Raw genomic sequence first — 115,056 nt, 5'->3', positions numbered from 1 at the left:
GCGACATCTACGGATACGATCGGCTGCACATGCCGTTCACCATCCAGCCGATCATCGTGTTGTAGTCGAAAACCGGCCGGTCGGTGGCTGTCTGGATCGCTTTTGAATATGGCGGCAGGTCGCTGCATTCCAGCACTATCGCGCCGATCGCCGGATGATCGGCGATCAGTGTTGCCGCGACCGAAACCGCTTCCGCCTCTATGGCAGAGGAATCGAGCGATCCGGATTCTTCAAGCACGGCGCTGCGGAATTCCGGTTCGTCTTGCATGCCTCGTATGATGATTGGCAAGTCTGCTGCTATCCCGCACGCTTCGAGGTGAGCCTTGTTCAAGCGCTTACTGTTGGCGGTTATTATTCCGACCGGGCGCCGCGTCGTGGTGTGGACAAGCGGCACTTGCAGCAGGCTGGACAGGCATACCGGAATGCTCAGCGCCTCAGAGACTTCGCGCTGGAACAAGGCCATGAAGCCGCAGGCTCCGGTTATGGCGCGGACACCTTCTCGCTCAAGTTCCCTTGCCGCGTCGAGAACGGGCTGCAGCAAGCTACTGTCCGATTGGTTCAGCAGTCGGTCGATGCTTGCGCCCCCGATTGCCTTGTAGCGGACTGGGAAGCCATAAGTCCCGGCGTTACTCACATTCCCGACGACATAGGGTATCGAGGTCTCCAGCGTCAGGATTCCTATCAGCTCACCCGTCCATGACTGGGGACGTCGCTTGAGATAGATGCGCGTCATGCTTCATGCACAAATTTCGTAGTGAGATAGGCGTCGATGCCCTCGCTGCCGCCTTCCAGGCCCCAGCCGCTATTCTTGATGCCGCCGAACGGCGCTTCGGGAAAGGCGACCGAAAATGAATTCAGACCTATCACGCCAGCTTGTATCTCGCGGGTGAGCTTTCGCGCGGTCCCGAGGTGGTTGGTCATCGCATAGGCGGCTAAGCCGTAGGAAGACGAGTTGGCCAATTCCAGGGCCTCGTCGATATCGTCAAAAGGAACGATTGGCGCGATTGGGCCGAACGGTTCGTCGACCATGACACGGGCTGTCGGGTGAACGTCCGTGATGACGGTGGGGGTGAAGAAGAAGCCAGGTCGGTCCAGACGTTTTCCTCCGGCCAGCAAATTCCCGCCACTGGCAACGGCATCCTCGGTCAGCATTGCCATTGCCTCGACGCGCCGATGATTGGTTAGTGGTCCCATCTCGACAGCCGGATCAAAGCCGTTGTCGATTTTAAGCGCCGAAGCTCGGGCAGCAAACCGTGCGGCAAAAGGTTCGTATATTCGTCGATCGACAATGAAGCGGCTTGCTGCATTGCAGACCTGGCCGGCATTTCGAAACTTCGCGGCCGCCGCCATGTCCGCGATGCGAATGGCGTCGACATCTCCGCAGATGATCGCGGGGCCATGTCCGCCCAGTTCCATCGTCATCCGTTTCAAGTTTTCACCGGCGAGGCTCGCCAAGGCACGTCCTACCGCGGTCGATCCGGTGAAGGAGATTTTCGCAACGTCGGGCGAGTGGATAAGGTGTTTCGAGATCTGCGATGGGTCGCCAAAAATCAGGTTCAGCACGCCTGGCGGCAATCCCGCCGCCAAAAGGCTACCGGCCAGTAGCGAAGGGGCGGCGGGAGTCTCCTCAGCGGGCTTGGCAACTATGGTGCAACCCGCGGCCAGGGCGGGCGCCAACTTTCGAACAAGCGTGACGACGGGGAAATTCCAGGGCGCGAAAAGCGCGACGACCCCCAAGGGTTCGCGGCTCGTCATGAACCGGCTTTCCGGTGCGCGGCCCATAAAGACGCGGCCGTAAATTCGCCGCGCTTCTTCGGCGTACCACGCCAGCGTGTCGGCCGCGGCCGAAACCTCCGCCATGGCTTCGGAGAGAGGTTTGCCATTTTCCATGACGAGGGCGCGTGCGATCTCGTCGGCATTGAGACGGACCTGCCGAGCCCCTTCATGAAGCGTCGCTCCGCGCCGCCATGGCGTGGTGTCTCGCCATGCCGGAAAGGCTGATTTGGCCGCGCCTATCGCTTCCTCGAGGTCCGCCTCCCGGGCGATCGGAAGCAGTCCGATTTGTTCCTCGGTTGCCGGATTCAGCACCGGCCGGCATTCGCGCTCGAATTGGCCGATCCTTCTTGATCCCACGAGCAGATTGATCTCGGGATATTTCATGTGCGCCGACCCAATAGTGAAACATCTGATTGAAACGATAGTATGAATCTATCGTTTGGACAAGTGTCTCTCCGGCGCGAAGCGCTCGTCGCCTTGGGTGGGGATTATCTGGGTTTGGTCGCGGCTCCTGGCGCCTTCTTCCTTGTGGTCGGCTGCCGCAGCACCGTGGGCGGAGCGCGCAGCCCGGCACTTACGAATTGCACCAGCCCGGCAATCAGCCATTCATGGCGGTCGATGGTGGTAGCGCGCTCAGCCGGCGACACGACGAGTTGCGCGGCTGGTGCCAGATCAACGAGAATCTGGAGGGTCGCGCCGCGGGCACAATCGTAGCGCAGCGCCAGTTCGGCGCGGGATAGGTTTGGCAACACCTTCTGCAGCACGTCAATGAAGCGCTCGTGCAACGGACGGAAGTGGTCCGCAACGACGCTGTTGGTGGCGGCCTGAGCTATCGTCCTGACTTGCAGCAAGAGCAGCAGGCGATCCCGGTTCTCGCCTGAACTGAGTTCGGCCATGGGCCGGACCAGGGCATCGGCAAGGCTTTCCAACGGCGGCAACCTGTCGGGGTAGGCCCGCTCGCAGGCCTTCAGTGCCTCGAGGCGAGCTGCGACGATCGGCTTCAATGCGGATTCCAGCGTGCTGCGGATCAACTCGTCCTTCGACCGGAAATAGTAATTCACCGCCGCGAGATTGGCGCGCGCGGCCTCGGTGATCTCCCGCAATGTTGCGCCGTCAAACCCTCTTTCGGCGAAAAGTCGGTTCGCCGCATGAAGAATTCTCTCTCGTGTGTCGGTTTCATCACCTGTAGCTGAAGTGGCGACGATGGGGTCCTTGGCGCCTGACTTTCGAGGCATTTCGAGAGGCCTTTCGAATCGATCCTGACTGTCGTCTGCATCGTGTTTGATCTCTGCTTGACAGTAAATCAAACATTTGTATCATACAAACGTTTCAATGGGGAATTTGAAATATCGTCGAGCCCCCTCATCGAGCGGGAAGACGTCTCAGGAGGTGGAATTGCAAGTTGACCTGACGAAGAAATCCGCCGCGGACAAAGTCGAATTGTATGCGTCTGGAGGCGAAGCAAAGCGCATCTACGCACGCATTTGGCGCGGTCGAACCCGGCCAGCCGATTTCGAAGCCTACACGCAGTATCTGTATGAGTTCGGCGTGCTGAAGATCGAGCGCATGCAAGGCAATCTCGGTGTCCAGATGTTTCGCAAAATCACCGAGGAGGCGGGCGAGTTCACTGTCACATCGTTCTGGCCAACGCTCGATGCCATTCGCGTGTGGTCTGGCGATGACCTCACACGCACCCGTCATTTGGAGAAGGACCCGGAGTTCCTTCTGGAACTGCCTGAAAGGGTGACTCTGGTCGAAGTCTGCGCGAACGACTGGCTGATCCCCGAGTAGGTCCGCTTCCTACCTGTCAGGCAATCGAGCCGCGACCATTTGCGGCTCTACCACGCGTCGCGACTTCGGTCCCATCCCGATGGGGTCCAAAAATAAAGTAAACAACAACAGCAAGTTAAGAGGAGAACGCAATGAAACATAAATTGAGTTTTGCCGGCGCCGCCATGGCGATTGGATCCTTGGTTCTGGCAGGGCAGGTTCACGCTGAAACCGTCCCCCCAGTAACTGACCCGCTTGGAGTTCTGGTTCTTCCGAAAGGCGCGCCGCTCGAGATCGGCGGGTATTGGGTGCTCTCCGGATCCGATGCGGCGCTCGGCGTCGATCAAAAGCGCGGTGTGGAGCTGGCGATCGAAGACTGGAAAAAGACCCTCGTTGGTCACCCGATCGTATTGGACGCCCAGGACAGCCAGTGCAGCGCCGAAGGTGGTCAGATTGCCGCCACGAAGCTTGCTTCGAATCCCAACACCGTGGTGGTGATCGGTCCGTCCTGCTCGAGCGAGGCGACGCCCGCCGCTCCAATACTCTGGAAGGCCGGGATCGTGGATATCGGCACCTCGAGCACGGCACCTTCGCTTACGGCTGCAGATCGCAACGCCGGCTTTCATGGGTTCGCGCGGACGGTGTTCAGCGATGCGGACCAAGGCAAAGGTGACGGTAATTACATCTTCAACGTGCTGAAGGCGAAGAAGGTCGTGACAATTCACGACGGCAGCCCCTACGCGTCCCAACTCGTCGCGGAGTTCGTCAAGACGTATGCTGCCCTAGGCGGAACCGTTCTCTCGCAGGAGGCCATCCAGCCAACCGATGTCGATATGCATCCGCTGCTGACGCGCATAGCCGCGGAGAAACCGGATGTCATCTACATGCCTATCTTCGTCGCTGCGGCCGGCCAGATTGCGCGCCAGGCGAAGACGACGACGGGTCTGGAGACGACGCAACTGATCGGCGGCGGCTCCCTGATGACCGGAGACATCATCACCGCTGCCGGAGACGCGGTCGTTGGCATGAAAATCACGTATCCCGACATTTCCCCGGAGGCGTTGGGCAAGGGTTATCCGGACTTTGTCGAGAAGTATAAGAGCGCCTATGGCGAGGCGCCTGTCTCAGGTTACCATGCGATGGCATACGATGCGGCGGCAATCGCCTTCAAGGCGATTGAACAGGTCGCAAAAACCGACGACGAGGGAACGACTTACATCGGTCGGCAGGCCTTGCGCGACGCGATCTTTGCGACCGATACGGACGGCATATCAGGACGCATCAAATGCGATGCCGACGGCGAATGCGCACAGTTTAAGCTGGGTGTATTCGAGTACGTGAACGCTGACCCCACCACCTTCAAGATCGGCGACAATCCGAAGAAAATCTATCCGTAGTCGCCAAATCCCGTGGGCTGGCGCCGGCGTCGATCGCTCGCGCCAGCCCTTGCTCTTGCAGGAACAGTCATCATGACATTGTTGGTGTCAGCGTCTTCGTTCATTCGAAAGAGGCGGTCTGCCGTGCGCAAGGATTTCGCGTGGTTCGTGCGTCGTGGCCTTTTGTTGTGCGCGATACTCATCGTCTGCGCCGGGATAATCGGAACTGTCCGAGCCGACAGATATTCAACAGAGCAATGGTTCGATCTTGTGGCGTTCGGCCTTACGCTTGGGGGCGTCTATGCGTTGATCGCGCTCGGATACAGCATGGTCTACGGCGTCTTGCGGCTCATCAACTTTGCTCACGGAGACACCATGACCGTCGGCGTGTTCATAGCCTATTTTGTCGCCAGGGGGCTGGAACATACCAAGCTGTTTGAAACCAGCCCGGCCGTCGCGGTGGCCATCATCCTGATTGTTGGGGCGGTGGTTTCGGCATTGGTTGCCTTGCTAGTCGAGCGCTTCGCGTATCGACCGGTGCGCGCCAGCGGCGGCTTCGCGCCGCTAATCACCAGCATTGGTATGTCATTTCTGCTTCAGCAGACGTGTCGTGGCATGTTCGGCTCGGGCGTCAAGGCATATCCCGATCCAGGTTGGCTGCAGGGGTCCATGAGGATCGGGACATTTTCAGTCCCCAATGTCGAGGTCATGGTCCTCTGCGCGGCCGCGCTGGTGATGGCGGGTCTTTATCTGGTGGTCAACGGAACGCGGATGGGCACGGCCATGCGCGCCACAGCGGAAGATCCGCGCGCTGCTGTGCTGATGGGTATCGATATCAACAAGGTGATCGCATTTACCTTCCTGCTCGGCGGGTTGACCGCCGGAGTAGGCGGCGTGCTGTACGCCCTCATCTACAAGCAGGTCTACTTCATGATGGGGTTCCTGCCTGGCATCAAAGCATTCGGAGCAGCTGTTCTCGGGGGCATTGGCAGTATTCCGGGGGCAATGGCCGGAGGCATAATCCTCGGCCTCGCGGAGGGAATAGGCCCCACTCTCATTCTAGACGGTTTGGGAATCCCCGCTCCCTACCAGTTGCGCGATCTGTTCGCATTCGCGCTGCTCATAACAGTTCTGATCTGCAGGCCGCAGGGCCTGTTCGGCGAAGCACCCGCGCGTCGCGCATAAGGACCGAACCATGCTGCACATGTGGGAAATGCCCGAACCGCGCCAACTAGCGGAGCGAAACAATACGATCCCTGTAATCCTTCAGGCCATGGCGCGGCCCATGCTTGCTGGCCTCGCCTGCGGCCTTGCGGGCTTATACGCGGCTTTCGTCGGCATTCTTGTGCTGATGCATGGGCGGGTGATCATTGTTGACGTGCTTACCCTTGGCCAGTGTGTTCTGTTGCTGCTTGGATTGGCCGCGGGCGCAAAGTCCCGCACCGCCACCGCTACCCGCGCCATCCTGCCGGACTTGGCTCGTGGTGCAGTGGCCGGATCGGTGTACGGCGCGGCGCTTGCTTGTGGTCTGGCGCTTTTTCAGATCGCCTTCTTGCGGACCGTGCTGGTCTCCCTTTCGCCCGAACTTCGGCGAATGCTGTCTTTCGGGCTTGAATCCGGTCCCGCCATGGTGACGCTTGTCGTCGCCGGCGGCGCTCTCGGAGTGGCCGGTTCCCTGTGGAGCCGGCTGGGGGGAGAGCAGCGCAGGGCCACTCTGACCGCTGCGACAGCGGTCATTGTGGCAGGCACCTTGCAGCAACTCCTGCAGACCGTGCTGCAACGCTTCTCCTTTACGAAGGCCATCGGAGATCTGCTGTTCAGCTGGGCAGGGCTAAAATGGCAGGGGGCCCTGCTGGTCGGCGCGGTCGCGGCTGTCGTTGGCTCACTCTGGCCAATAGCCAAGCGTGAGTTCGGCGCGCGTCAGCCGACGCTGCATGCCTTGCTGAGCGACAATCGATCGGCCTTTCAACTAGCGCTTCTTCTCCTCGGACTTTCCGTGCTGCCAGCGCTCGCTGGACCGTACATCGGCCAAGTCCTGCTGATGGTGGCGCTCTACACGTTGATGGGCATGGGATTGAACATCGAGGTCGGCCTTGCCGGTCTGCTCGATCTGGGTTTCGTCGCCTTTTTTGCGGTCGGGGCCTATGCAACCGCGTTGCTCACGGCGGACAGCTCGGTTGCCCTGTCGGCCTATACCTCGATTCCCGCCCTGAGTTTTTGGCTGGCTGTACCCATTGCGGTCGCCTTGTCTGTGATCGTCGGCGTTCTTTTCGGCCTTCCCGTTCTTGGGGTCAGGGGCGACTATCTCGCGGTGGCCACTCTCGGCCTCGGGGAAATCGTAAGGGTCATCGTCCTGTCGGATTTCGCCGCGCCCATACTAAACGGAGCCCAAGGCATCTTGCAGGTGCCGAGGCCATTCGTGGGCTCGGTCGAGCTCAGCAGTCCGGTCAGCCTGTTCTACTTGACGCTCGTTTGTTCGATGTTCGCTGCGTTCGTGGCGTGGCGACTACAGGCGTCCCGTCTCGGCCGCGCCTGGATGGCGCTGAGAGACGACGAAGAGGTGGCGCAGGCCCTCGGCGTCAACCTCGTCAAGGCAAAATTGCTCGCCTATGGCCTTGGAGCCGCCTTTGCGGGGCTCGCCGGAGCGATCTTCGCGACCATGCTGACTTCTGTTTATCCGAACAGCTTTAACCTGCTGCTTTCAATCAACGTGCTTGCATTGATCGTCATCGGCGGAATCGGGAGCATTGAAGGCGTCATTGTAGGTGCCATTCTTCTTGTCGGCCTGCCTGAACTGCTGCGTGAGTTCGGCGAATACCGGTTTCTTTTCTACGGCGCGGCCCTCATCGCCATCATGATCATGCGACCCAGGGGGTTGTGGTCGACAAGCCGGCCATCTGGGGCGATGCCGGGAGGATTGCGATGACATCGGCCCTTCTGCAAGTCAGCAACCTCAGCAAAAGTTACGGCGGTCTGCGCGCGGTCGCGGATCTGAATCTCAATGTGCTGCCCGGCGCCATCCACAGCCTGATAGGGCCAAATGGCGCCGGCAAGACCACGGCCTTCAACTGCATCGTCCAATACGTGCCCCCGAGCACCGGCACCGTCAGCTTCGCCGGGCAGCGGATCGATGGCGCCCGGCCTGATCAGGTGGCGGCCGTAGGCATTGCAAGGACGTACCAGAACATCAGGCTGTTTGGCAGCATGACAGTGCTGGATAACGTTCTTGTCGGCCGGCACAGGCACCTGACGATACCTTGGTGGTCATCGGTGCTGTGCCTTCCTGGCGCCAAGCGGGAGGAAGAGGCGGCCAAAGCCGAGGCCAGAAGGTGGCTGGACTATGTTGGGCTCAAGAGCGTCGAGGACCTTCCTGCGACAGCATTGGCCTATGGCCAACAACGCCGCCTTGAGATTGCCCGAGCGCTCGCCTCCAATCCAAGCCTGTTGATGCTCGATGAGCCAACGGCGGGGATGAACCCCTCCGAAGTAAACGAGATGATCCGCTTCATAGGCAAGCTCCGCGAAGACCTGTCGATGACGATCGTAATGATCGAACATCAGATACGGCTGGTCATGACTCTGTCCGACCAGGTCACGGTCATGCACCACGGCACGGTGATCGCGGAAGGTACTCCTGGTGAGGTGCAGCGCGACCCCGACGTGATCGCGGCCTATCTAGGTCACCGTCGAGGGACGCCTGAAGTGCATTCCGCAAAAACAAAAATGTAGTGAGGCGGACAAATGTCGTTGTTGGAAGTTGTCGACGTGGATGTCTTATACGGAAATGTGCGCGCGATACAGGGCGTTTCGCTTTGCGTAGAGGCTGGACAAATCGTTACTCTGATCGGCGCCAATGGCGCGGGAAAATCGACAACGCTCAATGCCATCTCAGGTGTCTTGCCCATCAGTCGGGGCGCCATTCGTTTCAAAGGACAGTTGATCTCAGGATTGGCGTCACACGGCATCGTCCGACTGGGCATAAGCCAAGTTCCTGAAGGCCGCCGCATCTTCGGCAAGCTTACGGTTTCGGAGAACATCTCCCTCGGCTCCTTCGTCCGCAACGATTGGCATGAAATACAGCAGGACAGGGAAAGAGTGCTCGAACTGTTTCCACGGCTGCGCGAGCGCTTGAGACAGACCGCCGGAACGCTTTCCGGCGGGGAACAGCAAATGCTGGCAATGGCTCGCGCGCTCGTGGCAAGACCCGCCTTGATCCTCCTGGATGAGCCGAGCATGGGGCTGGCGCCGATGCTGGTCGAGCAAGTTTTTGAAATTATCAAGGAGATCAACAGGCAAGGCGTCACGATCTTGCTCGTGGAGCAGAACGCCTTCGCGGCGTTGGAAATTGCCGATCAGGCCTATGTGCTGGCCAGCGGCGCCATCTCCCTGACCGGCTCAGGAGCTGAGCTTCTTCGGCACGAACAGGTCATCTCTGCCTATCTCGGCGAAGGGTGAAACGATGGCCGGGCAACAGTATAGCCACATCGTCGTGGGCGGTGGATCCGCTGGCTGCGTGCTGGCGAACAGGCTTTCCGCCAAGTCCGCAAACCGCGTGCTGCTGATCGAAGCCGGTCGGGACACTCCGCCCGACCGGGTCGAGCCGGCGATCCTGGACAGCTATCCCCGCATAGCCTACTTCAACGAAAGAAATCTTTGGGCTGACCTCAGGGTCTACCTGCAGCCCGTTCCCCACAATTCGTCAGCCAAGCCGCCACTGCGCCGCTACGAGCAGGCGCGGTTAATGGGTGGTGGATCGAGCCTGAATGACATGCAGGCCAACCGCGGCACTCCCTATGATTACGACGAATGGCACGATCTCGGAGCCAGTGGTTGGCGTTGGTCCGACGTTTTGAAATATTTCCTCAGGCTCGAGAGGGATGTGGACTTCGACGGTCCCCTCCATGGAAAACAGGGACCAATTCCGATACGCCGGATCATGCCAGCGGAATGGCCACTGTTCTCGCGAGCGGTAGCGACAGCTCTTGCCGGGTCCGGGTACAGAGATATCGAAGACCAGAATGCCAATTTCGGCGATGGTTATTTCCCGATCGCGATTTCCAACCTTTATGACCGGCGCGTTTCCACCGCCATCGGATACCTGGACAACGCGGTTCGGCGGCGCGCCAACCTCCACATTCGCGCCGACTGCCTTGTCGCGGGGCTGGTGTTAGAAGGCGCGAAGGTTGTCGGCGTCAGCATCGAGCATGCCTCAGGTGTAGAGACGGTGAACGGGGCGGAGGTGATCCTGGCGGCCGGCGCGATCCACAGCCCGGCGATGTTGCTGAGGTCGGGAATAGGGCCCGCGGGAGACCTGCGCCAGTTGGGGATCGATGTTGTCGCGGATCGACAGGGGGTTGGCCACAACCTCCAGGACCACCCGACGATCTCGCTCTCTGCTTTCTTGCGAAAGGATTCCCGACTGGGCGACCAGTTGCGGCGGCATACGCATGTTGGCCTCCGCTATTCCTCGAATTTGCCGGAGTGCGAACCGCAAGACATGTACATGGTCGCGCTCAGCAAGTCGGGCTGGCATCCTGTCGGCAAACAACTCGGCTCCCTCACCACCTGGGTCAATCACCCGTTTTCCACGGGCAGGGTTTCATTGCAGTCCGCTTCACCACACGCTGAGCCGCAGGTGGAATTCAACCTTCTGCGTGACCGGAGGGATTTGCTCCGACTAACGGCGGCCATGCGTAAGATGATTGCGCTGTTCGACGACCCGACCTTGCGGGGTCAGGTAACGGACTACTTCCCATCCAGTTATAGCGAAAGGATTCGTGATCTTGGCAAGGTATCGACCAAGAATCTGGTTCTAACAGGGATCCTCGCCCAACTTCTCGATGGTCCAGGTGCACTGCGAAGAGCGCTTATCAAGCACGTCATCACGGAAGGCGCCACCGTCGACCAGATCAAGCATGACGACGATGCGCTGGAGGAATTCGTGCGCCAGAAGGTGCATGGGGTCTGGCACGCTGCGGGGACATGCCGGATGGGGAACCCATCCAATGTCGATACCGTGACCGATCCGGATGGAAAAGTGGTTGGTGTGCAGAACCTCAGGGTCGCTGACGCATCGATTATGCCACGCGTGCCGCGCGCCAACACGAACATCCCCACAATCATGATCGCGGAAAAAATCAGCGACTCGATACTAAACGCGTCTTCGTAAGGCGACAGCATCAATGCGGACTTCGGAAGGACAGACGGAATGAACGGCGCAGACGCCTTGCTGATGATGTTGCGCGAGTATGGGGTGGAGGTGATTTTCGGTGTCCCCGGCGATACCAATGTCGCGCTCTACCATGCGCTCAAGCGAATGAAGGATGCGCCGGTGCACGTCGTGTGCCGTGACGAGCGATCGGCTGTCTTCATGGCGGATTGCTATGCCAGAGTTTCAGGCAAGCCGGGCATCGCCGAGGTGCCCAGCGGGGCGGGCGCGATGTACGGCTTGCCGGGAATAGCTGAGGCGAACAAATCGTCCGTGCCGCTCATCCTACTTGTCAACGACATTCCACAATTGGGGGTCGGACGTGGCACGCTGACGGAACTGCCGATCGAAGCGATGTTCCGTCCGATATCGAAGCATGCCGAAACATTAAACCGCGTCGAAAAGCTGCCGGAAACGATAAGGCGAGCATTTCGCTTGGCAACAGCGGGAAGACCCGGGGCGGTGGTGCTCGCCTTGCCTGAAGACCTGCTCTACGAGGAACTGGACGCTACGCCGCACTTGTTGCGTGCCGAACCGCAGTGCCGAAGTGCTCCAGCCTTTCGGGTCCTGCCGGAGGAAGAGATTATAGGCCGCGCCAGCGAGGCTTTGATCTCGTCCAAGCGACCGTTGATCGTTGCAGGGGGTGGCGCGAACCGGTCGGCCGCTGGAGAAAGCCTTGTCAGGCTAGCCGAACATCTGAACATCCCTATTGCCACAACGATCACGGGCCAGGGGGTGATAAGCGATGATCACAGGTTGGCGATCGGCATTATCGGTGACAACGGCTTCCATCCGCATGCGGTGTGGGCGTTAGGGGAGGCTGACCTAGTGATATATGTCGGTTGCCGGATGGGATCGGTCGCGACCATGAACTGGAAGTGGCCCCCGTCCGACAATGGCGCCAAAATCATCCAAATTGATCTCGATCCCGACATCATAGCTAACACACGCGATGTCGATTTTCCGCTGATGGGCGATGCACGGGCGACGATAGACAGGTTCTTCGCCAAGACGAAAGGCGAAAGTCTGCCTGCGAGAGATTGGGTCGTGGGGATCAACAGCCGCCGGATCGAATTCTGGAGGACAGTGCAGAGCGAATTGCGCAGCAGAGAGGTTCCTATACGGCCCGAACGCGTTATTGAAGCGCTCAACCAGCATCTTCCCGCCAAATGCCATGTCATGTCGGACGCCGGAACGTCAACGCCCTATGCGACACGTTTTCTGAAGCTGACACATCCGGGATCGAAGCTGGTGATACCGCGATTTTTTGGCGGGCTTGGATACGCCATTCCCGCTGTGGTCGGCGCCTATTTCGCGGCACCCGAATTCCGGCCGGTGGCGCTGTTCGGCGACGGATCGCTCGGCATGTCGGCAGGTGAATTGGAGACTCTGGCGCGCCTCGAAGTTCCCGCCGTTCTGATCCATTTCAACAATGGATGTTTCGGGTGGATAAAAGCGTTGCAGCGCGTAATGCACAAGGGCGAGGGCAATGACGGGACGTTTGGGGTCGAGTTCGGCCGCCATGACATGAGCAAGCTTGCCGCGGTCTACGGAATTCGAAATTTCCGTGTCGACACGATCGAACAGCTTGATGGTGCATTGAAGCAGTCGTTCGCGTTGCAGGAGCCGTGTTTCATCGACGTCGCCGTGGAATCCATAGCCGATCGCCTGCCGCCAGTGCATTCGTGGCTGAAGAAATTCGGTGTGGATCCGGGGATCATAGGCGTGCAGGCGACGTTCTAGCCAAGCCAACTCCTAGCACCGGAGCAAGGTCCGCGTTTCGGGCCAGAGATTGGCGGTCAGCGTCGCAGCCGGCTCGGCTCTAAACGTCCGGCCTGGCCGGCCCACGCCTGAATTCGGTCCACTTCCAAATCGTTGTGGCCGGCTGCCTCATCAGGCCAGAAACCGTCGGAACGCAACAGAGAAAACACAGGCTGCCCTCGGTCATTGATACTGGTCCCACATCGGTTTTGGCGCACTGCAGGCGTCTACGGCCCCGTTATTTGGCTTCCGGCGAGGCTTGCGATGTCCGCTGGCATGCCGCAGGAGTTCGCGAGCCTTGAAAACAAACGCTGCGTGAATATCCCTCGGCCACAGACAGGATTTCTCGTCGATCAATTCCCAGTCTCTGCAGCGTAAAATCGCTGAGCTTGTTCAGTTCTGTATGTGCCTTTCGTCGGATGGCGTTTTTCAGCAGCAAATTCCCCAGGGCAGCAGTTGAGAGAAGCCAGCGCATCTAGCAAACGGACGACTGCGACGGGGCAAAACGGTTGTCTTGCACTTTCTTTAAGTTGATCATAGGAAAAATCCTCTGTCGCTGCATGGGACGATTAGTTGACGTGTCTGCGGCTATGAAGATTTTCTGCTGAGCCGAATCGCGAGTAGTGCAACGTCGCCGTTGCGCACCGAGACGATGGCGGTGTTGGATCTCGCCGGCAAACGAGTGTTTCTCAGCGCGAGGGAGGAATGTTCAGGCATTCCGTTTGCGACTGGACAAGCTGGTTGGAGTTCATGGTTGCGCTGCTCGTCGCATTGCTGCCGGCCGCTGCCTGCTGTCGAGAGAGCCAGGGGTTTTATCGGGAGCGTTCAATTGGTCTGGCTCGCCAACGACATCGACCGACGCCTGGATGCCAGAAGAACGACGGCAACTCCGGCCACGATCAAGGCCATGCCAGCCAGGCGAACGACGTTGAAGGTTTCGCCCAGGAAGAACCAGGCGGAAAATGCACCGAAGACTGGCACGAGCAATGCGAAGGGCGCGGTGGCTGCCGCGCCGTACTGCTTGATCAGATGACCCCAGCCGGCAAAGCCGGCGGTCGTGGCGACGAAGCCTAGAAAGAAGACTGCGCCGACGCCTTGCCAGGCAGGGTGTCGCAGCGAAGCCTGGATCACGTCGTGACCTTCGTAGAAAGCGGACAGGGCCAGCAATGGCAGAGGTGGAACGAGGCAGAGCCACGTCACGAAGGCCAGCATGTCGACCTTGCCGGAACGGCGCACGAGGATGTTGCCTAACGCCCAGCTCGTCGCGCGCGCGGCGACGCAGGCCAGGCCGGTGATGGTGATGTCGTGGGTTGCGTCCGTCACTGTGGAGCCGATGATGCCAAGCCCGCCAATGGCAACGGCGATGCCGACGATCTGCCATGGAACGATGCGTTCGCCAAGCAGTCCGGCGGCCAACAGCACGGTCAGGACAACCTGCGTCTGCATGAGCACCGAGGCCAGCCCCGCAGGCATTCCGACCCGCATGCCGACGAAGAGAAAGGCGAACTGCCCGGTGAACCAGACCATGCCGACGAGGATAAACCATCGCCAGGACAGCGGCGGCTTCGGTACGATGAAGATCGCCGTTGCCGCGACGCTGAACCGAAGCGCCGCGAGCAGGAGTGGCGGGAAGCTCTCGAGCCCCAACCGAATGACGACGAAATTGAAACCCCAGACGGCGGCGATCAAGATGCCCAACAATTTGTGACGGGGCGTCATTGGCGAATCTCGATCTCTTGAGAAGGAAATTTACTCGTAGTGGAGCAGAAGGTGGCAAGGACGTCGAAGGGCCGGCCGGCTGCGGCCGCGCCGTTTGTGCCGCTCCCGCTAAGCTCGTTCGTCGCCAGACTCGAGCAGCGCTTTGGCAACATCCTTCCCACGGTTGACCGGGATCACCTTGAAATGGACCAGATCCGCCCAGGCCGCCACCCACCGCTGGAACAGGCTGACGTCGTCGCATTCCATCAACTGGAAGCACTGCGTGAGATCAGCACTTACCCAACTGTCGATGAAAACCAACCCATCGGGGCATTGCCTGCCCTTGTCGCGAAATCGCCGGTAGACGGACACCGCGTCGCCATTGCAGAAATCTTCGATGACCATGAACATCATAGCTGGCGGCCCCTGTAAGGCGGATCGATCGTCGTAACCCGACCGGAATGTCAGAATGTGAGCAAGTGAAATCTGTTCACCCAAAGGGTGGAGGTTTCTTGGTGCTCTTCGAGAAAGCCATAGCCGAAGTGAACCAAAAATAGCAGGATTTGGCCAATTATCCGTCGCATTGGGTATTGGTGAAATGAGTGGAAGTGCGCTGCGTCCCGCCTGCAGGCGCTCTTGCCGCAGGATTTCGCGAAAGGAGCGCCCCTCCGCCAAACTGCTCTATGCGACGCTGATTGTTCAGCATGATGCTTCGGATATCGCTTTGTTGCCGATCTTTCCAAGGCGCGCGCGGTAGCGCCGTGAGAGTGCCTGGAGGCATGGCGCCAAACCGAACATTTGGCGCCGGCCGGGACTTCCTGGCCCGTTCGCGGTTACGTCGGACGGTGTTTGGCGGCGGTGCGCGCCTCGATGGCTTGGACGACCGCGATCATGTCCAGCTTGCCATGACCGAGGGCCGAAGTCTCCTCGTAGAGGTCACGGCAAATGTCGAGCAGCGGCGATGCAATCCCATTCTGCCTTGCGGCCTCGGAAATGAGTCTGCCGTTCTTCAGCACGTCGGTAATCGCTGCATGTGCGGAAAAATCGCGCGCCACCAGCTTTGGCGCTTTGAGACGGGAAATATCGCTCGCGATCTGCCCGGCCGCGAGCACCTCCACGAGTTGATCCAGGTCCAACTCGCTCTGTTTGGCGAAGTGTATTGCCTCCGCCAGGCCGGTCACTGTCGCCAGCAAGAAGGTGTTCACCGCAAGCTTCATGAGCAGCGCCTTCGGCACGTCGCCGCAGACGATGGACGTTTTGCACATCGATTCCAGGCACGGCTCGAGAGCTGCAATGGCCGAGGGTTCACCGGCGAGCATTGCAATCAATTGGCCCGCCTCGGCCGGTTTGCGCGAGCCCGACACCGGGGCTTCCACGTACGAGCCGCCCGCCGCACTGATCTCCCTCTCCAACTGAAGCGAATAATGCGGAGACGTTGTCCCCATATGGACAATCACGTGGTTCTGGATCCGTGTCATGAACCGTGGGCCAGATCGATCAAGCACCAAATCGATTGCCTGGTCATCCGCCAGCATCAGAATCACGATGTCCGCCGAGGCGAACAATTCGTCCAGACTGTCGGCGACACGAGCGCCGGCCTGCTTCAGCGGCACGGTTTTTTCGACCGATCGATTCCAGACGGTCAAAGGTCTTGTCTTGGCCAGATTCATCGCCATTGCCGTACCCATAGAGCCCAGACCGATGAAGCCTACGCGCAAGGTCTCGACCATCAATCGACCTCCTTGTGGAATACCAAATTGGTGGGAACGGTTATGCGAAAACTTGGCCACGAGAACCGGACACAAAGTGACAGCGGCCTGGGAGGACGCCAACTGACAATCCTTCGATCGGCATGAGCAGCTTTCACTTGTCGTGACAAAGCAATCGGGCGGAATAGCGCAGTTGGGGACTGCTTTCTTCAAACGGCATCCTAGATTTGTGGATCCTTTTCGCATGGCTGCACAATCCGAAATCCAAAGCCGGTTTCCTGTTTCGCCTGCCAGTCGCTGCGGGGGACACATCGTCGTTCGCCAATTGCGCGGTTCGGAGGAGAGCGCTTGCGACGCATTTTTCGGTCAACTGCACTGGTACGACGTAAGATGGAGATTTGGAGGGCCGAGGACTTCCGGCGGCTGCCTGCTTCCCCGTCGTGAAGGATTTTGCCAAAGCCTGGCCTTTGCGGCTTCGAGTGAAGCAGGCGATATCCTGGGAATCATCAATGTCGAATACCTGGACGCCGACACGGCCGAGGTTGCCTTGATCGTCCGGTCGGACCTCAAGCACCAAGGTATTGGGGCCTTGCTGCTTTCACACGTCATGAACTGGTCACGAACCAGCGGGCTCAAGTGGCTGACCGGTCATGTCATGACAGACAACAAGGCGATGCTTCGTCTGGCTTTGGCGGCAGGGTTCATATGTGTGGGAGGGGATCAGGCGCTGGTTGAACTGAACTGGCCTATCGATACCGCGGCTTGATTGGTAGCCTTGCTCTTGGCAATGGACGGAGAGATTCGGAACTGCCATGAACCCGCGTATATTGGGTCGGGCAAATCGCGCGTCTTGGGTGGTCGGATGGAGTCATGGAAGCCAATTATCGAGGAGGGATCGGCACCCCTCTACGAACGCATCGCCGACGCGATTGAGCGGGATATCCACGGCAACCGGCTGGGTCCTGGAACGCGCCTGCCTCCGCATCGTGACCTCGCGCAGACGCTCTCCGTCAGCATCGGCACCGTAACAAAGGCTTACGGCGAAGCGGAGCGGCGCGGTCTCCTGTCTTCGCAGGTGGGGCGAGGATCTTTCATTTCGCCAGCCGCTACAGAAAGGCTGATTTCCGCCAATGCCGAATCTATCGACTTGGCTCACAATTTTCCTCCGGTAGGGTCGACGCCGCGGCATTTGGCGGATGCAATGGCGCGGCTTTGGCGCCATCAGGACTTTGCGGCGACGAGCCGCTATACCGCTGCGGAAGGTCTCGACAGCGCACGCAAAGCCGCCACCCGATGGTTTCACCGTCGGCTCGAACTGGATGCTGCTTCATCAAGTAAATTGGTTCAGACGAATGGGGGACAACATGCGCTTTCGCTGCTCTTGGGGACAATGTGCCGATCGGGCGACACCGTATTGTGCGAGGCGGCCACTTTCCACGGTTTGAAGCTGATCGCCAAGACCGAAAACCTCAAGCTGGAAGGCGTCGCCCTCGACACCGAAGGCCTGGTTCCCGAGTCGCTCGAGAAGGCCGCCGCTTCGACGGGCAGCAAAGTCCTATACACCATACCAACTCTGCAGAATCCAACCGCAATCACGATGTCCGCCGGACGACGCCTGGAAATCGTCGAAGTCGCCCGACGGCATAACCTGTTGATAATAGAGGACGACGCATATCGAGCCATCGCCGGTCCCGCGCATATGCCACCCGCGCTGGCCGACCTTGCGCCAGAGAGAACATTCTACATCGCATCGCTTTCGAAATGCATTTCTCCAGGCCTTCGCCTGGCCTTCGTCATGCCGCCCGACGTCTCGTGGCGTGAACGAATACTGACTCGCGTGGTCGCAACCGGTTACGCTCCACCATCGCAAAATGCGCTTGTATTCGCCCAGTGGGTCGAGGATGGTGTAGCCGATGCCATCATCGATAGCATTCTCGCGGAAATGCGGCTTCGCACCGCGATTGCCCTGGAGGTCATGGGCGAAACTGTCTCCCGGCCCGGCGCGCCACAGACTTTGCACATCTGGCTACCCCTCGATTCCCTGGCGGCCGAACGCGCATCCGGTCGTGCTCTTCGGGCTGGCGTGCAAGTGACGCCTCCCGACGCGCCTTTGGTGAGCGAAGGCGTAACTGGGTTGCGGCTTTGCCTGGGCAGCGTCGCCGACAGGGCTGTGCTTGGACACGCTTTGCGGATCGTGTCTCAGTCGCTCGGTGAAGAGGTGTTTGGGCGCTCGAGCGCCATTGTTTGACAGACAACTCGTCGACGTTGGCAACGACCTGCTACGCCTGACCGTGCACGATCAACCTGGACGAAACCGACGGGCCGTTCACCGCCATCCGGCCGATATACGATCCAGACGATGCGGGGTTCGGCGCCTGGGGCTTGAGTTCCTGCAGGATCCAGTTTCTGAAGGACTTTATCTCCGGGCGATCGAACGATTTGTGAGTGCCCACGAGCCAGTATCGTGTCGCCACCGGAACCGGCGGTCCGGCGATCTCAACGAGATCGCCGGCGGCGATGTAGTCATCCATCACCGGCTTGCGGCCAATCGCAATGCCAAGGCCCTGGATCGCGGCTTCGGCCGCGAGCTGGATCGTATCGACGTTGATGCTCCGGCATCCCGAGATCGCCGCTAGGCCCTTGGCCTGAAACCATGCTGCCCAATCTTCCGATGCCGCTGTGACGTGGATCAACGGGACTTGCCCGGTGAACCGGATTTCGTCGCGAAGGCCATGCTTTCGGAGAAGGTCCGGCGAACATACCGGTACGAACGATTCGGCGACCAATTCAGCCCATGACTCCGTCGGGCGCGAGGAGGTCGCCATCCGTATGGCGAGGTCAAAACCCTCGGTAAGAAAATCGACATGCCTGCGAGCAGTATCGATCGTGATACTTATGTCAGGGTAACGTTCCGCGAATTTTGGCAGTCTGGGCAGCAGCCAACGGGTGGCGAAAGTCGGAGCCACGCTGACGGACAGTGTTCCGGTTGCCTTCCGGCGTCCGGGAAAGACTTCCGTGGCGCTCGCTAAGATCGTCAAGGCATGATGTACTTCCGCCGCATATGCCTCGCCGGCCTGTGTCAGCGTCAAACCGCGCGCATCTCTCTGAAAGAGCTCGGCTCCCAACCAATGCTCAAGCGTACGCAGGCCGTGACTGACGGCGCTAGGGGTAACGTGTACTTCCTCGGCCGCCTGCTTGAAGCTTCCAAGCCTGGCCGCGGCCTCGAAAAGGCGCAACGTATTCATAGGTGGAAGCCGAAAGCCCATGACGTTACCTTTCCCAGAATCCGAAACGGATGCGCAGCGCCGACGACAAGACCATCAATTACTCGTCCAGCCAATGTCTATAAGTCAATGATGATATTGTACCAGATACAATTTGGGCGCATGCAGGCCTGATGGCTGCGAGAGCGTTGAGCGGTTCTCACACTCGGACAAGTAACAATCGTTTGCCGCCACCACCCGCCTGGCGCTTGTTTGGCAACCTAGAACTGGTGCCCGGGAGTGCTCTGTGAGGATGAATTCAGCCCAATCGCGCCTCGGTGCTAGCTCGAAGTTGGCCAGGCAATTGCGTGTTCTGTTCCGAGCTTCGCTAAATCGATTGGTGGTGAGAAGGCTGCTTGAAATGGATGATCACGAACTCTGGGATCTTGGGATTTCTAGGCACGACGTGCGCCAGGCGCTGAGATTACCCTTGTACGTGGATCCATCGCAGGCGCTTTCCAGGCTGAAGGAGCGGGGACCGGAATGCCTCAGATCGTGCCCTGCAGACTATCCCTGACCGCGCCAGATGAGACATGGTCGCGATCGTCCATCGACCACTGCAATAGAAAGGCACACAAGCCGACGACCGCCATCGATACCCAAGCAGTCATATATGATGCAGTAAGGTCGTAAGTTACCCCACCTAACCAGGCACCTGCAAAGCCACCGATTTGATGGCTTAGAAACACTATGCCGAAAAGAGTGTTGAAATGCTGGAGGCCAAACATCTTCGCCACCAGTCCCGATACAAGGGGAACAACTCCCAGCCAGAGAAATCCCATTACGGCTGCAAACGCCAAGGTCGAAAATGCAGTTACCGGGAACCATATGAACGCAATGATGGCAACCGTACGCAGCAAGTAGATGAGTGCCAGGAGCTGTTTTGGCCGATACCGGGTACCGAGCCGGCCCGTGACATAGGATCCGACTGCGTTGGCGATTCCGATGACGCCAAGCGCGATAGCACCAAGCTCGGTCGATACGCCGCAAATTCCCAGATAGGTCGGCAAATGAACGGTGATAAACTGAAGCTGGAATCCGCATGCAAAAAAGGCCACGGTCATGGCCATGAAACCGGGGTGAAGGATAGCCCTGCCGACCGCCTCCCTGGCGTTCAATGCCACTGCTTTGTGATCTTTGGCCGGTGCTGGCTTGCCGCCAATAAACAGGGCGATCACGCCAATTGTGGCTGCAACCACGGCGAATGACAAAGCCGCTGTCTGCCAACCGTCGGTGTCTATGATTGCCTGGCCCAAAGGGGCTATCACAAGTGTTGCCACGGAGCCGACCGCTGAAACGACGCCTACCGCTTGCACCCGCTTTTCCGGTGGAACACTTCGCGAGACAGCGCCGAGGACCACCCCGAAACCACATCCAGCAATCCCTATCCCGGCAAGTACGCCAGCGCCAATGTTAAGGCCGATCGCAGGGCCGCCCCACGCCATCAACAGCAGACCGGAAGCGTAAAGGGAGGCACAAACAACCAGCACGGGGCGCGGACCGTATCGGTCTCCAAACATCCCTATCACCGGCTGCGCCAATCCCCATGTCAGATTTTGCAACGCCAGGGCGAAGCCGAAAGCACTTGCGGACACGCCAAGGTCCGCGCGCATTGGCTGAAGAAAAAGGCCCAAGCTTTGGCGTAGGCCCATACAAAGTGACAGAACGGCGCCAGCCACGACCACTGTTAGCACGGGGGAAGGCGCTGGGTTCGTTGATCTTGTCTGGCCCGAACGCGCGAAGAATCCAGTCAACAGAAGCACTCCCGGGTCGTTGGCTGGCCAACCTTAGACCAGCCAACGCGCATCAGGCATGCGAGAACCGTTCACCTGCCCGGAGCATCGTTCATCATGCGATCAGTCCGCAAGTCACGGCCGAGAGACTCTCACAGCTGGCTGTAGTTGTATTTTCCGTCGGCTCCCTTTTTCCAACGATAAACGACATAGTCGGGATTCGTGGTGTCGCCCTTTTCGTTGAAAGTCCGCTCTCCCAGAACAGTGTGGAACACGCCGTGGCTCTTGATCTCTTTTGCTACTGTCGCCGGATCCAAGCTTTTGGCGGCCTTGGCGGCCTCAGCAATTACCTGAACCGAGGCGTAAGCATACAGCGTATAGGCCTCAGGCTCGAATCCGGCTTTGCGGAATGTCTCGACGACCTCCTTCGCGGCCGGACGATTGCGGGGATCCGGCGGGAAGGTAAAGGTGAAGCCGTCTATAGCGTCGCCGGCAATCGACGAGATTTCCGTGGACACAGTCCCATCATCGGACATCACCGTTGCCTTCAGGCCTTGGTCAATCAGTTGGCGAAGGATGAGGCCGGCCTCTGTGTGGAGCCCACCATAATAGACAACCGAAATGCCGGCGTCCTTCATCTTCGCGATCAGTACCGAGAAATCGACGTCTCCGGGATTGATGCCTTCGTACATCACCTCGTGAACGCCGGCTCCGTTCAGGGCTTTCTTAGTTTCGTCAGCGACGCCTTGGCCATATGGCGTCTTGTCATGGACGATGGCGATCTTGGCATCCTTGAAGTTCTTCGTGAGGTATGCGCCCGCGACGATGCCTTGCTGGTCGTCGCGTCCACACATGCGAAACGTGTTCCAAAGGCCACGTTCGGTATAGCGAGGATTGGTCGAAGCGGGCGTTATCTCGAGCACGCCATTCTCGGCCAGAACTTCCGAAACGGGAATCGAGACGCCTGAATTGTAGTGACCCACCACGAATTGAACACCGTCGGCAACGAACTTATTGGCCACCGATATACCTTGTTTGGGGTCGGACACGTCGTCTCCGACAACGATCTTGAGTTGTTCCCCATTCACGCCGCCTGCTGCATTGATGTCGTCGGCGGCCTGCTGGGCACCGCGCAGTATCTGGGCGCCGAAGGCGGCGTTTGGTCCTGTTATGGGGGCGCCCACCCCAAGGAGAATTTCGGCGTGCGCGCTTGCTCCCAATGCGGCAAGTGCTGCCACGGCAAGAGTTGGGATAAGTCGTCTTCTCATAGCTGTGCTCCACTTCACGGGACGGTGAGAATGCTGGCCTTTCCCGCAGCGCTCACCCCTCGCCACGGGAATTCGACGGACTGATAGGGTCGGAAAACGGCTTCTATTCCCTACTAGGGGGGCAGGCCGAGCGGTCAGACTTTCTCAACCTCGGACTTGCCCAAAAGGCCGGATGGCAGGAAGATCAGAACCACAACGAGGATTGAAAAGGCCGCGACGTCCTTGTAGTCGACCGAGAAATACGCCGACCAAAGTGCTTCGATGAGGCCGATCGTCAACCCTCCAAGCACGGCGCCCTGGATCGAACCGATACCGCCGAGAACTGCGGCGGTGAAAGCCTTGACGCCGGGTATGAACCCACTCGAGAACGAGATTACCCCATAGTACATAATGAACAGTGTGCCTGCCACGGCAGCCAGGGCCGCGCCCATTATGAAGGTTAGCGATATGGTGCGGTTGACATCGATGCCGAGCATTGCTGCCATCTTCGGATCTTGCTCGCAGGCTCGCTGTGCCCGCCCCAAAGGGGTCCTGTTGACGAGGTACCAAAAGATGGACAGCAACACCGCTGTGACGCAGATGATGACGATCTGCTTCAGCGCGATGACAACACCGAGGACCTCATAGGTTTGCGAAATCATGGGCGGTATCGGTTTGTTGCGCGGACCTTGCACCACCTGCACGAAGTTCGACAGGGTGATGGATACTCCGATTGCCGTGATCAGCGGGGCTAAACGAAATGATCCTCGCAAGGGGCGATACGCTATGCGTTCGATGAGCCAGCTCCAAAGGCTTGTCAGAAGCATTGCGACCACGACCATGACCAGCAAGGCCAATGCCGCCGGGACCGAATAAAACAGGGTTACGAGGATGAGGAACACGATCAACGCGACAAAAGCCCCGAGCATGAAGATATCGCCGTGGGCGAAATTGATCATTCCGATAATGCCGTAGACCATCGTGTAGCCCAGGGCGATGAGCGCGTAGATCGCGCCCAACGTCAGCCCGTTGAAAACCTGTTGGGCGAAATATTCCATTTAGGCCTCTTGGGAATTGGAGACTGCTTTCTGTGCGCAACAGAATGCGTGCGGGTAGGGCACCTCAAGCGAGTTGTTCTCGCGCGCAAGTGAGGAAATCTCACACCTAGGGATGACACGTCTCGCGCATGAGCGCTGCTAATGCCCGGCTGAACATAGCTCGCTTGCCCTGCACCCAATGCGCTCGCTACCAAGATGGCCTACCCACACGACTTCGGGTCGCCTGCAGCTTGTGGATGAGCTTGCGGACGGCCTGATGGAACGGTCAACAAACGGAAACCGCGAAGGGGTTCCCATTCCTGTCGCGCGCTCGGTTACCTGTTGACCGTTCCACTTTTTCTGGCGCCGATCTTGCGTTGCGAAGCGTTTGGCAAGTCGTGTGTCAGCAGGACGGATTGATGAAGACTGTGCCCGGACCGATCGAATTCTGGTTCGAATTCAGCTCCCCGTATGCCTACTTCGCCGCACTTGATATCGACGCCTTGGCGAGGCGCCATTCAAAATCGATAGTCTGGCGGCCCTTCCTGCTTGGTGCCGTGTTCCGGGTAACCAGAATGGAGCCGTTGCCGAGCCAGCCGATGCGCGGCGCTTACGCGATTCATGACTGGGAGCGACTCGCAAGACTGCATCGAGTGTCCTTTTCATTGCCCTCGGTGTTTCCGATCATCTCGCTTGCCCCCGCGCGGATGACTTACGCCATGGAAAGCATGCGACCGGAAATGGCCGGCGCCTTGGCTCGTCATCTGCTTACCGCGATGTACCAACGGGGAGCCGACATAGCCGATGCCTCAGTCGCTGCGCGCCTGGGCGCGGAGCTCGGACTTGACGAGCGCATGCTTGTCGATGTTGCGTCCGATCAACGTTGGAAGGATGCGCTTCGGGCCAGAAACGATGAAGCCATCGAGCGGGGCATTTTCGGATCTCCGTTCTTCGTTGTCGAGGGAGAGGCGTTCTGGGGATCGGATCGTTTGGCGATGGTCGACCGGTGGCTCGACAGCGGCGGCTGGTAGATTTCCTGCCTTTCTGTGACAGGATGCCTGGCAAGCTTCCGGCGGCGTTAGTTGGACGCAAGGGTTCGCCGTCTTACGATCCAGGAACCACGACCGCGAAACGAGCAACCTTAAGGGAGCCCTGGGGCACAATAGAAAAAGGCCGGCTTGGGCCGGCCTTTTTCTGCGGCATTTGACGGCCTGTCATTTCATGTCCACGATCTTGCCGTCTTTCCACGTGAACAGGCTGAACCGTGGCGAGCTAAGGTCGCCGTTTTGGCTATAGGTCAGCTGGCCTATGGCGGTCTTGATCGGCTTTCCGTCCTTCAGCGCCATCGCGATGGCGGCCGTGTCGGTTGACGTGCCGGCCCTTTCGATGCCGGCCTTCAGCACCTCCACGGCAGCGTATGCGTTGAGGGTGAATGCCTCCGGCGGAATAGTTTTCTCCTTCAGTGTTTTCACCGCGTCGGCGGAAGCCGGATCCTTGGTTGCATCGCTGGCGTTGGTGAAGATCGTGCCGGCGGCGCCGTCATTGGCGATCGCCCAGTATTCCGTGTTGGAGAGGCCCTCACCACCAATGATCTGGGCCTTGACCTGAATGTCGCCAAGCTGCCGGGCGAGAAGTCCTCCCTCCGGATGGAATCCGCCGAAGTAGATCACTTCCGCCTTCTCCGACTTGAGCCGGGCAACCAGGGCCGACAGATCTTTCTCGCCAGGTGTCACAGAAGCATAGACGACTTCGTTGATGCCTCCGCCGTTGATCACTTTTTTGAATGCATCGGCAAGTCCTTTGCCATAGACCCCGTTGTCATGGATAACCGCGACACGCTTGTCCTTCAGGTGCTGAAGGACATAGTTCGCCGCTACATCGGCCTGCTGATCATCGCGGCCGCAGGTGCGAAAGACGTTCGATAGACCGCGCCCCGTCAGATCTGGGGCTGTGGCTGTAGCGGTCACCATGAGGATGTTGTTCTCGGCAAAGACGTCGGACGCCGGAATTGCCACACCGGAGGTCACGGGGCCGACGACAAAATGGATTCCCTCCCCGACAAGCTGGTTGGCAACCGAGACGCCCTGTTTTGGATCGCCAGCATCATCAGCGAGTTTGAGGACGACCTTTTCACCACCTATCCCGCCTGACTTGTTAATGTTCTCGACGGCGGCCTGCGCACCGTTCTTGACTAGGTCGCCATAGGCAGCGATGGGGCCGGTCAAGGGTGCGACCAGAGCAATTGTCACGTCGGCTTTCGCTGCCGTCGCAACAGTCAGTGAAGCTGCCAGCGCGAGGCTTAGTGATTTTCCAAAAAGCATTGTTCTCATTTCCCCTTTGTGGTGCCGACGTGAAGCAGAGGTAGATCGCAAACAGGGCGGCACCGTTCTGCCGGCGGACAATGGCGACGCGGGAATGACCGGGCAAAGGAGAATTGTTCAACGGCGCATGAGCGCCGCTCAGGGCCGACACTCAAAGCGACAGCCGCGCGAAATGCCCAGTCGGGCTCACCAACATGAGCCAGACCGGACGAGGGGAACTGATATCAGGGAATCAGGACGACACTACCGGTCGTCTCTCGTCTCTCGAGTTTCCGATGGGCCTCGCCGACACGGTCGAGGGGAAACGTTTCGCCCGCGAACCGCTCGATCTTTTCGCTCAAGATCATCCCGAAGAGCGCTGCCGCCGCCTTTTCCAGCCATGCGCGGTTGCGCGTGTAGTGAAACAGAACGGGGCGGGTAACGGTAAACGAGCCTGATGCAAGGTCCGAGACCGCAAAATTCTTGATGGGACCGGATGACTGCCCAAAGCAGATCAGCGTGCCAAAAGGCTTGAGGCACTTGAGTGATCCCGGATAGGTGTCAGCTCCGACTGAGTCGAACACTGCATCGACGCCAAGCCCGTCTGTGGTCAGCTTGACCCGTTCGACGAAATCCTCGGACCTATAGTCGATCACATATTGGAATCCCGAGCGGCGCGCGGCGTCGCATTTGGCAGCACCGCCCGCCGTTCCAATTGCGGTTGCGCCAAGATGAGATAACCATTGGCCGGCAATAGAGCCCACGCCGCCGGCGGCGGCATGAAACAGAATTCTGTCTCCCCGTTTAACCTTGAAGCTTTCGTGGAGGAGGTAGTAGGCCGTAAGGCCCTTCAGCAGCGAACTGGCCGCATCCTCGTCGCTGACACCATTCGGAACTTTCACCAACGCGTCCTGGGAAATACTGCGATGGGACGCATAGGCACCGGTGGGCACGGTGTAGGCTACGCGATCGCCAACAGCCCAACCCGTTACACCCGGGCCTAGTTTTTCGATAACGCCGGCGGCTTCGCTTCCGACGACCAGGTCCTTTTCCACCGGCCATGCGTAAGCGCCCGAACGGTAGTAGGCGTCAAGAAAATTGAGCCCGACGGCAGTATGACGAATTAGAACCTCGCCCGCTCCCAGGTCCGGCAATTCGATCTCGACCTTGGTGAGAACATCGGCGCCGCCAGGATGGGGCGCGGTCATGGCGTACGGCATTTGGGTCTCCGTTCTGGATACTTCTGATTGCAAGGGGTGAGAGCCGCCAGCCGTCGACATGCAACTGGCGATGATGTCCGCAGTCCCGGAATATCCTGGCGATATCCCTGGACCGAGCGAAGTTCAAAAAGGCGGCAGGATGTGTGATGACTGCGGCTGATCTATCGTGGGCTTCCTGGGAAGGCGGGCCGTGATTTGCCGTTGACGCGGCATGAGCCCGTCGGGGAAGTACTGCAGCATGATCTGCAAGATCAAGCCAACTAGGAACAGCCTGACGAAAGGTGCGCGGTGAGCCCAGTCACCCGAAAGCCGGGAGCTGAAAAGTTCCGAAGCCGACCACATCGTCCATATGACGGCGGCACCCAGCATGGCGCCGCGGTTGCTGCCGTTTCCACCGACAATCAACATGACCCAGACAAGGAATGTGACTTGCAATGGGTCGGTTGCCTCAGGCCCAACAAACTTGAAATAGTGGGCCGTAAGAGCCCCGGCCAGCCCCATGAAGGCCGACCCAATGACAAACCCTTGGATTCGGAAGGTTTCTACATTCTTTCCCGCTGCGCGGGCAGCCGGTTCGTTGTCGCGAATGGCCTGAACTACGCGCCCCCAGGGCGATGTCCTCCCCCTTTCGGCGAGCCAGTATGCGACCATCGCCAAGATTAGGACTACACCCAGAAACGCGAGCGGCGCCCAGATTCCCGGCAATTGCTCGAACGGCCGGGATATGTTGGATATGCCGCGTGTTCCCCCTGTCGCCCATTGCTCGTTCTTGAAAATCAGTCTGAGGATTTCGCCGATGCCAATGGTTGCGATCGCCAGGTAGTCCGCACGCAAGCGAATGCATATACGAGCCACCGCCCAGGCGATGAAGGCAGCCGCGATCATCGCAAGCGGCCAGGCCAGCACGACGGGAAGATCGAATCCGCCAATGTGCTTCGGGGTTTCGGACGTCGTCAAAATCGCGCTTGCATAGGCGCCGACAGCGAAGAAGCCCGCAATGCCCAAATTGAACAGCCCGGTAAGGCCCCACTGGATGTTGAGCCCCAGCGCCATGATCGAATAGATCCCGATCATGGTCGCGAGCGCTATGGTGTAGTTGCCGTAGCCGACAAAAATTTCCATGTCACTGTACCCTTCCACCGAACAAGCCGTTCGGACGCCAAATGAGCATTGCAACCATGATCGTGAACGCCACACCGGTCTTGTACCCGGGCGACAAAAGGGCATCGCCGCCAAACCATGGGTAGCTGCTCAGCTCTTCCGCGAGGCCGATGACCAGGCCACCAACCATTGCCCCGTATGGGCGCCCGAGACCTCCGAGGATGGCAGCCGCCGACATCGGCAGAAGCAGATCCCAGCCCATGTTGGCCTGAATAAACCCGTCCCAGCCCAGAAAGACGCCGGCGACCGCGGCAAGTGATCCGCCAATAACCCAAGTCGCTTTGACGATTGCCAAAGTGGAGATACCGGTCAGGCGCGCCAGTTCCGGGGAGTCACTCACTGCCCGCATCGCCTTGCCCAGACGGGTGTAAGTCAAAAGCAGGTGCAGGGCGACCATCAGGACGATCGCACAGCAGACGATCCAGATATGCCTATCGACAATTCGAAACGTGCCAAGGAAGTCGGTCGAACGTTGGATGCCACGGACATAGTAGTGCGACTCGACCCCGTAGAGCAGCTGGATCGAGGCCCTTATCATCAGCGCGATACCAAACGAGCTGATGGTCAACACCAGCGACGGCCTTCTCATGAGCGGCCTATAGAAAAAATGATTGATGCAGAGGCACAAGGCCGATGTGCAGACCATGGCGATTGGCAAGGCCAAAACCGGATGCAGGCCAAACAAACCAATAGCGGTGAGCGCAAAATAGGCCCCTGCGGTCATGACGTCGCCGTGGGCGAAATGCGTGAAGCGCAGCACGCCGAAGAGCAGTGTCAGTCCGATTGCGCCGAGGGCGTAAATCGAACCAGAAACGATGCCTGGAACGAGATATGCATTAATGAAAACGAGCAACTGATCCATCGGCTAGCCCCCCAAAAACATTTCCGCGACTTCCCGGTCGCGTACGAGATCGTTTCCGGGGCCTTCATGCCGGTTTCTGCCATCGACGAGCACATAGCCGCGATTAGAGATCATCAATGCCTGCCTCGCATTCTGCTCCACCATCAGCACCGAGGTCCCGTTGGCATTGATACCAAGGACAAGGCTGAAGATTTCCTCCGCGTATTTGGGACTCAGCCCGGCAGTGGGCTCGTCAAGAAGCATTAGTGTGGGATCGGGCATGAGTGCGCGCCCCATAGCCACCATTTGGCGCTGCCCGCCGGACAAGCACCCAGACTTCTGGTATCTTTTGTCACGCAGTGGCGGGAACAGTGTGTAAATACGCTCGAGTCCGGCCCTGACATGCGAGCGAGGGCTGAAGTATCCGCCCAGTTCCAGATTTTCCTGAACCGTTAGGGAAGGAAATATATTCTCGGTTTGGGGAACGAACGAGACGCCTTTCCTGACGATAGACTCCGGGCTTTTGCCGGTAACGTCTTCGTCGCCCATCCTGATCCTACCCTCGTGGATGTTCAACAGTCCGAAGGCCGCCTTCATCGCGGTGGACTTGCCGGCGCCATTGGGCCCCACGATGGCGACGATTTCGCCCGCATCGAGGTGAAGGTTGACCCCGTGGAGGATCGGAACGTCCGGACCATAGCCTGCCACGATGCCTTCGAGGGACAACAGGCTCATTGCAAGGCCCTCACGGCAGAGGATCCCAGATAGGCCGCAAGCACCCTGTCGTCCTTCTTGATCTGGGACATGTGACCTTGGGTCAGCACAGAACCCGACGACATGACGACAACGGTGTCGCAAAGACTGGTGATCATATCCATGTTGTGTTCGATGATGCAGAAGGTCGTGCCGCGCTCGCTGTTCAGCCGCATGATCATTTGGCTAAGTTGCGCGAGCAGCGTTGGATTGACGCCTGCCCCCGGTTCATCAAGAAGGACCGTCCCGGCTCCTGACATCATGGCCCGGCCCAGCTCGACCAGTTTACGCTGTCCGCCTGAGAGATTGCCGGCGGGCAGGTCGCACACTTTTTCCAATCCGAGAAAGGCAAGCGTGTTCCTGGCCTCTTGAAACACTTGCTCTTCGCGCTCACGCACAAGACCGGGCCGCAACCAGGCCGTGATGGGGTTTTCGCCTGGCTGGTTAGCCGGCACCACCATCAGGTTTTCCAACACTGAGAGTTTGCTGAATTCGTGCGGTATTTGAAATGTGCGGACCAACCCTCGATGAAACAGGTCGTGCGGGGCAAGACGTGTAACATCCACGTCGTCGAGGGTTATTCTTCCGCAATCCGGGGAAAGAAAGCCTGTTATAATCGAAAAAAGAGTCGTTTTGCCTGCGCCGTTCGGCCCTATGAGCCCGGTAATTGAGCCTCTTTTCACATCAAAGCTGCAATTGTCTACGGCTCGTAGGCCACCAAACGATTTGCTTATGCCTTTTATCGAAAGCCCCGTGCCAGGCGGCGCTGCCTTCGATTGAGGCACGACTATATCTTTCATGGTCATTCCTTGGAGATATTGTCCGCCAGGCCGGCCGCCTCTGACGACGGCCTCGTCTAGACCATGCGGAGCCTGGGTTCCGAAAAAGCCGGCCGGCAGGTTTTTACAGGGTGCTATCGGCGCCTATCTTCCCAACGCCACGGCAGGGCTGACGACGACCTCTCCGCTCTTAACGGTCCACTCCGCAAACACGCCTTCGATATCTCCGTTCTCGTCGAACTCGTGGTCACCGGCCGCGCCGCTATAGTTGATATCCTTGCCTGCCTTGATCAGTTGAACGGCCTTAGCCCAGTCGCCGGGACCAACCACTTCGCCTGGAGCATTCGCAACGTCGCGAACGGCATTCAAAATTGCCCGCCGATCGGTGGATCCGGCCTTCTCGATGGCCAGGGCAGTGATCATCGCGGCGTCATAGCCTTGCGCGGTGAAAGTGTACCCGAAAGTGAATTTGTCGGTATGGCCGTAGAGTTCCTTGAAACGGTCGCTCTGAGGACCGACCGCCGCTGTCGGCACACTGCCGATGATACGCCCTTCCAGATTTTCGGCACCGATGCCGTCTAGCAGGGCGGATACCTTCATGCCGTCGGCTACGGCAAACTTTTCGAACAGGCCGGATTCAAGCGACTGACGCATGATTGTGAGACCGCTCGAGTCGCCAATCGCGAACAGAACAAGGGTCTGCGCTCCGCCGCCTGCCAGGGTTGCTAGTTCGGCCCGGTAGGACTCCTTCTTGTCTTCGTGGACACTGTCGCCGGCGATCGTTCCACCGCCTGCGAGGTATGCAGTCCGAAAGGCTTCCGCCAAACCGACGCCATAGTCGTTATTCACATAGGTAAGCGCGACTTTGGTGATCCCCTTGGATAGCAGCATCCGAGCCATGTATATGCCCTGGAAGTTATCCGATGGGACGACCCGGAACAGAACACCTTTGTCATCGAGTTTGGTGATCTCGGGAGACGTTGATACAGGCGACACCATCAGAACGCCGGCGGGTCCCGCCACGTTGCTGGCAGCTGGTATCGTTTCGCCCGAGCAAGTTCCGCCAACGATCGCGGCCACTTGCTCGACGTTGACGAGCTTGTTTGCAGCGTCCACTCCAACTTGGGCATTGCATGCCGTATCGGCAGAGATCAGCGTTGCCTGTTGACCCAAAATACCGCCGGCGCTGTTGATTTCATCGATAGCGGCCTGTTCAGCGGCAAAGACTTGTTTGACCAAGTCCGCAGCCGGTCCGGTCAAGGCAGACAACGATCCAATTCGAATGTCTGCCCGCGCAGCGCTGCTCTGTGAGACCACCAACCAAAGACACAAAGCAGTCGATGTAACGAGTTTAGGATATGATTTTTGCATTGCTCTCCCCCTTGTTTCAATTTTGCCAGCGCCTTCCCGAAGGCCGCCGGCATTAATCAGCGCCGGGTCCAGTATCCGAACTCGGCTTTTTTTGCCTATCTGGCTGGTCTCGACTGGAATTCAGCGGGATCATTCTCGACCCGATGTCCTGGCCACAGTCGGACGCTTCGTTGACGCTCTCATATTTGACGTGCGCTGAAAATATCAATATCTGGAAGACTAAGTTCTAATAATTAGAGCGTGGGGGCGCGAATGGATTCTGGTCCAAGATACTTTATAGAGGTGGCGAAACAGGGCTCCTTTCGCGCCGCGTCCGACCGATTGAACGTGGCAGCTTCAGCCATCAGCCGTCAGGTTAAGCTGCTCGAGGAAGAGTTCGGCGCCGAGTTCTTTCAGCGAAGCGTCAAGGGTATCGAATTGACCGCGGCCGGAGAGGCCTTCCTCTCTTATGCCAAGGGAATCGAAGCGGAGCGCAATCGCTTGCGCCAGAGCCTCGACGATCTCAACAACCTGAAGCGCGGTCATGTTCGAATCTCATCGATAGACGGCGTCGTAGCCGGTCCGTTGTCGGACATAATAGCCAATTTCCGTGGTAGGCATCCGGGGATCACCTTCGACTTGCGAGCCATGGGAACGGACGCTGTCATCGAGGACATCCGGATGGGAAATGCAGACATAGGGATCGCTTTTCATTCGCCTGCCCGGGATGGCGTGCACGTCGCCCATCGTGTCCAGGATCCGCTCTATGCGATCGTCGGAAAAAGCCATGAACTTGCTGTCCGCGATGAAATCACTATTGCGGAACTTCTCGAACTGCCCTTGGCGCTTCCAGACACCACCTTCGGGATAAGAAAGTTGGTGGACGGATGGTGCGTTACGCAGAAATTGCACCTCAATGTGGTCCTCGAAACCAACTCGATCGAAGCCCTCCGTGGCTACGCCCGTTCAGGCGCTGGGGTGACCCTGCTGCCGTTTCTGTCATCCAGGCGGGATGTCGAGACGGGAATGGTGAAAGCAATCAGACTTGACGTGCCAGAACTGAGGTCGTCATCAGTGGAGGTGTGCGTGCATGCCGATAGGCTTCTGCCAATCGCGGCTGAGGCCTTCCTCAAAAGCCTGGTGGCGCTTTTGGTCGGCGAGCCACTGGATAGCGCGGATGCCGACGTCGACACCCAGTACCAATGAAAAGACGGTCGCTCTAATTTTTAGAGCGGCAAGTTCAATATTTTGATATTTTAAGCGCACCTGCGATGTGACAGTTTCCTGCCAACAAGGTCGGTTCGACCGGCATTTCTGGCGAGGGAAACGCATTGTCCAAGGATAGGATCTACTCACCGTTCGACGGGCAGCTCGTCGGCGAAATGCCGATAGCTAGCGAGGCTGAGGTCGAGGCTGCCATTGCAGGTGCCGTTTCATCTTTCGAAAAGTTCAGACGCTTGCCGCGCTTTGTTCGTGCTGACATCCTTCAACGCGCCTCGGAAATACTTCGGCAGCGTCGGGAAGATGCTGCCGCATTGATCTCCGCCGAGGCAGGAAAACCACTTTATGATGCGCGCGGCGAGGTCGCCAGATCGATCTTCAATCTATCAAATGCGGCAGCTGAAGCCAGGCGGTTTTCCGGCGTGGAAATTCCGCTCGACATGGATGGTGGCATTTTCGAGTACCAGAACACCGGGGTTGGCGGCGCCCGAATGGATCTCGCCAGCGTGAGCCATGAAACGATGATCGCAGGAAGCCGTCGCGTAGGTTTGGCGCGGAGGTTTCCAATCGGGCCGATCCTGGCAATTGCACCGTTCAACTTTCCCTTGAATCTGGTTCTCCATAAGGTGGCGCCAGCGCTTGCGGTCGGCAATTCGGTGGTTTTGAAGCCCGCGCCGCAAACGCCACTTACGGCGGTTCTACTGGCCGAGATTCTCAAAGACGCGGGTTTGCCCGAAGGCGTTCTGACGGTCGTGCATTGTCCCGTGCCGCTCGCCGAGCGCATGGTTAGGGACGACAGGTTTCACATGGTGACCTTCACAGGATCGGCTGCCGTCGGTTGGCATATCAAATCCATAGCCGGAAGAAAGAAAGTCGCGCTTGAACTTGGTGGCAACGCCGCGGTTATTGTTTGCGCCGATGCCGACATTGATCTTGCGACGACGCGCTGCGTTCGCGGCGGTGTGGTGTATGGCGGGCAATATTGCATTGGCGTACAGCGAATTCTAGTAGATCACCGTATTCGCTCGGCGTTTCAGGATAGTCTGAGACAAAAGTTACTGAACTGCAAAGTGGGCGATCCAGCCCTGGCCGACACGGATGTCGGTCCGGTTATCGACCAGAAGTCCGCCGATAGGATCAAGCTGTGGATCGACGAGGCACTTGCCGGCGGCGCCGAATTGGTGATCGGCGGTGGTAAAGCAGGTTCCATCATCGAGCCGACGCTTCTGGCGAACACCAAGGCGGGGATGAAGGTCGAGGACGAGGAGATCTTCGGGCCTGTGATGACGATAAACTCGTTCTCGGATTTCGACGAGGCGGTCCTGCGGGCGAACAGCACGCGCTACGGGTTACAAGGTGGCTTGTTTACCGCTGACATCCGCAAAGCCTTTAGAGCCCTCGAGGACTGGGACGTCGGGGGGCTGATGATCAACGACGTGCCCATTTATCGCATCGACAATATGCCTTTCGGCGGATGGAAGGAGTCTGGGCTCGGCCGCGAGGGCACAAGGTTTGCCATGGAAGAGATGACAGAGATCAAGCACTTAGTGATCAACTACAATTGACACGCAGCCGAATTTCAGGAGGAAATCATGGTAGAAAAGCCTGCTTCGAATATAAAACCGACAAAGATCGGCCTGGTTGGCGGTTTGGCGATCAGAGCTGGCGTATTCTACTACGATAAGATCTTGGAGAGGTACAATGATGCTAAAATTCCGCTGCATCTCACGCTAAGGCACGCCGACGTCAACACTGTGTTGGGCTATATAAGTTCTGCAAATCGTGCTGGCCTTGGAAGCTATTTAGGCTCGTTGGCAAATGAATTGTTCGATGCGGGCGTGGACACCGTGGCTATAACAGCCGTTGCACCACACCTTGCGATCGACGACATCAAGAAATCATCGAGGGGTCCTATCATCAATGTCCTTGAATCCATTGAAGGTGGCTTAAAGGCCGCCGGCTTGGAGCGCGTTGCCATTTTTGGCAACCGGGCCGTGATGGCGTCGGATATCTTCGGTTCTGTTCCGGAACGCATGGTGGTCAAGCTCGATCCCAAGGAAATCAACGTTGTCCACGACACGTACAACGACATCGCGTTGTATGGGAAACGTGGGACTAAGGCGGAAGTCGAGTATTTCAGACATTTGGCCAATGATCTCATCATCAAGCGGGGAGCCCAGGCAATTGTCCTGGCGGGAACGGACTTGTCGTCTTTCTATGCAGAACAGAAGCCGGAATTCCCGTTCCTTGATGTGGCCGAGCTGCACATCAATCAAATCCTTGCGGGGATCTGAACTCCCGCAATCGCGAAATCATTGCACTCAGGACTGCTGAAGACATGGCAAGTGTTGCAAAATTGAATGTTGCTGTGTGGCGATACGATCGCACGCAAGCGCTCTATGACGGCAGAATCCCGGTCGGAGGGCGAGAGGTGGTGATGATCGACAAGCCGCTCGAGGAGATCTTCTCCAAGGCATTCACGTCGGCCGAATACGAAGTCAGCGAGCTCTCCTTCAGCAATTTCCTGCGGATGCGGGTCGATGGCAAATGTTCCTATCTGGGCATTCCGATCTTTCCCTCCCGCAGTTTTCGCCATGGGGCATTCTATGTTGGCAAGGATGGCCCCATCAATCATCCCCGCGATCTCATTGGCCGGAAGGTAGGCGTTCGGGAGTATTCGATGACGGCGGCGCTGGCGGCGCGGGGAGGGCTGCGTGACCAGTTCGGCGTCGAGGCGGGCCAGATGCGCTGGGTGGTTGGCGATGTGAACGAAAGGGAGCGTGACACCATCCCGATTCCAAACCTCTACAAGGGAATATCTATCGAGGTCGCGGCGGACGGAGCTCTGCTGGACGACTTGCTGCTGGCTGGCGAGATCGACGCCATTCTTGCATACAAACCAATAAAGAGTGCCATGGAACCCCACGCCAGATCCAGGCGGTTGTTTGAAGATTCCGAAGCGGTCGAGAAGGAATATTACGCGAAAACACGAGTGTTCCCCATCATGCATCTGATCGGTGTGCGCACCGCCGATGCAAAGGCGGATGCAACACTCGTTGGGGATGTGTACGGGGCATTTGCCGAGGCGCAGAGCGTTGCTAGCGCCGATCTTGCGTACGAGCAGGCGCTCAAGATCGGCCTTCCGTGGCTGCGTCAAGAATTGGATCGTACCAAGGCGATCATGGGCCAAGATTATTGGGCCAGCGGCTTTGCCGCGAACCGTCAAGTGCTCGAAACAATGATCAACTGGTCTTTCCTTGACGGGCTAATCTCCCGAAAGATCGAGCCGGAGGAGCTTTTCTTCAGCGAGATGCTGGCAACTTAAAGCGCGGAATATTCCAAGCAGAATATCTCGGTTTTCTCGGAAGCAGCTTGCGTCTGCAGTAAATGAGGAATTTCCAACATGTCATTCTTTAGCCGATTTCCCACCATGGACGAGGCTGTTTCGGCAGCGCTCCCGCGCCAACGCGGACTGTACATCGATGGCAGGTGGGAGGAGGCCGAAGGCGGCGAGACAACCACTTACAACCCCGGCAGGGGAACTGAACTCGGGATCGTTGCGGAAGCCAATGTGCGGGACGTCGAAAGGGCTATAGCAGCTGCGCACAAGGCCTTTTTGTCCTGGCGCAAGACCAAGCCAATGGAGCGCGCGGATCTGCTGAAGCGCGTCGCGGCGGTATTGCGTGAAAATGCTGAGGAACTGGCGCTGCTGGACTCCGCCAATTGCGGAAATCCGGTAAGAGCGATGACGCGCGACGTGTTGGACGGCGCGGCGCTTATCGACTACTTCGCCGGCTTGGCCATCGAGGCCAAGGGGGAGGTCATGCCGGTCGGGGAAGGCAAGCTGAATCTTACCTTGCAGGAACCCTACGGGGTTTGCGTGCGCATACTCGCTTACAACCATCCGCTGATGTTTGCGGCCGGCAAGCTGGCCGCGCCCCTTGTGACGGGAAACACCGTGATCCTCAAGCCGCCACCGCAGGCGCCGCTGTCAGTCATACGCATGATGGAGCTCATTGATGGCATTCTACCGCCCGGTGTTCTTAGTCTTGTGACCGGCGGCATCGAGTGCGGTCGGGCACTTGTCTCGCATCCGCTGACACGGGTCGTGGGTCTTGTCGGTAGTGTGCCAGCCGGCAGATCTGCGGCGATCTCGGCTGCAGAAGGTCTGAAGCACACTGCACTCGAACTTGGCGGGAAGAACGCTCTTATCGCCTATCCCGATGCCGACATTGACCGCACCGTCGACGGCGCCGTCAGAGGCATGAATTTCGCTTGGTGCGGACAGTCATGCGGGTCGACCTCGCGGGTCTTCGTTCACGAAAGCATCCACGACGAGGTGGTGAGCGGATTGCTTGAGAAGATCACTTCCTTCAAGCCGGGGATTCCTACCGAACTGGCGACCACCATGGGAGCGATAATTTCTCCCGCACAGCTCGGCAAGATCAAGAACTACATCGAAATCGGCCGCAATGAAGCCGGTCTCGTCTACGGCGGTACCACACCGGCGGAGGTGGAATTGCAGGGAGGAAATTTCATCGATCCGACGGTCTTCATCGATGTCGACATGTCCAAACGCATCGCTCGGGAAGAGATATTCGGCCCAGTTATTTCTGTCATCAAATGGACGGATGAGGAAGGGATGTTCCGCGATGTCAACGCCGTCGAATATGGCCTGACCGCATCAATTTTCACTACCAATCTGAGAAATGCTCACCATGCTTCCAGGCAAGTGGAAAGTGGATATGTATGGGTTAACGATGCCGGACCACATATACTTGGAGCACCATTTGGCGGGTATAAGATGTCTGGTATCGGTCGCGAAGAGGCTTTTTCTGAGCTTTATTCGTTCACTCAAACCAAGAACGTGCACATCACCCTGTAAGCCAGGTTGTGAGCCGCACGCATTGTTTCGTTCAACTCAGAGCCAAAGCGGCGATTGACCTCGGGTATCGACAGCCCGCCGCTCCAACCGTCCAGCGCAGGAAAGACCACAAAGTCGTGAAGATCGCCCTCATTGGTTTCGGCGCAATTAATCGCCACGTGGTGGATGTTTTGAGCAAGGCCGCGCCCGAAGTCCAGATCGTGGCCATCGGGCTTCCTGCGGACCAAGAATCGACTGCGGCGGTGCCAGGCGCCAGATTGGTGACCGAGCCTGAGTCGCTTCGCGAAATCGCACCGGACGTAGTGGTCGAGGCGGCGAGCCGCGAAGCGGTTTCGATGTGGGGTGACGCTGCTTTGATGTACTCCCGCACATTCATAGTTTCGTCGGCCAGCGCACTCGCGGATGATGCATTTTTTGAACGGATGCGCAGGCTGGCGATTACGAATGGAAGCCGGCTCATCGTTTCTCCTGGTGCAGTCGCGGGCATTGATGGGCTGGCTGCCGTGTCATTGGTTGGCGTCGACATCCTGCACCACCAAATCATCAAGCCGCCCGCCGCATGGCGCGGAACGGCAGCCGACGGGCTGCTGGATGGAGTCGCCGCTGCTCCGATGTCGTTTTTTAGGGGCACTGCCAGACTGGCGGGGAGCACATTCCCTGCGAACGCCAACGTCGCAGTCATCACGGCAAAGAGCAGCGGTATCGGCCTCGACGCGGCCAGCGTTGAACTGGTGGTCGATCCGTCTGCGACTGAGAATAGGCACAGGATCAAGGCTACCGGCGTTTTTGGCACTATCAGCGTCGAGGTGCACAATAAGCCGCTGGAGACCAATCCGAAGTCTTCTCAACTCGCAGCGTTGGCGCTGGTGCGGCTGATCTTGTTGCAGATGCCAGGGGTGCGTTTCTAACCAGCCTGGATAGGCGTCCTGCCGCCTTACGGGCAAGGTAGGCATACCTTTCTGAAGATACGAAAGTTGGCTTCGATGGAACGTGAGACGTACGATTACATCATCGTGGGAGCGGGTTCCGCTGGTTGCACCTTGGCCTATAGGCTTTCCGAAGATGCAGATGTCCGCGTGCTTGTGCTTGAGGCCGGCGGTTGGGACTCAAATCCCCTGATTCACATACCACTTGGCTGGCCGCGCCTTCTGCTCAAGCGCATCGACGATTGGATGTACTTTTCAGAGCCACAGCCTGAGATCGGCAACAGGCCGATGGAGTTTGCGCGTGGAAAAGTCATTGGTGGCTCCTCCTCGGTCAACGCAATGGCATATGTGCGGGGAAATCGAGCGGACTATGACCGCTGGGCCGCCAGCGGCCTGCAGGGGTGGTCGTACAACGAGGTCTTGCCATATTTCCGGCGCCAGGAGACGTGGGAAGGGGGCGCCGATGCCTACCGCGGAGGCGGCGGTCCGCTCACCACGAGGTTCTCGCGATACAATGATCCGCTGGTCGAGGCCTTCACAGCCGCGGGTCTCGCCGCAGGGCACCCATACACTTCCGACTACAACGGCGCACAACAAGAAGGATTCGGTGAATGGCAATTCACCATCAAGGACGGCCGCCGCTGTAGTGCGGCAGCCGCCTATCTCAAGCCAGCTTTAAGACGGCAAAACGTGACATTGAAACTCAAGGCCCTTGCCACCCAGATCGAATTCGAAAATGACCGCGCGACTGGTGTCAGATACCTGCAGCGTGGATCGGTGCGCGCCGTATATGCGGACCGCGAGGTCATCTTATGTGGAGGCGTTGTCAACTCACCCCAGTTGCTCAATCTGTCCGGTATCGGCGACCCGGGCGAACTCGCGGGCGCAGGCGTGCGGACTCGAATAGAACTACCGGGCGTGGGCAAGAACCTCCAGGACCACATATCGGCCGCGGTCAACTACCGCCGGCGCGAGGCCGGCCCTTTGTACAGGCGAATGCGCGCCGACCGGATCGTTCGCGACCTTGCGAGTGCGTATTTCCTCGGAAAGGGTATGGCCACGGATCTGCCGTCCGGAAGCATGGCTTTTCTCAAGAGCTCACCGGATTCACCGGTTCCCGATCTGCAATTCAAGCCTGTCGCCGCTCCGATGACGGCTACGCCGCATCTGGGCCCCCTCTATAGGGGATATGAAGATGGCTTTGCGCTTCGGGCAATCGTTATTCGGCCGGAAAGTCGCGGACACATCAGCCTCAAGACCAGTGACCCGAGAATGGCTCCTCGCATTGTCCAGAATTTCCTTACGAGGGAAAACGACCGGAAACTGCTTCGCACGGGCCTTCGCATGGCAAGGGATATTGGTCGCCAAGGGCCGATGCGAAAATATGTTGATCGAGAAATTGCCCCGGCTGGGTTTTCGGACGGTGAGATCGACGAGCATATTCATGCGACCGGGATCACTGTCCATCATCCCCTTGGCACGTGCAAGATGGGTACCGACGCAGATCCAATGGCGGTTGTAGACACGAGCCTTCGGGTTCGCGGGACGCGAGGACTGAGGGTCGTTGACGCCTCTGTCATGCCCGATCTTGTGGGAGGCAATATCAATGCGCCAGTTATAATGATCGCCGAGAAGGCCGCCGATCTTATCGCTGGCCGCTCGTTGCTTTCGAGCAACTGACGCGCTCTGCAGACGAGCCGGCTCCAACACGGGCCGTTGAATATTACCATGGATGGTTTGAACCGATGCAAGACGTGAGATGGGAAAGGGATTCGCTCGGCGAGGTCTCCGTGCCTCGGTTTGCCTACTACGGCGCCCAGACCGTCAGAGCCCTTGAGAATTTCCCGATTTCAGGCGAGCCGATCAACAATTTGCCAAATCTGCTGAAGGCCCTTGCATTGATCAAGATGGCTGCCGCAAAGGCCAACTCGATGAATGGGCGGCTGAACAACGAAAAGGCGGCCGCAATTGAACTCGCCTGCGAGGACATTGTTCAAAACAAGCTTGCGTCCGCCTTCCAGATCGACCTTTTCCAAGGTGGGGCTGGTACCTCCACCAACATGAACATCAACGAGGTGATCGCAAACAGGGCCCTTGAACATATGGGCCTTGAGCTTGGGCGCTACGACATCATTCACCCGAACGACGACGTAAACATGTCGCAGTCGACGAACGACGTGTACCCGACCGCTGTCCGGCTCGCCATCATCATGACCAACGCCGTTCTCTCCGAAGCGCTGGACCGGCTAGCTCGGGAATTCAGCCGAAAAGGCGATGAGTTCCATTTGGTTCGCAAGCTTGGTCGCACACAGTTGCAGGATGCCGTTCCGATGACACTTGGCCAGGAGTTTCATGCGTTCGCAACGGCTCTCTTCGAGGATGTCGACAAGCTTCGCCAAGTGAGCGCCGTCTTCCTGGAAGTCAATCTTGGCGGCACTGCCATCGGGACGTCCGTCAATGCTGATTTCAACTATCGCCAACAAGTCATTGCCGAACTTTCGCGACTGTCAGGGTATCGCCTCGTGTCTGCCCAAAACCTGATAGAGGCGAGCTGGGACACCGGAGCGTTTGTTTTGTATTCCGGCATGCTGAAGCGACTTGCTACCAAGCTTTCGAAGATCGCCAGTGACCTGCGATTGCTGTCCAGCGGTCCGCGCGGAGGCTTTGCCGAGATCATTCTGCCGCCAATGCAGCCCGGTTCATCAATCATGCCCGGCAAAGTCAATCCAGTCATTCCAGAGGTTGTGAACCAGGTTGCTTTTCATGTCATAGGCATGGACCTGACAGTCACGCTTGCCTCCGAGGCAGGTCAATTGCAGCTCAATGCAATGGAGCCGGTGATAGCGGCGAGCACTCTTGGTTCGATGCGACTACTCACTAATGTCATCAACGTGTTTCGCGAGAAATGCGTTTGCGGTATCGAAGCGAATGAAGCCCAATGCCAGGCGCTTCTTGAAGCCAGCACAGCGCTCGCCACTCTGCTGGTGCCCGTCCTTGGCTATGAAAGAGCTGCAACGGTCGCAAAACATGCTCTGGATTCAGGCCGTCATCTGAGAGAAGTCCTGCTGGATCTGCCGGAGGACATCCGCTCAATCGCACTGGAGCGCTTGGTTGCGTTCACAGATTAGAGTTTCGCCAACAAATCTGCAGCCCGACCGAGTTGATCGAGGCACCATATTTGGCTAATGCAGGCGCGCATCTCGTCAGCAGTGGCGCCGCCTCGAAATTCAGCAAGGCGTATAGCCTTGGCTTCCAACTCTTGTTTCGCAAGCGTGTTGCTGGGGTCGCCCTTGGGCTCGTCGACGCGGGCAGTCAGTTTGCGGCCGCCAACCGTCGTGACGCTCACCTTGCCGATCCATTGCTTCGGATAGAGGCCATCGACCTCGGCGTCGATTTCCATATGCACCTTCGAGTGGAGGCGCGCAACACGTTCATCGGCAAGTGCGTAGCGTTCGAATGCATCGAGGTCGGCGACGCCATGGACTGCGATGAGCCCCAACACCGTGCCCATGGAGAATTTCGCCTGGTGGATTGTTTGAGGAATGTCCACCGCGCCCAGCACATCGATGGCTCCCTGGTGGACATGGGCCACGACGTCTGCGATGTCGTCCGGGCCCAGCCCTTCGCGGCGCATGAGAGATTGCAGCGCGTCGGCGGCCGGGTGCGTGTGCCGACAGGACGCATGCCACTTGAAGGAGGTTTCCTCGGTTGTCCAACGGCTGCCGAGCCCATCTATCAGGCGGGTCGGATCGGCATCGCTGGACATGCCGGCAGCCATGCCCTTCTTCCCTTCGAGGATCTGTGCTGCGCCCTTGAAACCATCGCGGGCCAAATAGGCAGCAAACAGGCCGTTGGAGGCCGCTCGTGCTGTATGAAGCTGTTTGGAATCTGCCGCGTCGCGCAAGAATTCCCAGAACCCGGCCGCCTGGGTGCCGGCGGAACCGAGTGCATGGTTGAGGCCAGACGCGTCCAGCCCGAGCAGCTTGCCTACGGCCGCGGCCGCGGCGACAGTGCCAGCCGTGCCCGTGGTGTGGAAGATCTCGTAATGTGAGCGTCCCAAGAACTCTCCGACGCGGATGCCCACCTCATAGCCGGCGATGCAGGCAGTCAGCATTTCTCGCCCGGTCTTCCCCTCAGCTTCGGCAACCGCCAACACCGCCGGAAAGATTACCGCGGCGGGGTGAAAGACCGAGCCGTTGTGAACGTCGTCCTGTTCCACGACGTGGGAGGCGGCCGCATTGACCATCGCCGCGAAGTAAGGACTTGTGCGCCGCCTCGTCGGGATGATGGTGCTTGGGCCGTCCGCCGGCCCCATCATACGGGTAAAGCTGTCGATGATCTCGACCTGGCGCGCGCCCTTGCCGGCGAGAGCCGAGCCGAGCCAGTCGATCATCAGTCCTTTCGCGAAATGAACGACGCGCGGCGGAATCTGCTCGAAGTCGAGTTCGGCGATGAAGGCGCAAAGTCTGGCGGTCGGCCAATCGGCTGTACCCGGGCTCATCAGTTCCTCCTTTGCATGCGCCTCTAGACCAAGGCGGCCCGGCGGAGGATCCGCCTTGCCCGCTCGATGACAGGCCGATCCACCATCTCGCCATTCACCTGGATAGCTTCGCCCAATGAGGCTGCGCCAACGATGTCGCGCGCCCAGGCGATTTCGCTCAAGCCAGGGCGAAAGGCGCGGCCGATCGGCTCGATTTGTCTCGGATGAATCGCCATCTTGCCGCCGAAGCCCATCTTCATCGCGTGGCGTGCGTCATCCTCGGCGATTTCGGGACTGCCGAGATCCGTCGTTATGCCGTCGATCGGCGCGGTGCGACCAGCCGCGCGCGAGCGCCAGACGATTTCGTGGCGCGCCGCAAGCAGGCTCAGCCGATCATGCGCGCAACCGAGATCAAGCGAAAAATCAACCGAGCCGAAGGCGACGGCAACAACGCCAAGCGTGGCCAGTATATCCGGCAGGTTGGCGAGACCGAAGGCGGTCTCGACGAGTGCGATGACACAGACATCGCGCGCAACCCGACCGGTGAGGTTGGCAATGTCTTCGGGACGCTCGGCCTTGGGCAGCATGATGGCGACGCCGTCGAGGCGCCGTACGGCGTCGATATCCGCTTCGTACCAAAAGGTGCCGGCGGCGTTGATGCGGATCGTTACTGGAGATTTCAACGCGGCCGCATGAGCAACAACCGCCTCCCTTGCGTGGTCCTTGTCGGCAGGGGCGACGGCATCCTCAAGGTCGAGAATGATCGCGTCCGTCCCGCTGTTGTCGGCCTTGGCAAACCTGTCCGGCCGCGAGCCCGGCACAAAAAGCGGCGCGATAGGCGTGACGAAGCTCACCATTGCGCCGTGGCCTTCACCGTTGTTTGCCCGTCCGCCGATCGTACCTCCAACGCCATGCCGTCCTTGTCTCGGGCCGTTGCGCTCAGGACGAGGCTCTGTGGACCGGTCGCCGGATGCACGCCCCTAAATGAGAAGCGGCGCGGCGACTGGCCGACAATGGCGGTAGCGAAATTCAGGAGCAGCGTCGCCTGGAGCGGGCCGTGGATGACGAGGCCGGGATAATGTTCGACCGCCATGGCATAAGGCGCGTCGTAGTGGATGCGGTGCCCATTGAAGGTCAGCGCGGAGTAACGAAAGAGCAGCACCGGATCCACGTCAACCATGCGCTCGTGCGATGCGGCCGGGGGTGGACTTGTCGGCGGCGCAGGGGGCGTCGCGACGGCATCGGCGGCGCGATAGACAATGGTTTGGTCCTCCTCGATTACCGGACCAGCGTCATTGGCGATGTCGTGCCGGACCGTGACGAAGACGAGCGGGCCGGTGCGGCCTTGCTTCTCCTCGATAGCGGTCAAGGTCGAGCGGCGGTGGATGGCGTCACCGCCGCGGATCGGCGCCATGACACGCAGGTCGCTGCCCGCCCACATGCGGCGCGGAAGCGGCACTGGCGGCAGGAAGCCGCCTTTGGCCGGGTGTCCGTCTTGCCCGAGTTCACGCGCGTCGGCGATGTCAGGCGTCAGGCACCAGTGCAGGCCGGGCGCGACCTGATCGGTCTGCGCCGCGTGAGGACCAAGCATGGCACCGAAGCTGGCCAATAGGCGCGGGGTCACGATGTCCTCGACCTCGCGCGTGCGCCCAACCCATTCCTGCAGCATTGTGCTTGTGTCCGGGCTCATCACGCTTCCTCTTCAGGCGGCGAATTCGGACCGGATCCGGTCCGTATCAGCACCGAGAGCGGGGACGCTGGGGACCGTTGCGAAGCCCCCCGGCCGCCCCGCCGGCACTGGTACTGCGATGCGCTTGCCATCCGGCAATGCCACCTCTGTCCGGCGCAACGCCTTGTGGTGCGGCAGGTCATGCATCGCGCTCACCCGAGCCCAGGCGATCTGCGCCTCGTTGAGACGGTCTATGGCGTCGTCGCAGTCGATTGCCGCGAAGATCGGTTCGATCTCGGCGTCGAGTGCCGTGCGATTGGCCACCCGCCAGGCATTGGCGGCGAAGCGTTCGTCCGCGAACAGATCCTGTCTTTGCAAAACGATGCTGCAGAAGCGCTTCCATTCACTGTTCTGCTGAATGGACACGACCACGGCGCCATCCCGGCAGGCATAGGGCCGGTAGGGATAGATCGAGGCGTGCGCCAAGCCATATCTTTGGGTCTCTCGGCCCGCATATTCGTAGTGCAGCAGTGGCACGGTCATCCAGTCGGCCATGCCGTCGAACATGGCGACTTCGACGATGCGACCGCGTCCGGTCTTCTCGCGCGCCAACAAGGCTTCGAGGATCGACGCGTGGGCATTCATGCCGGTGGCTATATCGGCGGCGGAAACCCCGACCTTGCACGGTGTGTCCTGTGTGCCGGTTACGGCGCAGATGCCGCTTTCCGCCTGCACCAGCATGTCGTAGGCGCGCATGGACGCATAAGGCGTGTCTTGTCCGTAACCGACGATGTTGATGGCGATCAGCCGAGGGAATTTTTTCGCAATTGCATTGGCTGAGAGGCCGAGCCGGTCGATGGCGCCCGGCGCAAGATTCTGCACGAAGACATCCGCCCGCGCCACCATGCGGTGCAGCAAAGCCAAGTCGTCTCTTGCCTTCAGGTCGAGCACCGCGCTCTCCTTGCCGCGGTTGAGCCAGACGAAATATGCCGACATGCCTTCGACGGCGGAATCGTAGTGACGCGCGGTTTCACCTTCCGGGCGCTCGATCTTCACGACGCGCGCGCCGGCGTCGGCGAGGCGAACCGTACAAAGCGGAGCGGCGACCGCCTGCTCGATGGAAACGACAAGCAAGCCTTCGAGCGGGCGGCCGGCATCAGACATTGCGTTGCACTCCGGAGCGGGCAAGCACACCGGGCTTCAGCCGTTCGTTCCTGCCGTAGTCCTCGGATGGGTGGAAGAACAGGCGCGGCGTGCCGTCGATGTCTTCGAGTCTGTTGCGGTAGGCCTCCAGATAGGCCTTGCGGCCATCGTCGCCGACACGGCCCGGCATATAGGCGACGAAGGGTGGCAGCACGTCAAAGCCGGAATAGCGCAGCAGGCCATTGTGGATCGGCCACATCACGGTGAGGATATCGCCGTCGATGCCATCGGGCGCATAGGTGTCGGCCGACGTGCCCGTGGTGGCGGCCACCATGGCGAGCTTTCCCCTGAACATGCCGGTGTCGTATTTGCGGCCCGGCAGATAGGCGAAGCCGCGCGCGAAGACACGGTCGGCCCAGCCCTTGAGAATTGCGGGCATTCCGAACCACCAGACCGGGAACTGGAACAGCACGAAGTCCGCCTGCTTCAGTTTTTCGATCTCGCCGCTGATGTCGGTCGAGAGCGCGCCGGCCTCATAGGCGGCGGTCTGCTCGCGTGGCAGGCTGAAGAAATCGGGATCATTGCGTTCACGTGTGATGTCGCCCGGTCCGGCGACAGGGTTGAAGCCCGTCGCATAAAGATCGCTGACGACCACATCGTGGCCGCCGCGGGTCAAGGTTTCCACCGCGAGATCCTTCATGGCGCCGTTGAAGGATTTCGCTTCCGGGTGGGCATAGACGATCAGGACATTCAAGGCGGCACCTCTTAGTAGGATCGCGGCAGTCCAAGCACATGCTCGGAAAGGTATGACAGGATGAGGTTGGTAGAGATCGGCGCGACCTGATAGAGGCGGGTCTCACGGAACTTGCGCTCCACGTCATATTCTTCGGCGAAGCCGAACCCGCCATGGGTCTGTATGCAGGCATTGGCGGCTTCGTTCGAAGCGTCGGCGGCCAGCATCTTGGCCATGTTCGCTTCGGCGCCGGGGTTCTTGCCGGCTTCGTAGAGGGTCAGCGCCTCGCGCACCATCAATTCGGCGGCGCGCATGTTGGCGTAGGCCCTGGCGATCGGAAACTGGATGCCCTGGTTCTGGCCGATTGCCCGGCCGAACACATGCCGCTCCTTCGCATAGGTGCTCGCCTTTTCGATGAACCATTTCGCATCGCCGACGCATTCGGCGGCAATCAGGATACGCTCGGCGTTCATGCCGGAAAGAATGTAGCGGAATCCCTTCCCCTCTTCGCCGATCAGGTTTTCGGCCGGCACGCGCAAATCGTCGAAGAAGACCTCGGCGGTGGCGTGGTTCATCATGGTGCGGATCGGCCGGATCGTAAGCCCGTTGCCGACCGCTTCGCGCATGTCGACGATGAGGACGGAGAGGCCGTCCGTCTTCTTCATGCCGTCCTTCAGCGGCGTGGTGCGCGCCAAAAGCAGCATCAGATCCGAATGCTCGGCACGGCTGGTCCAGATCTTCTGGCCCTTGACCACGAAATGATCGCCGTCGAGCCGCGCGGTGGTCTTGAGCGCACCCGTGTCGGTGCCGCTGGTCGGTTCCGTGACGCCAAAGGCTTGCAGGCGCAATTCCCCGGCGGCGATCTTCGGCAAGTATCGCTGCTTCTGCGCTCCCGAGCCATGGCGAAGCAGCGTGCCCATTGTGTACATCTGGGCGTGACAGGCGCCGCCATTGCAGCCGGCGCGCTGGATTTCCTCCAGCACGGCGGCGGCAGCGGAGAGCGGCAGGCCAGCGCCGCCATATTCCTCTGGGATCAGGATCGAGAGCCAGCCGGCTTCCGTCAGCGCCCCGACGAATTCGCGGGGATAGGCCATGTCCCTGTCGAGCGCGCGCCAGTATTCGCCGGGAAACCGGGCACAGAGCCTGGCGACCGCATCCCGAATGTCCTGATAGAGTTCCATGAGGGCTTTGCCCGACCTTTCATCGTGCTCCGGACTCGCATTATGGCGCTGGGAACTCCTATCAGCAATGCAAGCCAGGCGTGAGCAGATATCCCGAAATTCGAAAGCTCATGGCGCAGAACCCAAGAGCTGGCCGACCCACACGGCCCGCTCGACAAGGTCCTTGGCTATGTCCTCTGTCGCCTGCCCGGCGAACCGCGCCAGCCGTGAGGCAGGCCGGTCGGCCGGGTATGCGAGGATGAGCCGGCGTACAGGCACGGGATCGATCAGCGGCGCGGCGGTAAGCAGACCCGCGGTCACGTCAGCATGGATAGGGGCGAGGGGCAGGATCGTCCAGCCATGGCCGTTGCGCACCAGGTCCTTCAGCGCCGAATACGAGTCCGCTTCGATGCCGACATCGAGGGTGATGCTGGTCTCCGCGGCGCAGCGTTCAACGATGATGCGCAGCCCGTGCTTGATGCTGGGCAGCAGCAGGCGCTTGCCGGCAAGCGAGGCGAAGGACACGGCGCGCACGGTCGAAAAGCCGGCGTCCGGCGGACCGATCAGGAAGAGGTTTTCCAGAAGCAGCGGGCGCGAGCGCAGCGAACGCGCCATGCGCGGGTCGTAGAGCACCGCGACGTCGACCTCGCCCCGGTGCAGCCAGTCGAGCAAATAGCCGGTGTAGGCGCTGACAAGCCTGAGCTTGGCCTTGGGGTGGGCCTTGCCGAAGGCGGCTGCCAGCGGCACCGAAATAATGTCCGCCACGGTGGGCGGCAGGCCGATCGCCACTTCGCCGGTCAGCGGCGCGTCGGCGGGCGTGGCGGTGACGCGAATCTCGTCTATCTCGGCCATCACGCGCATGGCGTGTGTCAGTACCTGCTTGCCTTGCTCGGACAGTACCATGCCGCGCCCGTGGCGCAGGAAAAGGGCGAAACCCAGCTCTTCTTCCAGCATGCGCACCTGCCGGCTGAGCGCCGGCTGGGCGATGTGCAGCCGGTCGGCCGCCTTGCTGAGGCTGCCGAGTTCGGCGACGTGGATCAAGGTGCGTAGCTGCGATAATTCCATGAGTTATCGAATATCATTATATCTGATCACAAGAAAGAGACGAAGATTGGATCGCATAACCCGGGTAATCTCAGGCCAATCCAGTTCTCGGAGGTCCAAGGTGACGGCGAGCGTGCGAGCAAAACAACCGGAAACAGCGACCCTTACGGTTGATCCGGCGGCTCCTGAAAAGCAGTGGCCAGATCAGGTCTATGACGTGCTCAAGGCCGCCGGCATCAGCCAGATGTCCTATGTGCCCGATGCCGGCCATACCACATTGATCCGCCGCTTCAGCGCGGATCCCGAGGTCGTCACCAATGTCCTGACAACGGAGGAGGAAGGCATCGCGATTGCTGCAGGTTCATGGCTCGGCGGCAAGCGGAGCGTCGTGCTCATGCAATCCTCCGGCGTCGGCAACTGCATCAACATGCTCTCGCTTCCCGTACATGCGCGCTTTCCCTTGCTCGTCCTGGTGACGATGCGAGGCGAATGGGCCGAGTTCAACCCGTGGCAGGTGCCGATGGGGCAGGCGACCGAGGCTTCGCTGAAGGCGATCGGCCTCAGGGTGCTGCGCGCCGAGACCGGTGACGACCTGGTGGAGACGGTGGCGCAAGCCGCCGCGATGGCTTTCGACGCCGACCAGCAGATCGCGGTGCTGATCGGGCAGCGGCTGCTCGGCAAGAAGAAGTGGTAAACGACATGACGCTACCGACAATGGACCGCCGGGTTGCAGTGAAGAAGCTCCTTGACGCGCGCGACGGCGCCTTGGTGGTGACCGGTCTCGGCTCGCCAAGCTACGACGTGCATGCCGCCGGCGACCGCGACGACAACTACTATCTCTGGGGCGCCATGGGCGGTGCCGCGCTGATCGGCCTCGGGCTCGCCCAGGCCCAGCCGCAGAAGCGGGTCATGGTGATCACCGGCGATGGTGAGCAGCTGATGGCGTTCGGTTCGCTGGCGACGATCTCGGTGGCGCGGCCCAAGAACTTTGACCTGATCGTGCTCGACAACCAGCATTTCGGTGAGACCGGCATGCAGTCCAGCCATACCGGCCAGGGCATTGGTTTCGACAAGGTCGCGGCCGCTTGCGGCTTCTCGAAAACCGCCGAGTTGCGTTCGCTGGAGGAGGTCGACACGCTGTGTGAAGAGCTTCGTCGCCCGGCCGACGGCCCGCGCCTTTTCGTGCTGAAAATCACCGCCGAGAATTTGCCGCGCTCGTTGCCCCCGCGTGATGCGGTCGAGGTCAAGAACCGCTTTCGCGCCCATCTGGGCTTTGCCACCTGTTGAGGGTCGATATGCCGCTGGTCAGCTTCCAGAACACGGTCGGCGGGCGGCCCCAGTCGAGCGCCGATACATTCGAGAGCCATGATCCCTTTACCGGCAGGCCCTGGGCGCTGATCCCGCGTGGTGGCGCGGCCGAGGTGGATGCCGCGGTGGCGGCGGCAAAGGCGGCCTTCCGGTCGAAGGAATGGTCTGGCATCACGCCGATCGCGCGCGGCAAATTGCTGGTGCGAATGGCCGAGCTGATCGCCGAAAATGCCGACCGCATAGCCGCGATCGAGACGCGCGACAATGGCAAGTTGATCACCGAAATGACGGCGCAACTGCGCTACATTCCGGAATGGTTCCGCTATTTCGGCGGTCTTGCCGACAAGATCGAAGGGGCTGTGCTGCCGATCGACAAGGCGGGCATGTTCGCCTTCACCCGCCACGAGCCGCTGGGTGTCATTGCCGCAATCGTGCCTTGGAACTCGCCACTTCTGCTTCTGACATGGAAGCTCGCGCCGCTGCTAGCGGCAGGCAACACTGTCGTCATCAAACCGTCGGAACATGCCTCGGCCTCGACGCTGGAGTTCGTGAAACTGTTCGCGCAGGCGGGTTTTCCGCCAGGCGTGGTCAATACGGTGACCGGCATGCCCCTGGATGTCGGCGTACCGCTGGTCTCCCATCCCGACATTGCCAAGATTGCCTTCACCGGCGGTGAGCCCGGCGGCATCGCCGTTTACCGTGCGGCTGCCGAACAGCTCAAGACCGTCACGCTGGAGCCGGGCGGCAAATCGGCCAACATCGACTTCGACGATGCCAATATCGAGAGCGCGGTCAACGGCGCGATATCAGGCATTTTCGCCGCCACTGGCCAGACCTGTATCGCGGGCTCGCGCCTGCTGGTGCATCGCAAGATACATGACCGGTTCGTGGAGGACGTCATAACGCTGGCCGCCAGCGCCCGAATAGGCAATCCGGCGCTGTCCGAGACGCAGGTGGGGCCGATTACGACACAGGCACAGCGCGAGAAGGTGCTCTCTTATCTCGGCATCGCCCGTGCCGAGGGCGCGCAGTGCGTGCTGGGCGGCGGAAAGCCGACGTCGGGTGAACTGGCCGATGGCTGGTTCGTGGAACCCACCATCTTCACCGGAGTGAACAACACGATGCGGATCGCGCGCGAAGAAGTGTTCGGGCCGATCCTGTCCGTCATTCCGTTCGACGACGAGGACGAGGCCTTCGCCATTGCCAATGACAGCCCCTACGGACTGGCCGCGGGGATATGGACCAGCGACATGGGCCGGGCGCTGCGCGGTGCGGCGGCGATGGAAGCGGGTATGGTCTGGGTCAATACCTACCGCGCCGTTTCCTATATGGCGCCCTTCGGCGGCTACAAGAGGAGCGGTATCGGTCGCGAGAGCGGACAGGAGGCCATCAATTCCTATCTGCAGACCAAGACGGTGTGGATAGACACGGCCGGCAAGACCGCCAATTCCTTCGTGATCCGTTAGGGTAGGCTGCATGGGAGACTTGTCCGAATCCGTCAGGCTCGGCATGCCGCTCCCAGAATCCGTGGCCTACTTACAATGACGAAGGGATTGGACATGAGACAAACGGGCAAGGTGGCGGTCGTCACCGGGGCGGCGCGTGGCATCGGGCGCGCTTGCGCCGAACGCTTTCTGGCCGAAGGCGCGAAGGTCGTCCTCGGCGATATCAATGCCGCGGAACTGAAGAAATGTGCCGGCGAAATCGGTACTGCCGATAGCGTGCTGGCAGTCGTTACGGATGTTAGCAAGAAGGACCAGGTCGATGCGCTGGTTGCGGCGGCGGCGGCGAAGTTCGGCCGTGTCGACATCATGGTCAACAATGCCGGCATCGCTCCGGTTCAAGACTTTCTCGATATCAGCGAGGCGGATTACGACAGGGTTCTCGCTGTCAACCTGAAGGGTGCGTTCATGGGCACCCAGGCCGCGGCCCGCCGGATGATCGCGCAGGGCGGAGGCGGCGTCATCATCAACATGTCGTCGATCAATTCGGGCCTCGCCAACCCGCGCGTTGCCACCTACGCGATCTCCAAGGGCGGCATGAACCAGGTCACCAGCACGGCGGCCGTCGCCTTCGCGCCCCACGGCATCCGCGTGGTTGGGGTCGGGCCGGGCACCATCGCAACGGATATGGTCATGGACGGGACATTCATTGATTCGGAGGAAATGCGACGGGCGGTTCTTTCGCGGACACCGCTCGGTCGCCTGGGAACCGCAGCCGAGATCGCCTCCGTCGTGGCGTTCCTGGCCAGCGACGACGCATCCTACATCACCGGCGAGACGATCTACCCCGACGGCGGGCGCCGCGTGCTGAACTATACGGTCCCGATCAAGGAGTGAGGACATGGGTAACTTCGACAAGCTGCATCACATCTGCATCGTCGTGCATGATATCGACAAGGCGCAGGCCTACTATGACTCCATCGGCATTGGGCCTTGGGAGTCCTATCCGCCGCTGGCCGAGTATGAAGAACTCCAGGTGCCGAGCCCCGAGGGTTTCAGGGCGATGCAATACCGGATCTGCAACCTGCCGAGCGTTCAGCTGCAACTTTGTCAGCCGAACCACGATCCTTCACCGCAGCGCATTCATCTGGATACCAAGGGTGAAGGTGTCTTCCATATCGGCTTTGAAGTCCGTGACGCGGACGCAGCCGAGACCAAGGCGAAAATCGACGGGCTTTCCGTGCTGATGCGTGGGCGCCGGGAAAACCGCACCGGCTTCACCTATTACGACACGGTCAACAAGGCGGGCGTCATCTTGCTGACCCGGGCAACCAATCTGCCCGGCAAATGATCTTCCCGCGCGAAGGATTGGGGCTGGACGAGGGGGCGGGGAAACTGGTCAGCTTCCCCGCAATTCCTGAAGGCGCTCGACCAGGAATCTTCCGCTAGTGATGATATGCATTTCCAACAGGCTGACCGCGCGCAACGTATCCTTGGCTTCACACAGTTCGATGAGTTGCCAATGGTCGCGGTCGGACTGCACCTGAATCTCGGTGAGCGTCACCATCATGCGGGTGTATCGTTCCAGTTGCTGGTAGATGCGTCCCACCAATTCGATTGTCGCCTTGCGACCGGACGGCGCGTAGAGCGTCGCGTGGAAATTCCAGTTCAGCTGGTTCGAGTACTCACCTGTTCTGCCCTGTTCCTGGTGCTGTTCTGCGCGTTCACGGGCAAGCGCGAGGTCCGCCTCCGTCATCCTTGGAATGGCAAGGGCAAGCAGCCATGTTTCGATCCGGGCCCGCAACTCGTAGAGCTCGAGGATCTCGTCCAGGGAAATGGAGGTGACGACAGCTCCCTTGTGGGAAACCAGCGTGACGAAGCCTTCCGAATGAAGCTGATGTAGCGCCTCTCGTACCGGAATTCGGCTAACACCGAACTCGGTGGCCAAATGCTCTTGCCGCAACTGGAAGTTACCAGCGTATTCGCCCATCAGGATCTTCTGCCGTATGGCATCGGCGACCTGGGTCGAGATGGTTTTCTTCTGTACGAGCATAAATCAGCCTGGGGGCGGTCGCCTTGTTTTTGATTGGCGCCGTTTTGATTGAAGAAGTGGACGCATAGCACCGTTGTCAATCTGATGCCATGCCGCCCGTTTCGCTTCAGTAGACATGTTCCTCGATGGGCTGGTTGGCGGCGATCCGTTCATAGCGGAAGGCCGACAGGTCAATGGAGCGGTACTCGCCGTAAGCGACGAGGTCACTGACGCCTGACCCGGTTGCCGCCGCATGCATCATGCCGTGGCCGCTGAAGCCGGTGGCCAGCACAAGGTTCGAGACCTCAGGATGTCGCCCGATGATGCCGCTATGGTCGAAAGTATTGTACTCATAGAGCCCTGCCCAGGCGCGCAGCATCCGCAATTGTTCGAAACCAGGCACACGATGGGCCAGCGCTGGCCAGATCAATTCGTCGAACAGTTCGTAGTCCACATCCAGGCCAAAATCGTCTGGCTCGTTCTCGCGCACCGGCGGAACACCGCACAGGAACAACTGACCTTCCGGCCGGAGCCAGAGGCCGCTTGTGTCGAAGATGAAGGGGCAGTTCTCGATCCTTGCCGGTGTCTCGAAGACGAAGACGCATCGCTTGCTCGGAACAACCGGCAGGTCCGCGCCGGCCATCCTAGCAATACCCGCGCTCCATGGTCCGGCCGCGTTAATCACCGTTCCTGCGGCAAGCCGTTCGCCATTGTCCAGCACCACCTCGCCAACTTTGCAGGAAGAAGCCATGGTCAATTTGGTCACGGTCGCGGCAAGATAGTCCACGCCCTGCGTGCGCGCCTTTCGACGGAAGGCCTGCATTAGGCCAGGGCCGTCGAACCAGCCTTCGCTGCCAATGCCAAGTGAGCCGAGGGCGAGATCGTCCGTGTTGAGCCAAGGGAAGCGTCGTGCCAGATCGACCTGGTCGATCAATTCCGCGTCGACGCCCATGCTGCGCTGAATGCGGTTCTTGCTACGTTGCGCATCGGCGCGCTCGGGCGTCGCCAGCACGAGATAGCCTGGCTCATACAACCCGATGTCAGCCAACTCGTCGCCAATAGCAAGCCGCGTGTTTACCTCGCGTAGGAAGTCGATGCTGAACTGCGACATGGCGATGTTAGGCGCTGTGCCGAACTGCTGGCGTATGGCGCTGGTCGACAATGAGGACGATGAGGCCGTGTAGTACGGATCGCGCTCGATAACCGCGATCCTACCATCGAAATCTGAATTGGCAGATAGAAAGTAGGCGATCGAACTGCCGACCACGCCTCCGCCGACGATCACCACGTCATAGTTTGTGCCCATCCTGACCGTGTTTCCTATTTTGAATACCATACGCTGAAGATTGGATACTTTTTGTTTCCAACGCCACCCTTGCATAAGACATAACCCGGCCTTTGGTGCAAAAAAAGGGGTTTGACGGAAAAATTAGAATACATTATCCAATTTCCACGAACGCCATCTGCCCTGGTAAGGTTGGGCAGCCACACCGAGGAACGTTCCGTGGGCCTCATTGCTCCCCGTCTCGACGTCATCAAGCCAAGCCCCAGTATGGCGGTCACCGCTCGGGCAATTGAAATGCGCTCGGCCGGCATCGACGTTGTCGGCTTGAGCGCGGGCGAGCCGGACTTTCCGACGCCCCCACACATCGTCGAGGCGGCCTACGATGCCATGCGCAGGGGTGAGACGCGGTATACGTCGGTGGACGGCACGGCCGCGCTGAAGAAGGCGGTGGCGGAGAAATTCAGGCGCGAGAACAGCCTCGACTACAAGCCCTCCCAAATCACTGTCGCGGGCGGCGCAAAGCAGGTCATCTACAACGCCTTGCTGGCAACGCTCGCCCCGGGTGACGAGGTGGTTGTTCCCGCGCCATATTGGGTTTCCTACACCGACATCGTGCTGCTGAGTGAAGGCAAGCCTGTGGTAGTTCCCTGTACGGAGGCGGAAGGGTTCAAGCTGAGACCGCGAGCCTTGCGGGAAGCCATCACCGAGCGCACGAAGTGGCTGCTGCTCAACACTCCATCCAACCCGACAGGCGCCGTCTACAGCCGTGACGAACTTGCCGGACTGGCCGAGGTGTTGCTCGACTACCCGCATGTCCATGTGCTGACAGACGACATCTACGAGCACATTCTGTTCGATGGGCGCGCGTTCCATACCATCGCCGCTGTCGAGCCGCGGCTGAAGGACCGCACGCTGACGGTCAACGGCGTGTCGAAGGCCTATTCCATGACCGGCTGGCGGATCGGCTATGCCGGGGGGCCGGAGGCGCTGATCCGCGCCATGGCGACAGTGCAGAGCCAAAGCACGTCGAACCCGTCATCCATCTCGCAGGCCGCTACCATAGCCGCGCTGGAAGGTCGTCAGGATTTTCTTCGCCCGCGCACGCTCGAATTCCAGGCGCGGCGCGACCGCGCCTTGGAGTTGTTGCGCGCGATTCCTGACTTCACCTGCCAGACGCCCGAGGGCGCTTTCTATCTCTATCCCAATTGCTCGGCCTTGATTGGCCGACGACGCCCGGATGGCACTATTATCAGCAGCGACGATGACCTCTCACTTTACCTTCTCGATCGGGCGCGGGTCGCGGTGGTCCAGGGCTCGGCTTACGGCCTGTCGCCGCATTTCCGCATTTCCATAGCCACGTCGATGGACCTGATCGAAAAAGCGATCGGGCGTATCGCCGAGGCCGTCGAAGCGTTGCGTTAGTCCCGACCATGGATCTCGACTTTGTCCAAAGACTAATCGAATTTGTCTCGCGTTCGCCCATTGGTGACCTGGAGGTCCAGCGCGACGGAGTTCGCATCCGCATTTCTAGGCAGGCGAAACCGGAGCAATCTGCCTCGTTGCAGTCAGGGCCAGCGCTAGGCACTGCCGTTTCCTCAAATCCGGCTCCGACGGCTCCGTCCATCGCGCGGCATTCGATCCGCGCGCCGCTGACGGGCGTGTTCTACCGTTCCAGTACCGAAGGTGAGCCGCCGCTCGCTTCGGTCGGCGATGTGGTTGAGGAAGGGCAGAAGGTCGGCGTCCTGGAAGCCATGAAGACGTTCAATGTCGTGGAATCTGATCGCGCCGGGAGGATTGTGCAGATCGCTTTCGACGACCATGCCGCCGTGCAGTCCGGCGACGTACTGTTCGTTCTGGAAGACGTGGGGTAAGGGCGATGTTCGACACTGTCCTTATCGCTAATCGCGGTGAAATTGCATTACGCATCCTGCGCGCCTGCCGCGACCTCGGATTGAAGACTGTGGCGGCGCATTCGGAAGCCGATGCGAGCCTTCGCCATGTTGCGTTGGCGGATAGGGCGATCTGCATCGGGCCGGCTGCCTCGACGGAGAGCTATCTCAACATTGCAGAGATCATTACCGCCGCGCAGCTCACCGGCGCGGGCGCCATCCATCCGGGCTATGGTTTCCTATCTGAGAACTCGGCCTTCGCCGAGGCTGTCGAGAATGCCGGCCTTGCCTTCATCGGGCCGTCAGCGGCGGCCATCCGTACCATGGGCGACAAAGTCTTTGCCAAGCGTACGATGATCGCTGCCGGCGTTCCCTGCGTCTCAGGCTCGGAGGGGGCGCTGCCGCAGGATGAGCAATCCGTGTGCGCCAATGCCGAAGCCATCGGCTATCCGGTCATCGTCAAGGCGGCGGGCGGCGGCGGCGGGCGCGGCATGCGCATCGTGCGCGAAGAGCGCGCACTGATGGAGGCCGTGTCGCTGGCGCGAGAGGAAGCCGGGCGGGCCTTCGGCAACCCGCAAGTCTATCTGGAGAGATTCCTTGAGCACCCGCGCCATATCGAGATCCAGATTCTGGCGGACCGGCACGGTACGGCGGTCTGGCTTGGGGAGCGGGATTGCTCCATGCAGCGCCGCCATCAGAAAATCATCGAGGAGGCGCCGGCGCCCGGCATCGCCCGCGAGGCGATCGCCGAGATCGGCGACCTGTGCGCCCGCGCATGCCCGACCATCGGCTACACCGGCGCGGGCACCTTCGAATTCCTCTACGACGACGGGCGTTTCTATTTCATCGAGATGAACACCCGCGTGCAGGTGGAGCATCCCGTTACCGAACTCGTCACCGGCATCGATATAGTACGTGAGCAAATCCGCATCGCACGGGGCGAACCCCTGTCGTTCAGCCAAGAAGACATCCACATTCAGGGTCACGCCGTCGAATGCCGCATCAACGCTGAAGATCCCTATAGCTTCCGGCCGCACCCTGGTCGGGTCGAGCGCTGGACGCCGCCCGGCGGTCCCGGAATCCGCGTCGAATCGCATCTCTACTCCGGCTACACGGTGCCGCCGCATTACGACTCGCTGGTGGCCAAGCTGCTGGCGCATGGCGCGACGCGGGCCGAGGCGATCCGGCGTATGAGCGGGGCGCTGGGCGAGATGGAGGCTGTCGGCATCGCCACCAACGCGCCGCTGCACAGCATCCTGATGGAGGAGCCCGGCTTCGTCGCCGGAGGCTTCGATATCCATCACCTCGAACATCTCATTGAAGGCGGTCTGCTCGAGCGACGAGGCGGCAATGACGATTGAGGAGATCGAAAGGCTGGCCGCCTGGTGCGCAAGCGCTTGCATCGGCGAGATCGAAATGTCGGAGGCGGGGTTTTCGCTGCGCCTGCGGATGCAACCCGCTGTTGCCGAAACACGTGTAGCGGCGGCCAGAGCGCCGGTAGGCGAGACGGTCTTCAAATGCGTGCGCGCGCTCGGCGTCGGCATCTTCCGTCTCGATCACCCAACCACCGGCCACCCGGTTGCCGAACCTGGCCAGACAGTCCGCAAGGGCGAGACGGTCGGTGTCCTGCAGGTTGGTCCATGCCTGAAAGCAGTCTTGGCATCGGCAGACGGCGTGCTGGGCGCGGCGCTGGTCGAGGACGGGGCAGTCGTCGGTTACGGCACGCCGCTCTACGCGCTGGCTTGAAGGCAACAGGCGATCGTTCGAACCATTAGGAAAGCGCCATGACGGCTAAACAACTGCAAGTCGATATCAATTCCGACATGGGCGAGGGCTTCGGTGCGTACAGGCTCGGTGACGACGCGGCGATCCTCGATATCGTGAGCTCTGCCAACGTTGCCTGCGGCTTTCATGCCGGGGACCCCGAGATCATGGCGGCCACTTTCTCGATGGCGCTCGAGAAAGGCGTTGCCGTTGGCGCGCATCCGAGCTTCGCCGATCTGTGGGGGTTTGGACGCCGCATCATCCCGCATTCCGCAGACGAGGTAGAAAGGCTAGTTGCCTACCAGATCGGCGCGGCGCAGGCGCTTTCCGCTTATGCCGGCCATCCGATCCGCTATGTGAAGGCGCATGGAGCACTGGGCAACCTTACCCAGGCTGACCGCAGTATCGCCGAAGCCGTAACGCGCGCGGTCAAGGCCGTCGATCCCAGCCTGATATGCCTGGCCATTGCGCTGGGCTTCCAGGACAGGATCGCGCGCGATACGGGCCTGACGGTCAGGTCCGAGATTTTCGCCGACCGCGCCTACACAGAGGAAGGTTTTCTGGTCTCCCGCAAGCTGGAGGGTGCGGTCATCCACGATGCCGAAAAGGCGGCGGAACGGGTCGTCCGAATGGTCGAGCAAGGCGCCATCGAGACGATTTCTGGCCAGATGCTGCAGACACCGATCGATTCGATCTGCGTTCATAGCGACACACCGGCGGCTGTCACCATCGCCGCGCGCGTGCGGGCCCGGCTTGAAGAAAGTGGCGTCAGCATAAGGGCGTTCTCGGCGGCGCCCTGAGCACAACCTAGTATACGGCGGGTCGAACGGGGTAGTCACCGCCATTTCAAAGCCAGACGTCGCTGGGGCGATGCCCGCGAGGTCGTCCGCAGGACTCCTTCAATCCGGTAGACACCATATGACTTGCAGGCGCGTCTCGTTCCGCTGCGACGATGACCTGTACGATGGGCGCTGGCCTGGATAGGGTTCAATCCAGCCTTACCGAAAATTGCATAGACGAGCTCATGCAAGGCATCGATGTTTAGGACAATGGCTCTACCCATTTTATCCCTCTTGAGCCGTTGCACACTCGCCTAACAGGAAAACTCCAGGTCCCTGGCGAAGGCTCTCAGGTCATTTGCCATCAGGAGAGGCTCTTCGAGAGCTGCAAAATGGCCGCCGCGCGGCATCGCCGTCCATCGGCGCACATCTCGAAACACGCGCTCGACCCAGCTCCTTGGCGGCATCGGCAATTCTTTCGGAAACAAAGCCAATGCAAGCGGAACGTCGATCGCAGTGCCTGGTGGGAACGCAAGTGGGCGGGCGCGAGTTTCCCAATAGAGGCGCATGGACGAGGCAATGGTCCGGGTGAACCAGTACAGTGAGATGTTTGCGAGCATGTCGTCCTGCGAAAATGTGGCACTGCTCAGATTGCCACCGCAGTCGCTCCACTCACGAAACTTCTCGATCATCCATGCCGCGAGCCCAACGGGCGAATCCGTCAGGCCGTAGGCAAGTGTTTGCGGACGCGTAGCTTGGATATGACCGTATGCGCCGTGCAGATCCGCCCATTTTGCTTTTAGTTGGAGGAAAGCGCGTTCTTCAGCGGTCAGATCGCCGGCTGGACTTGCATCATGCGGTGGCGAGAACGTGCCGGGGATGAAATTGAGATGCACCCCGGCAACATGGCGAGCGTCGGCATGTGCCAGACATGTCGCCACGCTGGCGCCGAGATCGCCGCCTTGTGCCAGATACCGATCGTAGCCCAACCGGTTCATTAATTCGGCCCAGAGGTTGGCAATGGCGAACAGGTTGAGACCAGGCTTGCTTGGCCGACTTGAAAAGCCGTACCCCGGTATGGATGGGATCACCACGTTGAAGGCATCCTCTTCCTTGCCGCCATGCGAGGCCGGATCGCGAAGGAGTGGAAGAAGCCTGCCAAACTCAAGGAAACTGCCTGGCCAGCCGTGGGTAAGTATGATTGTCTTGTCGGTCGGAATAGCGGCGCGTGCGTGGATGAAGTGGATGGTTTCGCCACCGATATCTGTCCGGTAGTGCGGATGGGTGTTCCAGGAGGCCTCATGGCTGCGCCAGTCGAAGCCCGTTCGCCAGTGCTGGACGACTCGACGCAGTTCCTCGTGCTCCGTTCCCTGAGCCCACCCAATTCCCGGCAATTGGTCTGGCTCACGCCAGTTTGCAATGCGCCTCTGCAATTCGTCGATATCGGTCTGGGCAACATGGATCGTGAAAGGGCGAATTTCCATGAACGTATATGCTCGCTGCTACGTTGCGAATAAAGCGGATGCGGAAATCGCTGGCCTAATCGCAGTCCTTTGACGAAGAAGAGCGTGATCAAGTCCTTTGAGCGTCTGTCACACTGTCTTGCAAAATATCGACTTGGCCGCGGCTTCCAGTCATCTGTTTGCGGGCTGCGACAAAGGCGTGACGCCACCTGTGAATGCTACGAAGCGCTTCTGTCGCCACTTCAATTGAAACACAAATAAAGCGCAGCCGTGCCCCGATGGGTGCCTGCGCGAGACGCCACAAATCGGCCTCGATCACTGTTGCGATCTTTGGGTAGCCGCCACACGTGTTGGCATCGGCGAGCTGGATGATCGGCTGGCCGGACGGGGGCACCTGGACGGTGCCCGGTACGATGCCGTGCGAAAGTAATTCCAGGGGCGAGGCAAGCGAGAGCGTTTCTCCGGACAGGCGATATCCCATGCGGTTGGCTTCGTTGGCAATGCTCCAGTCGCTGCCACTGAAGGCTGCCTGGGAAGCAGGCGTGAAGGCGTCGAACTCGGCTGCCGGAAGCACACGCAGTTCGATTGCCGAGGCAAAGCCATCCGCCGCGCCGCGCCTCTCCTCTAACGCCACACCAAGACCGCTTGACGGCAGGCGGTATTCCGCTGGGTTTAGTGCAAGCCTGTCACCGCGGGAGAGACCGCGTCCCGCAAGGCCGCCGAAATTGCTTTTCACGTCTGTCGCGCACGAGCCCATGATTGGGTGCAGATCAAGTCCGCCAGCAAAGGCGATGTAGGACCGAGCACCGAAGCGGGGGGCTTCGAGGACAACAGTCTCGCCTGCGCGGATAATCGTGGCCCACCATGGCGGGCAGGGGCGGCCGCCGACGCTTGCGACGCAACAGGCGCCAGTGATGGCGACAGCGGTGTCTACGAGCGCGCGAAGGCGGAATGGATGCATCGCCACCTCGATCCCGGCTGCGGAAGGATCATTGCCAAGCATAAGATTGGCGATTGCCAGCGCGTCCTTGTCCATGGCGCCGCTACGGCTGACACCCAGCGCCAGATAGCCGGGCCGGCCGAGGTCCTGAACCGTGTTCGGTAGGCCGGTAGTAAGGATCTCGATCATGCTCGGATCTCCGAAATAGCGAATCGGATCTTGTCTCCGGGTCTCAGCAGCACAGGCGATTGCGCATTAACGTCAAAGAGCTTTATGTCCGTATGGCCGAGAATGTGCCAACCGGAGGGGGCGGTCATCGGCATGATGCCCGCTTGCGGGCCACCGATGATAACGGCGCCCTCTGCCACTTTGAGGCGAGGTGTGCCGCGCCTTGCCCAGGCAAGCTGTGGGTCTAGACCGGACAGATAGGGAAAGCCTGGCATGGCGCCAATGGCTGCAACGGTGTAGGTGGCCGCGGCGTGACGCTGGACGGCCTCGTCGACTGACATACAGCAATGCGCGGCCCAGCCAGCAAGATCCTCACCCCGTTCGCCGCCATAGCTGACGGGAATAGTGTGATGCGCGCCAGCTACCGCGTGGGCATCGGTGCTGCCCCAGAGCGACTTCAGCTGCTCGGCAATGGTTTGCGGGTCCACGGCGAGCGGGTCAAACACCACGAGCAGGTTGTTCATGCCAGGCACGGCTTCTCGCACACCTTCAAGGGTCAGCGCGGTGTTCGCAACCGCCCAGACCAACTCCTGGGTTGAATCGCTGAAAGTGCCCTGCGCGCCATCGACTAGCAGCGCGCCCAATCCTGCAAGACTGATGCGAGGCGTCTCGGTAGCCATGATATGATCAATCCTTGACCGGCACCGTGTAGTTCAGGACGAGGCGCCCGCCGTCGGGATAGATTGTCTGGCCTACAATGTAGGAGGCATCGTCGCTGGCGAGAAATGAAGCGACGCTGGCAATCTCCGAGGGCTGACCGCATCTGCCGCTTGGCGTGCGCGACAGAATCGTCTTGCGCTGCTCCTCACTCGCCATAACTGAGTTCTTGACCATATCGGTCAGGATGGTGCCAGGGCCGATGGCATTGACGCGGATGTTGTGCGGGATCAATCCAACGGCCATGACTGCCGTTAGTTGCTTGATGCCGCCCTTGGATACGGCATAGGCCACCGAGTTTGGAATGGCCAGAATGGCGTTGATCGACGACATGTTGATGATCGAGCCGCCACGCCCCTGTGCGATCATGACCCGTGCCACCGCCTGACCGATAAGGAAGGGCGCCTTGAGATTGACACGCTGGACCCAGTCGAAAGCTTCCTCGGGGAAGTCGACGAAATCATCCAGGTGGATGACGCCGGCATTGTTGATGAGCACGTCCACGCCGCCGAACCGCTTCTTGGTCTGGGTAACGATGTCGGCCGCCATTTCCTTGGTGCATTCGGAGAGATCCGCCGATAGCCAGAAGGCGCGATCGCCGAGACGTTCGGCATGCTCGCGGCCGCGATCTGCCTTTACGTCGACAAGCACGACATTTGCACCGTCGGCATGAAAGCGCTCGGCACAGGCAAGACCTAACCCTTGTGCTGCTCCGGTTACGATCACGACTTTTCCTGCGTGCTTCACGGCGGTTCCTTTTTTCGAGATTGCTTACCAAATGGATATGTTATCCAATCTATCGTAAACTTGGGTTATATGGCAAGCCCGAGCGGCGAGGGCAAATGACCCGCCGGGTCGATCTAAAGGCAGTCCTGAGCGGTCTTAGGCTTTTTTCAGTGGACCATTTTAGGTCGGTTGACTTTTGTGTCGTAAGTGTGATTGGATAATATATTCACACATTTCACCGAATGAGGGAGAGCGGCGATGGCGGATGTGTCTCGGGAAAGCGAGCTTGTTGATGCGTTCCGCGCTTTTGCAACGCCGCTGATCAGCGATAACCTCGCTCGTGTCCCCGGAGCCGTCGGACTGCGGCCATTCCATAGGCTCAGCGGCGTGATGGCGGGCAGGGCGCTGACGGTCAGGACGCGAGCGGGAGACAACCAATTCATCCACCGTGCACTCGATCTCTTGCAGCCGGGGGATGTCATTGTTGTCGATGGCGGTGGATATGAGGGGCGTGCGCTGGTCGGCGAGATAATGACGAGCGTTGCAGCCTCGCGCGGCGCTGCCGGCATCGTCATCGACGGCGCTATCCGCGACGCCGGTGCCATCGGCCGCAATGGTTTTCCATGCTTTGCACGGTCTGCCATCCATCTTGGACCCTACAAGGATGGCCCCGGAGCTATCAATGTCCCGGTGTGCGTAGGCGGCATGGTCGTCAGTCCGGGAGACATCGTTGTGGGCGACGAGGATGGCGTCGTGGCCTTTCCAGTCGATGGAGCCGCCGCGCTGCTGGTCGCCGTGCGTGCACAAGAAGCGCGCGAGGCCGAAATCATGCAGACCATCAAAGAGAAACGCTATCAGGGGGCGTATGCCAACCCGCCCCGCGGCACTCATTGATCCACCGGCCAAGGGGGGAAGTCACGCCATACCTCCCACAAGCGGTTAGGTAACAAGCAGAATGCATTGCGGGCATGTTACCCGGATGCGCCAACAGGGGAAAATGGAGAGAATTATGGTTGTTTCCTTCAAAACGCTTGCCTGTGCGACCGCCCTTGCCGGGTTGGTCATGACAACGGTGGCTGCGGCTGCGGACATCAAGATCGGCATTGTCGCTCCGATGACTGGCCAACTGGCCAGCGAGGGGCAAGATATGGAAAACGCCGTGAAGATGGCGATCGACGCTGCCAATGCCAAAGGCGGCGTCAACGGCGACAAGATCATCACTACGACCGCCGACGACGCTTGCGATCCGCAACAGGCGGTAACCGCTGGCAGCAAGCTTGTCTCGGAGGGGGTGACCGCTATCGTCGGCGGCTATTGCTCGGGTGCTGTCTTGCCGACATTGAAGATCTATGGTGACGCCGGCATTCCGTTCGTTATCATCGGCGCGAATTCGACCAAACTGGTGAGCGCCAATCAGGGCAACGCCTTCCTCGCCAATTCGACCGGAGACATGCAGGCGACAACGGCCGTCGACCTCTTCAAGAAGAATGGCTACAGCAAGGTCGCGATCATTGACGAAGGCGATGCGTATTCGTCCGACCTGGCCAAGCTGACTGCCGACGCCTTTAAAGTCGCTGGCGGGGAGGTTACCGCCAGGGAAACGACAACCGCGGGCGAGCAGGACTACTCGGCGGTCGTCACAAAGGTCAAGGCAAGCGGCGCCGATGCCGTTTTCTGGACAGCTTACCATGCAGGCGGTGCTTTGCTTACGAAGCAGCTTCGGCAGGCCGGGTTCCAAGGCGGCATGGTACTTGGTGACGGCAACAATTCGCCCGAGTATCTAGAAATCGCCGGTTCAGCCGGTGAGGGCGTATATCTACTGTCCCCACCCACCGTCGACCTTTTGTCTGGCGCGAGCGACTTCAAGGCCAAGTACAAGGAAGCCTATGGCCGTGACGCCGGCGCATATGCAGCTCTCTCCCATGACGTCGGCGACCTGATCGTCGATGCCATCTCGCGGGCCAAGTCGGCGGATCAAAAGGCGATCATAGAGGCGCTCAAGGCAAGCGACTTCAAAGGCATTGCCGGTGAAATCAAGTTCACCGACAAGAACACACTTCAGACGTCGAACTTCCGCCCGGTAATCGCCAAGGGTGGCAAATGGGTGGCGGTCGAATAAGGGCGAAACAGGTTGGCGCCGAGGTAGGTCTTGTGCCGCCTCGGCGTTGTTGCCGATTGCCTGATGCGCACTGAGCTGCGCCTGGCAAGACTTCCTCAATTCTGCACCCGGAGCATCAATGACGCTCGACCTGGTTATTCAGCAACTGGTGAACGGCCTTATCGTAGGATCGTTCTATGCCCTGATCGCGCTTGGCTATAGCATGGTCTTTGGCGTCATCAAGCTTCTGAACTTCGCCCATGGCGACATCTACATGAATGGTGCCTTCGTTGGGCTGATCGTGTTTTCCTTCATGGGCCTATGGGTCGGTAACGGCTGGTTTGGGGTGGTCTGCGCCCTGCTGGTGTCGATGTTGGTTGTCGGCTTGCTCGGCGTCGTCATCGAACGCTTCGCCTATCGTCCGATGCGAAATGCGCCGCGCCTCTCCATTCTTATCACGGCGCTTGGTGCCTCGATGGTCTTGAACGGCACGGCACTCGCCCTGACGGGTGGGCGGCATTTTGCATTCAACACCGACCTTGGTTTCGCCGGTGTCGACATTTCCACCGTTCACATCACCTACACTCAGATGCTGCTTGTCGCGGCCTCGATCGCTCTCATGGCCGGCATGCAGGCCTTCGTCTCACGCACCATGTACGGCAAGGCGATGCGTGCCGTGTCGATCGACATGGGGGCGAGCCGCCTGATGGGCATCGATGTCGACCGGGTGATCGCATTGACCTTCTTCATGGGCTCGGCGCTCGCCGCCGGCGGCGGGGTCATGGCCGGTGCCTATTATGGCAGTGTGCATTTCTTCATGGGATTCATCATGGGGCTGAAGGCCTTCACCGCCGCGGTCATAGGCGGCATTGGCAGCGTGCCCGGCGCCATGCTCGGCGGCCTGCTGCTCGGCCTACTCGAGGCTTACGGATCGTCCTTGCCCTTCGTTGGATCGGAGTGGCGTGACGTCTTCGTGTTTGGGACCCTTATCCTGTTCCTTGTGTTCAAGCCGACCGGTCTTCTTGGACGCTCTGTTGTGGAGCGCGTGTAATGGTCGACGGAGCAACGATTTTGCAAGCGACCAAGCGACCGCGATTGATCCGCTGGTCAGTTGCGCTGGCGGCACTAGCTGGCGCGGTGGTGCTGCCGCAATTCGTCAACGCCTATGTGACGGAGGTGGCGACTACGGCACTTCTCTATGTCGTCCTATGCCTCGGCCTTAACATTGTCGTCGGCTATGCGGGGCTGCTCGATCTCGGCTACGCTGCCTTCTTCGCGGTAGGCGCCTACACATCAGGTATCCTGACCGCGGAATTCGGGTTCAATTTCTGGCTCACTATCCCGGTTGCCATGGCGGCTGCCTGCGTGGCGGGCATCATCATCGGTGCTCCGACCTTGAGGCTGCGCAGCGACTATCTGGCGATCGTGACGCTGGGCTTTGGCGAGATCGTGCGCATCATCGCGCGCAACCTCGACATTACCGGTGGCGCCAGCGGCCTCGTCGGCATCGAGCGGCCGGAGATCTTCGGCTTCAAGCTGATGCAGGTGCAGCACTTCTACTATGCCTTCCTGGTGCTCGCACTGCTAACCGCCTTCGTCTGCCTGAGCGTCGAGCGATCACGAATGGGACGAGCTTGGTTTTATGTTCGCTATGATGAGGACGCCGCCGCCGGTATCGGTATCAACCGTGTCTCCGCCAAGCTGCAGGCCTACATGATGGGGGCGGTGATCGCTTCCGTGGCTGGGTGCCTCTACGCCGCCAAAATGACGGCCATCTCACCGGAGAGCTTCACCTTCAACCAATCGCTTCTCATCCTTCTCGGTGTCGTCTTGGGTGGCATGGGTCGCATTCCTGGCGTCGTTCTGGGTGCCATTCTAGTGGCCTTGCTTCCAGAGGTGCTGCGCGGGGCGGGCACCTATCGTCCATTGGTGACGGCGGTTGCGCTGCTGGCAATCATGCTCTTCAGGCCGAATGGGCTCTGGCCGGACAAGCGAGTTTGACCATGGCTTTGCTCGAAGTACGCGATCTGCGCCTCAGTTTTGGGGGACTGAAGGTCCTTCACGACATCTCGTTCTCGGTTGAGAAGGGCGCCATCAACAGCCTCATTGGGCCGAACGGGGCTGGCAAAACGTCACTCTTCAATTGCCTGACCGGGTTTTACAAGCCGAAGGGCGGTTCGATCAGACTTGGCGGCCGGCCCATCATGGGCTTGGCACCGCATCGCATCACCGCGCTCGGCCTTGCCCGTACATTTCAGAACATCCGGCTGTTCAAGGAAATGTCCGTTCTGGAAAACGTCATGTCTGGGCAGCATTGCCGTAGCCGCCACGGCATTGTCTCGGCAATCCTGCATTTGCCGTCCCAGCTGCGCGAAGAGGAGAGGATACGTGCGGTCGGAACGCACTGGCTCGATTTCGTGGGCATCGCGGAGCATGCGCATCGTCTTGCCGGTGGTCTATCCTACGGCGACCAGCGACGACTTGAACTTGCAAGAGCCTTGGCGTCGACGCCCGAGCTCATCCTGCTAGACGAGCCGGCCGCTGGCCTGAACGAGCGTGAGAAGCTGGATCTGGTACATTTGATCCGTCGGATTCGCGAAGAGACCGGCATCACCGTCCTTTTGATCGAGCACGATATGGGCCTGGTTATGCAGGTGTCGGAGAAGATTGTGGTGTTTGACTACGGCCAGAAGATCGCCGAGGGGAGGCCAGAGGTCGTGCGCGTAGATCCCAGGGTCATCGAAGCCTATCTAGGTTCGGAGGATTGATGGACCCCAATATTATTCTTGCTGCCGACCGTATCGTCACGCGCTATGGCGGCATCGAAGCACTTCATGGCGTTAGCCTGTCGATCAAACGCGGTCAGGTCGTGGCACTGCTCGGCGCGAACGGCGCCGGCAAAAGTACGACTTTGCGCACGCTGTCGGGCCTCATTATGGCGTCCTCTGGCACTGTCTGCTTCCTGGGCGAGGACATAACCAGGGTTCCTGCCCATCGCTTGCCTCATCGCGGGCTCGTTCACGTCCCCGAGGGGCGGCGTATTTTCGGCGATATGACGATTAAAGAGAACCTCGACCTGGGCTCGTTCACCTTAGCCGACGACATCGAGCGGCGCCGGCGGCTGGATCATGTATTCGAACTTTTCCCGATCCTGGCGCGCAGGCAGAATGGCGATGCAAGGAACCTGTCCGGGGGAGAACAGCAAATGCTGGCTATCGGCAGAGCCCTTATGGCCAAGCCGAAGGTGCTGCTGCTTGATGAGCCGTCGATGGGACTTGCGCCGCAATTGATTAAGGAAGTCATGAACATCATACAGCGTCTCAATCGCGAAGGCGTGACCATCTTACTGGTAGAGCAGAACAGCAAGGTTGCTTTGAAGTTCGCTGACTACGCCTATGTTCTGAAAGCCGGCCGCATCGTCCTTGAGGGACCAGGCAGCGATCTTGCGAGCAATGAAGCGGTCATCAGCGCCTATCTGGGTGGCGTTGCCGCGTAGCTTTCAGCGACTGTTCCGCCATTCGTCGCATTCGCTTTGCTGCGCTCCCACTCCCTTCCATGCGATTGAACCTCTATCGCTCCGGGATCGGGACGCCAATGGCTTGGCGCTGTCATCATTTGGTCGGATCGAAAAGCCTCGGCGACTTCTGAAAAGGTCGAAGAGAGATTCGGGGTCGCTGAAACGGGGACTGTCGCTCTCTCGGCTTGCCGCTTTAGCGAGCTTGTCTTTTAGTTGTAGTCTAGTCGTAGTCGCCTTCTTGCCGCGCATGGAGTTCGCCGATGATATCGATGCTGGCGCACAAAATAGCCTGTCGGATTTGGTTGTATTCGCCAGGGCCAAGGTTGGCCTCGGACAAATTGCGGCGAGCCATCACGACTTGGGTGGCGGGATTGGCCTTATCAAAGTCGTCTTTGCGCAGAGCGTCGCGCTGTTCAGCCGGCGCTTGATCAAGATATTCCAACCGCGCTCGGTGTCGCCCAACTATCCCTGAAGAAAAAGTCAATGAATAACAATAGCTTAGCGATTTGTTGGCTGGGGCGCCAGGATTCGAACCTGGGAATGTCGGTACCAAAAACCGATGCCTTACCACTTGGCGACGCCCCAATTGCCGTCAGAGTCGCTTGTGCGGCGCGTTCTTAGCAGAGCAGCCAAAAAGCACAATGCTTATGAATGATGGTGAGAACGCCCGAATGGGCTAACTGCCGTCGCCGCCAAACGGCAAGCGAACGGGCTATTCGGACCAGACCGCCATCTCGTTTCCAGCCGGATCGACAAAGTGAAAGCGCCGGCCGCCGGGGAACGCGAAGATCGGCTTGACGATCATGCCGCCGGCACTTTCGACAGCGCTGAGCGTTTCCTCCAGATCCTTGCTATAGAGCACGGGCAGCGGCTTGGCGGGCGCTTCCGCGGCGTCGGCCTGGAAGCCTCCGTCCAGGCCCTCGGCAAAGGCCGAATAGGTCGGCCCATAGTCGGTGAAAGACCAGGCAAAGGCAGTGCTGTAGAAAGCCTTGAGCCGGTCCAGCGTTCCGCCGGTCGCCGGCAATTCCAGATAGTCGAGTTTTCCAGACAGTTTCATGGCGTACCTCTTCGTTCCCTTTATGTTCTAGTCCTGGGGTTCTGGAGTGGCAAGTCTTTTTGCCGCATCTTCGGACACAACTTTTTCTTAATCGATTGTAGCAGCCGGACGACGTCCCTGACGCCTTGCCTTTCGCACTGCAGCATCATATCGCTCCGAAGTCGGACACGGCGGAACTTTCCGTTTCGCCAATCTTTCCAATCTCCTGCAACCGGAGAGCAAAGCATGACCAAATGGGTTTTCACCTTTGGCGACGGTGCGGCGGAAGGCCGTGCCGGCGACAAGAATCTGCTGGGCGGCAAGGGCGCCAACCTGGCCGAGATGTGCAGTCTGGGCCTGCCGGTGCCGCCGGGCTTCACCATCACCACCGAGGTCTGCAACGCCTATTATGCCAATGGCCGCACTTACCCGGCAGGATTGGAAGAGGATGTCGCGGTGGCGCTCGATCACATCGGCCGGCTGACCGGCCGCCGGTTCGGCGACCCGTCGAAACTGCTTCTGGTCTCGGTGCGTTCGGGTGCCCGTGCCTCGATGCCGGGCATGATGGATACCGTGCTCAATCTCGGGCTGAACGACGAGACGGTCGAGGCGCTCGCCGCCGATTCCGGTGATGCGCGCTTTGCCTATGACAGCTACCGCCGCTTCATCCAGATGTATTCGGATGTCGTCATGGGCCTCGACCACGAGGTGTTCGAGGAAATCCTCGAAGACCAGAAGGGCGGGCTCGGCCATGAGCTCGATACCGATCTGACGGCCCTCGAATGGCAAGGCGTCATCGCGCTCTACAAGGCCAAGGTCGAGGAAGAACTTGGCAAGCCGTTTCCGCAGGATCCGAATGAACAGCTCTGGGGCGCCATAGGGGCCGTGTTTTCAAGCTGGATGAACAACCGAGCCATCACCTACCGGCGTCTGCACGACATCCCCGAAAGCTGGGGCACGGCGGTCAATGTCCAGGCAATGGTGTTTGGCAACATGGGCGAAACCTCGGCCACCGGCGTTGCCTTCACCCGCAACCCGTCGACCGGCGAAAAGCAGCTCTATGGCGAGTTTTTGGTGAACGCGCAGGGCGAGGACGTCGTCGCCGGCATCCGCACGCCGCAGAACATTACCGAGGCGGCGCGCATCGCCGCCGGCTCCGACAAGCCATCCTTGCAGAAGCTGATGCCGGACGCCTTCCAGTCCTTCGTCACCATCTCCGACAGTCTGGAAAAACACTACCGCGACATGCAGGATCTCGAATTCACCATCGAGCGCGGCAAGTTATGGATGCTGCAGACGAGGTCCGGCAAGCGGACCGCCAAGGCGGCGCTCAGGATCGCCGTCGATATGGCCCGCGACAAGCTGATTACGAAGGAGGAAGCTGTCGCCCGCATCGATCCGGCCTCTCTCGACCAATTGCTGCATCCCACCATCGATCCCAAGGCGGCGCGCGACGTTGTCGGCATCGGCCTGCCTGCCTCTCCAGGTGCCGCCACCGGCGAGATTGTCTTTTCCTCCGGCGACGCCGAGGAGCTCAAGACGCAAGGCCGCAAGGCGATCCTGGTGCGCATCGAAACCAGCCCCGAAGATATTCACGGCATGCATGCGGCGGAAGGCATCCTGACGACACGCGGCGGCATGACCAGCCACGCCGCCGTCGTTGCGCGCGGCATGGGCAAGCCTTGCGTGTCCGGCGCCGGTTCGCTGCGCGTCGACTACAAGGCCGGCACGCTGATGGCGATGGGATCGACATTTCGCAAGGGTGACATCATCACCATCGACGGCGGTAACGGCCAGGTGCTGAAGGGCGCCGTGCCGATGCTGCAGCCGGAACTTTCCGGCGATTTCGCCGCCATCATGGAGTGGGCGGATGCCGTGCGCCGTATGAAGGTGCGCACCAACGCCGAAACGCCCCTCGACGCGCGCATGGCGCGTTCCTTCGGCGCCGAAGGCATCGGGCTTTGCCGCACCGAGCACATGTTCTTCGACGGCGAGCGTATCGTCGCGATGCGCGAGATGATTCTGGCCGACACGGAAAAGGACCGGCGCACCGCGCTTGCCAAGCTTCTTCCCATGCAGCGCTCGGATTTCCTCGAACTCTTCGAAATCATGGCAGGCCTGCCGGTGACGATCCGTCTGCTCGATCCGCCGCTGCACGAATTCCTGCCCAAGACCGAGGAGGAAATTGCTGAAGTCGCTACCGCCATGAATGTGTCGCCGGACAAGCTCAGGCAGCGCACCGAGGCCCTGCATGAGTTCAACCCGATGCTCGGCCATCGCGGCTGCCGGTTAGCGGTGTCCTATCCTGAGATCGCCGAGATGCAGGCGCGCGCCATTTTCGAAGCCGCCGTCGAGGCCGGCCGAAAGGCCGGCGCGCTGGTCGTTCCCGAAATCATGGTGCCGCTGGTCGGTCTCGTGAAGGAGCTCGACTATGTGAAGGCGCGCATCGATGCCGTCGCCAAGAGCGTCATGGAGGAGACCGGCGTCAAGATCGACTATCTGACCGGAACGATGATCGAATTGCCGCGTGCCGCGATCCGCGCCCATGTCATCGCCGCCACGGCCGAGTTCTTCTCCTTCGGCACCAACGACCTCACCCAGACGACCTTCGGCATCTCGCGCGACGACGCGGCCTCGTTCCTGGAAACCTATCGGCAGAAGGGCATCATCGAGCAGGATCCGTTCGTCTCGCTCGACATCGACGGCGTCGGTGAACTGGTGCGCATGGCTGCCGAAAAGGGCAGGGCGACGCGGCCGGACATCAAGCTCGGCATCTGTGGCGAACATGGCGGCGACCCGGCTTCGATCCGCTTTTGCGAAGAGGTCGGCCTCGACTACGTGTCCTGCTCGCCCTATCGCGTGCCGATTGCCAGGCTGGCGGCAGCGCAGGCGGCGGTGCTGGTCGCCAAGGCAGGCCACGGATAGGACCCATCCAGATCGAGCTTACCGTTTTGTAAGATAATTCACGCGAACGTGCTGACGGCATCGCGCAATCTCGACATTGTTCCCAGCCAATTTGCGGACGTCCCGCCAATTGTTCCGGAAACAGATGTTGCAGACCTCACCCGCGCCGTTTCGCTCGATCCTGGTCATTCAAACGAAGTTCATGGGAGATCTCGTCCTTGCCTCGGCGCTTGCGGAAAAGCTGCGGCTTGAATTCCCCGGCGCCAGGCTCGTGTTTCTGTGCGAGGCCCGCTTCGAGAGCTTCGTGATCGCCCATGGCATCGCTTCCGAGGTGGTCACATTCAGCCGGGCCCGCATGCGTGGCACCACCCTGGAGCGGGCAAAAGAGCTTTACGCCATGGTGCGGGCGTTGCGCCGCTTCCACTTCGACCTGACGATCGACCTGACCGATTCAAAGACGTCGCGCATCATCAGCGGGTTTGTCAACGCCAACACCCGTGTCGGCTACGACCCTCCCGAAAGGCCCTTGCGTCTGCTGGAGCGGCAGCCCGCCAATGTCTTTGCCAAGCCATATGGTTTTGGCGGCCAGCATTTTCTGTATCGCTATCTTTCGCCGCTCCAGGCGCTTGGCATCGGCCTCCGCGTGGCGGTTCCGCGCATACAACCGCTGCCGGTCGAGACGGCAAGGGCATTGGCACTCCTGGGCAAGCATCATCTGCGGCCAAATGCCTTTGTGGCCGTGCATGCGGGTGCAAGCTTCGAGGGGCGGCGTTGGCAGCCGGAGCGGTTTGCCGCGGCGATCGTCGAGATCACGGGCGAAACCGGCCTAGACGTCGTCCTGGTGGGTGGCCCGGACGAGCAGGGGATTGCAGAACGCATCGTCGCTCGGACAGCGCCAGCGGTCGTCAATCTGGTTGGGCAGTTGTCGCTTGAAAGGCTGCTGGCGGTGCTGGCGCAGGCCAGGCTGTTTCTCGGCAACGAAAGCGGCCCGATGCACATGGCCGCGGCGGCGGGAACCCCGGTTGTCGGGCTGTTCGGTTCGACGAACCCGTCGCGCTGGGGGCCCGTGGGCGTATCCAGCATTGTGGTTCGGCCACCGATACCTTGCCACTGTGTCGACAGGAACCTGTGCAGCTGGCCAGATCCCGGCAAGGCGTTCTGTGTGTGGCGCCTCGAGGTCAAGCCTGTCGTCGACGCGGTGCTTGAACTCCTTTCGCGCACCGAAGTGAAGTTGGAGCGCGCCATCTGAGATCATGCGTGGCAGGCATCGGTCTCACCACGCGGACAGTCAAATTGTCGCGCCTTGCGCTTTTCTGCTATGCACCATCCCGATTTCCGCCTTCATGCGGGTGTTGGGACACCCACTTGAAAATACCGGTCAGGAATTGATGCACCCGCTGCAAAAACATCTCTGCATGCTCGCCATCTCGTTGGCGGTGATATCCAGCGGCAACGCCGCGCCGCTGGTCGAGCCCACGCTGCACATCCAGCCGGATGCAAGCGGGGCGGGTCGCGTTGCGCTGACGCTCGATGCCTGCGGCGGACAGACCGACAACCGCATTCTCTCGACGCTGGTGGAAAACAAGATTCCCGCCACCATTTTCGTTACCGGCATCTGGCTGAAGCGAAACGCCGCCGCCGTCGAGATCATGCGGGCGCATCCCGATCTGTTCGAACTGGAAAATCACGGCGGCCATCATGTCCCGGCGGTCGACACGCCGCAGAAGATTTACGGCATCCGCAGCGCCGGCAGCCCGGACGCGGTTCTGGCCGAGGTCGAGTCGGGTGCCACTGCCCTTGCCAGGACCGGCGAGCCGGCGCCGAAATGGTTTCGCGGGGCAACCGCCGAATACAGCCCGTCGGCGATCGCGATGATCCGCAAGCTTGGCTTCAAGATTGCAGGCTTCTCGATAAACGGCGACGGTGGGTCGCTGCTCGGCGCCAGGGAAACCACCAGGCGCATCGCGGCGGCCAAGGATGGTGACGTCATCATCGCCCACATCAACCAGCCGACCCATGCCGCCGGCGAAGGCGTGGTGCAGGGCCTGCTGGCGCTGAAGGAAAAAGGTCTGACCTTTGTGCGGCTCGACGATGCCGACGGCATCGGCAATCACGGCACCACGGACTAACGGCGGTCCAGCGCATCAGCGCTTTCGGTGCCTCGCGGATCCGAAAAGTGGCTGCCGTCCGCTCAGCCTGGTCTGGCTTCGATGCTGACCTTGGTGGCGTAGAATGCGCCGTGGGCGCGGATTTCAGTCATTTCGTCGAACGGCCGCTCATAAGCCCACATCGCATTCTGGCCGGTCTCGCCGGCAGGCAGGACGCTCCAATAGCTTGCATCGCCCTTGTAGGGACAATGGGTGGAATGTTCCGTGCCGCGGAGCTTGCCGAAATCGATGTCGGCGAACGGAATGTAGAAGACCGGGGGATAGGGGGCCTCGGTCAGCACCTTGGCCCTGGTGGAGGAGGCGATGACCGTGTCCCCGGCGCGCACGGTGACGGTGCCGACATAGGGCTCGATGGCAATGACCTTGTCTGGATTGCGTTGAAAGCCGGGTGCCGGATTGGCGATCTGATCCATGCGGGGGGTCTCCTTGCCTCGACTTTAAAGTGTGTCGTGCAAGTGCGTTGCGCAAGACCTGCTGTCGCCATGCTGCACGCAAGGCCACTTGCGCAGGGCTCGGGCCGACTGTTCGCGCCTTTGAGACGGGCCCTGTCCGCCGAGAGTCAGGCAGCTGCCTTGAACGCATCCATGAGCCCGGCATAGGCGGCTGCGATACCGGCCACCGGGTTATTGCTTCGCGACGCGGTCTCGACCTTCAAGGAGCCACCGCCGGTCGGCAAGGTGAGCAGCAGGAACTGGCGATTGCCGCCGTCGCCGACGGATGCGGCCGCTACGTGCTGGCCTTCACCTTCGTTCTGGACGCACATCTTGAACAGCAATGTGCCGCCGACCGCTTCGAGCGCGCCGCCGACAACTTCAACAAATTCGTCTTCGGAAACAGTCTTTGTATCCGGCACCAGATCGGCCAGGCTTTCGGCAAGCGTATTTTCGAGCGCTTTGTCGTCGAGCTGCGCGTCCATGCGAACCTCTTTCAGTCGCCAATCGCCCCTTGCCCATTAACGAACCTTAACGCCGACGATGGCCGGATTGTGGCGGTCTTCCCAGACCTGTCGATCAATACAGCGCTTCCCCGGGCCGGTGACTGGACAAACCGCCGGTTCGCTCCACAATGGAGCGAAAAGCAAGAACGCAAAAGCGTAGGGGAGGAACGAATGCTGGGACTGATGCAGGAATGGCCGCTGCTGTGCCACAAACTCATCGACAACGCCGAGCGGCAGCATGGCGTGCGCGAGATCGTCTCGCGCTCGATCGAGGGGCCGATCGTGCGCACTACCTATGCGGACATCCATCGCCGCGCCCTGAAGGTCGCCCAGCGGCTGGAACGCGACGGCTATCGCTTGGGCGACCGGATCGCCACGCTGGCCTGGAACACCGCACGCCACATCGAGGCCTGGTACGGCATCATGGGCATTGGCGCGATCTATCACACGCTCAATCCACGGCTGTTTCCCGAGCAGATCGTCTGGATCATGAACCATGCCGAGGACAAGGCAATCTTCGTTGACCTGACCTTCGTGCCGCTGCTTGAGAAGATCGCCGGCGCCGTCAAGTCGCTGAAACAGGTGGTCGTGCTGACCGACAAGGCGCACATGCCGCGGACCACATTGCCGAATGTGGTTGCCTATGAGGAGTGGCTGAATGAGGCGGATGGCGATTTCGCCTGGAAGGTCTTCGACGAAGGCACCGCCGCCGGCATGTGCTACACGTCGGGGACCACGGGCGATCCAAAGGGCGTCGTCTACAGTCACCGTTCGAACGTGCTGCACGCCATGATCGCCGCCATGCCTGACGCGATGGGGCTTTCGTCGCGCGATACGATCCTGCCGGTCGTGCCGATGTTCCATGCCAATGCCTGGGGCCTTGGCCAGAGCGCGCCGATGATCGGTGCCAAGCTGGTCATGCCTGGCTGCAAGATGGATGGCGCCTCGATCTATGAATTGCTCGACACCGAGAAAGTGACCTTCAGCGCCGCCGTGCCGACCGTATGGATGATGCTGCTGCAATACCTCGAAGAGACCGGCAAGAAGCTTCCCTATCTGAACAAGGTCGTTATCGGAGGCTCGGCCTGTCCACGCGCGATCATGACGAAGTTTCAGCAGAATTACGACGTCCAGGTCATCCATGCCTGGGGCATGACCGAGATGTCGCCACTCGGCACGCTGTGTACCTTGAAGCCGGAATATGCCGGTCTCCAGGGTGAGGCCAGGCTCGACATCCAGCAGAAACAGGGCTACCCGCCCTTCGGCGTCGAAATGAAGGTGACCGACGACGACAACAAGGCGCTGCCCTGGGATGGCAAGACGTTTGGCCGGCTGAAAGTGCGCGGCCCGGCCGTTGCCCGCGCCTACTATGGCGGCGCGGGCGCGGAGCAGTTCGACGAGGACGGCTGGTTCGACACCGGAGACGTCGCTCATATCGATGCCGGCGGCTATATGCAGATCACCGATCGTGCCAAGGACGTGATCAAGTCCGGCGGCGAGTGGATTTCGACCATCGACCTCGAGAATCTGGCCGTCGGCCACCCCGACGTCGCGGAGGCGGCGGCCATCGGCGTCCAGCATTCGAAATGGGGCGAGCGGCCATTGCTGGTCATCGTTGCCAAGCCGGGCAAGGAACCGACCAAGGCGGACATCCTCGATTTCATGGACGGCAAGGTGGCCAAGTGGTGGATGCCGGATGATGTCGCTTTCGTCGGCGAGATCCCGCATACCGCCACCGGCAAGATCCAGAAGATCACCTTGCGCCAGCAGTTCAAGGATTACCGCTTGCCGACGGATTGACTGGATGTTGCGTGTCTCGGCTTCAAGCCGCCGCCAAAAGGCACCACAGCGCCGCGCGCCCTTTCGGGCGAGCAAAGGGCGCTGTAGCATTTTTGACTGGCGCATGACCCCGAAAATCGATTCCGATTTTCGGGGTCATGCGCTAAGTCTCTGTTCGGGTTGGGGCAGCGCAGAAAACAATGGTTAGCATTCCTGAACGGCAGACGTCGAAGGCGGCCGGATGGTCGCGGCGCACCGCCGCCTTCTCGGTGGTGTTGCTGCTGACCGTCTTCATCGGCCATCGCTTCGACCTTGTCGAAACACCTGTTTTCTTGTGGGTACTGGGCATTGTCGCGCTGCTGGCGGCCCTGGCACTCCTGTTTGCCGGATTTGCCTTTTCGAGGCTGTGGAATTTCGGTGACCGCGGTGGACGCGACCTGACGGTCGGCGTCCTGCTGGCGCTGCTCGTGCTCACACCCTTTGGCGTTGCCGCCTACTGGGCGACAATCTATCCGCCGCTCAGGGATATCACGACGGATTTCGATGATCCGCCGGTGCTCGACGTCAGCGACCGGACCAAGGACATGAACGTGCTCGCCCCGTCCACGCCCGGCGAACAGCGGCTGCAGACCGAGAGCTATCCACTGGTCAGCGGGCGCAGCTATAATCTGCCATTCGACACTGTCGTGGATGCCGTCGAAACCGTGCTCGATCGGCGCGATTGGGATCTAACCGAACCCTATCCCGATGTCAGCGGGCAAAGCGAGGTGACGATTGCCGCTGTAGCCAAGGGCTTTGTCCTCGGTCTTCCCGCCGACGTGGCGATCCGCGTGACCGACGACGGTGATTCCATCATCGTCGACATGCGGTCGGCTTCCCGCTACGGCCGCTACGATCTCGGCGACAATGCCGCGCGCATCACCGATTTCCTCGCGGAACTGGACCAGGAAGTCGCCGGCCAGGTTGGCGCAGCTCCGGCCGAATAAGCATCGGTGCCTATGTGGCAGGCGTGAAGATGCCGTCGATGGCCGGTGCGGCGTCCGTCGCGACTTGACCGCGCGCCACCAGATCCTCCAGATGGGCAAGCACCGACAAGCCCGCCGCGCCGTGAAGTCGCGGGTCGGTATCCCGGTAGATCGCCTTGACCATGTCCACAATCGTCCGGTCTCCGGCTCTGACCCGCTCCAGGATGGCTCGCTCGCGCATCTTGCGATGTGTCTTCAATCCGCGCATGAAACTGCGTGGTGCCGTCACCGGTCCGCCGTGGCCGGGCAAAAGCAAGCGGTCGCCGCGCTCGATCAGTCGATCCAGCGAGGCCATGTAGTCAGCCATCGCCCCGTCCGGCGGCGCGACGATGGAGGTCGCCCACGCCATGACATGATCGGCCGAAAACAGGATGCCGGTTCCTTCCAGCGCGAATGCCGCGTGATTGGCGGTGTGGCCCGGGGTCAGAACAGTCCTGATCGACCAGCCGTCGCCGTCGACCAGCCCGCCCTCGGGAAGTGCGATATCGGGAGCGAAAGCGGTGTCGGCGCTGGCGTCGAGCGCATTGGTCTCGCCGATATGCAAGGGTCTTGCGGGACGGTGCGGACCCTCCGCCAGCACGACGGCGCCGGTGTGCTCTTTCAGCCGGGCCGCCAGAGGAGAGTGGTCGCGATGCGTGTGGCTGATGAAGATATGGCTGACCGGCCTGCCTGCGATCACATCGAGCAGGGTCCTCAGATGCGTCTCGTCATCCGGCCCCGGATCGATTACCGCCAGCGTGTCGCGGCCAACGATGTAGCTGTTGGTGCCGTGAAAGGTGAAGGGGCTTGGATTTCGAGCCGTGATGCGTTGGACGTCCGGCGCGACGCTCACCCCCTGGCCGTAGGCGGGATCGAAGCCGGTGTCGAATTTGAGAGCCATGGCGGATCGGTGCTTTGTTTCTGGGAACGGCAAAACCGATTGCCGCATAACACGCAAGCCAATATAGGAGAACGCGAGGCCGCGAACATAAGATGGCGGCAATCGGATGGGGAATATCATGGCAATTGCAACAACGATGCGTCCGCTTGTGTCTCTGGCTTTGCCCGAAAACGGCACGTCGCGGCTGGCGACGCAGCTTTTCCTCGCGATCGCCGGCACGCTGGTGCTGACCTTGTCCGCCAAGACCAAGGTGATGCTCGGGCCGGTCGACATTTCGATGCAGACGCTGGCTGTGCTCCTGATTGCCGCCGCCTTCGGCATGCGTCTGGGCGTCGCCACCCTGCTGCTCTATATGGCGGAAGGCGCGATGGGCTTCCCGGTCTTCCAGAGCACCCCGGAAAAGGGCATCGGCGTTGCTTACATGCTCGGCTCGACCGGCGGCTATCTTGCCGGCTTTGTGGTCATGGCGGCGATCGTAGGCTGGGCCGCCGATCGGGGCTGGGACCGCCATCCGATCAAGCTTTTCAACGCCATGCTGGTTGCCGAAGTCGTCATGATGGCGATGGGCTTTGCCTGGCTGGCGCTGCTGATCGGCCCCGAAAAGTCGTGGCAGTTCGGCGTCGTGCCGTTCATCGTCGGCGACCTGATCAAGGTTGCCCTTGCGGCCAGCCTGGTGCCGGCCGTGTGGTCGTTGCTGAAGCGCTCCTGAAGTCTGCAAGAAGCAGGGAGCCAAGTGTCATATGACATCAGGGGGCTGTTGCCCGGCAATGTCGCGGACGGATGCTTCCAATGAAAGTTCTGGTCACCGGCGCTGCTGGATTTATCGGCTATCATGTGGCCAGGCGTCTGCTGGAGCGCGGTGACGAGGTTGTCGGTATCGACAGCATCAACAGCTACTACGATCCGCAGCTCAAGCATGCGAGGCTGCGGCTCTTGGAGGAGGCTAGCCGCAAGACCAACGCCGGCTATCATTTCATCCACGGCAATCTCGCAGACAAAAGCGTGGTTGACGGCTGTTTTGGCGACCACGCATTCGACCGGGTGATCCATCTCGCCGCCCAGGCCGGGATTCGCTACAGCCTGGAAAACCCGCATGCCTATGTCGAAAGCAACATCGTCGCCTACACGAACATGCTCGAGGCCTGCCGTGCCAACGGGGTTGCACACCTGACCTATGCCAGCACTTCGAGCGTCTACGGCGCCAACACCGACATGCCGTTTTCTGAGCATCGGCCGGCCGACCACCCGCTGCAATTCTACGCCGCGACCAAGCGCGCCAACGAACTGATGGCGCACAGCTACAGCCACCTGTTCGGGCTGCCGACGACCGGGCTTCGCTTCTTCACCGTGTATGGCCCCTGGGGGCGCCCGGACATGGCGCTTTTCCTGTTTACCAGGAGCATTCTTGCCGGCGAGCCGATCAAGCTGTTCAACAACGGCAATCACACGCGGGATTTCACCTATATCGACGATATCGTCGAAGGCGTCGTCCGGGCCAGCGACGACCCGGCCGCCCGCAACTCCGCCTGGGACTCCAGCCATCCGGATCCGGCGACGAGCAGCGCCCCCTGGCGCATCTTCAACATCGGCAACAACAACCCGGTGAAGCTGACCGCCTATGTCGAGGCGCTGGAAAATGCACTTGGCCGCAAAGCCATCATCGAGCTGTTGCCGCTGCAGGCGGGCGATCTGCTCGATACGTTCGCCGACACCTCGGCGCTGGATCAGGCGGTCGGCTACCGCCCGGCCACGACGGTGCGCGAGGGGGTAGGGCGGTTCGTCGAGTGGTACCAGGCGTATTTTGGGCGGGGATAGCGAAGGGCACGTCCTTGCGCGAAATTGCTGCTGAGTTAGTGTCAGTCCTGTGAAGTCTGTTCGCGCTCCAAGTATTTGGATGGACAGTTGCCACCCTGGGATGGCTTTCTGTCCGACATGGTCAGGTCGTTTGTCGAGTGCGTCGATTGACAAGCCATTGCATGAAACCTAAGCACGGGCAGTCAAGGCCGGGGGGCTTCGGCATGTCAAGGAGAGCTTCTTGAAAGGAATTGTCCTTGCTGGAGGCAGTGGAACGCGTCTTTATCCACTAACATTAGCAGTCTCTAAGCAAATTCTCCCGATATACGACAAGCCGATGATCTATTATCCGCTGAGCGTTTTGATGCTTGCGGGAATCCGAGAGATTCTGATCATCTCAACGCCGCGTGATCTGCCTACATTCCACCAACTGCTCGGCGACGGATCGGAGTTCGGGCTCGACCTGTCCTATGCCGAGCAACCGCATCCCAATGGTCTTGCCGAAGCCTTCATCATTGGCCGCGACTTCATCGGCAAGGACGGCGTGTCGATGATTCTGGGGGACAACATCTATTTCGGCGACGGGCTGTCGCAGCTTTGCCGCGCCGCTGCATCGCGTGAGAGCGGCGCTTCGGTGTTCGCCTACCATGTCGAGGATCCCGAACGCTATGGCGTGGTGTCTTTCGACAAGGCGACCGGAACCGCGTTGACGATCGAGGAAAAGCCTCTCAAGCCGAAATCCAACTGGGCTGTCACCGGCCTGTATTTCTATGACAATGACGTCGTCGACATCGCGCCGACCATCCGGCCCTCGGCGCGCGGCGAGCTGGAGATCACCGCGCTCAACAACGTCTATCTCGAGCGCGGCCTGCTGCATGTGCACCGGCTGGGGCGCGGCTATGCCTGGCTCGATACCGGCACGCATGACAGCTTGCACGAAGCCTCCTCCTTTGTGCGCACGATCGAGCACCGCCAGGGCATCAAGGTCGCCTGCCCGGAGGAAATCGCCTTCGAACAGGGCTGGCTGACGGCCGATGAGGTGCTGCAGCGCGCGACCCGCCTGGGCAAGAACGAGTACGCCGCCTATCTGCGCCGGCGTGTCGTCGATCTTTCGGAGGGTTAGGCGTGGAGGTGAGGCCCCTTGGCATCGACGGCGTGCTGGAAATCGTTCCGAAGCGGCATGGTGACGCGCGCGGGTTCTTTATCGAAACCTACAATGCCGAGCGCTTTTCGCAGGCCGGCATAGACTTGCGTTTCGTGCAGGACAACCATTCCTATTCCGCCGCCGCGGGCGTCTTGCGCGGGCTCCACTATCAGCTTGCGCCGCGCGCCCAGGACAAGCTGGTGCGCGTCATCCGTGGCAGCATCCTCGACGTCGCGGTCGACATTCGCCGCGGCTCGAAGACCTTTGGAAAATGGGTCGCGCTCGAACTATCGGCCGACAAGGGCAACCAGATTCTGGTGCCAAAGGGGTTCGCGCACGGCTTCGTGACGCTCGTGCCCGACACCGAGGTCCTGTACAAGGTTACCGACACCTATTCGCCCGAGCATGACCGGTCGATCCGTTTCGACGATCCCGCCATCGGCATCGAATGGCCGTCGATGGTTGGCGGGTTCCAGCTTTCGGACAAGGACCTCAAGGCGCCGTCGCTCGCCGCCGCCGAGGTGTTTGCCTGATGGGTGTTGCCAAAGGGTGCGTGAGGACTGCAGCATGAATTTTCTGGTGACAGGCGGTGCCGGCTTCATCGGTTCGGCGGTGTGCCGGCATTTGTGCGCCAACCCGGCCTATCGCGTGACCAATCTCGACAAGCTCACCTATGCGGGCAACCTGGCCTCGCTGCGGCCGATCGAGAATGCGCACAATTACCGCTTCGCTCATGCCGATATCTGCGACGAGAGGGCGGTGCTCGACATCCTGCGGGGGGACGAGATCGACATCGTCATGAACCTCGCCGCCGAGAGCCATGTCGACCGCTCGATCGACGGGCCGGGCGCCTTCATCGAGACCAACATCGTCGGCACCTACCGCATCCTCAATGCCGCGCTGGAATACTGGCGCGGCCTGCCCGAGGACAGGAAGAGCCGCTTCCGCTTCCATCACGTCTCGACCGACGAGGTGTTCGGCGATCTGCCTTTCGATGGCGGTATGTTCGTCGAGGAAACGCCTTACGCGCCGTCGTCGCCCTATTCCGCATCGAAGGCGGCCTCGGACCATCTGGTGCGAGCCTGGCACGAGACCTATGGCCTGCCGGTCGTGCTTTCCAACTGTTCGAACAATTACGGCCCCTATCATTTTCCCGAAAAGCTGATCCCGCTCGTCATCCTCAACGCGCTCGATGAGAAGCCGCTGCCGGTCTATGGCGCCGGCGCCAATGTGCGCGACTGGCTGTTCGTCGAGGATCACGCGCGGGCCTTGGAACTCGTCGCCACCAGGGGCAGGCCGGGCGAGAGCTACAATGTCGGCGGCAATTCGGAACGGACAAATTTGAGCGTCGTCGAGACGATCTGCGACCTGCTCGACATCAGGCGCCCCCGGGCCGGCGGCAAGAGCTATCGTGACCTGATCTCTTTCGTCACCGACCGCCCCGGCCATGACCGCCGCTACGCCATCGACGCATCGAAGATAGGGCGGGACCTCGGCTGGGCGCCCAGCGAGAACTTCGACAGCGGCCTGGCCAGAACCGTGGATTGGTTCCTGGACAACAAATGGTGGTGGGGGCCGATCCGCGAACAGCGCTACGCCGGTGAACGGTTGGGCGAAGCGCGCAAGGAGGGGGTGTGAGGCTCGTTGTCACCGGACGCGAGGGCCAGGTCGCGGCAAGCCTCCTGGAGGCTGGCCAGAGGCACGCCGGCGTGGAGATCATCGCCATTGGCCGGCCGGAACTCGACCTGGCAAGTCCCGACACCGTGATCGAAGCGATTGCAGCCGCGCAGCCGGATATCGTCGTGTCGGCGGCCGCCTACACGGCGGTGGACCAGGCCGAGGATGAGCCCGATCTGGCATTCGCGGTGAACGCCGTCGGCGCCGGAAAGGTGGCGCAAGCGGCAGCCCGGCTCGGCGTTCCCGTCATCCATTTGTCGACCGACTATGTCTTCGACGGTTCGAAGGACAGCGCCTACGTCGAAACCGACGCAACGGCGCCGCGCAATACCTATGGCGCCTCCAAGCTCGCCGGCGAACAGGCGGTGGCGGCAGCCAACCCGCGCCATCTGATCCTGCGCACGGCATGGGCCTACAGCCCGTTCGGCAGGAATTTCCTCAAGACCATGTTGCGGCTGGCCGCCGACCGGGACGAGATCGCGGTGGTGGCCGACCAGTGGGGAAATCCCACCTCGGCACTTGATATCGCCGACGCGATCCTGCATGCGGCGGCGATGCTGCATGGCGACAGGAGCTTCGGTGCCTTTGGCACCTATCATCTCGTCGGCACGGGCGAAACCAACTGGAGCGGCTTTGCCCGTCACATACTGGACACGAGCCGGGTATTCGGTGGTCCGTATGCACAGGTGCGCGACATTGCCACGCATGACTACCCGACCAAGGCGCAGCGCCCGGCCAATTCGCGGTTGTCTACAGCCAAGTTCACCGCGGCCTTCGGATGGACCACCCCGGAATGGCAGCAATCAACGAAAGAAGTGGTATCTCGTCTCCTGAGTGGTGAGACGAGATACGTGAGCAACGTGTGAATACCAGGCGTCAAGGAGAGCTTCGATGACCGTTCAGTTGTTTGTGCCGAGTTTCCGCATTGAAGAATGCCTTTCGGAAATCCGGGAGTGCTTGGAAAAAGGGTGGACCGGGCTCGGTTTCAAAACCGCCGAATTTGAAACGGCATGGAAGAACTATACAGGTCTCCGGCACGCCCATTTCCTGAACTCCAACACGGTCGGACTTCATCTGGCGTTCGAGCTTTTTAAGTCCAAATACGGATGGGACGATGAAAGTGAGGTTATCACAACGCCGCTGACATTCGTTTCGACAAATCATGCCATTCTCTACGCGGGACTTAAGCCGGTATTCGCAGACGTTGATGAATACCTTTGTCTTGACCCTCAAAGTGTGATCGAGCGCATTACCAACAAAACAAAAGCACTGATATTTGTCGGGATGGGAGGCAATGTCGGCCAGTATCAGAAGATTTTGGAGATTTGCCGCGCGCGCGACATCAAGCTTGTGCTTGACGCGGCTCACATGTCAGGTACCCGTGTCAATGGCAGGCACGTTGGCGGCGATGCCGATGCATCGATTTTCAGTTTTCAGGCGGTCAAGAATCTTCCAACCGCCGACTCTGGAATGATCTGTTTCAAGGAAGCAGAGGACGATGAGCGCGTCCGCAAGCTCACCTGGCTGGGCATCAACAAGGATACCTACGCCCGAACCGCCTCCCAGGGGGCGTACAAATGGATGTACGACGTCGAGGAGATCGGGCATAAATATCACGGCAACTCGATCATGGCTGCGATTGCCATTGTCCAGCTGAAATATCTCGACATCGACAATTCCTTTCGGCGTCAGCTGGCGGTCTGGTACCGCCAGCATCTGGATGGCCACAATCATGTCAATGTCGTGCCTACAGCAACAGGGTGTGAGTCTGCCCAGCACCTTCTACAGATACGGGTTCAGAATAGAGACAACCTGATGCTTGCTCTCAACGAGCATGGGGTCTACCCGGGAGTTCACTATCGCGACAACACAGATTACCGAATGTATGCATTTGCCGCCGGCACTTGTCCGAACGCCGCAGCAGCGAGCAAGGAAATCATCTCGCTGCCTCTCCACCTTCGCATGAGCAAGGCGGATGTCGATCTGATTTCCGAGTTGGTCCTCAAATACGCTCAATGAAGCAGCATATAGCCCCATTTGGAGATGGCATCATTGTCTTGAGGCTCGTGGAGGAGCGGGATCTCAAGACAATTCTCGACTGGCGCAATCGCGACGACGCACGTGTCTGGTTCAAGACATCTGACAAACTCGCGTTTGACCGGCATCTTGCCTGGTACAACAGCTATCTCCAGAAGGAGGATGATTTTCTTTTCCTGGTGGAGGTGGATGGACGCTCGGTCGGCCAATGCGGCATTTATGATATCGACGAAAATGCCGGGAGCGCCGAAGTCGGCCGATTTTTGGTCGCGCCAGAAATGGCCGGCAAGGGCTATATTGGTCGTTCGTGCGCAGAGATCGTCCGCTTCGGCACGCAATTCTTGAAACTCTCCTATCTCTTCCTTGAAGTTATGGAGCAAAATACAAAGGCTATTCGCCTCTACACACGTGAGGGGTTCGTTGAAGAAGGCCGTTCCGGCGGCTTGATCCGCATGGGCTTTGGTCGAGATAGAGCCTCATGACCCTAAGGCGCAACTTCACGCCAACGCCCTCGTCGCAAAACCAAGCGGTTATGTGAGCCCCCACATGGCTAGCATCCTGATGATCATAGAGGCGAGAATCGCTACCACTTATTTGCTCGAGCAAATTATGGGGGCGTGTCGAGCGCATGGCGTCGATCACAAAGTAAAATTCCTAAATGAACTTCAGGTCGACGACATTACGACGGATATCATTCCCATGTTTGTGCGGTGTGCAGACCCGCAGGTTCTATCATGGGCACAATTACTTGCCGACGCAAACAGGTCGTATGTATATTATATTGATGATAACTTCTGGCGCATCATCGGAGACAATCCGCTCGCGGCATATTATCGGCACCCAATTGTCAGGAAGTCGCTGGAGTTTGCAGTCTCCCATGCCGAAACCGTGATCGTTAACTCCCCCGAATTGGCAAGATTCGTGTCAAGATTTAATACTCGAGTGGCGGTTCTTCCAACGTTTTTCGACTTTTCACTTATTGAAGGTGTATCTCCATCTTTCACTGAAGAAATCCGAATCGGTTTTGCGGGAAGCCCCTCACGCGTCGATGATCTGGATTTGATATCGCCGCTTATTGAACCGGTCTTGGAGAGATTCCCGAAAACGGTATTCGAGTTTGCTGGTGTTCTTCCAAGGGGAGTTGAGACTGGATCAAGAGTCCGTTTTTTTCCGCATACTGGTGACTATGACACTTACATCAAATTCCAAGCTTCGAGAAATTGGGCGATTGGCTTGGCACCCCTGATCGACCACGAGGCAAACCGCAGCAAGACCGACAACAAATATCGCGAATACGGCGCGTGCCGTATAGCTGGAATCTACTCTAATATTCCACCCTATAGGAATGTTGTAAAAGGATCTGTGACAGGGTTCTTAGTCGAAAATACAACGGAATCATGGTTAGATAAAATATCAGCGATGATAGAGTCACCGGAAGTTCGAATTAAATTGGGCTCCGGGGCATTCTATGATGTTAAAAGTCGATATGAATTGAGATTGGTTTCCGGTGAATGGGCAAATCTATTTACAAAAATAGATAATGACCGATCAAAAAATATAAAGCCACTTAATAAACTAAAGTTTGTATGGAATAAGATATGGAGAAAAATGGAGAGGTACAATATTCATTTGTTAGTTATTTATAGAGAGGGAGGGGTATGTCTAGTTGCACGGCGTATTGTCCGAAAAATACTGATGAGGGTTTAGTGTCTTCTTTTGGCGTGCTCGGCGCACTCTTGACAGCGGATCCGGTCGAGTGGTCTGTTGCGAGCGGGTCGCCTGCTCACGGACTCGTCGTCCCCATCGGCAACATCCTGCCGGCCGAAGCTGAGGAGCGCTGCTACGCAGTGCTGGTCGCCCGCCATGGCAGCGTGGCTCAAACGAAACGGCAAACCCGGTGCGGTTCATGAAGCATAGCTATTCAAGTGCGGACGAGAGCAGGCTGCTCCGAGATGTCATCCGTTCGCTTCTGCTGCATCGCGTCTGGTTTTTCATCGGCATGCAAGACGTCAAGCGTCGCTACCGTCGTTCGTTCATTGGTCCGCTGTGGATCCTCCTCAATCTTGGCGTGTATGTTGGTGCCATAGGCTTCGTTTACGGCGTTATGTTCGGGCAGGACCTGAAGGCCTTTCTTCCTTATCTGATGCTGGGTTTCGTCACCTGGGGGTTGATTTCCGCGTCCATGGTCGACGCGGGCACGGTTTTTATAAGTGCCGAAGGGTATATAAAGCAATTTTCATATCCAAAGCAAATCTATATCCTGCGGGCGATTGTCAGCAGCAGTATGAACTTCGCAATGGGTCTAGCGGCTGTGGCTGTCCTGCAGATTGTTCTGGGAACCTTCGAGTTTACGGGATGGTTATTGGCTATCCCCGGAATTGTTCTGCTCTATATGGCATTGCTTGGTCAAACAACGATTTTTTCCTATCTAGGTGTCGCTTTCCGTGACCTGCCGCATGCCCTAGCTGGTGTGTTGCAGGTTGTATTCTATCTGACCCCGATCGTCTTTCCTATCAGCGTCCTCAAGAGCCACAACCTGGAGTTTGTTTATCTGATTAATCCGATCTATCACTTGATTGATGTTGTTCGTCATCCAATTCTGACTGCAAGCTTGGCACCTCTTTCTAGCTATGGCTTTGTGTTTGGCTACGTTCTGATCGTGTATTGCATCGCCTGGTACGTGGCTTCACGGTTGGACAAGAAGGTAGTGTTTCTCCTTTGACCCAGAATTTCATACGACTGAAGAACGTCGGCGTGCGCTTCACCGGCAACATGAATAGCGACGGCCTCATAGGTTGGCTAGCCAGGAAGCGGAGCGGGGAGCCGGCCTCCGGCGCCTATGCTGTTGAGGCCCTGAAGGACGTGACTATTGCTATCGAACAGGGAGAGCGGGTGGGGCTTATCGGCCTCAATGGGGCAGGCAAGAGCACCCTTTTGAAGGTGATGGCGGGAATCTACATGCCGACCAGCGGAATCGCGGAGACGGAGGGGCATGTTTGCCCAATGTTCGAATTCGCAACCGGTTTCGAAATGCATCAAAGTGGTCGAGACAATATCCGCATCCGTGGGTTGCTGCTTGGCATGACGCCCGATGAGATTGAGGCGAAACTGCCGGAGATTGAGGATTTTACCGAGCTTGGCGAGTTTCTAGCATACCCCGTCCGGACCTATTCCGCAGGTATGTTCATTCGCCTCGCGTTTGCCGTCTCGACTAGCATAAATCCAGAAATACTCCTCATAGACGAGGTTATGGGAGCTGGGGACATTCGCTTTGCGGAGAAAGCGAAACGCCGCATGTTCGAATTCATGGAGCAGGGAAAAATTCTTGTCTTCTCGTCTCATAATTTTGATTTATTGAAGAGCTTTTGTGCGCGGACAATATGGCTGGAGAAGGGGCGTATCATCATGGACGGTGAGACTGAAAAAGTGATCGCAAAGTATAGGTCATCACAGAAATAATCATGGCCCTGTGTGGCGGAACTGTACGTGATGCCTGCGGAATGCGGGTTCGGAGGAAACATGAAATTCGGCGATTGTGGCCACGATCTTTCCATAAGGCGCATCGACAAAGGGCAGTCAGCACCCAAAGTGACGGTGATCCTCCCCACTTTTGCGCGCGCTAACGGGCTTTTGCAGCTTTCGATTGAGAGTGTTCTTTCGCAAAGCTATGGTGATTTCGAACTCATCGTTGTGGATGACGGGTCGCGCGATGGAACTGCCGATGTACTAAGTGAGTACCAGCTTACCGATTCCCGGATCGCCATCCACTCATATAAGTACAACAGTGGTCTTCCGGCCCTGCGTGTGAATCAGGCGGCGCTTCACGGTCGTGGCAAGTACATTGCCTATCAGTTTGACGATGATCTTTGGACGGAGGACAGCCTAAAGGTGCGCATGGCGTGGCTTGGGCGCCAATCCGTGCCAAGCGTCGTCTATGGCAGTTGCGACGCTTACCGCGCGACGGACGAAGGCGACATATTTCAGCGTGTGCTGGGGCAGGAATTCAACTACGGTCTCCTTCTACATGGCAACTATATCGCAAACAACTCAGTAATCCACCATGCTGCCCTTTTTGACAGGCACGGCATGTACGACCCTCACGTGGTGGCCAGGCGATTTTCGGATTACGATCTTTGGCTGCGTTTCGGAAGAACCGCCCCCTTCCAATGGGTGGATGCGACATGTTCGGTAGTTCGCGGCAACATGGAGAACTCGCTTGGCCGGGATGTGCAGGCAAATTTTACCCGCACCTTGAAATACCTGCAGCTTTGTCGAGATAAGCAACTGAATCCCGCAAATATTTCTCACTACGATATGGTTGCAGCTGACCATTGGGGGAGTAGATTCTCGGAGGCGGAGATACAGCGATACTATAGGGAAGAAGCACTGCCGTTTGTCTCTAGATTCAACGACTATTGCACCCCTTCAGAATTGGCCGTGGCGGCATCCGGAGCCATGGGGCATAAGCGCATAGTCATCTCGAAGCCGGACTACAGCACTTCCGTGGATGTGGCCATTCGCAATTTCGAGAACCTTGAAAACCAAAGAGGTTTTACCAGCACTTTCGTAAGGGAACGGGACATTCCATCCTTCGATACGTCGGACACGGACATCGCCATTCTATATCGTACTGTGGGCGCGGCAGAGAAGTTGTTGACTGACAAGGAGCGAAAGAGGGTTCCCTGTGCCTATCTCATGGATGATAACATGCTTCGCTTCCATGAAATGGGGCCGGAACATTCCTCTATCGCGCCTGGAACACCGGCATACCGCAGCATAGTTGCGCAAATATCCGCCGCTGATGCTGTGATCGGATACAGCGATGAAATAATTGATGATTTTAAGATTTATAACCCTCATACTATTCGCCTCAAAACCAATATCCAGCGGCGCCATATAAAGCGTCGCGATTACAACCGGTCTGGAAAGCTTCGCGTCGCGATTTTTAGCAACAAGTTCCGCGGGCCAATCATTGCTAAGCTCTGGCCAGGACTTCAGCGTGTAGCGTCTGACTATAGAAATGAGGTCGAATTTCATTTTTGGGGGATCGATCCGGGTGATTTCCCTGCTTTGAAGTGCGATGTCCATTTCAAGCCTTTCACCCATTCCTATGACAGCTATCTTGCGGAGCTTAGCAGCACCTATTTCGATCTTTCGCTCACGCCTCTCGAGGGCGAGGCACGTGCAGAACAGAGTAAGAGTCCTATCAAGCTGTTGGAATCGGTTGCCGCCGGCGCAATTAGCGTGATGAGTGATGTAGCGCCCTATAGCCGCTTGCCTGATGAGGTTTGTGTCAAAGTGCGCAATCGACCTGAGGACTGGGCAAATGCGATTGAACGGCTGCTCAAGCTCAAGGTGGAGCAGCGCGAAGAAATCTTGGAGCGGGCACGGTCATATATCGAGAGCTGCTATACCACGGAAATCCAATATTACGATTTTTATGGTGCACTCGCCGCTACAGAACTTCATGCGCGCTTGAGGGACAAGGCAATTCTCTACGCCTTTCATGAGGCCGCTCTGGGAGGGGCAACACTTCATTTGTTACGGCATGCGGAGCTTGTATCCTCATTCGGCTTCAGGGTTGTTGGTTTGGTCCCGCAGAGCGAGAGGTTTGGACCGGAGCTTGCTCGTCTCTGGCGCGAGGCAACTATGGATGCCCCGCTGTTGGAGGACAGTTGGCAGAACGGAATGAATTGCGCCGATGCCTCCAAAGTACGGTCGCGGAATGTGACAGATATGGAGGTTGCTCAACGCTTTGGGGAAAGGTTAGCCAAGCTTGATGTAGGTCTTCTCCATTTCGCCACATGGCAGCCAGCCATGACGGCACTCGGATTGGAACTTGGCGTTCCAATTGTCGCAAGCGTTCATCAATACTATGAGGGGGCTGATACCCGGGCCTTCGCCCATGCTGTTCATTGCTCCTCGGCAACACATGGGGAACGATGGAAGAAAGCGTCGGGGGTCCCCGTGCGCCGCATTGTCTGCCCTGTCGACGGGGTCTATTTCTCACTTTTCACGCCACGGGAGGCTCGGAACTTCTCCTTACTAGATCCGCTTCAGATAGTCGTCTCGGGAACGATCCAGCCTCGTAAGAACCAACTCGCTGCCATCAAGGCGGCCCTACTTCTGCACAAGGCCGGACATGACGTTAGAGTGCACGTGATCGGTTACGATGACCTCCACTCTGACTACACGAAGGCATGCCGCGACTATGTGGCGGAACAGGGTTTGGAAAACCACGTCATTTTCCATGGGTTCGTTTCCGATCCGGAGCGCTTCTACGCAAGCTGCGATGTGTTGCTCATTTCGGCGCTGGACGAATCCATGCCGCAGACGATGCTTCAGGCTATGGCGTCTGGTGTCGCTGTTGTGTCGCCTAGCGTTGGTGGCGTATCCGAATTGATCAAGCATCGCTACAACGGTTTGATCGCCAAGGACGCGTCCCCCGAAGAACTGGCGAATGCCGTCATGGAGTTTCTGGGGTATTCAACTGTGCGGCGAGCGGAGATGTTGCGCAGTGCCTTCCGCACGATAGGTATTCTGGGACGTTCAAGCTATGTCCGCGCGGAATTGATGGACCTCTATCTAAGTGCTTTCAGCAGGTCGGCGTCCGAGAAGTCGATCGAGGCGATCACTGACATCTCGACGACTCGAGTGGGTATGCTCCCTGAGAGGTTCGAGCCCGCTGCGGCTTCCACAATTGCCAGGCTTCATTCGGAGGTAGAAGCCCAACATTTCTCGCGTCCGCTCAGGCTTGCGAGAGCCGTCACTTGGCGGTCGAGCGAGATGTGGGGTATGATTTCCTCCGTCTTTGCCCCGCTTGATCTGTTCAGCCGCCAGCACTTCGGGCGAACGCGACGTGATGAACTGCGCCTGAGCGAGAGTCTCTCGGGCATATCCTACAGGGAGTATACCGTCCATTTCGCGCTTCCCTCCCTGGCGGCCGTCCATCTTGGCATCGTGCCACTTGTCCGGGCCTCGATGGGGCTCATAGGCATCGAGATCGTATCAACCGAAGACAAGATTCTTGCGTCGACGGTGCGCTCCCTCGCCGATGTTGAAGAGGGCCTGCCCGCAAAGTTCTCGCTGAACACGCCTGCGCGCGATCTTCAGGCAGGATGGCGGCTTAGAGTTTTCGTGCGTGAAGCGGACGTACCGGTCACCATCTATGAGGTAGTGCGGCCAGCGGTGCTTTACGGCCCGCTAAAGCGTTTCCCTTTCGCTAAATTCGAGTAGCTACCCGCCGCGTGTAAGCACGCCGCTTCATATCCTTCTGGAAATGGAGCCGGGGATCGCCAGATTTCGAGAACGGAGCGCAGCGCATAACAGGTACGTGGGCACTGGAAGCGCGGTTGAGGCTGAATCGCGCTTAGGAATTGTCAAGTATGGTGCGTAACAATGTAGGCTTGCCCCCCGGAGCGAAGGCCAACGGACTCAATCTCGCCAAGATTCCTCGGCCCCACGGTGTGGATGGCTTTCCGAATAAAAGCATCGGAATATCGTCGGTGCAAAAACTGAACGCCACCAATCGCCTCGTAATTTTCCACTATGTCCTGCCCGTCGCTCGGCCAAGTGGTGAAGATGCATGTTTTCCGAGTGACACGAAGCAACTCGGCTACGAACTGCTCTATCTCCGGAATATGGCCGAGCACCTCGAAACACAGTACCACATCGAATTCCTGATCTCTGAAAACGAGCTCATAGCCGTCCCCGAAAAGAAATTCGCCTTCTGGGAAACTTCCTCTCGCTATCTCGAGCATTTTCACAGACGAGTCGACGCCCATATAGCTGGCATCACTTGGTAGACTCCTCACGAGCTTTTCGTAAATGAGACCGGTTCCGCAACCAACTTCCAGAATGGACGGTGCAGGAGGAAGAGCAACTCGGTGCAAGACAATATCGACTAGCTCTTGGCGATGAGCATCTTCGATCGGCGAATTCTGCCAGATTTTCTGGATCTCACTGGCGATTCCACTTACGTCCCAATTGTCCCAATCTCGGCTCATCGGTTACTTCCTATAATTCTAAGTGTACGATGGGTTGTCAACGGCGCGCGTTTGGCAAGTGAATTGCCTTGACGTGGCGCCCGCGATTGGCGTGTTGATTGCGGATGCAGCGTCACCTTTGGGCGGTCTCTTTCGTCGGAGGCGGGAAGATACCCACATCTTTCCTGTGGCCATAAATAGGGTGACTTTGAGGCAGAACTACAAGGTTTTGAAGGCATCGGCTGATGGATCCCGCGGCACTACTTACTGACTGTGCCGAAAAAACATCTGGCTATGACTTCGAGCCCGCAGTATGCGATACAGCACGGCGGGGGCCGGGGATGGCACTTTGAAAGAGTGATCGGCCACGAATGTTTTCGTGTTCGCGCTTTTCAGGTGTCCATGTCCGAGAGCCTGGAGTCTAGTGCCATCCAATGAATTCCTACCTGGAAGCTGTATTCGGACTCAGGCCGGAGATGCGGCGCGCCTTCATCATGGTCCAGGACGTGGTCATGGTCCTGGTCGCGGTGGCACTCAGCCTCAGCCTTTCGCGGTCGGATCTTTCGTTCGGTGCGCTCTCCAACGAGGGTTTGGCCACCTGGGCGAGCATCGTTGTCATCAGCCATTTGCTGTTCAGGTATAGCGGTCTCTACACCACGGTCTGGCGCTTTGCCTCGACGCCCGACTTTTTCAACATCCTGAAGAGCTGCGCGATTTTGACGCTCACTCTTTACGCGGCTTCGCTGGTGGTTCGTTTCGTCCAGCCGGTCGCCGGCCTCAACGAACGACAGTTCATCGTGTTCTTCCTCGTCTCCTTCACCATCATATCGGGGCCGCGGCTGTTCTACCGCTTCCTGCGTGACGGCGCGAGCTGGGGCATGCTGAGCCGCAAGAGCGACAACGCGTGGACCAAGCGGGCATTGTTCGTCGGCCGGCTCGGCGAAGCCGACCTGATCATCCGCTTCACGCGCACGGCTGAGCCCGCCGACTATTCCATCGCCGGCATCATGGCGACCGAGCAAGGCGCCCCCTTGGGAACGCGTATTCAGGGCGTTCCCGTGGTGGCGACCCGGCCGCGTCTGGTCGATGCCCTGGAGGATTATGCAACCGGCACCAAAAGCCTGGATCTGCTGATTTTCGGCAGCGGTGCCGAGCATGAGATCGAGGAGTATACGGAGCTCGTCCGGGTCGCCCGGCACGGCGGTATAACGGTGGTGCAATTCTCCGGTCTTTCGCAACTGGAACAGCAGGGCAAGCTCGTTCTCGACGCCGTCGAGATGGAAACCATCCTGCGCCGCCCGACAGTCCCGTCCGATATCGAGCGTATCGGCGCCTTCGTCGGCCGCAAACGGGTTCTGGTGACGGGAGGCGCCGGGTCCATCGGCCGAACGCTGGTCAAACGGTCGCTGGAACTGGGGGCCGAGGCGGTGCTGGTCGCCGACAACTCCGAATTCGGCATCTTCCAGTTGAGCCAGTACATCGACGAGAAGCACCATGACCGCCTCAAGGTCCGCATCGTCGATGTCGCCGACCGGCGCCAGATAACGCGCGTCGTCACGGAATTCAGGCCGGACATCATCTTTCATGCCGCGGCGCTCAAGCATGTTCCCTTGCTTGAGGAAAACTGGGATTCCGCCATCCAGACCAATGTTTTCGGCACGCTCGTCTGCGCGGAGGTCGCCGCCAAATGCGGTGTTCCACAGTTCGTCATGGTGTCGAGCGACAAGGCGGTGGATCCGACATCGGTGCTTGGCATGACAAAACGGGCCGCCGAACAGATCGTCAGCGCCTTGCACGGGGCGCCCGCGAGCGAGCCGGGCGGGCGTCGGTCCGCCACCAAGTTCATAGCTGTCCGCTTCGGCAACGTCTTCGGCAGCAATGGTTCGGTAGCAACCATATTCCAGGCGCAGATCGAGGCCGGGGGCCCCGTCACCATCACGGACCGGCGCATGACACGCTATTTCATGACGGTGGCCGAAGCCGTCGATCTGGTCATCATGTCGGCGGCCGATGCGGCATCGCGACAGGGCGGCGACGACTACGCCGTCTATATGCTCGACATGGGCAAGCCCGTGCCGATCCTCGAAGTGGCCGAAACGATGATCCGCATGTCCGGACAGAACCCATACACGGACATTCCGATCCGGTTCACCGGCATAAGGCCGGGCGAGAAACTCCACGAAACGCTGCATGGGGAAGATGAGGAGCTGGTCGAGCTCGGCATTTCGAAGATTTTCGGCCTGAGCACCGATGTCGTGGAATGGTCGGATGTCCAGGCCGCGCTCACGCAACTGCAGCAATCGATGAAGAGCCAGGACAAGGCTTCTTCGCTCGCCGTTCTGGCTGGCCTTGACCGCGCCAAGAGGGCAAGGGGGAGCGCACCTCGGGACGCGACCCCGAAAACGGCCGGGCGGGCGACCTAGACCCAATTCAGAGAATGATCTTGATCGTGGTACGGACAGGCCCAGCCATTCCTGGGTATTTGCAGGGTATTTGAAGCTGGTGAGCAAAGAAGATTCGCGCATTGCAGTCCTGATGGGCACGAAAGACGGCGCCGCCTTCATTGACGAGCAACTGCGATCCCTGGTCGCGCAGTCGCATCCTCTTATCGACCTGTGGATCTCGGACGATGGCTCCGTCGATGGCACGACCGCCATCATCGAGGCCTGGAAGCCCCGTTGGTCCAAGGGGCGAATGACCCTGCTGGAGGGGCCACGGCAAGGCTTCGCCGCCAATTTCCGCTCGATGATCCTGGATCGACGCATCGAGGCGGACTGCTATGCTTTCTGCGACCAGGACGATATCTGGGAACCCGACAGGCTGGAAACCGCCGTCCGTTGGATGCAGGGGCTCGATGCAAGAACCCCGCTGATGTTCTGTTCGCGGACAGCAACCATGACCGAGGCTGGAAGCCTTGTCGGCCATTCGCCGCTGTTTCGCCGGCCGCCGTCCTTTCGCAACGCGCTCGTGCAAAGCATCGCCGGCGGCAACACCATCCTGTTGAACGCCGCCGCACGCGACCTGCTGGCCACGGCCTGCGCGCGCACAGAGTTCGTCAGCCATGATTGGTGGGCCTATCTCATCGTGACCGCCGCCGGCGGCGTCGTCCGCTACGATCCGCGGCCGCTGGTGCGATACCGGCAGCATCCCGCAAACCTGGTTGGCGCCAACGTGTCGTGGCAGGCAAGGGTTTCCCGGCTTGGCCGCCTGTTCAGGGGCGAGTTTGCCGGCTGGACCGATCTCAACCTCGACGGCCTTGCCGTCAATCGCAACCTCCTTACCCCGGATGCGGCGGCGTGCCTCGACGTGTTCACCAGCGGACGGCAGGGCAGTCTTTTCCACCGCTTGGCTGGCTTGCGCAAAAGTGGCGTCTATCGACAGACATTTGCGGGGACCCTGGGGCTCTATCTCGCATTCATCCTGGGTCGTATCTGAGCAACGAATGATGCCTGGCGCGCTTGGTCAACAGATAACCTCATGCTACGTCGACCGGATCGAGGGGCTCCGTACGTGGCGTTGCCTCATGGCTTTGGCAGGGAGCGCTATCAGCCGTTCATGAAGACAGCCAAGCAAATCTTCGACCTTGTCGGCGCGGCCCTGCTGTTGCTGGTCACATCACCTGTTTTTCTGCTCGCCGTTCTTGCGGTTCGGGCATCCTCTCCCGGTCCGGCGATTTTTTCCCAGACGCGGGTCGGTCGCGACGGCACGCTGTTTCGCTGTCACAAGTTGCGGACGATGTACGTCGGAACGCCATCATTGCCCTCGCATGAGACGCCCGCGAACGCCGTAACATCGGTTGGCGAGGTCTTGCGGAAGTTCAAGCTCGATGAGCTGCCCCAGTTCTGGAACGTTCTGAAGGGCGAGATGAGTCTGGTCGGACCTCGCCCTTGTCTGCCAACCCAGACGGAATTGATCGAATATCGCAGACGGCTGGGGGTTCTGTCGGCACTTCCGGGCATAACCGGCATGGCTCAGATCAGGGGCATCGACATGTCGAGCCCGGCGCTTCTGGCCGAAACTGATGCCGCCTATCTCAGGACCGCGTCATTATGGCTCGACCTTCGGATCTTGTTTGGAACGCTCTATCGAGGCTAAGCTGACCATGATCCCAAAGCCCGATCTTGGAAAGATCATGGTCAAACAAGAATTCGAGATTTGCTGAGCCGCGCTATTTCGGCCAGCCGCTCCAGCGTGCCCGTTTCTGGCAGCCAGCCCTCCGACACCAGCAGGGAAGGATCGCATATCTGTGTCGCGGTCATGCTGTCCCAGAACGCCCGCCTGCCAAGCACGGCCGCGGCAAGTCGCATCGGGCCGGCCGGTGCGGCGATCAGGCGGCGAGGCCGTCCAAGACCGTTGCGAAAGGCGTCGATGATGGCTGCAATCGAGACCGGCGGCACATCGGCGCCGACATAGACCGGGCGAAGCGACGCTGAATGGCTCAAAAGGTGCGACACGACTCGCGCCGCGGCTTCGGCTGACATCAGCGAGCGGATTCCCGTCAACGCGCCTGTTGGCAGCGGCAAGCTGGTGTCGGCCAGGCGCATCAACGTCGCCAGGTTTCCCTTCATGCCGCTTCCATAGACGGGAGGCAGGCGCAGCACGGCGGCATTGGGACGGCCTTGCGAGGCATAGGCGCCGAGAACCCTGATTTCGCCCTCGCGTTTCGAGCGTCCATAGACGCATTGCGGGGCAGGGGGCGTGTTCTCGTCGATCGTTGCGCTGACGCCAGCGCCGATCACGGCCCGGATCGAGGAGAGCTGAATGAAGCGTCCGCTCACCTGTGCGGCCGCGGCATGCGCCAGCCGCGCGCTCAATTCCACATTGGCCGCCCGATAGTCGGCTTCGGTGGCGTTGCCCTGATCATTGTTGAGGCCCGCGCAATGGACGACATGGGTCATATCCCTGGTGAGTGCCAGGAAAGCCGCTGCCGGCGCATCGAAATTGGGCATGGGCACAGTGTCGTTTCCCGACCCCAGTTTCTCCGGGCGGCGGGAGGCAAGGCGAAGCTCGGCCCCGGCTTCGCGAAGATGGCGTACGACGGCGCGCCCGATGAATCCCGTCGCGCCTGTGACCAGGACTTTCATTGCCTTACCCGGAACAGCTATTGTGTCACTGATGGAAGAGCCTGGTCTTCCGCCAGTGAAACCTGGTGTCCGGAGGCGAGATATGTCCCGCTCACCAGGAAGACCATCAGCACCGAGTCCAGAATGTCGTGCCCGACCAGGATGCCGGTCATCGCGGAAATCAGATAGGTGATCACCAAGACGACGATCATCGTGGCGCCGAAGCGCTCGATCGGATCGATTCTGTTTCGCAGGACCAGGGCGGCATTTCTGGCGGCAACGACAAAGATCGCCGCCAGCGTCACAACGCCCAGGATTCCTGCCTGCACCAGGGCGGTCAGGAAACCATTGTGAAAGTGGCTGAAGCCTAGAGACAGTGCGAACTGATCCTGGAAGCCTTGCTTTATCAAGAGCTGGGTCGCACCGGCCCCATGTCCGAACACTGGCATCTCGCGGAATGCCTTCAGGCCGATCTCCCAAAGGGCAATACGTATTCCCATCGACGTGTCGTAGTCGCCGCGCGCCCCGAGCGCATCCCAGTCGGAACGCAGGAAGTCGAGGCGTTCGGCAATTGTCTGGAAGCCGAAAGCAGCGATCACGATGCCGACCGCCGCCAGTAGCAGCAGCAGGCGAGCGAGGTTCCACCCTCTTAGTCTCTGTTGGTTGATCAGCAGAACGGCGATGCCGGAAATCAGCAGCGCCAGCCAGACAATACGTGTACCGGAATAGACGATGGCCACCGCTCCGCCAAGCGCGGCGCAGATGAGGGCGATCCTGTGTCTCTCGACACCCGACAGGGCGCCAGCCACGCACATCATCACGGCAAGGCAGAGGACTTGAGCGAACACGATCGCATTGCCGGCCCCACCCTCGGCTCTCATCCCAAGCCAATATTGCTGAAAGATCGCCAGCAGCAGGGCTACAAAACAGGCAGCCATGCTGCTGAGCACGATGATGCGGACAAGCGTGGCCTTAGGCGTGATGCTCCAGGTCGAATAGGAGATTGGAAAAAACAGGAAGGTGACGAGCGGGATCAGGTGTGGCGCATCCCGAACGATCGAGTTGTTGACGATGGAGGCGATGAGATTGGCGGCGCAGTAGGCATAGATCGCGACAGTCAGCGCGATCATGGGCCGGTCGACGTTGAAACGCCTTTTCCTGGAGGCAATCAACAGGACGGACCACAGGCCGCCGCCATTGAACACGAAGCTGACCACCGATCCCAGGACCGGTGGAAAAAAGAAGCAAAGAATGGAGAAATAGATATTGACGCGCGAAGGCGTGAGTTGCTGTCTTATGGAGGAAAGCCGGGTCAATTTTCTGGCTCGCTAATCTCTGGAAACCACATACGGCAGATCTTGTTGAGCGAAATCAATGTGCTCGCCTCGAAATTGCCCGCGCCGTATGATGCGTCTTGCCCGCTTTCAGAGGCTGGTATAGCGGCTGGGCTGCCTTTTCGATAGTGCGTCGGGGGCGATTGCCACCGGAAAACGGCAGCTGGCGCCGGGCGATTGGCGAAGGCTTCTGGGAGACCGCCGCCGCGGTCTCTCAAGCAATATTTTTCCCGTCTTTTCCCGGCAATTGACAGTCCGGGCAGAAATTTCCGGGATTTGGCGCAAGTGTGGAAAATTCATTCCCGAACTGACCGGCGCCCGGGCGCGTCTTGCATTGTTCTGGGCGGCGGCGATCTGCTAGAAGGCCCGCTCGAACAGTTTATCCAGAAGCGAGCCTTGAAGCGGGCGCAAAAGCCCGTTGATTTCAGGCAAGTCTTCTGTCGGAAGGCACGAGAGAACGCTCACAGTCCATGACAACAGCGCTTACGCATCTGCAACGGCTTGAAGCCGAGTCCATCCACATATTCCGCGAGGTCGCGGCCGCCTTTGCCAAGCCGGTCATGCTCTACTCGGTCGGCAAGGATTCGTCCGTGCTGATGCATCTGGCGATGAAGGCGTTTTATCCGGCCAAGCCACCCTTTCCCTTCCTCCATGTCGACACGACGTGGAAATTCCGCGAGATGATCGCCTTTCGCGACCAGATGGCGCAGAAACTCGGCTTCGACCTTCTGGTCCACGTCAACGAAGATGGCGTGCGCGACAACATCAATCCGTTTGATCACGGTTCGAACACGCATACCCATGTCATGAAGACCGTGGCCCTGCGCCAGGCGCTCGACAAATACGGTTTTGACGCCGCTTTCGGCGGTGCCCGTCGCGACGAGGAGAAGTCGCGCGCCAAGGAGCGCATCTTCTCCTTCCGCAATGCCCAGCATGTGTGGGACCCGAAGAACCAGCGGCCGGAAATGTGGAAGATATTCAACACCCGCATCGCGTCAGGGGAATCGATCCGCGTGTTTCCGCTGTCGAACTGGACCGAACTCGATATATGGCAGTACATTCTGCAGGAAGACATCCCGATCGTGCCGCTCTATTTCGCCAAGGAACGGCCGGTGGTGGAACGCGACGGCATGCTTATCCTCAGGGATGACGAGCGCATGAAACTGCGCCCCGGCGAAGTAGTGGAGAACCGGCTTGTGCGGTTTCGCACGCTTGGCTGCTATCCGCTGACCGGCGCCATCGAATCGGATGCCGAAACACTGGAAGCCATCGTTGGCGAAATGCTGACCGCGCGCACCTCGGAACGGCAGGGCCGCCTGATCGACCGCGATGAAGCCGGCTCGATGGAAAAGAAGAAGCGCGAGGGGTATTTCTGACCATGCGCCACATCATGGCAAAGAGCCTCGCTCCCAGCGACGGCGTGCGCGACTATCTGGCGGCACAGGAGAAGAAGTCGCTGCTGCGCTTCCTCACCTGCGGTTCCGTTGATGACGGCAAGTCGACGCTGATCGGCCGCCTGCTGTCGGACACCAAGCAGATTTTCGAGGACCAGCTCGCCGCGCTCGAACGCGATTCGCGCAAGCATGGTACCACCGGCGACGACATCGATTTCGCGCTGCTGGTCGACGGCCTCGAGGCCGAGCGCGAGCAAGGCATCACCATCGACGTCGCTTACCGCTTCTTCGCCACGCCAAAGCGCAAGTTCATCGTTGCCGACACGCCCGGCCACGAACAATACACCCGCAACATGGCGACCGGTGCGTCGACCGCCGACCTGGCGATCGTGCTGATCGATGCGCGGCAAGGGGTGTTGCGCCAGACCAGGCGCCATTCGATCATCGCCTCACTGCTCGGCATCCGCCACATCGTGCTGGCCGTCAACAAGATAGACCTCGTCGGGTTCGACCAGGCGGTCTTCGACCGGATCGTTGAAGACTACGGGCAGTTTTCGCGCAGTCTCGGTTTCCAGACCATTGTGCCGATCCCGATGTCGGCACGTTATGGCGACAACGTCACCGGCCGCTCTGACAAGATGCAATGGTATTCCGGCCCGAGCCTGATCGAGCATCTCGAAACCGTGTCGGTCGACGAGGCCGCTGTCGAGTTGCCGTTCCGTTTTCCGGTCCAGTATGTCAACCGTCCCAATCTCGATTTTCGCGGTTTTGCCGGCACGATCGCCTCCGGCTCGGTTGCGCCAGGCGACGAAGTTGTTGTTGCCAAGTCCGGAAAATCCTCGCGCGTCAAGCGGATCGTTTCGCATGGGGGCGACCTTGCCCAGGCGGCAGCCGGGCAGGCCGTCACGCTTGTGCTTGATGATGAGGTCGAGATTTCACGCGGCAACATGCTGGTCTCGCCGGCCGCGCGGCCGCAGGTCGCCGACCAGTTCGCTGCCAACCTCGTCTGGTTCGACGAGCACGCGCTGTTGCCCGGCCGATCCTACATCCTGCGCACCGAGACCGATCAGACCAGCGCCACCGTCACCGACCTGAAATATCGTATTAACGTCAATGACTTTGCCCATGAGGCTGCCAAATCGCTCGAAATGAACGAAGTCGGCATCTGCAACATCTCGACGCGCACGCCGATCGCCTTCGACCCATTTGCTGAGAACCGCACGACCGGCGCCTTTATCCTGATTGACCGCATCAGCAACGCCACGGTCGGGGCCGGCATGATCCTGCACTCGCTGCGCCGGGCTGAAAACATCCACTGGCAGTCGCTCGATGTCGGCAAGCGTGTGCGTGCCGACATGAAGAACCAGCGGCCCGCCGTGTTCTGGTTCACCGGACTGTCGGGCTCGGGCAAGTCGACCATCGCCAACCTGTTCGAAAAGAAGCTGTTCGCCACCGGCCGCCATACCTACATCCTCGACGGCGACAATGTCCGTCACGGTCTCAACCGCGATCTTGGTTTCACCGATGCCGATCGCGTCGAAAACATTCGCCGCGTCGCCGAGGTGGCGCGTTTGATGGCCGATGCTGGCCTGATCGTCATTGTTTCGTTCATTTCGCCGTTCAGCGCCGAGCGGCGCATGGCGCGCGAATTGATGGCCGACGGCGAATTCGTCGAGGTGTTTGTCGATACGCCCTTCGAGGAATGCGCCAGGCGTGACCCGAAGGGCCTCTATGCGCGTGCACTGAACGGCGAGATCAAGAATTTCACCGGTGTGGATTCCCCTTACGAGGTACCGGAAAAGCCGGAAATCCATCTGAAGACGCTCGGCAAATCGGCCGAAGAGATGGTAGATACCCTGGAACACTGGCTGAACGAGCGCGACATTGCCGAAGACCAATACGACAGCGGCGGCGGCATCTGACGACGGGCTGATGCTCGAAATCTTCGAGCGACTGGCTCTGGCGGCCGGACGGGAGGTGATGCGCGTCTTCCACGCAGGCTACGCGGTCGACAGCAAATCCGATTCCTCGCCCGTTACCGAAGCGGACCGCGAGAGCGAGAAGATCATTCTCGCCGGTCTGCGCACTGCATTTCCCGACATTCCGTGCGTGGCTGAGGAAGAAGCGTCCGCAGGCGTCGTGCCACCCGACCTGGACGGGGCTTTCTTTCTGATCGACCCGCTCGACGGCACCAAGGAATTCGTCAACCGTCGCACCGATTTCACAGTCAACATAGCCCTGGTTCGCCATGGCGTGCCGGAAGTCGGCGTCGTCTTTGCGCCTTGCACTGGCCGCTTCTTCTCCGGCCGGCCGGGCAGGGCGGAATCGCTCGAAATCAATGGCGATTACCAGATCGTCGGCCGCCGGCCGATCTCGGTGAGAACGGCCGCAGCGCCGCTGGCCGTTGTTGCCAGCCGCTCGCACAACACACCGGAAACCGAGGCCTACATTCGCGACCTCGGTGCCGCCGAGATCGTCTCGGTCGGTTCGTCCTTAAAATTCTGTCTTCTCGCCAGCGCCGAGGCGGACGTCTATCCGCGCTTCGGCCGCACCATGGAATGGGACACGGCCGCGGGCGACGCCGTGCTGCGCGCTGCCGGCGGCATGACGCGCACGCTGGACGGTCAGCCCCTGGTCTATGGCAAGCGCAGGCAAAGCGATGACGAGGACTTCGCCAATCCGCATTTCATCGCCAGCGGCAGGGTTGCCGGCGCGGCGTGAGACATCTCAAGGCGGAGATGCCTTCGCCTCACTGTTAGGCAACACATTGGACCGCCCGCGATCTCGCACGTGTCGGGCCGCTCTACCTTCGCGGTGGCCGCTGGGGAAGGGGCAGCTCTGAGATCTGGGTTCGCGAAAGCGCTCGCCCCCGGTCGAACGTTTGAGGAGGGAGAGGCTACTGCTACCTTTGGTGAACGCCGAGGCGAATTCGCCCGGACAGCATGAGCGTCCAAGTGCCAATGTTTTGCGCAAGCGGCTTCCGTGGACAGGTTACTGCTGCCCCCAATGCCAAGAGTGCCGATGAAAACTGCACCCCGGCAGCCCAATATTGTCACGCCGCGCGCGTGACGCTATCCAATGAGAGGCAAGTCTGCCTCACCAATTGCCTCGCGCGCAAAATCGGTCAAAGGCGCGGAGAAGCGATCACCCTTGATGTCTGCTTCCTTTAGCGCCAGTCGCGCCGCTAGAGGCGCACCGACGAGAGTCTCGACCTCAGCGAGTGCCTTGGCCGGGTTCGACCCTCCATGCGTCAGCAACAGCGCCACTCTCCCGGGCAGCTTCGGGCGTCCGGCCAGAAATGCCATCAAAGGAGCGGCGGCCCGGCCGGTCCAGACCGGTCCGGCGATCACCATAAGATCGTGGGGCTGTGCCACAACCTGCGCCACATCGATGGACGGCTTGCGCCGCATGACGCTATCCATAGCGCCGCGAAGGAATCCAACAGCGCCGTCATAGTTGCGTTGGCATCTGATCTCGGCAATCTCAGCGCCGAGTATGCCAGCGAGAGCTTGCGCCACCTTCAAAGTGTTGCCGGTGCGTGAATAGACCACGATCACTGTCTGCATCGGCCGATCCTTTCCCGTTCGCGCGGCCGGCCAGGGCCGGCTCCACAACAATAATAATCTCACGAACCTGGCGTGCAGGGATTGACCCCGATCAATGGAGTCGCGGTGGGCCTACCGTGAAATACCTGCCGAATTCGAGATGGGCCCCACATCAGGCCCCGCATACGTAGCTGCCGAGGATGGTCTCAGGCCCGGTATCCAGGAATGGCTATGGCAGGATGTCGCTGTCGGCACGGACTGAATTTGCCCGCAACAAATATTCACACAAACCACGCCCAGGGGTGTGCGTCATTTGTTCCCGTCAATGGGGTCGGGTGATATCCGGCCGGCCGCGCAGCCTTGGTAGCGAACAGACCTGACGCACCGTCGGCGATCCATGCCGCTGTCAGTCTAACTGCCTCCAGCGCATCCGACCAAGAATCGAGCGGAAAGGTAAGCTTGGTCATATCGCGCTTGGCAACAGAACCCCCGCAATCGGTCCGGATGTCCTCAAATGCGCCGACACCGCTCTTGGTGACCTCGGCTCATCGCATCATCTTTGCCGTCATCGCTCGGGCTACAAATTCGCATTACAGAGTTGCGCGCAGTGGCGGGCATCGTCATCGTGGATGGAGCGCCTGAACTCCCCGGACCGCGAGCCCGCAAAGAACGTGCACAAACTTCGTTGGCAGTTTGAGAATGTGCCGATATGCGGCACAACGATGCCTGCAACGTCGGGCCGGAGAGGCGACCTTTCGCAGTTCTGGTCGCAGGAGGACAGTGAACCGTGACGCAGAAGGGAATTACACTCAAAGACGTTGCGGCTGCGGCCAACGTGTCGCGCGCCACGGCCGCGCGAGCGCTCAACAGCTATGGTTACGTTGGCGACGAGACAGCGCTTCGGGTGCTTGAGGCAGCTGAAAGGCTGGGCTATCGGGCCAACCTCGTTGCACAGGCGCTACGAAGCGGGCAGCTGCCCATCGTGGGGTTCGTGCCCGGCGACATCCAGAATCCATTCTTCGCCCGAATCGCGCACGACATCGAGGTGGAGCTGCGCAAGCATCGCCACAATCTTCTGATTGCCAGCAGCGAGGAGAACGTCGAGCAGGAAAAGCAGTTGCTGGAGAGCTTGCGCTCGCTAAGCATTCGCGGCTTCATCTTGGCGCCGACCTCGGCAACAGACAGCCAGCACATCGTGCAGCTCGTGAGCGAGGGCACCCCGGTCGTGCTGATCGATCGCGTCGTCCAGGAACTGCAATGCGACAGCGTTGTCGTCGACAATGAAGGCGGTGCGCGCGAAGCAGTTGATTTTCTCGTTTCCAATGGGCACGAGCGCATCGGCCTGTTGCGCGACGAATCGCGCATATTCACAGCGCAGGAACGCCTCGCCGGATATCAGAATTCGCTCCAATCGCATGGCATCGGGCTCGATGAATCGCTGGTAAGTGTGTCACGTTCGACTGTCGAACATGCTGTCGACGCCACTATCCGCCTGTTCAGCCGCCGCAACCGACCGACAGCGCTTTTCACCGTGGACAGCCTGATGACCCAAGGTGCGCTTCTGGGTCTGCGCTCGATGGGTCTGTCGATCCCAAACGACGTGTCGCTGGTCGGCTTCGATGACTTTAATCTGGCCACGTTCACCGACCCGCAGATAACGGTCGTGGCTCAGCCTATTTCCGAGATCGGTCCGCTCGCCGCCAAATTTCTGCTTGAACGGCTAGCCGGCAAGAAGATAGCGCCGCGCCATATCCGGTTTCCGACTCGCCTGATCGTGCGGGGCTCTGTCGCACAGCTCCCCGGGCGTTGATCGCCCGCAGAATCTTCCCATTTCGACAAATTTCATCGCGGGGGCTTGCCAATCGCGAAAATGCGTGTCCATTATTGCGATGTGAGATCGATCTCACATTCATCGAATTGATCAAAGACTGATTAGTCGGCGCTTCGACGTTTGCGCCTAGGCAGAGGCGGCTCTGCTGCATCCGGTACAAGGAAGAACCACAATGCTGAATTTCGATAAGGACCGATTCATAAGGATCCAGAGTGGGGCCGTTTCCATCGCCCGCGAGGCGCGCTCGCTCATGCGCACGCTGCTTGCGGAGGGCGTCGAACGTCTATTCTTCATGGGTACCGGCGGAGTGCAGCTTCTGACACTTCCCGCGATCGAGCTGGCGAAGCGCTACTCTACCTTTCCGGTGAGCGCTGAGTATCCGGCCCAAGTCGTTCTCGATCCGCCGGCCGGTCTGGACAATAAGGCAGTGGTCGTCATCCCCTCGCTGTCCGGCACCACGAAGGAGGGCGTCGAGCTCATGGCTTTCCTGAAGAACCGAGGCGTGCGCACGATCTCGCTCACCGGCCATTCGGACACGCCGATCGCACGAGAGGCCGACCACAACTTCACGAATTTTGCCGAAGACGACACCTCGTCAGAGTCGTTCTACCTGCAGACGCTGCTGATCGTGCTGGCGCTGCTGGCCGAGCGCGGCGAATATGATGGCTTCGATGCGGCTGTCGCCGAACTCCAGCTCCTGCCCAGCCTGCTCGCCGATGCGAAAGCCGCCTTCGAGGACAAGGCCGCCGAGCTGGCCACCACCATCAAGGACGAGACCTATCACATCTTCACCGGCGCCGGATCGGTGTGGCCGGAGGCCAACTATTACGGCATGTGTATCCTGGAAGAGATGCAGTGGATCCGCACCCGCCCGGTGCACGCCGCGGACTTCTTCCATGGCACGCTTGAACTGGTGGAGCCGGGCGTCAGCGTCATCGTGTTCAAGGGCGAGGATGCGCTCCGCCCGCTGGCGGATCGGGTTGAGAACTTCGCCAAGCGCTACACCGATCGCGTCCGCACACTGGATGCAGCCTCAGTCAGGTTGCCGGGTATCTCGGCTCAGGTTCGCAGCATGATCTCGCCGGTGCTGCTCGCCACGTTGCTCGAGCGGCTGAGCGCGCATCTCGAGGTGCTGCGCAACCACCCGCTGACGACACGTCGCTACTACAAACGCGTTGAATACTGATCCCCTCTCACCTCTGAAGGAGCTGCTTATGAAACGTTCGCTGCAAGTCGTGGCGGTCACAGTGGCCGCGATATCATCATCATTTGGGCTGTCAATGAGCGGCAGTTCCGCGGCTTCACCGGCTGTCGCGGCCGACCCGAACGCCAAGGTGGAATACAGCGGCACGCTGTCGATCCTGACCAAGTTCGGGCTGCAGCAGTTGTCACCCTATTTCGTCAATCTGGCGCAGGACTATGAGAAGCTCCATCCGGGCGTGAAGGTCGAGCTCATTCAGGAGAGCGATGACAGTGTGAAGGGCAAGACGAAGACGCTGGTCGCGTCGAACTCCTTGCCCGACATCTACTTTTCCTGGACGGGCAGCTGGGGTGGCAACTTCGTGCGCGGCAACCGCGCCGTCGACCTGAGCAAGGTGATCGGCCCCGACACCGACTGGGGCAAGACGCTCTCTCCGGCGGCCGTGAAGTCATTCGAATACAACGGCAAGCTCTACGGTATACCGCTCTATCAGGATGCCAAATTCATGGGCTATAACAAGCAGGTCTTCGGCAAGCTCGGCCTCAAGGCGCCGGCCAATTTCGAGGAGCTGCTGACGAGCTGCGATACTATTCGCAAATCGGGTGCGACCCCGATCTCGCTGGGCAACAAGGAAGCTTGGCCGGCAATCCACTATGCGGGCCAACTGTTGGCCTATAATGTGCCGCAGGCGACGCTCGAACGCGACTTCGATCCGGCGACCGCCGAATACAGCGATCCAGGCTATGTCGCGGCGCTCAAGCAGTTCAGTCAGCTTGTCGAGCGCTGCACCGATGGCGCCGGCGTCAACGGCACCTCCTATGCCTCGGCTCTCCAGGCTTTCACCAACGCCCAGTCGGCCATGTACTATCAGGAGATCATCGAATTCGATCAGGCTGCCACGCCGGATTCAGCGCTGAAGCCTGCCGATTTCGGCTTTTTCAAACTGCCCGTGCCCGATGGCGCCAAAGGTGACCCCAAGTCGATCGAGGGCGCGCCAGAGGGCTACATGATCAATGCGGCGTCAAAAAACATTCCGCTCGCGATCGACTTTATGAAGTTCGTGACCTCCAAGGAAAACGCGCAGGTCCTGTCCGCGCCGCCCTATGGCCAGCCGAGCGCCACCATCGGCGGCGCGTCGGAAAAGAACATGAGCGTGGCGGTGGTCGATGGTCTCAAGGAGATCAATGCGGCCTCGTTCCTGATGCCCTGGCTCGATACGGCCAATCCGCCGCGCGTTGCCGCAGTCTGGCTGTCCGGCCTGCAGGCGCTGGCGGGTGGTTCGATGACGCCGGAACAGGTGATGGACGAGGTGCGCAAGACCGCCTCGGCAGCCAAATAACGCTCACAATGGCAAGGGCATCGGACACAATCAGAAGCGGCGCCGTGGTCCACGGCGCTGCTAGATCGCAAAGGCCAAAAACCTTGCAGGCCCGTTTCGGCAGTCTGTTGTCGTTCCGATGGGCGGCAATCGCCTTGGTCCTCATAGGATGGTTTGTCTACTATCCGATCGTCGACAACTTCATCGTCAGCACCACCGACCAGGATATCTATACCGGCGAGGTCACCAATGTCGGCCTCGCCAATTACGACCGGCTCCTGCATGACCCGATCGTGCTGGTCGCGCTGTGGAACAACTGCCTCTACGCCATCATTTCTGTCGTCTTCCAGGTTTTCGGTGCGTTTTTGCTGGCGGCCCTCATCGAGGATCTGAGGAGCGAACGTTGGCGCCGCTTGTGGCGCGCCGTCTACTTCGTGCCTTCCGCCATTTCGATCACCGTGACCGGCCTGCTGTTCTATTTCATCTACCAGCCGCAGATCGGTTTGTTGGATGCGGTTCTCAGTCGCCTCGGTATGGGGCAACTGGTGCAACCTTGGCTCGGCAATGAGCACACTGCCATCTACGCCATTATTGCCATGAGCCAGTGGCAGGGCTTCGGCTACTCGACCCTGCTATTTGCTATCGCGATCCAGAAGATTCCACGCGATCTCTACGACGCGGCCACGATCGACGGAGCCGGCGCGCTGCGCCGCCTGTGGAGTATTACTTTTCCACTGACCCGGGAAATGACCGGGCTGATGATCATCGTCACCATCACCGGGGCGTTCCAGGTGTTCAACGAGGTCATGGTTATGACCGCTGGCGGCCCTAACAACAGCAGCCAGGTTCTGGGCACATGGCTCTATCAGAAGGCCTTCATCGAGGACAATTTCGGCTACGGTGCCGCGATTGCCGCCGTTATCTTCGTTCTGACCATGCTCACCGGCGCGGCACAGCTCTGGTACACGAAGCGCCGCAGGGTGCAGCTATGAGCGCCACGGTTGCCGTTGGGCGGGCCCGGGATGTCAATGTGTGGGCCGTCATCGCCAGGACGTTCCTCTATTCGTTCCTTGTCTGCCTTGGCGTCGTCGTCATCTATCCGCTGATCTGGATGGCGCTTAACGGATTCAAGGACAATGCGCAGATTTTCGGCGATCCCTTCGCCTTGCCTGCTCATTGGTCGTGGGACAACTATATCCAGGCTTGGAACCAGGGTGTTCGGGGCTACGTGACCGTGTCCATCCTGGTGACTGTCGCCTCGGCCATATGCACCGTGCTCATAAGTGCTTGGACGGCGTTTGGGCTGACCCGGACCAAAATGCCGGCAAAACCGTTGGTCATCGCGATCGTGCTCGGCGGATTAATGCTGAGCCCGACTGTGGCGATCATTCCGCTGGTGAAGATGCTGCAGGCGCTCGGCCTCTACAACACCTACTGGGCGCTGATCATTCTCTACACGGCGTTCCGGGTGCCGTTCACCACCTTCCTGATCCGTGCCTACATGCTGGATCTGCCAAGCGATCTCGACGAAGCGGCGACAATGGACGGTGCGAGCGAAGGCCAGATTTTCTGGCGCATCACGCTGCCCCTGTGCCGGCCGATCATCATCTCATGTGTCATCCTGCACGTTCTGTTCGCCTGGAACGAATATCTGTTTGCAATGATCTTCACGAGCGGCAGCGACGTGCAGACACTGCCTGTCGGCCTGACGTCGATCATGGCAACGCACGGGACCAACTATTCCGTGGTGTTCGCCGCCATGACAATCTCGGCCCTTCCCATCGTGATCGTGTTCTTTGCCGCACAGCGCTACTTCATTCGTGGCCTGTCCGAAGGCATCGGTAAGTAGCAATTTCTGAAAGGACCCTTCATGCCGCAGCTTGCTTTTCACCAGCTGATCGGAGCCGATTATTGCCATCTCCGGGTTCTGGCATGACCCAGCCAAAGCTCGTCGCCGTCGGCGACAATTGCCTGGATGCCTACCTCACGAATGGCCTGCTTACTGTCGGCGGCAACGCACTTAACGTGGCAGCGCAATGGCGACGCAATGGCTGGAATGCACGCTATTTTGGCGCCGTCGGCGAGGACCCCGAGGGTGACGTGGTGCTTGCCGAACTCGCAGGAGTAGGTCTGTCTCCCAGTGATGTCGAACGTCGCCCCGGCGACACCGCCGTCACCCTGCTTCGTGACGAATCCGGCGATCGGAAGTTCCTGCATGAATCCTTCGGGGTTGGCGAAGACTACATGCCGCCGCCGGAGCGCTATGCGGTCATAGCCACAGCTGACTGGGTTCATGTCGGCACCAACGCCAACAGGGATCTCGTCCGCCGCCTGGTCGCTGACCATGTGCCGTTCAGCATCGACGTGTCGACGGCGCATCTGGCGCAGCCGCTCGAAGGCGTGCCGCTGCTGTTTGCCTCCGGACCCGTCAACGTCGATGCGCCGGTCGAGCCTTTGCTTAGCGAACTCCGGGCTGCCGGCGCAAGGCAGGTTGTCGTGACTTGCGGACGCCGAGGCTCCTACTTCGACGACGGCAAGGGCGTCCTGCATGCGCCAGCTACTCTGGTCGACGTGGTCGACACATGCGGCGCTGGCGACAGCTTCATCGCGACCTTCCTGACCGCGTTCCACTTCGAAGGCCTGAGGGCAGCAGAAGCGCTGCACATGGCCTCAGTGGCGGCGGCGCAGACCTGTACTCATCTTGGCGGATTTCCCCAGAAGCCACGTCCGATACCAGAGTGGTTGCCGGCCAAATACGCCAGCATCATCACCGATGCGCAGGGAGCCTGACGTGACGACACTTCGTTTGCGACAGCCGGCGGCAGCGCTTCCGTCCGACCGTTCGTTCTGGCTGCAGGACATTGGCGCGGTCGCGGTGACCGAGCCTTTACAAGGCAGTGAGCGTGCCGAGGTGGTGATCGTCGGCGGCGGCTATACAGGCCTGTGGACGGCGCTGCGCATCCGTGAGCTTGCTCCGCAAACGCGGGTCATCGTGCTTGAAGCTGACCTTTGCGGTTCAGGAGCCTCGGGCCGCAATGGTGGCCAAGTCCATTCCTGGTTCGCCGAACTCGACCAGATCAGCGCCGTCGTTGGTCTCGAAGAGGCACGCCAACTCTGCGCCGACACAGTCGCGTCGATCGCCGAATTGAAGGCGCTGCAACGAGACGGGATGATCGACATGGATTTGCGGCTGGACGGTTGGCTGTGGACCGCGAGCTCGATTGCCCAGGAAGGTGCATGGGAGCGCGCCGTTGCCATGACGGCGGCCGTGGGCGAGAACCGTTTCAGACCGCTGACGGCCGAGGACATCAAACACCGCACCGGTTCGTCGGCATCCTATGTCGGCGTCTTGGAGACCAGTGCCGGCACGGTCCATCCAGCCAAGCTGGCGATCGGCTTGCGTGACCTGGCATTGGCACGCGGCATTGTCGTCCATGAGCGCAGCCCGGTCCTCGACATCGAAACGGGCAGGGCGTGCACCCTGCGGACGGCGCGGGGCACAGTGCAGGCCGAGAAGGTCGTACTCGCCGCGAATGCTTGGCTTTCGGCACTGCCGGAACTGCGGCGCCATCTCTATGTCGTCGATAGCGAGGTGATCGCCACTGCTGCCGTGCCAGAACTGCTCGACAGCATTGGCTGGCGTGACGGTGCCGCGATCTGCGATTCGCAGGCCCAGGTCCTCTATTACCAGCGCACCGCCACGGGCAGGGTGGTCTTCGGCCGCGGAAGCGGCAACGTGGCGTTCGCCGGAAATGTCGGCGCCAGCTTCAATCGCAGCGCCGAGCATGGTCGTGACAATGTGCGGGAGCTGCACAGAGTCTATCCAGCGCTGCGTGGCGTGCCAGTCGAGTATGACTGGTCAGGTCCCATCGACTGTGTGCCTGAACACGTTCCGGTCTTCGATCACCTGCGCGGCCATCCCAACATCTTCTACGGCATGGGCTTCAACGGAACCGGCATCGCGCAGACGCCTATTGGTGGGCGGATCCTGGCCAGCCTGGTGCTGGAGCGAAAGGATCGCTGGAGCGCCAGCGGCCTGGTTGGCATCGAACGCCGGATGTCGCTGCCGCCCGAGCCGTTCCGCTATCTTGGCGCCAAGCTTGTCCGCGGTGCGGTGCGTCGCAAGAACGAGGCCGAGATCCGCAACCGCAAACCGGGCCGGATCACCAACCTGCTGGCCGGACTGAAGCCGGGCCACCACAGGAAATAGGCTTTGTTGAGCACCTTGCCCATCGTCACGCAATCGAGGAGAGCATAATGGCCGAACTGACCCTCAAGCAAATCAGGAAGTCCTACGGCAATCTGAACATTCTCCACGGCATCGACCTCGATATAAAGTCGGGCGAATTCATCGTCTTCGTCGGCCCGTCCGGTTGCGGCAAGTCGACCTTGCTGCGGTCGATCGCCGGGCTCGAGGAAATCACTTCCGGTGAGCTCAAGATCGCCGGCGAGGTGGTGAACGACGTGCCGCCGTCGAAGCGGGGCATCGCCATGGTGTTCCAGTCCTATGCGCTTTATCCGCACATGACCGTCTACGACAACATGGCGTTCTCGATGAAGATCGGCAAGGAAAGCAAGGCCGAGATCGACAAGCGGGTGCGGCAGGCCGCGGAAATCCTGCAGCTGACCAAAT

General features: G+C 59.7%; 106 protein-coding genes, 1 tRNA gene and 1 pseudogene. 67 read left to right on the top strand and 41 right to left on the bottom strand.

Annotation, left to right across the window (positions count from 1 at the left end; genetic code table 11):
• Positions 1–7: 7 nt before the first annotated feature.
• From BLS48_RS22675 to BLS48_RS22665, 3 genes are all read right to left on the bottom strand, one after another.
• Positions 8–733, bottom strand: a complete 726-nt coding sequence (locus tag BLS48_RS22675; RefSeq protein ID WP_091582382.1) for an aspartate/glutamate racemase family protein — start codon at positions 731–733, stop codon at positions 8–10.
• A complete protein-coding gene (locus tag BLS48_RS22670; protein WP_091582379.1) occupies positions 730–2,160 on the bottom strand; it encodes an NAD-dependent succinate-semialdehyde dehydrogenase in 1,431 nt (476 codons plus the stop codon). Before BLS48_RS22670 ends, BLS48_RS22675 begins: the two co-directional genes overlap by 4 nt.
• A gap of 104 nt (positions 2,161–2,264) precedes the next feature.
• On the bottom strand, positions 2,265–3,011 hold the full coding sequence (locus BLS48_RS22665) for a TetR/AcrR family transcriptional regulator (protein ID WP_091582378.1): 747 nt from the start codon (positions 3,009–3,011) through the stop codon (positions 2,265–2,267).
• Between the two features lie 160 nt (positions 3,012–3,171).
• On the opposite strand from BLS48_RS22665, the gene BLS48_RS22660 reads away from it, so the two are divergent.
• From BLS48_RS22660 to BLS48_RS22625, 8 genes are all read left to right on the top strand, one after another.
• The gene (locus BLS48_RS22660) at positions 3,172–3,567 is read left to right on the top strand and encodes an antibiotic biosynthesis monooxygenase family protein (RefSeq protein ID WP_143019469.1); all 396 of its coding nucleotides are present in this window, start codon (positions 3,172–3,174) and stop codon (positions 3,565–3,567) included.
• A gap of 131 nt (positions 3,568–3,698) precedes the next feature.
• Positions 3,699–4,943, top strand: coding sequence for a branched-chain amino acid ABC transporter substrate-binding protein (locus BLS48_RS22655; protein ID WP_091582373.1), 1,245 nt, complete (start codon positions 3,699–3,701; stop codon positions 4,941–4,943).
• Between the two features lie 123 nt (positions 4,944–5,066).
• Positions 5,067–6,107 (top strand): branched-chain amino acid ABC transporter permease, encoded by a 1,041-nt coding sequence (locus BLS48_RS22650; protein ID WP_167365198.1) that lies wholly within the window; start codon positions 5,067–5,069, stop codon positions 6,105–6,107.
• Between the two features lie 10 nt (positions 6,108–6,117).
• Positions 6,118–7,848, top strand: a complete 1,731-nt coding sequence (locus BLS48_RS22645; protein WP_091582368.1) for a branched-chain amino acid ABC transporter permease — start codon at positions 6,118–6,120, stop codon at positions 7,846–7,848.
• Positions 7,845–8,651 carry an ABC transporter ATP-binding protein gene (locus BLS48_RS22640; RefSeq protein WP_091582527.1) on the top strand — a complete coding sequence of 269 codons (807 nt, stop codon included), beginning with the start codon at positions 7,845–7,847 and terminating at the stop codon, positions 8,649–8,651. Before BLS48_RS22645 ends, BLS48_RS22640 begins: the two co-directional genes overlap by 4 nt.
• A 12-nt stretch (positions 8,652–8,663) precedes the next feature.
• Positions 8,664–9,377 (top strand): ABC transporter ATP-binding protein, encoded by a 714-nt coding sequence (locus BLS48_RS22635; protein ID WP_091582365.1) that lies wholly within the window; start codon positions 8,664–8,666, stop codon positions 9,375–9,377.
• A 4-nt stretch (positions 9,378–9,381) separates the two neighbouring features.
• Positions 9,382–11,091 (top strand): GMC family oxidoreductase, encoded by a 1,710-nt coding sequence (locus tag BLS48_RS22630; RefSeq protein ID WP_091582363.1) that lies wholly within the window; start codon positions 9,382–9,384, stop codon positions 11,089–11,091.
• Positions 11,092–11,130: 39 nt separating this feature from the next.
• Positions 11,131–12,873, top strand: a complete 1,743-nt coding sequence (locus BLS48_RS22625) for a thiamine pyrophosphate-binding protein (RefSeq protein WP_091582360.1) — start codon at positions 11,131–11,133, stop codon at positions 12,871–12,873.
• 843 nt (positions 12,874–13,716) lie between these two features.
• Here BLS48_RS22625 and BLS48_RS22620 read toward each other — a convergent pair.
• From BLS48_RS22620 to BLS48_RS22610, 3 genes are all read right to left on the bottom strand, one after another.
• On the bottom strand, positions 13,717–14,610 hold the full coding sequence (locus tag BLS48_RS22620; protein ID WP_091582356.1) for an EamA family transporter: 894 nt from the start codon (positions 14,608–14,610) through the stop codon (positions 13,717–13,719).
• A gap of 108 nt (positions 14,611–14,718) precedes the next feature.
• Positions 14,719–15,000: a DUF3303 domain-containing protein gene (locus BLS48_RS22615; RefSeq protein ID WP_244529779.1), complete on the bottom strand. Its 282-nt coding sequence runs from the start codon at positions 14,998–15,000 to the stop codon at positions 14,719–14,721.
• A 422-nt stretch (positions 15,001–15,422) separates the two neighbouring features.
• Complete coding sequence (locus BLS48_RS22610) at positions 15,423–16,319, bottom strand: NAD(P)-dependent oxidoreductase (RefSeq protein WP_208604659.1); 897 nt, start codon at positions 16,317–16,319, stop codon at positions 15,423–15,425.
• A gap of 223 nt (positions 16,320–16,542) precedes the next feature.
• Between BLS48_RS22610 and BLS48_RS22605 the strand changes: the two genes are divergently transcribed.
• Together BLS48_RS22605 and BLS48_RS22600 are read left to right on the top strand one after the other, a co-directional pair.
• Positions 16,543–17,064, top strand: a complete 522-nt coding sequence (locus BLS48_RS22605) for a GNAT family N-acetyltransferase (RefSeq protein ID WP_091582352.1) — start codon at positions 16,543–16,545, stop codon at positions 17,062–17,064.
• Positions 17,065–17,073: 9 nt separating this feature from the next.
• The gene (locus BLS48_RS22600) at positions 17,074–18,546 is read left to right on the top strand and encodes an aminotransferase-like domain-containing protein (protein WP_208604658.1); all 1,473 of its coding nucleotides are present in this window, start codon (positions 17,074–17,076) and stop codon (positions 18,544–18,546) included.
• Between the two features lie 31 nt (positions 18,547–18,577).
• Here BLS48_RS22600 and BLS48_RS22595 read toward each other — a convergent pair whose 3' ends face one another.
• Entirely contained in the window at positions 18,578–19,543 is a 966-nt protein-coding gene (locus tag BLS48_RS22595) for a LysR substrate-binding domain-containing protein (protein WP_208604657.1), read from the bottom strand.
• Positions 19,544–19,814: 271 nt separating this feature from the next.
• On the opposite strand from BLS48_RS22595, the gene BLS48_RS36800 reads away from it, so the two are divergent.
• Positions 19,815–20,078, top strand: a complete 264-nt coding sequence (locus tag BLS48_RS36800; protein ID WP_143019468.1) for a DUF1127 domain-containing protein — start codon at positions 19,815–19,817, stop codon at positions 20,076–20,078.
• Here the strand turns inward: BLS48_RS36800 and BLS48_RS22590 are convergent.
• From BLS48_RS22590 to BLS48_RS22580, 3 genes are all read right to left on the bottom strand, one after another.
• Positions 20,050–21,213 carry an MFS transporter gene (locus BLS48_RS22590; RefSeq protein WP_091582344.1) on the bottom strand — a complete coding sequence of 388 codons (1,164 nt, stop codon included), beginning with the start codon at positions 21,211–21,213 and terminating at the stop codon, positions 20,050–20,052. The two genes, BLS48_RS36800 and BLS48_RS22590, sit on opposite strands and share 29 nt — an antisense overlap.
• Positions 21,214–21,446: 233 nt before the next feature.
• Positions 21,447–22,562, bottom strand: a complete 1,116-nt coding sequence (locus tag BLS48_RS22585; protein ID WP_091582341.1) for a branched-chain amino acid ABC transporter substrate-binding protein — start codon at positions 22,560–22,562, stop codon at positions 21,447–21,449.
• A gap of 134 nt (positions 22,563–22,696) precedes the next feature.
• The gene (locus BLS48_RS22580; RefSeq protein WP_091582338.1) at positions 22,697–23,599 is read right to left on the bottom strand and encodes a branched-chain amino acid ABC transporter permease; all 903 of its coding nucleotides are present in this window, start codon (positions 23,597–23,599) and stop codon (positions 22,697–22,699) included.
• 398 nt (positions 23,600–23,997) lie between these two features.
• Between BLS48_RS22580 and BLS48_RS22575 the strand changes: the two genes are divergently transcribed.
• Entirely contained in the window at positions 23,998–24,609 is a 612-nt protein-coding gene (locus tag BLS48_RS22575; RefSeq protein ID WP_091582336.1) for a 2-hydroxychromene-2-carboxylate isomerase, read from the top strand.
• Between the two features lie 183 nt (positions 24,610–24,792).
• Here the strand turns inward: BLS48_RS22575 and BLS48_RS22570 are convergent, their stop codons facing one another.
• The 7 genes from BLS48_RS22570 to BLS48_RS22540 form a co-directional block, all read right to left on the bottom strand.
• Positions 24,793–25,899 (bottom strand): branched-chain amino acid ABC transporter substrate-binding protein, encoded by a 1,107-nt coding sequence (locus tag BLS48_RS22570; protein ID WP_091582333.1) that lies wholly within the window; start codon positions 25,897–25,899, stop codon positions 24,793–24,795.
• 224 nt (positions 25,900–26,123) lie between these two features.
• Entirely contained in the window at positions 26,124–27,098 is a 975-nt protein-coding gene (locus tag BLS48_RS22565; protein WP_091582330.1) for a quinone oxidoreductase family protein, read from the bottom strand.
• 123 nt (positions 27,099–27,221) lie between these two features.
• Positions 27,222–28,220: a branched-chain amino acid ABC transporter permease gene (locus tag BLS48_RS22560; RefSeq protein ID WP_091582327.1), complete on the bottom strand. Its 999-nt coding sequence runs from the start codon at positions 28,218–28,220 to the stop codon at positions 27,222–27,224.
• A 1-nt stretch (position 28,221) separates the two neighbouring features.
• A complete protein-coding gene (locus BLS48_RS22555) occupies positions 28,222–29,121 on the bottom strand; it encodes a branched-chain amino acid ABC transporter permease (protein WP_091582324.1) in 900 nt (299 codons plus the stop codon).
• Positions 29,122–29,124: 3 nt separating this feature from the next.
• Complete coding sequence (locus BLS48_RS22550; RefSeq protein ID WP_091582321.1) at positions 29,125–29,835, bottom strand: ABC transporter ATP-binding protein; 711 nt, start codon at positions 29,833–29,835, stop codon at positions 29,125–29,127.
• The gene (locus BLS48_RS22545; protein WP_091582318.1) at positions 29,832–30,653 is read right to left on the bottom strand and encodes an ABC transporter ATP-binding protein; all 822 of its coding nucleotides are present in this window, start codon (positions 30,651–30,653) and stop codon (positions 29,832–29,834) included. Before BLS48_RS22545 ends, BLS48_RS22550 begins: the two co-directional genes overlap by 4 nt.
• A 123-nt stretch (positions 30,654–30,776) precedes the next feature.
• Positions 30,777–32,003 (bottom strand): ABC transporter substrate-binding protein, encoded by a 1,227-nt coding sequence (locus tag BLS48_RS22540; RefSeq protein WP_091582315.1) that lies wholly within the window; start codon positions 32,001–32,003, stop codon positions 30,777–30,779.
• Positions 32,004–32,255: 252 nt separating this feature from the next.
• On the opposite strand from BLS48_RS22540, the gene BLS48_RS22535 reads away from it, so the two are divergent.
• The 8 genes from BLS48_RS22535 to BLS48_RS22500 all read left to right on the top strand — a co-directional run bounded on the left by BLS48_RS22535 (position 32,256) and on the right by BLS48_RS22500 (position 42,142).
• Entirely contained in the window at positions 32,256–33,188 is a 933-nt protein-coding gene (locus BLS48_RS22535; protein ID WP_091582312.1) for a LysR family transcriptional regulator, read from the top strand.
• A gap of 125 nt (positions 33,189–33,313) precedes the next feature.
• Positions 33,314–34,768, top strand: coding sequence for an aldehyde dehydrogenase family protein (locus BLS48_RS22530; RefSeq protein WP_244529777.1), 1,455 nt, complete (start codon positions 33,314–33,316; stop codon positions 34,766–34,768).
• A 27-nt stretch (positions 34,769–34,795) separates the two neighbouring features.
• The gene (locus BLS48_RS22525) at positions 34,796–35,497 is read left to right on the top strand and encodes an aspartate/glutamate racemase family protein (RefSeq protein WP_091582310.1); all 702 of its coding nucleotides are present in this window, start codon (positions 34,796–34,798) and stop codon (positions 35,495–35,497) included.
• A 44-nt stretch (positions 35,498–35,541) separates the two neighbouring features.
• On the top strand, positions 35,542–36,528 hold the full coding sequence (locus BLS48_RS22520; RefSeq protein WP_143019466.1) for a substrate-binding domain-containing protein: 987 nt from the start codon (positions 35,542–35,544) through the stop codon (positions 36,526–36,528).
• A 78-nt stretch (positions 36,529–36,606) separates the two neighbouring features.
• Entirely contained in the window at positions 36,607–38,088 is a 1,482-nt protein-coding gene (locus BLS48_RS22515; RefSeq protein ID WP_244529776.1) for an aldehyde dehydrogenase family protein, read from the top strand.
• A gap of 116 nt (positions 38,089–38,204) precedes the next feature.
• Positions 38,205–38,996 carry an aspartate dehydrogenase gene (locus BLS48_RS22510; protein WP_167365196.1) on the top strand — a complete coding sequence of 264 codons (792 nt, stop codon included), beginning with the start codon at positions 38,205–38,207 and terminating at the stop codon, positions 38,994–38,996.
• A 75-nt stretch (positions 38,997–39,071) separates the two neighbouring features.
• On the top strand, positions 39,072–40,694 hold the full coding sequence (locus BLS48_RS22505) for a GMC family oxidoreductase (RefSeq protein ID WP_091582299.1): 1,623 nt from the start codon (positions 39,072–39,074) through the stop codon (positions 40,692–40,694).
• Between the two features lie 65 nt (positions 40,695–40,759).
• Positions 40,760–42,142 (top strand): aspartate ammonia-lyase, encoded by a 1,383-nt coding sequence (locus tag BLS48_RS22500; protein ID WP_091582296.1) that lies wholly within the window; start codon positions 40,760–40,762, stop codon positions 42,140–42,142.
• Here BLS48_RS22500 and BLS48_RS22495 read toward each other — a convergent pair.
• From BLS48_RS22495 to BLS48_RS22465, 7 genes are all read right to left on the bottom strand, one after another.
• Positions 42,139–43,515 carry an MmgE/PrpD family protein gene (locus BLS48_RS22495; protein ID WP_091582294.1) on the bottom strand — a complete coding sequence of 459 codons (1,377 nt, stop codon included), beginning with the start codon at positions 43,513–43,515 and terminating at the stop codon, positions 42,139–42,141. The two genes, BLS48_RS22500 and BLS48_RS22495, sit on opposite strands and share 4 nt — an antisense overlap.
• Positions 43,516–43,538: 23 nt before the next feature.
• Positions 43,539–44,351, bottom strand: a complete 813-nt coding sequence (locus BLS48_RS22490; protein ID WP_091582291.1) for an HpcH/HpaI aldolase/citrate lyase family protein — start codon at positions 44,349–44,351, stop codon at positions 43,539–43,541.
• A complete protein-coding gene (locus tag BLS48_RS22485; RefSeq protein WP_091582288.1) occupies positions 44,345–45,184 on the bottom strand; it encodes an HTD2 family dehydratase in 840 nt (279 codons plus the stop codon). Before BLS48_RS22485 ends, BLS48_RS22490 begins: the two co-directional genes overlap by 7 nt.
• Before the next feature lie 12 nt (positions 45,185–45,196).
• On the bottom strand, positions 45,197–46,327 hold the full coding sequence (locus BLS48_RS22480; RefSeq protein WP_091582286.1) for a CaiB/BaiF CoA transferase family protein: 1,131 nt from the start codon (positions 46,325–46,327) through the stop codon (positions 45,197–45,199).
• Positions 46,320–47,060, bottom strand: coding sequence for an NAD(P)H-dependent oxidoreductase (locus BLS48_RS22475; RefSeq protein WP_091582283.1), 741 nt, complete (start codon positions 47,058–47,060; stop codon positions 46,320–46,322). The genes BLS48_RS22480 and BLS48_RS22475 overlap by 8 nt, the downstream gene beginning before the upstream one ends.
• A gap of 11 nt (positions 47,061–47,071) precedes the next feature.
• Complete coding sequence (locus tag BLS48_RS22470) at positions 47,072–48,220, bottom strand: acyl-CoA dehydrogenase family protein (RefSeq protein ID WP_091582281.1); 1,149 nt, start codon at positions 48,218–48,220, stop codon at positions 47,072–47,074.
• 108 nt (positions 48,221–48,328) lie between these two features.
• On the bottom strand, positions 48,329–49,264 hold the full coding sequence (locus tag BLS48_RS22465) for a LysR family transcriptional regulator (RefSeq protein WP_091582278.1): 936 nt from the start codon (positions 49,262–49,264) through the stop codon (positions 48,329–48,331).
• Positions 49,265–49,364: 100 nt separating this feature from the next.
• Between BLS48_RS22465 and BLS48_RS22460 the strand changes: the two genes are divergently transcribed.
• The 5 genes from BLS48_RS22460 (at position 49,365) to BLS48_RS22440 (ending at position 53,344) form a co-directional block, all read left to right on the top strand.
• Positions 49,365–49,937, top strand: a complete 573-nt coding sequence (locus BLS48_RS22460; RefSeq protein ID WP_091582276.1) for a thiamine pyrophosphate-binding protein — start codon at positions 49,365–49,367, stop codon at positions 49,935–49,937.
• A 5-nt stretch (positions 49,938–49,942) separates the two neighbouring features.
• Positions 49,943–50,530 carry a thiamine pyrophosphate-dependent enzyme gene (locus BLS48_RS22455; protein ID WP_091582273.1) on the top strand — a complete coding sequence of 196 codons (588 nt, stop codon included), beginning with the start codon at positions 49,943–49,945 and terminating at the stop codon, positions 50,528–50,530.
• An 8-nt stretch (positions 50,531–50,538) separates the two neighbouring features.
• The gene (locus BLS48_RS22450) at positions 50,539–52,017 is read left to right on the top strand and encodes an aldehyde dehydrogenase (protein WP_091582271.1); all 1,479 of its coding nucleotides are present in this window, start codon (positions 50,539–50,541) and stop codon (positions 52,015–52,017) included.
• Between the two features lie 93 nt (positions 52,018–52,110).
• Positions 52,111–52,890: an SDR family NAD(P)-dependent oxidoreductase gene (locus BLS48_RS22445; protein WP_091582519.1), complete on the top strand. Its 780-nt coding sequence runs from the start codon at positions 52,111–52,113 to the stop codon at positions 52,888–52,890.
• Between the two features lie 4 nt (positions 52,891–52,894).
• Entirely contained in the window at positions 52,895–53,344 is a 450-nt protein-coding gene (locus BLS48_RS22440) for a VOC family protein (protein WP_091582268.1), read from the top strand.
• Positions 53,345–53,392: 48 nt separating this feature from the next.
• Here BLS48_RS22440 and BLS48_RS22435 read toward each other — a convergent pair whose 3' ends face one another.
• Complete coding sequence (locus BLS48_RS22435; protein WP_091582267.1) at positions 53,393–54,046, bottom strand: GntR family transcriptional regulator; 654 nt, start codon at positions 54,044–54,046, stop codon at positions 53,393–53,395.
• Positions 54,047–54,152: 106 nt separating this feature from the next.
• Positions 54,153–55,406 (bottom strand): NAD(P)/FAD-dependent oxidoreductase, encoded by a 1,254-nt coding sequence (locus tag BLS48_RS22430; RefSeq protein ID WP_244529775.1) that lies wholly within the window; start codon positions 55,404–55,406, stop codon positions 54,153–54,155.
• A gap of 123 nt (positions 55,407–55,529) precedes the next feature.
• On the opposite strand from BLS48_RS22430, the gene BLS48_RS22425 reads away from it, so the two are divergent.
• From BLS48_RS22425 to BLS48_RS22405, 5 genes are read left to right on the top strand one after another with little or no spacing between them, the layout of a single operon-like run.
• Complete coding sequence (locus BLS48_RS22425) at positions 55,530–56,732, top strand: pyridoxal phosphate-dependent aminotransferase (protein ID WP_091582516.1); 1,203 nt, start codon at positions 55,530–55,532, stop codon at positions 56,730–56,732.
• 8 nt (positions 56,733–56,740) lie between these two features.
• Positions 56,741–57,181 carry an acetyl-CoA carboxylase biotin carboxyl carrier protein gene (locus BLS48_RS22420; RefSeq protein WP_091582262.1) on the top strand — a complete coding sequence of 147 codons (441 nt, stop codon included), beginning with the start codon at positions 56,741–56,743 and terminating at the stop codon, positions 57,179–57,181.
• Positions 57,182–57,186: 5 nt separating this feature from the next.
• Positions 57,187–58,560, top strand: a complete 1,374-nt coding sequence (gene accC, locus BLS48_RS22415; RefSeq protein ID WP_091582259.1) for an acetyl-CoA carboxylase biotin carboxylase subunit — start codon at positions 57,187–57,189, stop codon at positions 58,558–58,560.
• Positions 58,550–58,945: a biotin attachment protein gene (locus BLS48_RS22410; protein WP_091582256.1), complete on the top strand. Its 396-nt coding sequence runs from the start codon at positions 58,550–58,552 to the stop codon at positions 58,943–58,945. The genes accC and BLS48_RS22410 overlap by 11 nt, the downstream gene beginning before the upstream one ends.
• A gap of 38 nt (positions 58,946–58,983) precedes the next feature.
• Entirely contained in the window at positions 58,984–59,763 is a 780-nt protein-coding gene (locus tag BLS48_RS22405; protein ID WP_091582254.1) for a LamB/YcsF family protein, read from the top strand.
• Positions 59,764–59,846: 83 nt separating this feature from the next.
• On the opposite strand, the pseudogene BLS48_RS36795 reads toward BLS48_RS22405, so the two are convergent.
• The 5 genes and pseudogenes from BLS48_RS36795 to BLS48_RS22385 form a co-directional block, all read right to left on the bottom strand.
• Positions 59,847–60,026: pseudogene (locus BLS48_RS36795) on the bottom strand (oxidoreductase); the annotation flags it as partial.
• A gap of 30 nt (positions 60,027–60,056) precedes the next feature.
• Positions 60,057–61,226: an epoxide hydrolase family protein gene (locus tag BLS48_RS22400; protein ID WP_091582251.1), complete on the bottom strand. Its 1,170-nt coding sequence runs from the start codon at positions 61,224–61,226 to the stop codon at positions 60,057–60,059.
• Positions 61,227–61,314: 88 nt separating this feature from the next.
• Positions 61,315–62,334, bottom strand: a complete 1,020-nt coding sequence (locus BLS48_RS22395) for a 5-oxoprolinase subunit C family protein (RefSeq protein ID WP_091582249.1) — start codon at positions 62,332–62,334, stop codon at positions 61,315–61,317.
• Positions 62,331–62,993, bottom strand: coding sequence for a 5-oxoprolinase subunit PxpB (gene pxpB / locus BLS48_RS22390; protein ID WP_091582246.1), 663 nt, complete (start codon positions 62,991–62,993; stop codon positions 62,331–62,333). The genes BLS48_RS22395 and pxpB overlap by 4 nt, the downstream gene beginning before the upstream one ends.
• Before the next feature lie 7 nt (positions 62,994–63,000).
• Positions 63,001–63,777, bottom strand: coding sequence for an SDR family NAD(P)-dependent oxidoreductase (locus BLS48_RS22385; RefSeq protein ID WP_091582244.1), 777 nt, complete (start codon positions 63,775–63,777; stop codon positions 63,001–63,003).
• Positions 63,778–64,014: 237 nt separating this feature from the next.
• Between BLS48_RS22385 and BLS48_RS22380 the strand changes: the two genes are divergently transcribed.
• The 6 genes from BLS48_RS22380 (at position 64,015) to BLS48_RS22355 (ending at position 69,350) form a co-directional block, all read left to right on the top strand.
• Positions 64,015–64,650 (top strand): RraA family protein, encoded by a 636-nt coding sequence (locus tag BLS48_RS22380; RefSeq protein ID WP_091582241.1) that lies wholly within the window; start codon positions 64,015–64,017, stop codon positions 64,648–64,650.
• Between the two features lie 85 nt (positions 64,651–64,735).
• Positions 64,736–65,875: a branched-chain amino acid ABC transporter substrate-binding protein gene (locus tag BLS48_RS22375; RefSeq protein ID WP_244529774.1), complete on the top strand. Its 1,140-nt coding sequence runs from the start codon at positions 64,736–64,738 to the stop codon at positions 65,873–65,875.
• 118 nt (positions 65,876–65,993) lie between these two features.
• Positions 65,994–66,905, top strand: coding sequence for a branched-chain amino acid ABC transporter permease (locus BLS48_RS22370; RefSeq protein WP_091582236.1), 912 nt, complete (start codon positions 65,994–65,996; stop codon positions 66,903–66,905).
• The gene (locus tag BLS48_RS22365; protein ID WP_091582233.1) at positions 66,905–67,855 is read left to right on the top strand and encodes a branched-chain amino acid ABC transporter permease; all 951 of its coding nucleotides are present in this window, start codon (positions 66,905–66,907) and stop codon (positions 67,853–67,855) included. The genes BLS48_RS22370 and BLS48_RS22365 overlap by 1 nt, the downstream gene beginning before the upstream one ends.
• A gap of 2 nt (positions 67,856–67,857) precedes the next feature.
• A complete protein-coding gene (locus BLS48_RS22360; RefSeq protein WP_091582231.1) occupies positions 67,858–68,622 on the top strand; it encodes an ABC transporter ATP-binding protein in 765 nt (254 codons plus the stop codon).
• Positions 68,622–69,350, top strand: coding sequence for an ABC transporter ATP-binding protein (locus tag BLS48_RS22355; protein ID WP_091582228.1), 729 nt, complete (start codon positions 68,622–68,624; stop codon positions 69,348–69,350). The genes BLS48_RS22360 and BLS48_RS22355 overlap by 1 nt, the downstream gene beginning before the upstream one ends.
• 241 nt (positions 69,351–69,591) lie before the next feature.
• Here BLS48_RS22355 and BLS48_RS22350 read toward each other — a convergent pair whose 3' ends face one another.
• The 3 genes from BLS48_RS22350 to BLS48_RS22340 all read right to left on the bottom strand — a co-directional run bounded on the left by BLS48_RS22350 (position 69,592) and on the right by BLS48_RS22340 (position 70,428).
• A complete protein-coding gene (locus BLS48_RS22350) occupies positions 69,592–69,813 on the bottom strand; it encodes a hypothetical protein (protein ID WP_091582225.1) in 222 nt (73 codons plus the stop codon).
• Positions 69,814–69,881: 68 nt separating this feature from the next.
• Positions 69,882–69,956, bottom strand: a tRNA-Gln gene (locus BLS48_RS22345).
• A 127-nt stretch (positions 69,957–70,083) separates the two neighbouring features.
• A complete protein-coding gene (locus BLS48_RS22340; RefSeq protein WP_091582223.1) occupies positions 70,084–70,428 on the bottom strand; it encodes a VOC family protein in 345 nt (114 codons plus the stop codon).
• Positions 70,429–70,653: 225 nt separating this feature from the next.
• On the opposite strand from BLS48_RS22340, the gene ppdK reads away from it, so the two are divergent.
• From ppdK to BLS48_RS22325, 3 genes are all read left to right on the top strand, one after another.
• On the top strand, positions 70,654–73,332 hold the full coding sequence (gene ppdK / locus BLS48_RS22335; protein WP_091582220.1) for a pyruvate, phosphate dikinase: 2,679 nt from the start codon (positions 70,654–70,656) through the stop codon (positions 73,330–73,332).
• 124 nt (positions 73,333–73,456) lie between these two features.
• Positions 73,457–74,560, top strand: a complete 1,104-nt coding sequence (locus BLS48_RS22330) for a glycosyltransferase family 9 protein (RefSeq protein ID WP_091582216.1) — start codon at positions 73,457–73,459, stop codon at positions 74,558–74,560.
• A gap of 139 nt (positions 74,561–74,699) precedes the next feature.
• Positions 74,700–75,440, top strand: coding sequence for a polysaccharide deacetylase family protein (locus BLS48_RS22325; RefSeq protein WP_091582213.1), 741 nt, complete (start codon positions 74,700–74,702; stop codon positions 75,438–75,440).
• A 62-nt stretch (positions 75,441–75,502) separates the two neighbouring features.
• Here BLS48_RS22325 and BLS48_RS22320 read toward each other — a convergent pair whose 3' ends face one another.
• Together BLS48_RS22320 and BLS48_RS22315 are read right to left on the bottom strand one after the other, a co-directional pair.
• Entirely contained in the window at positions 75,503–75,892 is a 390-nt protein-coding gene (locus tag BLS48_RS22320; RefSeq protein WP_091582210.1) for a DUF427 domain-containing protein, read from the bottom strand.
• A gap of 146 nt (positions 75,893–76,038) precedes the next feature.
• Positions 76,039–76,395 (bottom strand): hypothetical protein, encoded by a 357-nt coding sequence (locus tag BLS48_RS22315; RefSeq protein WP_091582207.1) that lies wholly within the window; start codon positions 76,393–76,395, stop codon positions 76,039–76,041.
• A 192-nt stretch (positions 76,396–76,587) separates the two neighbouring features.
• Here BLS48_RS22315 and BLS48_RS22310 point away from each other — a divergent pair, with 192 nt between their 5' ends.
• Positions 76,588–78,216 (top strand): fatty-acid--CoA ligase, encoded by a 1,629-nt coding sequence (locus BLS48_RS22310; RefSeq protein ID WP_091582204.1) that lies wholly within the window; start codon positions 76,588–76,590, stop codon positions 78,214–78,216.
• 179 nt (positions 78,217–78,395) lie between these two features.
• Complete coding sequence (locus BLS48_RS22305; RefSeq protein WP_091582201.1) at positions 78,396–79,181, top strand: DUF1499 domain-containing protein; 786 nt, start codon at positions 78,396–78,398, stop codon at positions 79,179–79,181.
• Between the two features lie 10 nt (positions 79,182–79,191).
• Here the strand turns inward: BLS48_RS22305 and BLS48_RS22300 are convergent, their stop codons facing one another.
• Entirely contained in the window at positions 79,192–80,100 is a 909-nt protein-coding gene (locus BLS48_RS22300; protein WP_091582199.1) for an MBL fold metallo-hydrolase, read from the bottom strand.
• Positions 80,101–80,218: 118 nt separating this feature from the next.
• On the opposite strand from BLS48_RS22300, the gene BLS48_RS22295 reads away from it, so the two are divergent.
• The 12 genes from BLS48_RS22295 (at position 80,219) to BLS48_RS22240 (ending at position 93,988) form a co-directional block, all read left to right on the top strand.
• On the top strand, positions 80,219–80,809 hold the full coding sequence (locus BLS48_RS22295; RefSeq protein ID WP_091582513.1) for a biotin transporter BioY: 591 nt from the start codon (positions 80,219–80,221) through the stop codon (positions 80,807–80,809).
• Between the two features lie 80 nt (positions 80,810–80,889).
• Positions 80,890–81,915 (top strand): NAD-dependent epimerase, encoded by a 1,026-nt coding sequence (locus BLS48_RS22290; RefSeq protein WP_091582196.1) that lies wholly within the window; start codon positions 80,890–80,892, stop codon positions 81,913–81,915.
• A 220-nt stretch (positions 81,916–82,135) separates the two neighbouring features.
• Complete coding sequence (gene rfbA, locus BLS48_RS22285) at positions 82,136–83,017, top strand: glucose-1-phosphate thymidylyltransferase RfbA (RefSeq protein WP_091582192.1); 882 nt, start codon at positions 82,136–82,138, stop codon at positions 83,015–83,017.
• 2 nt (positions 83,018–83,019) lie between these two features.
• Positions 83,020–83,571: a dTDP-4-dehydrorhamnose 3,5-epimerase gene (gene rfbC / locus BLS48_RS22280; RefSeq protein WP_091582189.1), complete on the top strand. Its 552-nt coding sequence runs from the start codon at positions 83,020–83,022 to the stop codon at positions 83,569–83,571.
• Between the two features lie 34 nt (positions 83,572–83,605).
• Positions 83,606–84,676, top strand: coding sequence for a dTDP-glucose 4,6-dehydratase (gene rfbB, locus BLS48_RS22275; RefSeq protein WP_091582187.1), 1,071 nt, complete (start codon positions 83,606–83,608; stop codon positions 84,674–84,676).
• Positions 84,673–85,581: a dTDP-4-dehydrorhamnose reductase gene (rfbD, locus tag BLS48_RS22270; RefSeq protein ID WP_091582184.1), complete on the top strand. Its 909-nt coding sequence runs from the start codon at positions 84,673–84,675 to the stop codon at positions 85,579–85,581. The genes rfbB and rfbD overlap by 4 nt, the downstream gene beginning before the upstream one ends.
• Positions 85,582–85,606: 25 nt before the next feature.
• Complete coding sequence (locus BLS48_RS22265) at positions 85,607–86,734, top strand: DegT/DnrJ/EryC1/StrS family aminotransferase (protein ID WP_091582181.1); 1,128 nt, start codon at positions 85,607–85,609, stop codon at positions 86,732–86,734.
• Positions 86,731–87,234, top strand: a complete 504-nt coding sequence (locus BLS48_RS22260) for a GNAT family N-acetyltransferase (protein ID WP_244529772.1) — start codon at positions 86,731–86,733, stop codon at positions 87,232–87,234. Before BLS48_RS22265 ends, BLS48_RS22260 begins: the two co-directional genes overlap by 4 nt.
• Positions 87,235–87,298: 64 nt before the next feature.
• Positions 87,299–88,459 (top strand): glycosyltransferase family protein, encoded by a 1,161-nt coding sequence (locus BLS48_RS22255; RefSeq protein ID WP_091582179.1) that lies wholly within the window; start codon positions 87,299–87,301, stop codon positions 88,457–88,459.
• 199 nt (positions 88,460–88,658) lie between these two features.
• Entirely contained in the window at positions 88,659–89,474 is an 816-nt protein-coding gene (locus tag BLS48_RS22250; RefSeq protein WP_091582176.1) for an ABC transporter permease, read from the top strand.
• Positions 89,471–90,211 carry an ABC transporter ATP-binding protein gene (locus tag BLS48_RS22245; RefSeq protein ID WP_091582173.1) on the top strand — a complete coding sequence of 247 codons (741 nt, stop codon included), beginning with the start codon at positions 89,471–89,473 and terminating at the stop codon, positions 90,209–90,211. Before BLS48_RS22250 ends, BLS48_RS22245 begins: the two co-directional genes overlap by 4 nt.
• A gap of 60 nt (positions 90,212–90,271) precedes the next feature.
• A complete protein-coding gene (locus BLS48_RS22240; RefSeq protein ID WP_244529765.1) occupies positions 90,272–93,988 on the top strand; it encodes a glycosyltransferase in 3,717 nt (1,238 codons plus the stop codon).
• A gap of 143 nt (positions 93,989–94,131) precedes the next feature.
• Here BLS48_RS22240 and BLS48_RS22235 read toward each other — a convergent pair whose 3' ends face one another.
• Entirely contained in the window at positions 94,132–94,758 is a 627-nt protein-coding gene (locus BLS48_RS22235; RefSeq protein WP_091582170.1) for a class I SAM-dependent methyltransferase, read from the bottom strand.
• Between the two features lie 413 nt (positions 94,759–95,171).
• Between BLS48_RS22235 and BLS48_RS22230 the strand changes: the two genes are divergently transcribed.
• From BLS48_RS22230 to BLS48_RS22220, 3 genes are all read left to right on the top strand, one after another.
• Positions 95,172–97,160: a nucleoside-diphosphate sugar epimerase/dehydratase gene (locus tag BLS48_RS22230; RefSeq protein ID WP_167365195.1), complete on the top strand. Its 1,989-nt coding sequence runs from the start codon at positions 95,172–95,174 to the stop codon at positions 97,158–97,160.
• 79 nt (positions 97,161–97,239) lie between these two features.
• Positions 97,240–98,172 carry a glycosyltransferase family 2 protein gene (locus BLS48_RS22225; RefSeq protein WP_091582499.1) on the top strand — a complete coding sequence of 311 codons (933 nt, stop codon included), beginning with the start codon at positions 97,240–97,242 and terminating at the stop codon, positions 98,170–98,172.
• Positions 98,173–98,292: 120 nt separating this feature from the next.
• Positions 98,293–98,832, top strand: coding sequence for a sugar transferase (locus tag BLS48_RS22220; protein WP_091582167.1), 540 nt, complete (start codon positions 98,293–98,295; stop codon positions 98,830–98,832).
• A gap of 41 nt (positions 98,833–98,873) precedes the next feature.
• Here BLS48_RS22220 and BLS48_RS22215 read toward each other — a convergent pair whose 3' ends face one another.
• Positions 98,874–99,821: an NAD-dependent epimerase/dehydratase family protein gene (locus tag BLS48_RS22215; RefSeq protein WP_091582165.1), complete on the bottom strand. Its 948-nt coding sequence runs from the start codon at positions 99,819–99,821 to the stop codon at positions 98,874–98,876.
• A 17-nt stretch (positions 99,822–99,838) separates the two neighbouring features.
• Entirely contained in the window at positions 99,839–101,116 is a 1,278-nt protein-coding gene (locus tag BLS48_RS22210) for an O-antigen ligase family protein (protein WP_091582163.1), read from the bottom strand.
• Between the two features lie 488 nt (positions 101,117–101,604).
• Here BLS48_RS22210 and cysD point away from each other — a divergent pair, with 488 nt between their 5' ends.
• The 3 genes from cysD to cysQ are packed head-to-tail and all read left to right on the top strand — an operon-like array spanning position 101,605 to position 105,249.
• A complete protein-coding gene (gene cysD / locus BLS48_RS22205; RefSeq protein ID WP_091582160.1) occupies positions 101,605–102,510 on the top strand; it encodes a sulfate adenylyltransferase subunit CysD in 906 nt (301 codons plus the stop codon).
• A gap of 2 nt (positions 102,511–102,512) precedes the next feature.
• Positions 102,513–104,450, top strand: coding sequence for a sulfate adenylyltransferase subunit CysN (gene cysN / locus BLS48_RS22200; protein WP_167365194.1), 1,938 nt, complete (start codon positions 102,513–102,515; stop codon positions 104,448–104,450).
• A gap of 10 nt (positions 104,451–104,460) precedes the next feature.
• On the top strand, positions 104,461–105,249 hold the full coding sequence (cysQ, locus tag BLS48_RS22195) for a 3'(2'),5'-bisphosphate nucleotidase CysQ (protein WP_167365205.1): 789 nt from the start codon (positions 104,461–104,463) through the stop codon (positions 105,247–105,249).
• Positions 105,250–105,599: 350 nt separating this feature from the next.
• On the opposite strand, the gene BLS48_RS22190 is transcribed toward cysQ, so the two are convergent.
• Positions 105,600–106,094 (bottom strand): flavodoxin family protein, encoded by a 495-nt coding sequence (locus BLS48_RS22190; RefSeq protein ID WP_091582152.1) that lies wholly within the window; start codon positions 106,092–106,094, stop codon positions 105,600–105,602.
• Between the two features lie 766 nt (positions 106,095–106,860).
• Between BLS48_RS22190 and BLS48_RS22185 the strand changes: the two genes are divergently transcribed.
• From BLS48_RS22185 to BLS48_RS22150, 8 genes are all read left to right on the top strand, one after another.
• Positions 106,861–107,883, top strand: a complete 1,023-nt coding sequence (locus BLS48_RS22185) for a LacI family DNA-binding transcriptional regulator (protein WP_091582150.1) — start codon at positions 106,861–106,863, stop codon at positions 107,881–107,883.
• 193 nt (positions 107,884–108,076) lie between these two features.
• Positions 108,077–109,090: an SIS domain-containing protein gene (locus BLS48_RS22180; protein WP_091582147.1), complete on the top strand. Its 1,014-nt coding sequence runs from the start codon at positions 108,077–108,079 to the stop codon at positions 109,088–109,090.
• Positions 109,091–109,184: 94 nt separating this feature from the next.
• Positions 109,185–110,444 (top strand): ABC transporter substrate-binding protein, encoded by a 1,260-nt coding sequence (locus tag BLS48_RS22175; protein ID WP_244529763.1) that lies wholly within the window; start codon positions 109,185–109,187, stop codon positions 110,442–110,444.
• Between the two features lie 83 nt (positions 110,445–110,527).
• Positions 110,528–111,415 carry a carbohydrate ABC transporter permease gene (locus BLS48_RS22170; protein WP_244529761.1) on the top strand — a complete coding sequence of 296 codons (888 nt, stop codon included), beginning with the start codon at positions 110,528–110,530 and terminating at the stop codon, positions 111,413–111,415.
• A complete protein-coding gene (locus BLS48_RS22165; protein ID WP_091582139.1) occupies positions 111,412–112,272 on the top strand; it encodes a carbohydrate ABC transporter permease in 861 nt (286 codons plus the stop codon). Before BLS48_RS22170 ends, BLS48_RS22165 begins: the two co-directional genes overlap by 4 nt.
• Positions 112,273–112,355: 83 nt before the next feature.
• Entirely contained in the window at positions 112,356–113,213 is an 858-nt protein-coding gene (locus tag BLS48_RS22160) for a PfkB family carbohydrate kinase (RefSeq protein ID WP_091582136.1), read from the top strand.
• Between the two features lies 1 nt (position 113,214).
• Positions 113,215–114,633 carry an NAD(P)/FAD-dependent oxidoreductase gene (locus tag BLS48_RS22155; RefSeq protein ID WP_091582497.1) on the top strand — a complete coding sequence of 473 codons (1,419 nt, stop codon included), beginning with the start codon at positions 113,215–113,217 and terminating at the stop codon, positions 114,631–114,633.
• A 47-nt stretch (positions 114,634–114,680) separates the two neighbouring features.
• The coding region (locus BLS48_RS22150; RefSeq protein WP_143019464.1) for an ABC transporter ATP-binding protein at positions 114,681–115,056 on the top strand (376 nt) is incomplete at its 3' end.

It is taken from the genome of Mesorhizobium qingshengii (assembly GCF_900103325.1).
GTDB lineage: Bacteria > Pseudomonadota > Alphaproteobacteria > Rhizobiales > Rhizobiaceae > Mesorhizobium > Mesorhizobium qingshengii.
This window is presented reverse-complemented; position numbering and strand designations above follow the sequence as displayed.

Excerpts from the sequence above, each read along its gene's own strand:
- BLS48_RS22405 (WP_091582254.1), top strand. The coding sequence starts at position 58,984 with ATGACGGCTAAACAACTGCAAGTCGATATCAATTCCGACATGGGCGAG.
- BLS48_RS22575 (WP_091582336.1), top strand. The coding sequence starts at position 23,998 with ATGAAGACTGTGCCCGGACCGATCGAATTCTGGTTCGAATTCAGCTCC.
- accC (WP_091582259.1), top strand. The coding sequence starts at position 57,187 with ATGTTCGACACTGTCCTTATCGCTAATCGCGGTGAAATTGCATTACGC.
- BLS48_RS22465 (WP_091582278.1), bottom strand. The coding sequence starts at position 49,264 with ATGGAATTATCGCAGCTACGCACCTTGATCCACGTCGCCGAACTCGGC.
- BLS48_RS22610 (WP_208604659.1), bottom strand. The coding sequence starts at position 16,319 with ATGGTCGAGACCTTGCGCGTAGGCTTCATCGGTCTGGGCTCTATGGGT.
- BLS48_RS22265 (WP_091582181.1), top strand. The coding sequence starts at position 85,607 with ATGACCGTTCAGTTGTTTGTGCCGAGTTTCCGCATTGAAGAATGCCTT.
- BLS48_RS22515 (WP_244529776.1), top strand. The coding sequence starts at position 36,607 with ATGTCATTCTTTAGCCGATTTCCCACCATGGACGAGGCTGTTTCGGCA.
- BLS48_RS22630 (WP_091582363.1), top strand. The coding sequence starts at position 9,382 with ATGGCCGGGCAACAGTATAGCCACATCGTCGTGGGCGGTGGATCCGCT.
- BLS48_RS22450 (WP_091582271.1), top strand. The coding sequence starts at position 50,539 with ATGCCGCTGGTCAGCTTCCAGAACACGGTCGGCGGGCGGCCCCAGTCG.
- BLS48_RS22260 (WP_244529772.1), top strand. The coding sequence starts at position 86,731 with ATGAAGCAGCATATAGCCCCATTTGGAGATGGCATCATTGTCTTGAGG.
- BLS48_RS22430 (WP_244529775.1), bottom strand. The coding sequence starts at position 55,406 with ATGCAAGGGTGGCGTTGGAAACAAAAAGTATCCAATCTTCAGCGTATG.
- BLS48_RS22500 (WP_091582296.1), top strand. The coding sequence starts at position 40,760 with ATGCAAGACGTGAGATGGGAAAGGGATTCGCTCGGCGAGGTCTCCGTG.
- BLS48_RS22640 (WP_091582527.1), top strand. The coding sequence starts at position 7,845 with ATGACATCGGCCCTTCTGCAAGTCAGCAACCTCAGCAAAAGTTACGGC.
- BLS48_RS22550 (WP_091582321.1), bottom strand. The coding sequence starts at position 29,835 with ATGAGCCTGTTGTCCCTCGAAGGCATCGTGGCAGGCTATGGTCCGGAC.
- BLS48_RS22670 (WP_091582379.1), bottom strand. The coding sequence starts at position 2,160 with ATGAAATATCCCGAGATCAATCTGCTCGTGGGATCAAGAAGGATCGGC.
- BLS48_RS22445 (WP_091582519.1), top strand. The coding sequence starts at position 52,111 with ATGAGACAAACGGGCAAGGTGGCGGTCGTCACCGGGGCGGCGCGTGGC.
- rfbB (WP_091582187.1), top strand. The coding sequence starts at position 83,606 with ATGAATTTTCTGGTGACAGGCGGTGCCGGCTTCATCGGTTCGGCGGTG.
- BLS48_RS22675 (WP_091582382.1), bottom strand. The coding sequence starts at position 733 with ATGACGCGCATCTATCTCAAGCGACGTCCCCAGTCATGGACGGGTGAG.
- BLS48_RS22505 (WP_091582299.1), top strand. The coding sequence starts at position 39,072 with ATGGAACGTGAGACGTACGATTACATCATCGTGGGAGCGGGTTCCGCT.
- BLS48_RS22250 (WP_091582176.1), top strand. The coding sequence starts at position 88,659 with ATGAAGCATAGCTATTCAAGTGCGGACGAGAGCAGGCTGCTCCGAGAT.
- BLS48_RS22565 (WP_091582330.1), bottom strand. The coding sequence starts at position 27,098 with ATGCCGTACGCCATGACCGCGCCCCATCCTGGCGGCGCCGATGTTCTC.
- BLS48_RS22435 (WP_091582267.1), bottom strand. The coding sequence starts at position 54,046 with ATGCTCGTACAGAAGAAAACCATCTCGACCCAGGTCGCCGATGCCATA.
- BLS48_RS22545 (WP_091582318.1), bottom strand. The coding sequence starts at position 30,653 with ATGAAAGATATAGTCGTGCCTCAATCGAAGGCAGCGCCGCCTGGCACG.
- BLS48_RS22215 (WP_091582165.1), bottom strand. The coding sequence starts at position 99,821 with ATGAAAGTCCTGGTCACAGGCGCGACGGGATTCATCGGGCGCGCCGTC.
- BLS48_RS22580 (WP_091582338.1), bottom strand. The coding sequence starts at position 23,599 with ATGGAATATTTCGCCCAACAGGTTTTCAACGGGCTGACGTTGGGCGCG.
- BLS48_RS22540 (WP_091582315.1), bottom strand. The coding sequence starts at position 32,003 with ATGCAAAAATCATATCCTAAACTCGTTACATCGACTGCTTTGTGTCTT.
- BLS48_RS22485 (WP_091582288.1), bottom strand. The coding sequence starts at position 45,184 with ATGAGCCCGGACACAAGCACAATGCTGCAGGAATGGGTTGGGCGCACG.
- BLS48_RS22555 (WP_091582324.1), bottom strand. The coding sequence starts at position 29,121 with ATGGATCAGTTGCTCGTTTTCATTAATGCATATCTCGTTCCAGGCATC.
- BLS48_RS22635 (WP_091582365.1), top strand. The coding sequence starts at position 8,664 with ATGTCGTTGTTGGAAGTTGTCGACGTGGATGTCTTATACGGAAATGTG.
- BLS48_RS22365 (WP_091582233.1), top strand. The coding sequence starts at position 66,905 with ATGGTCGACGGAGCAACGATTTTGCAAGCGACCAAGCGACCGCGATTG.
- BLS48_RS22230 (WP_167365195.1), top strand. The coding sequence starts at position 95,172 with ATGAATTCCTACCTGGAAGCTGTATTCGGACTCAGGCCGGAGATGCGG.
- cysD (WP_091582160.1), top strand. The coding sequence starts at position 101,605 with ATGACAACAGCGCTTACGCATCTGCAACGGCTTGAAGCCGAGTCCATC.
- BLS48_RS22360 (WP_091582231.1), top strand. The coding sequence starts at position 67,858 with ATGGCTTTGCTCGAAGTACGCGATCTGCGCCTCAGTTTTGGGGGACTG.
- BLS48_RS22255 (WP_091582179.1), top strand. The coding sequence starts at position 87,299 with ATGGCTAGCATCCTGATGATCATAGAGGCGAGAATCGCTACCACTTAT.
- BLS48_RS22655 (WP_091582373.1), top strand. The coding sequence starts at position 3,699 with ATGAAACATAAATTGAGTTTTGCCGGCGCCGCCATGGCGATTGGATCC.
- BLS48_RS22240 (WP_244529765.1), top strand. The coding sequence starts at position 90,272 with ATGAAATTCGGCGATTGTGGCCACGATCTTTCCATAAGGCGCATCGAC.
- BLS48_RS22370 (WP_091582236.1), top strand. The coding sequence starts at position 65,994 with ATGACGCTCGACCTGGTTATTCAGCAACTGGTGAACGGCCTTATCGTA.
- BLS48_RS22160 (WP_091582136.1), top strand. The coding sequence starts at position 112,356 with ATGACCCAGCCAAAGCTCGTCGCCGTCGGCGACAATTGCCTGGATGCC.
- BLS48_RS22570 (WP_091582333.1), bottom strand. The coding sequence starts at position 25,899 with ATGCTTTTTGGAAAATCACTAAGCCTCGCGCTGGCAGCTTCACTGACT.
- BLS48_RS22625 (WP_091582360.1), top strand. The coding sequence starts at position 11,131 with ATGAACGGCGCAGACGCCTTGCTGATGATGTTGCGCGAGTATGGGGTG.
- BLS48_RS22535 (WP_091582312.1), top strand. The coding sequence starts at position 32,256 with ATGGATTCTGGTCCAAGATACTTTATAGAGGTGGCGAAACAGGGCTCC.
- BLS48_RS22180 (WP_091582147.1), top strand. The coding sequence starts at position 108,077 with ATGCTGAATTTCGATAAGGACCGATTCATAAGGATCCAGAGTGGGGCC.
- BLS48_RS22175 (WP_244529763.1), top strand. The coding sequence starts at position 109,185 with ATGAGCGGCAGTTCCGCGGCTTCACCGGCTGTCGCGGCCGACCCGAAC.
- BLS48_RS22645 (WP_091582368.1), top strand. The coding sequence starts at position 6,118 with ATGCTGCACATGTGGGAAATGCCCGAACCGCGCCAACTAGCGGAGCGA.
- BLS48_RS22525 (WP_091582310.1), top strand. The coding sequence starts at position 34,796 with ATGGTAGAAAAGCCTGCTTCGAATATAAAACCGACAAAGATCGGCCTG.
- BLS48_RS22480 (WP_091582286.1), bottom strand. The coding sequence starts at position 46,327 with ATGTCTGATGCCGGCCGCCCGCTCGAAGGCTTGCTTGTCGTTTCCATC.
- BLS48_RS22665 (WP_091582378.1), bottom strand. The coding sequence starts at position 3,011 with ATGCCTCGAAAGTCAGGCGCCAAGGACCCCATCGTCGCCACTTCAGCT.
- BLS48_RS22455 (WP_091582273.1), top strand. The coding sequence starts at position 49,943 with ATGACGCTACCGACAATGGACCGCCGGGTTGCAGTGAAGAAGCTCCTT.
- BLS48_RS22330 (WP_091582216.1), top strand. The coding sequence starts at position 73,457 with ATGTTGCAGACCTCACCCGCGCCGTTTCGCTCGATCCTGGTCATTCAA.
- pxpB (WP_091582246.1), bottom strand. The coding sequence starts at position 62,993 with ATGGCTACCGAGACGCCTCGCATCAGTCTTGCAGGATTGGGCGCGCTG.
- BLS48_RS22165 (WP_091582139.1), top strand. The coding sequence starts at position 111,412 with ATGAGCGCCACGGTTGCCGTTGGGCGGGCCCGGGATGTCAATGTGTGG.
- BLS48_RS22470 (WP_091582281.1), bottom strand. The coding sequence starts at position 48,220 with ATGGAACTCTATCAGGACATTCGGGATGCGGTCGCCAGGCTCTGTGCC.
- BLS48_RS22495 (WP_091582294.1), bottom strand. The coding sequence starts at position 43,515 with ATGAGCCCGGGTACAGCCGATTGGCCGACCGCCAGACTTTGCGCCTTC.
- cysN (WP_167365194.1), top strand. The coding sequence starts at position 102,513 with ATGCGCCACATCATGGCAAAGAGCCTCGCTCCCAGCGACGGCGTGCGC.
- BLS48_RS36800 (WP_143019468.1), top strand. The coding sequence starts at position 19,815 with ATGAATTCAGCCCAATCGCGCCTCGGTGCTAGCTCGAAGTTGGCCAGG.
- BLS48_RS22325 (WP_091582213.1), top strand. The coding sequence starts at position 74,700 with ATGCACCCGCTGCAAAAACATCTCTGCATGCTCGCCATCTCGTTGGCG.
- BLS48_RS22490 (WP_091582291.1), bottom strand. The coding sequence starts at position 44,351 with ATGGTGAGCTTCGTCACGCCTATCGCGCCGCTTTTTGTGCCGGGCTCG.
- BLS48_RS22310 (WP_091582204.1), top strand. The coding sequence starts at position 76,588 with ATGCTGGGACTGATGCAGGAATGGCCGCTGCTGTGCCACAAACTCATC.
- BLS48_RS22320 (WP_091582210.1), bottom strand. The coding sequence starts at position 75,892 with ATGGATCAGATCGCCAATCCGGCACCCGGCTTTCAACGCAATCCAGAC.
- BLS48_RS22290 (WP_091582196.1), top strand. The coding sequence starts at position 80,890 with ATGAAAGTTCTGGTCACCGGCGCTGCTGGATTTATCGGCTATCATGTG.
- BLS48_RS22595 (WP_208604657.1), bottom strand. The coding sequence starts at position 19,543 with ATGAATACGTTGCGCCTTTTCGAGGCCGCGGCCAGGCTTGGAAGCTTC.
- BLS48_RS22340 (WP_091582223.1), bottom strand. The coding sequence starts at position 70,428 with ATGAAACTGTCTGGAAAACTCGACTATCTGGAATTGCCGGCGACCGGC.
- BLS48_RS22520 (WP_143019466.1), top strand. The coding sequence starts at position 35,542 with ATGGCAAGTGTTGCAAAATTGAATGTTGCTGTGTGGCGATACGATCGC.
- BLS48_RS22410 (WP_091582256.1), top strand. The coding sequence starts at position 58,550 with ATGACGATTGAGGAGATCGAAAGGCTGGCCGCCTGGTGCGCAAGCGCT.
- BLS48_RS22560 (WP_091582327.1), bottom strand. The coding sequence starts at position 28,220 with ATGGAAATTTTTGTCGGCTACGGCAACTACACCATAGCGCTCGCGACC.
- BLS48_RS22355 (WP_091582228.1), top strand. The coding sequence starts at position 68,622 with ATGGACCCCAATATTATTCTTGCTGCCGACCGTATCGTCACGCGCTAT.
- BLS48_RS22190 (WP_091582152.1), bottom strand. The coding sequence starts at position 106,094 with ATGCAGACAGTGATCGTGGTCTATTCACGCACCGGCAACACTTTGAAG.
- BLS48_RS22590 (WP_091582344.1), bottom strand. The coding sequence starts at position 21,213 with ATGGGCCTACGCCAAAGCTTGGGCCTTTTTCTTCAGCCAATGCGCGCG.
- BLS48_RS22375 (WP_244529774.1), top strand. The coding sequence starts at position 64,736 with ATGCGCCAACAGGGGAAAATGGAGAGAATTATGGTTGTTTCCTTCAAA.
- BLS48_RS22440 (WP_091582268.1), top strand. The coding sequence starts at position 52,895 with ATGGGTAACTTCGACAAGCTGCATCACATCTGCATCGTCGTGCATGAT.
- cysQ (WP_167365205.1), top strand. The coding sequence starts at position 104,461 with ATGCTCGAAATCTTCGAGCGACTGGCTCTGGCGGCCGGACGGGAGGTG.
- BLS48_RS22420 (WP_091582262.1), top strand. The coding sequence starts at position 56,741 with ATGGATCTCGACTTTGTCCAAAGACTAATCGAATTTGTCTCGCGTTCG.
- BLS48_RS22585 (WP_091582341.1), bottom strand. The coding sequence starts at position 22,562 with ATGAGAAGACGACTTATCCCAACTCTTGCCGTGGCAGCACTTGCCGCA.
- BLS48_RS22295 (WP_091582513.1), top strand. The coding sequence starts at position 80,219 with ATGGCAATTGCAACAACGATGCGTCCGCTTGTGTCTCTGGCTTTGCCC.
- BLS48_RS22380 (WP_091582241.1), top strand. The coding sequence starts at position 64,015 with ATGGCGGATGTGTCTCGGGAAAGCGAGCTTGTTGATGCGTTCCGCGCT.
- BLS48_RS22615 (WP_244529779.1), bottom strand. The coding sequence starts at position 15,000 with ATGTTCATGGTCATCGAAGATTTCTGCAATGGCGACGCGGTGTCCGTC.
- BLS48_RS22235 (WP_091582170.1), bottom strand. The coding sequence starts at position 94,758 with ATGAGCCGAGATTGGGACAATTGGGACGTAAGTGGAATCGCCAGTGAG.
- BLS48_RS22620 (WP_091582356.1), bottom strand. The coding sequence starts at position 14,610 with ATGACGCCCCGTCACAAATTGTTGGGCATCTTGATCGCCGCCGTCTGG.
- BLS48_RS22220 (WP_091582167.1), top strand. The coding sequence starts at position 98,293 with ATGAAGACAGCCAAGCAAATCTTCGACCTTGTCGGCGCGGCCCTGCTG.
- BLS48_RS22315 (WP_091582207.1), bottom strand. The coding sequence starts at position 76,395 with ATGGACGCGCAGCTCGACGACAAAGCGCTCGAAAATACGCTTGCCGAA.
- BLS48_RS22300 (WP_091582199.1), bottom strand. The coding sequence starts at position 80,100 with ATGGCTCTCAAATTCGACACCGGCTTCGATCCCGCCTACGGCCAGGGG.
- BLS48_RS22395 (WP_091582249.1), bottom strand. The coding sequence starts at position 62,334 with ATGATCGAGATCCTTACTACCGGCCTACCGAACACGGTTCAGGACCTC.
- BLS48_RS22605 (WP_091582352.1), top strand. The coding sequence starts at position 16,543 with ATGGCTGCACAATCCGAAATCCAAAGCCGGTTTCCTGTTTCGCCTGCC.
- BLS48_RS22400 (WP_091582251.1), bottom strand. The coding sequence starts at position 61,226 with ATGGAAATTCGCCCTTTCACGATCCATGTTGCCCAGACCGATATCGAC.
- BLS48_RS22305 (WP_091582201.1), top strand. The coding sequence starts at position 78,396 with ATGGTTAGCATTCCTGAACGGCAGACGTCGAAGGCGGCCGGATGGTCG.
- ppdK (WP_091582220.1), top strand. The coding sequence starts at position 70,654 with ATGACCAAATGGGTTTTCACCTTTGGCGACGGTGCGGCGGAAGGCCGT.